The sequence below is a fragment of the Microbispora sp. NPDC004025 genome (assembly GCF_053604425.1).
On sequence record NZ_JBSGHN010000001.1, the window covers coordinates 497,971 to 609,777 of the forward strand.

General features: G+C 71.9%; 104 protein-coding genes, 2 tRNA genes, 2 pseudogenes and 1 riboswitch (2 of these 109 cut by a window edge). Of the genes and pseudogenes, 53 read left to right on the forward strand and 55 right to left on the reverse strand.

The genetic code is table 11. The annotated features are described in order from the left end of the window. Together ppdK and ACWEQG_RS02500 are read left to right on the forward strand one after the other, a co-directional pair. On the forward strand, positions 1-2,303 hold the 3' portion of the coding sequence (gene ppdK, locus ACWEQG_RS02495) for a pyruvate, phosphate dikinase (protein ID WP_452281059.1). It extends 346 nt beyond the left edge of the window; the window shows 2,303 of its 2,649 coding nt (coding positions 347-2,649); the start codon falls outside the window, past its left edge; it ends in the stop codon at positions 2,301-2,303. Positions 2,304-2,453: 150 nt separating this feature from the next. After that, positions 2,454-4,355 (forward strand): M14 family zinc carboxypeptidase, encoded by a 1,902-nt coding sequence (locus ACWEQG_RS02500; RefSeq protein ID WP_452281061.1) that lies wholly within the window; start codon positions 2,454-2,456, stop codon positions 4,353-4,355. Between the two features lie 27 nt (positions 4,356-4,382). Here the strand turns inward: ACWEQG_RS02500 and ACWEQG_RS02505 are convergent, their stop codons facing one another. Then, positions 4,383-5,174, reverse strand: a complete 792-nt coding sequence (locus ACWEQG_RS02505; protein ID WP_452281063.1) for a hypothetical protein — start codon at positions 5,172-5,174, stop codon at positions 4,383-4,385. Positions 5,175-5,347: 173 nt separating this feature from the next. Here ACWEQG_RS02505 and ACWEQG_RS02510 point away from each other — a divergent pair, with 173 nt between their 5' ends. Further along, positions 5,348-6,655: a deoxyguanosinetriphosphate triphosphohydrolase gene (locus ACWEQG_RS02510; RefSeq protein WP_452281065.1), complete on the forward strand. Its 1,308-nt coding sequence runs from the start codon at positions 5,348-5,350 to the stop codon at positions 6,653-6,655. A 16-nt stretch (positions 6,656-6,671) separates the two neighbouring features. Here the strand turns inward: ACWEQG_RS02510 and ACWEQG_RS02515 are convergent, their stop codons facing one another. Beyond that, on the reverse strand, positions 6,672-7,526 hold the full coding sequence (locus ACWEQG_RS02515; protein WP_452281067.1) for a M23 family metallopeptidase: 855 nt from the start codon (positions 7,524-7,526) through the stop codon (positions 6,672-6,674). A gap of 146 nt (positions 7,527-7,672) precedes the next feature. Between ACWEQG_RS02515 and dnaG the strand changes: the two genes are divergently transcribed. The 4 genes from dnaG to ACWEQG_RS02535 all read left to right on the forward strand — a co-directional run bounded on the left by dnaG (position 7,673) and on the right by ACWEQG_RS02535 (position 12,384). Beyond that, complete coding sequence (gene dnaG, locus ACWEQG_RS02520) at positions 7,673-9,592, forward strand: DNA primase (RefSeq protein WP_452281069.1); 1,920 nt, start codon at positions 7,673-7,675, stop codon at positions 9,590-9,592. A gap of 179 nt (positions 9,593-9,771) precedes the next feature. Then, complete coding sequence (gene rpoD / locus ACWEQG_RS02525) at positions 9,772-10,878, forward strand: RNA polymerase sigma factor RpoD (protein ID WP_452281071.1); 1,107 nt, start codon at positions 9,772-9,774, stop codon at positions 10,876-10,878. Between the two features lie 152 nt (positions 10,879-11,030). After that, positions 11,031-11,759: a glyoxalase gene (locus tag ACWEQG_RS02530; RefSeq protein WP_452281073.1), complete on the forward strand. Its 729-nt coding sequence runs from the start codon at positions 11,031-11,033 to the stop codon at positions 11,757-11,759. A gap of 121 nt (positions 11,760-11,880) precedes the next feature. Beyond that, complete coding sequence (locus ACWEQG_RS02535) at positions 11,881-12,384, forward strand: hypothetical protein (RefSeq protein ID WP_452281075.1); 504 nt, start codon at positions 11,881-11,883, stop codon at positions 12,382-12,384. Positions 12,385-12,734: 350 nt separating this feature from the next. Here ACWEQG_RS02535 and ACWEQG_RS02540 read toward each other — a convergent pair. The 5 genes and pseudogenes from ACWEQG_RS02540 to ACWEQG_RS02560 all read right to left on the reverse strand — a co-directional run. After that, positions 12,735-13,106: pseudogene (locus tag ACWEQG_RS02540) on the reverse strand (TSUP family transporter); the annotation flags it as partial. Positions 13,107-13,123: 17 nt separating this feature from the next. Then, complete coding sequence (locus tag ACWEQG_RS02545; RefSeq protein ID WP_452281077.1) at positions 13,124-13,711, reverse strand: rhodanese-like domain-containing protein; 588 nt, start codon at positions 13,709-13,711, stop codon at positions 13,124-13,126. Positions 13,712-13,746: 35 nt separating this feature from the next. Further along, positions 13,747-15,087: an MBL fold metallo-hydrolase gene (locus ACWEQG_RS02550; protein ID WP_452281079.1), complete on the reverse strand. Its 1,341-nt coding sequence runs from the start codon at positions 15,085-15,087 to the stop codon at positions 13,747-13,749. Between the two features lie 232 nt (positions 15,088-15,319). Continuing rightward, a complete protein-coding gene (locus ACWEQG_RS02555) occupies positions 15,320-15,589 on the reverse strand; it encodes a metal-sensitive transcriptional regulator (RefSeq protein ID WP_452281081.1) in 270 nt (89 codons plus the stop codon). Between the two features lie 143 nt (positions 15,590-15,732). Beyond that, the gene (locus tag ACWEQG_RS02560) at positions 15,733-16,032 is read right to left on the reverse strand and encodes a YtxH domain-containing protein (RefSeq protein ID WP_452281083.1); all 300 of its coding nucleotides are present in this window, start codon (positions 16,030-16,032) and stop codon (positions 15,733-15,735) included. A 259-nt stretch (positions 16,033-16,291) separates the two neighbouring features. Between ACWEQG_RS02560 and ACWEQG_RS02565 the strand changes: the two genes are divergently transcribed. Further along, a tRNA-Asn gene (locus tag ACWEQG_RS02565) sits at positions 16,292-16,364 on the forward strand. A gap of 226 nt (positions 16,365-16,590) precedes the next feature. Here the strand turns inward: ACWEQG_RS02565 and ACWEQG_RS02570 are convergent. Both ACWEQG_RS02570 and ACWEQG_RS02575 read right to left on the reverse strand, forming a co-directional pair. Beyond that, positions 16,591-16,941: an MmcQ/YjbR family DNA-binding protein gene (locus ACWEQG_RS02570; protein WP_452281085.1), complete on the reverse strand. Its 351-nt coding sequence runs from the start codon at positions 16,939-16,941 to the stop codon at positions 16,591-16,593. 518 nt (positions 16,942-17,459) lie between these two features. Beyond that, on the reverse strand, positions 17,460-17,780 hold the full coding sequence (locus tag ACWEQG_RS02575) for a hypothetical protein (protein WP_452281087.1): 321 nt from the start codon (positions 17,778-17,780) through the stop codon (positions 17,460-17,462). Positions 17,781-17,989: 209 nt separating this feature from the next. Here ACWEQG_RS02575 and ACWEQG_RS02580 point away from each other — a divergent pair, with 209 nt between their 5' ends. The 4 genes from ACWEQG_RS02580 (at position 17,990) to ACWEQG_RS02595 (ending at position 21,285) form a co-directional block, all read left to right on the forward strand. Continuing rightward, positions 17,990-18,175, forward strand: coding sequence for a hypothetical protein (locus tag ACWEQG_RS02580; RefSeq protein ID WP_452281089.1), 186 nt, complete (start codon positions 17,990-17,992; stop codon positions 18,173-18,175). Positions 18,176-18,469: 294 nt separating this feature from the next. Beyond that, positions 18,470-19,009, forward strand: a complete 540-nt coding sequence (locus ACWEQG_RS02585) for a DUF1062 domain-containing protein (RefSeq protein ID WP_452281091.1) — start codon at positions 18,470-18,472, stop codon at positions 19,007-19,009. A 297-nt stretch (positions 19,010-19,306) separates the two neighbouring features. Continuing rightward, positions 19,307-20,473 (forward strand): nitric oxide synthase oxygenase, encoded by a 1,167-nt coding sequence (locus tag ACWEQG_RS02590; RefSeq protein ID WP_452281093.1) that lies wholly within the window; start codon positions 19,307-19,309, stop codon positions 20,471-20,473. Between the two features lie 41 nt (positions 20,474-20,514). After that, positions 20,515-21,285 (forward strand): enoyl-CoA hydratase-related protein, encoded by a 771-nt coding sequence (locus ACWEQG_RS02595; protein ID WP_452281095.1) that lies wholly within the window; start codon positions 20,515-20,517, stop codon positions 21,283-21,285. A gap of 15 nt (positions 21,286-21,300) precedes the next feature. Here the strand turns inward: ACWEQG_RS02595 and galK are convergent, their stop codons facing one another. The 14 genes from galK to ACWEQG_RS02665 form a co-directional block, all read right to left on the reverse strand. After that, entirely contained in the window at positions 21,301-22,422 is a 1,122-nt protein-coding gene (gene galK, locus ACWEQG_RS02600) for a galactokinase (protein ID WP_452281097.1), read from the reverse strand. Positions 22,423-22,537: 115 nt separating this feature from the next. Beyond that, entirely contained in the window at positions 22,538-24,199 is a 1,662-nt protein-coding gene (locus ACWEQG_RS02605) for a catalase (protein WP_452281099.1), read from the reverse strand. Positions 24,200-24,295: 96 nt separating this feature from the next. Beyond that, positions 24,296-24,448, reverse strand: a complete 153-nt coding sequence (locus tag ACWEQG_RS02610) for a hypothetical protein (protein WP_452281101.1) — start codon at positions 24,446-24,448, stop codon at positions 24,296-24,298. Positions 24,449-24,837: 389 nt separating this feature from the next. Next, entirely contained in the window at positions 24,838-25,260 is a 423-nt protein-coding gene (locus tag ACWEQG_RS02615) for a VOC family protein (protein ID WP_452281103.1), read from the reverse strand. Further along, positions 25,257-26,174, reverse strand: coding sequence for a helix-turn-helix domain-containing protein (locus ACWEQG_RS02620; RefSeq protein WP_452281105.1), 918 nt, complete (start codon positions 26,172-26,174; stop codon positions 25,257-25,259). The genes ACWEQG_RS02615 and ACWEQG_RS02620 overlap by 4 nt, the downstream gene beginning before the upstream one ends. A 63-nt stretch (positions 26,175-26,237) precedes the next feature. Next, entirely contained in the window at positions 26,238-26,546 is a 309-nt protein-coding gene (locus tag ACWEQG_RS02625; protein WP_452281107.1) for an HPr family phosphocarrier protein, read from the reverse strand. A 17-nt stretch (positions 26,547-26,563) separates the two neighbouring features. Beyond that, on the reverse strand, positions 26,564-27,604 hold the full coding sequence (locus ACWEQG_RS02630) for a zinc-dependent dehydrogenase (RefSeq protein ID WP_452281109.1): 1,041 nt from the start codon (positions 27,602-27,604) through the stop codon (positions 26,564-26,566). Then, a complete protein-coding gene (locus ACWEQG_RS02635; protein ID WP_452281111.1) occupies positions 27,601-28,068 on the reverse strand; it encodes a PTS sugar transporter subunit IIA in 468 nt (155 codons plus the stop codon). Before ACWEQG_RS02635 ends, ACWEQG_RS02630 begins: the two co-directional genes overlap by 4 nt. After that, complete coding sequence (locus tag ACWEQG_RS02640; RefSeq protein WP_346226476.1) at positions 28,061-28,369, reverse strand: PTS lactose transporter subunit IIB; 309 nt, start codon at positions 28,367-28,369, stop codon at positions 28,061-28,063. The genes ACWEQG_RS02635 and ACWEQG_RS02640 overlap by 8 nt, the downstream gene beginning before the upstream one ends. 4 nt (positions 28,370-28,373) lie before the next feature. Beyond that, positions 28,374-29,555 (reverse strand): mannitol-specific PTS transporter subunit IIC, encoded by a 1,182-nt coding sequence (gene mtlA, locus ACWEQG_RS02645; RefSeq protein ID WP_452281113.1) that lies wholly within the window; start codon positions 29,553-29,555, stop codon positions 28,374-28,376. A 302-nt stretch (positions 29,556-29,857) separates the two neighbouring features. Further along, positions 29,858-30,823 carry a 1-phosphofructokinase family hexose kinase gene (locus ACWEQG_RS02650; protein ID WP_452281115.1) on the reverse strand — a complete coding sequence of 322 codons (966 nt, stop codon included), beginning with the start codon at positions 30,821-30,823 and terminating at the stop codon, positions 29,858-29,860. Next, on the reverse strand, positions 30,820-31,581 hold the full coding sequence (locus ACWEQG_RS02655) for a DeoR/GlpR family DNA-binding transcription regulator (protein WP_452281117.1): 762 nt from the start codon (positions 31,579-31,581) through the stop codon (positions 30,820-30,822). The genes ACWEQG_RS02650 and ACWEQG_RS02655 overlap by 4 nt, the downstream gene beginning before the upstream one ends. A gap of 121 nt (positions 31,582-31,702) precedes the next feature. After that, positions 31,703-32,650 carry a sigma-70 family RNA polymerase sigma factor gene (locus ACWEQG_RS02660; protein ID WP_452281119.1) on the reverse strand — a complete coding sequence of 316 codons (948 nt, stop codon included), beginning with the start codon at positions 32,648-32,650 and terminating at the stop codon, positions 31,703-31,705. A gap of 104 nt (positions 32,651-32,754) precedes the next feature. Beyond that, entirely contained in the window at positions 32,755-33,489 is a 735-nt protein-coding gene (locus ACWEQG_RS02665) for an FMN-dependent NADH-azoreductase (RefSeq protein WP_452281121.1), read from the reverse strand. A gap of 175 nt (positions 33,490-33,664) precedes the next feature. On the opposite strand from ACWEQG_RS02665, the gene ACWEQG_RS02670 reads away from it, so the two are divergent. Next, positions 33,665-34,711 carry a hypothetical protein gene (locus ACWEQG_RS02670; protein WP_452281123.1) on the forward strand — a complete coding sequence of 349 codons (1,047 nt, stop codon included), beginning with the start codon at positions 33,665-33,667 and terminating at the stop codon, positions 34,709-34,711. 214 nt (positions 34,712-34,925) lie between these two features. Here ACWEQG_RS02670 and ACWEQG_RS02675 read toward each other — a convergent pair whose 3' ends face one another. Then, positions 34,926-36,881, reverse strand: coding sequence for a Xaa-Pro dipeptidyl-peptidase (locus ACWEQG_RS02675; RefSeq protein ID WP_452281124.1), 1,956 nt, complete (start codon positions 36,879-36,881; stop codon positions 34,926-34,928). Positions 36,882-37,043: 162 nt separating this feature from the next. Beyond that, a complete protein-coding gene (locus tag ACWEQG_RS02680; protein WP_452281126.1) occupies positions 37,044-38,288 on the reverse strand; it encodes a hypothetical protein in 1,245 nt (414 codons plus the stop codon). Between the two features lie 201 nt (positions 38,289-38,489). Between ACWEQG_RS02680 and ACWEQG_RS02685 the strand changes: the two genes are divergently transcribed. After that, a complete protein-coding gene (locus tag ACWEQG_RS02685; RefSeq protein WP_452281128.1) occupies positions 38,490-39,779 on the forward strand; it encodes a CynX/NimT family MFS transporter in 1,290 nt (429 codons plus the stop codon). A 119-nt stretch (positions 39,780-39,898) separates the two neighbouring features. Here the strand turns inward: ACWEQG_RS02685 and ACWEQG_RS02690 are convergent, their stop codons facing one another. Further along, positions 39,899-40,495, reverse strand: a complete 597-nt coding sequence (locus ACWEQG_RS02690; RefSeq protein ID WP_452281130.1) for a TIGR03086 family metal-binding protein — start codon at positions 40,493-40,495, stop codon at positions 39,899-39,901. A gap of 566 nt (positions 40,496-41,061) precedes the next feature. Here ACWEQG_RS02690 and ACWEQG_RS02695 point away from each other — a divergent pair. The 4 genes from ACWEQG_RS02695 to ACWEQG_RS02710 all read left to right on the forward strand — a co-directional run bounded on the left by ACWEQG_RS02695 (position 41,062) and on the right by ACWEQG_RS02710 (position 44,841). Continuing rightward, on the forward strand, positions 41,062-41,811 hold the full coding sequence (locus ACWEQG_RS02695; RefSeq protein ID WP_452281132.1) for a class I SAM-dependent DNA methyltransferase: 750 nt from the start codon (positions 41,062-41,064) through the stop codon (positions 41,809-41,811). 170 nt (positions 41,812-41,981) lie between these two features. After that, the gene (locus tag ACWEQG_RS02700; RefSeq protein WP_452281134.1) at positions 41,982-42,638 is read left to right on the forward strand and encodes a hypothetical protein; all 657 of its coding nucleotides are present in this window, start codon (positions 41,982-41,984) and stop codon (positions 42,636-42,638) included. 478 nt (positions 42,639-43,116) lie between these two features. After that, positions 43,117-43,890 (forward strand): alpha/beta hydrolase, encoded by a 774-nt coding sequence (locus ACWEQG_RS02705; protein WP_452281136.1) that lies wholly within the window; start codon positions 43,117-43,119, stop codon positions 43,888-43,890. 93 nt (positions 43,891-43,983) lie between these two features. Further along, positions 43,984-44,841 (forward strand): hypothetical protein, encoded by an 858-nt coding sequence (locus ACWEQG_RS02710; RefSeq protein WP_452281138.1) that lies wholly within the window; start codon positions 43,984-43,986, stop codon positions 44,839-44,841. Between the two features lie 146 nt (positions 44,842-44,987). On the opposite strand, the gene ACWEQG_RS02715 is transcribed toward ACWEQG_RS02710, so the two are convergent. Then, positions 44,988-45,932: an acyltransferase domain-containing protein gene (locus ACWEQG_RS02715; protein ID WP_452281140.1), complete on the reverse strand. Its 945-nt coding sequence runs from the start codon at positions 45,930-45,932 to the stop codon at positions 44,988-44,990. A 179-nt stretch (positions 45,933-46,111) separates the two neighbouring features. Then, entirely contained in the window at positions 46,112-46,576 is a 465-nt protein-coding gene (locus ACWEQG_RS02720) for a MarR family winged helix-turn-helix transcriptional regulator (protein WP_452281142.1), read from the reverse strand. A gap of 30 nt (positions 46,577-46,606) precedes the next feature. On the opposite strand from ACWEQG_RS02720, the gene ACWEQG_RS02725 reads away from it, so the two are divergent. Further along, entirely contained in the window at positions 46,607-47,689 is a 1,083-nt protein-coding gene (locus ACWEQG_RS02725) for a GNAT family N-acetyltransferase (RefSeq protein ID WP_452281144.1), read from the forward strand. 118 nt (positions 47,690-47,807) lie between these two features. On the opposite strand, the gene ACWEQG_RS02730 is transcribed toward ACWEQG_RS02725, so the two are convergent. Next, on the reverse strand, positions 47,808-48,383 hold the full coding sequence (locus tag ACWEQG_RS02730; protein WP_452281146.1) for a TetR/AcrR family transcriptional regulator: 576 nt from the start codon (positions 48,381-48,383) through the stop codon (positions 47,808-47,810). A 154-nt stretch (positions 48,384-48,537) separates the two neighbouring features. Between ACWEQG_RS02730 and ACWEQG_RS02735 the strand changes: the two genes are divergently transcribed. Together ACWEQG_RS02735 and ACWEQG_RS02740 are read left to right on the forward strand one after the other, a co-directional pair. Beyond that, positions 48,538-49,359, forward strand: a complete 822-nt coding sequence (locus ACWEQG_RS02735; protein WP_452281148.1) for an SDR family NAD(P)-dependent oxidoreductase — start codon at positions 48,538-48,540, stop codon at positions 49,357-49,359. After that, positions 49,356-50,261 (forward strand): DMT family transporter, encoded by a 906-nt coding sequence (locus ACWEQG_RS02740; RefSeq protein WP_452281150.1) that lies wholly within the window; start codon positions 49,356-49,358, stop codon positions 50,259-50,261. Before ACWEQG_RS02735 ends, ACWEQG_RS02740 begins: the two co-directional genes overlap by 4 nt. 15 nt (positions 50,262-50,276) lie before the next feature. Here ACWEQG_RS02740 and ACWEQG_RS02745 read toward each other — a convergent pair whose 3' ends face one another. Continuing rightward, positions 50,277-50,852, reverse strand: coding sequence for a TetR/AcrR family transcriptional regulator (locus tag ACWEQG_RS02745; protein ID WP_452281152.1), 576 nt, complete (start codon positions 50,850-50,852; stop codon positions 50,277-50,279). A 105-nt stretch (positions 50,853-50,957) separates the two neighbouring features. On the opposite strand from ACWEQG_RS02745, the gene ACWEQG_RS02750 reads away from it, so the two are divergent. Further along, the gene (locus ACWEQG_RS02750; RefSeq protein WP_452281153.1) at positions 50,958-51,725 is read left to right on the forward strand and encodes an ABC transporter ATP-binding protein; all 768 of its coding nucleotides are present in this window, start codon (positions 50,958-50,960) and stop codon (positions 51,723-51,725) included. Beyond that, positions 51,710-53,584, forward strand: a complete 1,875-nt coding sequence (locus ACWEQG_RS02755) for a hypothetical protein (RefSeq protein WP_452281155.1) — start codon at positions 51,710-51,712, stop codon at positions 53,582-53,584. The genes ACWEQG_RS02750 and ACWEQG_RS02755 overlap by 16 nt, the downstream gene beginning before the upstream one ends. An 87-nt stretch (positions 53,585-53,671) precedes the next feature. On the opposite strand, the gene ACWEQG_RS02760 is transcribed toward ACWEQG_RS02755, so the two are convergent. Continuing rightward, a complete protein-coding gene (locus ACWEQG_RS02760; RefSeq protein ID WP_452281157.1) occupies positions 53,672-54,409 on the reverse strand; it encodes a formylglycine-generating enzyme family protein in 738 nt (245 codons plus the stop codon). A 198-nt stretch (positions 54,410-54,607) separates the two neighbouring features. Between ACWEQG_RS02760 and ACWEQG_RS02765 the strand changes: the two genes are divergently transcribed. Beyond that, complete coding sequence (locus ACWEQG_RS02765) at positions 54,608-54,769, forward strand: hypothetical protein (protein ID WP_452281159.1); 162 nt, start codon at positions 54,608-54,610, stop codon at positions 54,767-54,769. A gap of 5 nt (positions 54,770-54,774) precedes the next feature. Here ACWEQG_RS02765 and ACWEQG_RS02770 read toward each other — a convergent pair whose 3' ends face one another. Continuing rightward, complete coding sequence (locus ACWEQG_RS02770; RefSeq protein WP_452281161.1) at positions 54,775-55,110, reverse strand: hypothetical protein; 336 nt, start codon at positions 55,108-55,110, stop codon at positions 54,775-54,777. A gap of 238 nt (positions 55,111-55,348) precedes the next feature. Beyond that, positions 55,349-55,425, reverse strand: a tRNA-Ile gene (locus ACWEQG_RS02775). Positions 55,426-55,656: 231 nt separating this feature from the next. Between ACWEQG_RS02775 and ACWEQG_RS02780 the strand changes: the two genes are divergently transcribed. Beyond that, positions 55,657-56,655, forward strand: a complete 999-nt coding sequence (locus ACWEQG_RS02780; protein ID WP_452281163.1) for a substrate-binding domain-containing protein — start codon at positions 55,657-55,659, stop codon at positions 56,653-56,655. Between the two features lie 109 nt (positions 56,656-56,764). Here the strand turns inward: ACWEQG_RS02780 and ACWEQG_RS02785 are convergent, their stop codons facing one another. The 4 genes from ACWEQG_RS02785 to ACWEQG_RS02800 all read right to left on the reverse strand — a co-directional run bounded on the left by ACWEQG_RS02785 (position 56,765) and on the right by ACWEQG_RS02800 (position 60,453). Continuing rightward, positions 56,765-57,340, reverse strand: coding sequence for a TetR/AcrR family transcriptional regulator (locus ACWEQG_RS02785; RefSeq protein WP_452281165.1), 576 nt, complete (start codon positions 57,338-57,340; stop codon positions 56,765-56,767). Between the two features lie 169 nt (positions 57,341-57,509). After that, positions 57,510-58,403 carry an SDR family NAD(P)-dependent oxidoreductase gene (locus tag ACWEQG_RS02790; protein ID WP_452281167.1) on the reverse strand — a complete coding sequence of 298 codons (894 nt, stop codon included), beginning with the start codon at positions 58,401-58,403 and terminating at the stop codon, positions 57,510-57,512. Between the two features lie 127 nt (positions 58,404-58,530). After that, the gene (locus ACWEQG_RS02795) at positions 58,531-58,770 is read right to left on the reverse strand and encodes a hypothetical protein (RefSeq protein ID WP_346225861.1); all 240 of its coding nucleotides are present in this window, start codon (positions 58,768-58,770) and stop codon (positions 58,531-58,533) included. A 9-nt stretch (positions 58,771-58,779) separates the two neighbouring features. Next, positions 58,780-60,453, reverse strand: coding sequence for a sodium:solute symporter family protein (locus ACWEQG_RS02800; protein WP_452281169.1), 1,674 nt, complete (start codon positions 60,451-60,453; stop codon positions 58,780-58,782). 185 nt (positions 60,454-60,638) lie between these two features. Between ACWEQG_RS02800 and ACWEQG_RS02805 the strand changes: the two genes are divergently transcribed. Further along, positions 60,639-60,836, forward strand: a complete 198-nt coding sequence (locus tag ACWEQG_RS02805; protein WP_363474231.1) for a DUF2795 domain-containing protein — start codon at positions 60,639-60,641, stop codon at positions 60,834-60,836. A gap of 147 nt (positions 60,837-60,983) precedes the next feature. Here the strand turns inward: ACWEQG_RS02805 and ACWEQG_RS02810 are convergent, their stop codons facing one another. Continuing rightward, positions 60,984-61,808, reverse strand: a complete 825-nt coding sequence (locus ACWEQG_RS02810) for a patatin-like phospholipase family protein (protein WP_452281171.1) — start codon at positions 61,806-61,808, stop codon at positions 60,984-60,986. Positions 61,809-62,009: 201 nt separating this feature from the next. On the opposite strand from ACWEQG_RS02810, the gene ACWEQG_RS02815 reads away from it, so the two are divergent. The 5 genes from ACWEQG_RS02815 to ACWEQG_RS02835 all read left to right on the forward strand — a co-directional run bounded on the left by ACWEQG_RS02815 (position 62,010) and on the right by ACWEQG_RS02835 (position 69,514). After that, positions 62,010-64,772, forward strand: a complete 2,763-nt coding sequence (locus ACWEQG_RS02815; RefSeq protein WP_452281173.1) for a cellulose binding domain-containing protein — start codon at positions 62,010-62,012, stop codon at positions 64,770-64,772. 111 nt (positions 64,773-64,883) lie between these two features. Continuing rightward, positions 64,884-65,504: a hypothetical protein gene (locus ACWEQG_RS02820; RefSeq protein WP_452281175.1), complete on the forward strand. Its 621-nt coding sequence runs from the start codon at positions 64,884-64,886 to the stop codon at positions 65,502-65,504. Positions 65,505-65,672: 168 nt separating this feature from the next. Next, positions 65,673-67,733: a phosphate acetyltransferase gene (gene pta, locus ACWEQG_RS02825; RefSeq protein ID WP_452281177.1), complete on the forward strand. Its 2,061-nt coding sequence runs from the start codon at positions 65,673-65,675 to the stop codon at positions 67,731-67,733. A gap of 116 nt (positions 67,734-67,849) precedes the next feature. Further along, positions 67,850-69,028 (forward strand): acetate/propionate family kinase, encoded by a 1,179-nt coding sequence (locus ACWEQG_RS02830; protein ID WP_452281179.1) that lies wholly within the window; start codon positions 67,850-67,852, stop codon positions 69,026-69,028. 87 nt (positions 69,029-69,115) lie between these two features. Next, positions 69,116-69,514 carry a TIGR02611 family protein gene (locus tag ACWEQG_RS02835; RefSeq protein WP_452281181.1) on the forward strand — a complete coding sequence of 133 codons (399 nt, stop codon included), beginning with the start codon at positions 69,116-69,118 and terminating at the stop codon, positions 69,512-69,514. 3 nt (positions 69,515-69,517) lie between these two features. Here ACWEQG_RS02835 and ACWEQG_RS02840 read toward each other — a convergent pair whose 3' ends face one another. The 3 genes from ACWEQG_RS02840 to ACWEQG_RS02850 form a co-directional block, all read right to left on the reverse strand. Next, positions 69,518-70,690: a M20 metallopeptidase family protein gene (locus ACWEQG_RS02840; RefSeq protein WP_452281183.1), complete on the reverse strand. Its 1,173-nt coding sequence runs from the start codon at positions 70,688-70,690 to the stop codon at positions 69,518-69,520. Between the two features lie 46 nt (positions 70,691-70,736). Next, positions 70,737-71,057 carry a GroES family chaperonin gene (locus ACWEQG_RS02845; protein ID WP_142556424.1) on the reverse strand — a complete coding sequence of 107 codons (321 nt, stop codon included), beginning with the start codon at positions 71,055-71,057 and terminating at the stop codon, positions 70,737-70,739. A 62-nt stretch (positions 71,058-71,119) separates the two neighbouring features. Further along, positions 71,120-71,716: a hypothetical protein gene (locus ACWEQG_RS02850; RefSeq protein ID WP_452281185.1), complete on the reverse strand. Its 597-nt coding sequence runs from the start codon at positions 71,714-71,716 to the stop codon at positions 71,120-71,122. Positions 71,717-72,069: 353 nt separating this feature from the next. Here ACWEQG_RS02850 and ACWEQG_RS02855 point away from each other — a divergent pair, with 353 nt between their 5' ends. Further along, positions 72,070-72,618, forward strand: a complete 549-nt coding sequence (locus ACWEQG_RS02855) for a DUF1349 domain-containing protein (RefSeq protein WP_452281187.1) — start codon at positions 72,070-72,072, stop codon at positions 72,616-72,618. On the opposite strand, the gene ACWEQG_RS02860 is transcribed toward ACWEQG_RS02855, so the two are convergent. After that, positions 72,596-73,006, reverse strand: a complete 411-nt coding sequence (locus tag ACWEQG_RS02860; RefSeq protein WP_452281189.1) for a winged helix-turn-helix transcriptional regulator — start codon at positions 73,004-73,006, stop codon at positions 72,596-72,598. The genes ACWEQG_RS02855 and ACWEQG_RS02860 overlap by 23 nt on opposite strands. Positions 73,007-73,103: 97 nt before the next feature. Here ACWEQG_RS02860 and ACWEQG_RS02865 point away from each other — a divergent pair. Further along, positions 73,104-73,754 (forward strand): annotated as a pseudogene (locus ACWEQG_RS02865) (NADPH-dependent F420 reductase); the annotation flags it as partial. On the opposite strand, the gene ACWEQG_RS02870 reads toward ACWEQG_RS02865, so the two are convergent. Beyond that, a complete protein-coding gene (locus ACWEQG_RS02870) occupies positions 73,755-74,786 on the reverse strand; it encodes an endonuclease/exonuclease/phosphatase family protein (RefSeq protein WP_452281191.1) in 1,032 nt (343 codons plus the stop codon). 96 nt (positions 74,787-74,882) lie between these two features. On the opposite strand from ACWEQG_RS02870, the gene ACWEQG_RS02875 reads away from it, so the two are divergent. Further along, positions 74,883-76,133 (forward strand): ArgE/DapE family deacylase, encoded by a 1,251-nt coding sequence (locus ACWEQG_RS02875; protein ID WP_452281193.1) that lies wholly within the window; start codon positions 74,883-74,885, stop codon positions 76,131-76,133. 6 nt (positions 76,134-76,139) lie between these two features. On the opposite strand, the gene ACWEQG_RS02880 is transcribed toward ACWEQG_RS02875, so the two are convergent. Next, the gene (locus ACWEQG_RS02880; RefSeq protein WP_452281194.1) at positions 76,140-78,527 is read right to left on the reverse strand and encodes a helicase-associated domain-containing protein; all 2,388 of its coding nucleotides are present in this window, start codon (positions 78,525-78,527) and stop codon (positions 76,140-76,142) included. 421 nt (positions 78,528-78,948) lie between these two features. After that, positions 78,949-79,458 (reverse strand): ATP-binding protein, encoded by a 510-nt coding sequence (locus ACWEQG_RS02885; protein WP_363469800.1) that lies wholly within the window; start codon positions 79,456-79,458, stop codon positions 78,949-78,951. Between the two features lie 200 nt (positions 79,459-79,658). On the opposite strand from ACWEQG_RS02885, the gene ACWEQG_RS02890 reads away from it, so the two are divergent. The 3 genes from ACWEQG_RS02890 (at position 79,659) to ACWEQG_RS02900 (ending at position 81,158) form a co-directional block, all read left to right on the forward strand. Further along, positions 79,659-80,480, forward strand: a complete 822-nt coding sequence (locus ACWEQG_RS02890; RefSeq protein WP_346225833.1) for a helix-turn-helix domain-containing protein — start codon at positions 79,659-79,661, stop codon at positions 80,478-80,480. Continuing rightward, entirely contained in the window at positions 80,481-80,714 is a 234-nt protein-coding gene (locus ACWEQG_RS02895) for a DUF397 domain-containing protein (RefSeq protein ID WP_346225832.1), read from the forward strand. A gap of 168 nt (positions 80,715-80,882) precedes the next feature. Beyond that, the gene (locus ACWEQG_RS02900) at positions 80,883-81,158 is read left to right on the forward strand and encodes a hypothetical protein (RefSeq protein ID WP_363469803.1); all 276 of its coding nucleotides are present in this window, start codon (positions 80,883-80,885) and stop codon (positions 81,156-81,158) included. 31 nt (positions 81,159-81,189) lie between these two features. Here the strand turns inward: ACWEQG_RS02900 and ACWEQG_RS02905 are convergent, their stop codons facing one another. Beyond that, on the reverse strand, positions 81,190-81,771 hold the full coding sequence (locus tag ACWEQG_RS02905; RefSeq protein WP_452281196.1) for a histidine phosphatase family protein: 582 nt from the start codon (positions 81,769-81,771) through the stop codon (positions 81,190-81,192). Positions 81,772-81,868: 97 nt separating this feature from the next. On the opposite strand from ACWEQG_RS02905, the gene ACWEQG_RS02910 reads away from it, so the two are divergent. Next, the gene (locus ACWEQG_RS02910) at positions 81,869-82,741 is read left to right on the forward strand and encodes a Gfo/Idh/MocA family protein (RefSeq protein ID WP_452281198.1); all 873 of its coding nucleotides are present in this window, start codon (positions 81,869-81,871) and stop codon (positions 82,739-82,741) included. Here ACWEQG_RS02910 and ACWEQG_RS02915 read toward each other — a convergent pair. After that, complete coding sequence (locus ACWEQG_RS02915; protein WP_452281200.1) at positions 82,704-83,978, reverse strand: acyltransferase family protein; 1,275 nt, start codon at positions 83,976-83,978, stop codon at positions 82,704-82,706. The genes ACWEQG_RS02910 and ACWEQG_RS02915 overlap by 38 nt on opposite strands. Before the next feature lie 322 nt (positions 83,979-84,300). Beyond that, positions 84,301-84,362, forward strand: a riboswitch (cobalamin riboswitch). A gap of 106 nt (positions 84,363-84,468) precedes the next feature. Between ACWEQG_RS02915 and ACWEQG_RS02920 the strand changes: the two genes are divergently transcribed. From ACWEQG_RS02920 to ACWEQG_RS02935, 4 genes are read left to right on the forward strand one after another with little or no spacing between them, the layout of a single operon-like run. Then, positions 84,469-85,434 (forward strand): ABC transporter substrate-binding protein, encoded by a 966-nt coding sequence (locus ACWEQG_RS02920; RefSeq protein ID WP_452281202.1) that lies wholly within the window; start codon positions 84,469-84,471, stop codon positions 85,432-85,434. A 31-nt stretch (positions 85,435-85,465) separates the two neighbouring features. Then, positions 85,466-86,506 (forward strand): FecCD family ABC transporter permease, encoded by a 1,041-nt coding sequence (locus ACWEQG_RS02925; RefSeq protein WP_452281204.1) that lies wholly within the window; start codon positions 85,466-85,468, stop codon positions 86,504-86,506. After that, the gene (locus tag ACWEQG_RS02930; RefSeq protein WP_452281206.1) at positions 86,503-87,324 is read left to right on the forward strand and encodes an ABC transporter ATP-binding protein; all 822 of its coding nucleotides are present in this window, start codon (positions 86,503-86,505) and stop codon (positions 87,322-87,324) included. The genes ACWEQG_RS02925 and ACWEQG_RS02930 overlap by 4 nt, the downstream gene beginning before the upstream one ends. Beyond that, on the forward strand, positions 87,321-88,067 hold the full coding sequence (locus ACWEQG_RS02935; protein ID WP_452281208.1) for an adenosylcobinamide amidohydrolase: 747 nt from the start codon (positions 87,321-87,323) through the stop codon (positions 88,065-88,067). The genes ACWEQG_RS02930 and ACWEQG_RS02935 overlap by 4 nt, the downstream gene beginning before the upstream one ends. Positions 88,068-88,114: 47 nt before the next feature. Here the strand turns inward: ACWEQG_RS02935 and ACWEQG_RS02940 are convergent, their stop codons facing one another. Then, entirely contained in the window at positions 88,115-89,059 is a 945-nt protein-coding gene (locus ACWEQG_RS02940) for an SDR family oxidoreductase (protein WP_452281210.1), read from the reverse strand. Between the two features lie 183 nt (positions 89,060-89,242). Between ACWEQG_RS02940 and ACWEQG_RS02945 the strand changes: the two genes are divergently transcribed. Next, positions 89,243-90,082 (forward strand): helix-turn-helix transcriptional regulator, encoded by an 840-nt coding sequence (locus tag ACWEQG_RS02945; RefSeq protein WP_452281212.1) that lies wholly within the window; start codon positions 89,243-89,245, stop codon positions 90,080-90,082. Between the two features lie 42 nt (positions 90,083-90,124). On the opposite strand, the gene ACWEQG_RS02950 is transcribed toward ACWEQG_RS02945, so the two are convergent. Together ACWEQG_RS02950 and ACWEQG_RS02955 are read right to left on the reverse strand one after the other, a co-directional pair. Further along, entirely contained in the window at positions 90,125-91,933 is a 1,809-nt protein-coding gene (locus tag ACWEQG_RS02950; RefSeq protein WP_452281214.1) for a protein kinase domain-containing protein, read from the reverse strand. A gap of 43 nt (positions 91,934-91,976) precedes the next feature. Beyond that, entirely contained in the window at positions 91,977-93,611 is a 1,635-nt protein-coding gene (locus ACWEQG_RS02955; RefSeq protein ID WP_452281216.1) for a zinc ribbon domain-containing protein, read from the reverse strand. 195 nt (positions 93,612-93,806) lie between these two features. On the opposite strand from ACWEQG_RS02955, the gene ACWEQG_RS02960 reads away from it, so the two are divergent. Next, a complete protein-coding gene (locus ACWEQG_RS02960) occupies positions 93,807-94,991 on the forward strand; it encodes a sensor histidine kinase (RefSeq protein ID WP_452281218.1) in 1,185 nt (394 codons plus the stop codon). Then, positions 94,988-95,650 (forward strand): response regulator, encoded by a 663-nt coding sequence (locus ACWEQG_RS02965; RefSeq protein ID WP_169978923.1) that lies wholly within the window; start codon positions 94,988-94,990, stop codon positions 95,648-95,650. The genes ACWEQG_RS02960 and ACWEQG_RS02965 overlap by 4 nt, the downstream gene beginning before the upstream one ends. Here ACWEQG_RS02965 and ACWEQG_RS02970 read toward each other — a convergent pair. Further along, positions 95,590-96,300 (reverse strand): hypothetical protein, encoded by a 711-nt coding sequence (locus ACWEQG_RS02970; RefSeq protein ID WP_452281220.1) that lies wholly within the window; start codon positions 96,298-96,300, stop codon positions 95,590-95,592. The genes ACWEQG_RS02965 and ACWEQG_RS02970 overlap by 61 nt on opposite strands. Before the next feature lie 177 nt (positions 96,301-96,477). On the opposite strand from ACWEQG_RS02970, the gene ACWEQG_RS02975 reads away from it, so the two are divergent. From ACWEQG_RS02975 to ACWEQG_RS02990, 4 genes are all read left to right on the forward strand, one after another. Beyond that, positions 96,478-98,568 carry a DUF6421 family protein gene (locus ACWEQG_RS02975; RefSeq protein ID WP_452281222.1) on the forward strand — a complete coding sequence of 697 codons (2,091 nt, stop codon included), beginning with the start codon at positions 96,478-96,480 and terminating at the stop codon, positions 98,566-98,568. 37 nt (positions 98,569-98,605) lie between these two features. Beyond that, positions 98,606-99,259 carry an SDR family NAD(P)-dependent oxidoreductase gene (locus ACWEQG_RS02980; protein WP_363470249.1) on the forward strand — a complete coding sequence of 218 codons (654 nt, stop codon included), beginning with the start codon at positions 98,606-98,608 and terminating at the stop codon, positions 99,257-99,259. Positions 99,260-99,337: 78 nt separating this feature from the next. Beyond that, on the forward strand, positions 99,338-100,411 hold the full coding sequence (locus tag ACWEQG_RS02985; protein ID WP_363470246.1) for a threonine aldolase family protein: 1,074 nt from the start codon (positions 99,338-99,340) through the stop codon (positions 100,409-100,411). A gap of 235 nt (positions 100,412-100,646) precedes the next feature. Further along, positions 100,647-101,978: an ammonium transporter gene (locus tag ACWEQG_RS02990; protein ID WP_452281224.1), complete on the forward strand. Its 1,332-nt coding sequence runs from the start codon at positions 100,647-100,649 to the stop codon at positions 101,976-101,978. Between the two features lie 85 nt (positions 101,979-102,063). On the opposite strand, the gene ACWEQG_RS02995 is transcribed toward ACWEQG_RS02990, so the two are convergent. After that, a complete protein-coding gene (locus tag ACWEQG_RS02995; RefSeq protein ID WP_363470240.1) occupies positions 102,064-102,729 on the reverse strand; it encodes a DUF305 domain-containing protein in 666 nt (221 codons plus the stop codon). Positions 102,730-102,835: 106 nt separating this feature from the next. Between ACWEQG_RS02995 and ACWEQG_RS03000 the strand changes: the two genes are divergently transcribed. Next, entirely contained in the window at positions 102,836-103,519 is a 684-nt protein-coding gene (locus ACWEQG_RS03000; RefSeq protein WP_452281226.1) for a DUF3105 domain-containing protein, read from the forward strand. 15 nt (positions 103,520-103,534) lie between these two features. Here ACWEQG_RS03000 and ald read toward each other — a convergent pair whose 3' ends face one another. Further along, entirely contained in the window at positions 103,535-104,653 is a 1,119-nt protein-coding gene (ald, locus tag ACWEQG_RS03005) for an alanine dehydrogenase (protein WP_452281228.1), read from the reverse strand. A 258-nt stretch (positions 104,654-104,911) separates the two neighbouring features. Here ald and ACWEQG_RS03010 point away from each other — a divergent pair, with 258 nt between their 5' ends. Then, positions 104,912-106,294, forward strand: coding sequence for a SecDF P1 head subdomain-containing protein (locus tag ACWEQG_RS03010; protein WP_452281230.1), 1,383 nt, complete (start codon positions 104,912-104,914; stop codon positions 106,292-106,294). 98 nt (positions 106,295-106,392) lie between these two features. On the opposite strand, the gene ACWEQG_RS03015 is transcribed toward ACWEQG_RS03010, so the two are convergent. Next, the gene (locus tag ACWEQG_RS03015; RefSeq protein WP_452281232.1) at positions 106,393-107,136 is read right to left on the reverse strand and encodes an N-acetyltransferase; all 744 of its coding nucleotides are present in this window, start codon (positions 107,134-107,136) and stop codon (positions 106,393-106,395) included. A 132-nt stretch (positions 107,137-107,268) separates the two neighbouring features. Here ACWEQG_RS03015 and ACWEQG_RS03020 point away from each other — a divergent pair, with 132 nt between their 5' ends. After that, positions 107,269-107,943: a hypothetical protein gene (locus ACWEQG_RS03020; protein ID WP_452281234.1), complete on the forward strand. Its 675-nt coding sequence runs from the start codon at positions 107,269-107,271 to the stop codon at positions 107,941-107,943. Here ACWEQG_RS03020 and ACWEQG_RS03025 read toward each other — a convergent pair. Further along, positions 107,928-110,201 carry a molybdopterin cofactor-binding domain-containing protein gene (locus ACWEQG_RS03025; protein ID WP_452281236.1) on the reverse strand — a complete coding sequence of 758 codons (2,274 nt, stop codon included), beginning with the start codon at positions 110,199-110,201 and terminating at the stop codon, positions 107,928-107,930. The genes ACWEQG_RS03020 and ACWEQG_RS03025 overlap by 16 nt on opposite strands. Positions 110,202-110,307: 106 nt before the next feature. Between ACWEQG_RS03025 and ACWEQG_RS03030 the strand changes: the two genes are divergently transcribed. After that, positions 110,308-111,807, forward strand: partial view of a PucR family transcriptional regulator gene (locus ACWEQG_RS03030; protein WP_452281238.1) — the 5' portion only. Its footprint extends 24 nt past the window's final position; the window shows 1,500 of its 1,524 coding nt (coding positions 1-1,500); the start codon lies at positions 110,308-110,310; its stop codon lies beyond the right edge, outside the window.

Here is a 111,807-nt window from a genome sequence, read left to right on the forward strand (position 1 = left end):
TCGGGCTGGCCAAGCAGTCGGGCAACGACCGCTTCGCGTGGGACTCCTACCGCCGGCTCATCCAGATGTTCGGCAAGACCGTCCTGGGCATCGACGACGAGCTGTTCGAGGACGCGATGGACGACCTCAAGGGCGAGCGGGAGGACACCGACCTCGACACCGCCGACCTCCAGCGGCTGGTCGAGACCTTCAAGGGCATCGTCCGCGAGCGGACGGGCCGCGACTTCCCCGCCGACCCCCGTACGCAGATGGACCTCGCCGTCAGGGCGGTCTTCGACTCCTGGAACGCCCCGCGCGCGATCCTCTACCGTCGCCAGGAGCGCATCCCCGCCGACCTCGGCACGGCCGTCAACGTCGTCGCCATGGTGTTCGGCAACATGGGCCCGGACTCCGGCACCGGGGTCGCCTTCACCCGGGACCCCGGCTCGGGACGCCAGGGCGTCTACGGCGACTACCTGCGCAACGCCCAGGGCGAGGACGTCGTCGCCGGCATCCGCAACACCGTCCCTCTGCAGGAGCTGGAGACCATCAACCCCCCGGCCTACCGCGAGCTTCTCGACATCATGGCGACGCTGGAGCGGCACTACCGCGACCTGTGCGACATCGAGTTCACGATCGAGCGCGGCAAGCTGTGGATGCTGCAGACCCGCGTCGGCAAGCGCACTGCCGAGGCCGCCTTCTGCATCGCCACCCAGCTCGTGGACGAGGGCCTCATCGACATGGACGAGGCGGTCATCCGGGTCACGGGCGATCAGCTCGCCCAGCTCATGTTCCCCCGCTTCGCCGCGACGGCGGGCAACCGCAGGCTGACCACCGGAATGAACGCCTCGCCCGGTGCCGCCGCCGGCAAGGCCGTCTTCAGCTCCGAGCGGGCCGTCGAGCTGGCCGGGCGGGGCGAGGCGGTCATCCTCGTGCGGCGGGAGACCAACCCCGACGACCTCGCCGGGATGATCGCGGCCCAGGGCGTGCTCACCTCCAGGGGCGGCAAGACCTCCCACGCCGCCGTGGTGGCCCGCGGCATGGGCAAGACCTGCGTGTGCGGGGCCGAGGAGCTGGACGTCGACACGCATGCCCGCCGCTTCACCGCGCCCGGCGGGATCGTCGTGAACGAGGGCGAGGTGATCTCCATCGACGGCGGCACCGGCGCCGTCTACCTCGGCGAGGTCCCCGTCACCGCCTCACCGGTCGCCGAGTACTTCGAGGGCGAGCCGGCCGGGGACGAGCTGGTCCGGGCCGTCGACCGCATCATGACGCACGCCGACTCCGTCCGCCGGCTCGCCGTACGGGCCAACGCCGACACCGCCGAGGACGCCGCCCGTGCCCGCCGCTACGGCGCCCAGGGCATCGGGCTGTGCCGTACGGAGCACATGTTCCTGGGGGAGCGGCGGCGGCTCGTGGAGGACCTGATCCTGGCCGCGACGCCCAAGGAGCGGCAGGTCGCTCTGGACGCGCTGGAACCGCTGCAGACCGGCGACTTCACCGGCATCTTCACGGCCATGCGCGGGCTGCCGGTGACGATCCGGCTGATCGACCCGCCGCTGCACGAGTTCCTGCCCGACCTCACCGACCTGGCCGTGAAGGTGGCCGTCGCCGAAGAACGGGCGGGGGAGGGGGCGGACGACCGGGACCGCAGGCTCCTGGCGGCGGTCAAGCGGCTGCACGAGCAGAACCCGATGCTGGGCCTGCGCGGCGTACGGCTCGGCCTGACGATCCCCGGCCTGTTCGCGATGCAGGTGCGGGCCATCGCCGCGGCGGCCCGGCGGGTCGAGGGCGCCCGGGCGGAGATCATGATCCCGCTGGTCGGCGCGGTGCAGGAGCTGGAGATCGTGCGGGAGGAGGCGGAGCGCATCCTCGCCGAGGCGGGCGTGGAGGCGGCGATCGGCACGATGATCGAGGTGCCGAGGGCGGCGCTGACGGCCGGGCAGATCGCCGAGTCCGCCGAGTTCTTCTCGTTCGGCACCAACGACCTCACTCAGATGACCTGGGGATTCTCCCGCGACGACGTGGAGAGCGGCTTCTTCGGCAGGTACCTCGACCTGGGCGTCTTCGGGGTCTCGCCGTTCGAGTCGATCGACCGTGAGGGCGTCGGCCGCCTGATGCGGATCGCGGCCGAGGAGGGCAGACGGACCCGGCCGGGCCTCAAGATCGGCATCTGCGGCGAGCACGGCGGCGACCCCGACTCGGTCCACTTCTGCCACGGGATCGGCCTCGACTACGTCTCCTGCTCGCCGTTCCGCATCCCGGTGGCGCGGCTCGAAGCGGGCCGGGCCGCGCTGACCTGCGCGGAATCCGACACAAGATGAGTTGAAATTCCACAGAACATCCGGACTCGTTGTGGAATGACCAGGTCGGAGTGGGGGTGGTTCACCGGGTCGCGCGACACGGCCCGGTGACCGTTGAAGCGGCCCGTCTGAGTGATCACTCTACGTACCTACCGCAAGGAAGGACGTGGAGTGAGAAGACGTCGCCGCCCGCCGGCGCTCGCGATCGCCGCGGCGCTGCTGTGCACCCTCCCCACGCTGCTCGGAGCCGCCCCCGTGTCGTCGGCCGTCCCGCCGGCGGCACCGCTGGCGGCCGCCGGGGACGCCCCGGCGGGGCGGGCGGACCAGGAGCCGTCGCCGTCCAGGCAGTACCAGGTGGACGGTCCGGCCACTGTCGCGCAGCGCAGCGCGGTGGCCCGCACGGGGGCGGCGATCGACGAGGTGCACGGCCGGAGCATGGTCGTCACCGCGACGCTCCAGGAGGCCGACGCCATCCGACGGCTCGGGTTCAGGGTCACCGACCTGACGCCCCCGGCCGAGGCCGCCGGCCCGCAGACCTTCGACTTCCCCGCGGGCGACTCCGGCTACCACAACTACGCCGAGCTCAGCGCGCTGGTGGACCAGGTCGTCGCCGCCCATCCCACGATCGCCCGCCGGTTCAGCTACGGCCGCTCCTACGAGGGCCGCGACCTCATGGGCGTCAAGATCAGCGACAACGTGGCCGCCGACGAGAACGAGCCGGAGGTGCTGTTCACCGCCCACCAGCACGCGCGCGAGCACCTGACCGTCGAGATGGCGATCTACCTGCTGCGCCTGTTCACCGACGGCTACGGCGGCGACGCCCAGATCACCGACCTGGTGAACACGCGGGAGATCTGGATCCTGCCCGACCTCAACCCCGACGGCGGCGAGTACGACGTCGCCACCGGCGCCTACCGGTCCTGGCGCAAGAACCGTCAGCCCAACTCCGGCACCTCCAGCGTCGGCACCGACCTCAACCGCAACTGGGGCTACAGGTGGGGCTGCTGCGGCGGCTCCTCGGGCACCCCGTCGAGCGAGACCTACCGCGGAGCGGCCGCCGAGTCGGCCCCGGAGGTGAGGGCGGCGGCCGACTTCGTCCGCGGCCGGGTGGTCGGCGGCGTCCAGCAGATCAAGGCCGCCATCGACTGGCACACCTACAGCGAACTCGTCCTGTGGCCGTACGGGTACACGACGGCCGACACCGGCCCGGGGATGACGCAGGACGACCGGGACGCGCACGCCGCCCTCGGCCGCAGCATGGCGGCCACCAACGGGTACACGGCCGAGCAGGCGAGCGACCTCTACATCACCGACGGCTCGATCGACGACTGGATGTGGGGCACCTACAAGATCTTCACGTACACGTTCGAGATGTATCCCAGGGGGAGCAACCCCGGCTTCTACCCGCCGGACGAGACGATCGACCGGGAGACCTCCCGCAACCGGGCGGCCGCGCTCCTGCTCGTGCAGAACGCCGACTGCGTCTACCGGGTCATCGGCAAGGAGTCCGCTTACTGCGGCACGGGCACGCCGCCCGCCGTCGTCTACTCCGACACCTTCGAGACCGCGACCGGCTGGACGGCGAACACGGCGGGCACCGACACGGCCACCTCGGGCGGGTGGGAGCGCGCCGACCCCGCCGCGACGTCCTCCAGCGGGGCCAAGCAGCTCGGCACCACGGTCAGCGGGAGCTACGACCTGGTGACCGGCGCCGCCGCCGGGACGAGCGCGGGAGACGGCGACGTCGACGGGGGAGTGACCACGATCACGTCGCCGCCGATCACGCTGCCGGCCTCGGGGACGCTCACGCTGTCGCTGTCCTGGTACCTCGCCCACGGGTCGAACTCGTCCGCGGCCGACTACTTCCGGGTGAAGGTGATCGGCGGCACGACGAGCACGGTCTTCGAGCAGCTCGGCGCGGCCACCGACAGGGACGGCGCGTGGAGCGTCGCCACCGCGTCGCTGACCGGGTTCGCCGGCCAGACCGTGCGCATCCAGTTCGAGGCGGCCGACCTGGCGACCGCCAGCCTCGTGGAGGCCGGCGTCGACGACGTCCGGATCACCAGGAGCTAGACCCACTCCCGCCCGCCGGTCACGGCGTCAGACCCATTCCCAGCGGATGCCGCGTACGCCGGGCCGGGCGCCGGTGTCCACCAGGTGGGCGGTGCCGAACGCGTCGACGCGCAGCTCGCCGGCGTCGCGGGGCGGCGCCGACGCGTCCGGCGACCATGTGTGGAAACACCGCACCGGCAGCCGCCCGCCCGTGAACCGCACCTGCACCAGATGCTGCTCGACCGGGTCCCGCAGGCGCCGGTCGTACCGGTCGGCAGGGGCGACGGCGGTGACGTACTCCACGACGTGGGTCTCGCCGGAGGCGAGCGGGTGCGGGAAGATCAGCTCGGTCAGGAGTCCCGTGCCGTCGTCGCCGCCGCGGCCGGGCCGGCACCACTCGGTGCGCAGCAGCCGGGTGCCCGGCGGATGGGCGACCACGTACCGGTCCACGCCCGGCGTGGCCGCCCGCAGCACGACGCGGGCGCTCACCCGGTGCCGCCGGCCGGTGCTCACCACCACCTGCTCGTGATGGCTGAGCACGGTGAGCGTCTCCGGCCGCCGCCCCCGCGGGCGGGGCGGCCCGAGCAGGCCGATCAGGGCGTATTCGGGCAGGGACAAGATGACCTCGAGCTCCCGGACCGCCGCCAGGGAGGCGGCGCGCTCGGGCCGGGACCGGCCGCGCTGCCAGTAGCTGAGGCTGGACAGACTGACCTCGAAGCCCCGCTCCCGCAGCCGCGAGTGCAGGCGGTCGAGGCTCAGGCCCCGTGTGCGGATGGCGGCCCGCAGGGCACGCTCGAAGGGCCCGGACCGGAGGACCTCCGCGAGCTCGTCGTCCACCACCAGGGCTCCTCCCCGGAAGCGCCAGGGCGGGAAAAGCCGAGTATCACTCCCGACGGCTTACCGGGCAAGAGGGCAATCTCCCATCGGACTACCGGATCTGTCGTGAAACCCGACCTTCGCGGGTACGCTCCATTCCCCGCCGCCACGGGGCTTGCCACAAGGAAGGAGGACGCATGGCCCGCTATGACGAGCACGACCAGGCGCGGTGGGTGCCGGAGCCGCCGGGCAATCCTGAGCGGAGCGCGTTCGAGCGGGACCGGGCACGTGTGCTCCACAGCGCCTCGCTGCGCAGGCTCGCCGCCAAGACGCAGGTGGTGGCCCCCGCCGACTGCACCGGCCTGCACAGCCCCCGTACGCGGCTGACCCACTCGCTGGAGTGCGCGCAGATCGGCCGGGAGATGGGCAAGGTCCTCGGCTGTGACCCCGACCTGGTGGAGACCGCCTGTCTCGCCCACGACCTGGGCCACCCCCCGTTCGGCCACAACGGGGAGGCCGCCCTCGACGAGCTGGCGGCGCCGTGCGGCGGGTTCCAGGGCAACGCGCAGAACCTGCGCCTGCTGACCCGGCTGGAGGCCAAGGTCATCACCGAGGACGGCCGCAGCGCCGGCCTCAACCTCACCCGGGCGGCGCTCGACTCGGTGTGCAAGTATCCCTGGGCCGGGTCCTCCTGCCGGATCCCCGGCGTCCCGCTCGCGGGGGAGGGCCAGCCGTACTGCGTCTACCCCGACGACCTGGCGGTCTTCCGGTGGGTGCGGGAGGGCGCGCCCGACTACGCGGTCGGTTTCGAGGCGCAGGTCATGGACTGGGCCGACGACGTGGCGTACTCGGTGCACGACCTGGAAGACGGGCTGACGTGCGGCCACGTCACGATGGCGGCGCTACGCGACCCGGAGGAGCGGCTGGAGGTGTGCCGCCTGACGAGGGAGTGGTACGCGCCCGACGCCGGCCTGGAGGAGCTGTCGGAGACCTTCGCGCGGCTGATCACCGAGCCGCTGTGGCCCGCCGCCTTCGACGCCGGGCTCGCCGACCTCGCCGCGCTCAAACGGCTCACCAGCGCGCTCATCGGCCGGTTGTGCCGCTCCGCGCAGGACGCCACGCGCGAGGCGTACGGCCGCCGACCGGCGCCCGCCGGCCGCAGCGCCCCGGGACGGTACGACGCGGACCTGGTGGTGCCGAGGACCACGCGGCTGGAGTGCTCGCTGCTCAAGGGCGTGACGGCGCACTACGTGATGTCGCGGGAGGACCACCACGCCGTCCAGGCCCGGCAGCGGGAGATCATCGCCGAGCTGGGCGACCTCATCCTCCGGGGCGCCCCGGCGACCCTGGAGCCCGCCCTGCGGCCGCAGTTCGAGCAGGCCGCCGACGACGCGGGACGGCTGCGCGCGGTGGTCGACCAGATCGCCTCGCTCACCGACGCCTCCGCCATGGGCTGGCACCGGCGACTGTCCGCGGCCACGCACCGCCGCCTCAGGGCCGGCTGACCGCGCCCGCGCCGTCTCAGAGCGGGATGACCACCGTGTCGTTGTCGTTGTCGTTCTTCTTCTTGGGCGGCTTGGTCTCGTCCGGGGTGGGCGTCGTGGGCTGCGGCTTGGAGGAGTTGGACGAGCTGGACGAGCACAGCTGCGTACAGGGCGGGGTGGCGCCCAGCCGCTTGCGCAGCGTCAGCATCGCCTTGCGCGGGGAGACGGTGCGGTTGCCGTCGTCCCAGGCGTCCAGGTACGGCCAGGGCGGCACGACGCCGCGGCGGACCCACCAGTACTGCGACTCGACCGGCCAGGAGATGGCGAAGTAGAGGTTGCTCGCGGTGTCCCGGGCGTTGCCCGTGTTGCCCACCCGGCCGAGCAGCTGCCCCGCCTTGACCTTGGTGCCCGGTGTGACGCCCTCCTCGACGGAGTCGAGGTGGCCGCCGAGGTACAGCACGCCGTCCTCGCCCTTGACCGTGACGAACCGGCCCTCCCGGTCGGGTCCGCGGTCGGTGGAGGGCGCCCAGGCGTTGTTGACGTTGACCTCCTGCACGACGCCGTCCACCGGCGACACGAACGCGCAGCCCTTCTTCGCCCAGATCGTGGTCTTGGGGAGCACGAGCAGCTTGCGGGAGTACGACACCTTGCAGCCCTTGATGGGGAAGGCGTACGTGTAGGGGGACATCTTCGGCGGCGGGACCCGCACCGGCTCGTCCCCGGCCGGGGGCACGACGTGGCCGGGCTGGGAGTCGTCGGTGGCGGCCGTGATGCCGTTTCCGGGCGGCGGCGTGGGCGGCAGCGTGCTCACTCCCGCGACCCCGGCGGGCGCGCCGCAGGACGCCGCGACGAACGCGGCGCCGGCGAGGGCGGCCAGTCTCCCCGATCGCATGATCTCCACCTGGTCGACGTTATCGAACCTTTCCTTTGTAACGGACCAAGCGGAACATCACGACCTGTTCCGGAAAGTCGTGACATGTCCTCGACGTCGGCGGCGAGGCGTCCGGGCTGTCGGGGGCAGGCTCTAGACTCGCCAGCGTGGCAGGGCGAAGCGGTCGGATCAGTGACGAGGACATCGCGCTCGTGCGGGAGCGCTCGCCGATCGCCGACGTCGTCGGCGAGCACATCCAGCTCCGCAACGCGGGCGGGGGCAACCTGAAGGGGCTGTGCCCCTTCCACGACGAGAAGTCGCCCTCCTTCAACGTCACCCCGGCCCGGGGCTACTACTACTGCTTCGGCTGCGCCGAGGGCGGCGACGTCATCACGTTCGTCCGCAAGATCGAGAACCTGACGTTCACCGAGGCGGTCGAGCGGCTCGCCCAGCGCGCCGGCATCCAGCTCCGCTACGAGCAGGGCGGCTACGTGCCGGGGCGCGAGCAGGGCGAGCGGCTGCGGCTGATCGAGGCGCACCGCGCCGCCGCCGAGTTCTACGCCGAGCGGCTGTCGGGACCCGAGGCGGCGCCCGGGCGGCGCTTCCTGTCGGAGCGCGGCTTCGAGCGGGCCGACGCCGAGCACTTCGGGGTCGGCTACGCGCCCAACGAGTGGGAGGCGCTGTCGCGGCACCTGATGGCCCGCGGGTTCACCTCGCAGGAGCTGATCAAGGGCGGTCTGGCCCGCGAGGGCAGGCGCGGCCCCGTCGACCGGTTCCGCGGGCGGCTCGTCTGGCCGATCCGCGACATCACCGGAGACGTCATCGGGTTCGGCGCGCGCAAGCTGCTCGACTCCGACGACGGCCCCAAATACCTGAACACCCCCGAGAGCCCGATCTACCACAAGAGCTCGGTGCTGTACGGCGTGGACCTCGCCAAGCGGGAGATCGCCAAGCGGTCCCAGGCCGTGATCGTGGAGGGCTACACCGACGTCATGGCCTGCCATCTGGCCGGCGTGCCGACCGCGGTGGCCACCTGCGGCACCTCCTTCGGCGAGGACCACATCAAGGTGCTGCGCCGGCTGCTGCTCGACCAGGCCGAGTTCCGGGGTGAGGTGATCTTCACCTTCGACGGCGACTCGGCGGGGCAGAAGGCCGCCCTGCGCGCGTTCGCCGACGAGCAGAAGTTCGTCACGCAGACCTTCGTCGCCGTGCAGCCCGACGGCCTCGACCCCTGCGACCTGCGGGTCAAGCAGGGCGACGCCGCCGTGCGCGACCTGATCGCCGGCCGTGAGCCGCTGTTCGCCTTCGCGATCCGCAGCACCCTGTCCCGCTACGACCTCAACACCAACGAGGGCCGCCTGGCCGCGCTCGACGCGGCCGCGCCCGTCGTGGCCTCGATCAAGGACCCGGGGCTGCGCAAGACCTACGTGGTGGACCTCGACCGCTGGCTCGGCTTCATGGACGAGGGCTTCGTCATCCAGCGCGTCCAGCAGGTCGTGGGGCGGACGCAGGACGGCGCGCACGCTCCCGGGCGCAGGCAGGCGGGCCGTACGGCGGCGCAGGCACCGTCCGCGCCCGCGCGGCAGGAGCCCCTGGACCCCGCCGTCCGCCTGGAGGCGGAGGCGCTCAAGCTCGCCGTGCAGCGGCCCGCGCTGCTCGGGCCGGAGTTCGACGCGCTCGGCGCCGAGACCTTCACTCTGCCCGAGCACGTGGCCCTGTACGAGCTGGTCATGGCGGCGGGGGGGACCGTCGCCGGAGGACCGGGCGGGCGCGAGTGGGTCGACCGGCTGCTGGAGCAGGCCGACGCCGGGGCGCCGGACGCCGCCGGCCTCGACCTGAGGTCGCTCGTCACCCGGTTCGCGGTCGAGGCCGTGCGCGCCGACGTCACCGTCGAGGATCGGTACGGCGCGGCCGTCCTGGCGAAGATCCAGGAGGTCGCGGTGGGCCGGGCCGTCGCCCAGGTGAAGTCGCGGCTGCAGCGGCTCAACCCGGTCGAGGAGCAGCAGGAGTACAACCGCCTGTTCGGCGAACTCGTCGCGCTGGAACAGCAGCGACGGGTGTTGCGAGAACGCGCGAGTGGGGCCTGAATAAACGTCCCTTTCCAGTTCTCACAGCCGTCAAACATATATTTTGATCTCGATTCGGTATTGACTTCCGCCTTACCTTGGGTGACAAAAATAGGCCTGCCATTTAGTGGTGCCTTTCCTGCACACTGTGTTGCGTGGGTGCATCGGTGCTGCCAAGCAGGCCGCCATCGGTAGACCAGGTGGCGGACCTCGTCGCGAAGGGAAGGGAACGCGGGAGCGTCACGGTTGACGACGTGGCCGCCGCGCTCGACCGATCCGAGTTGCCCGCCGACGCGCTGGAACGCGTCGTGCGGATGCTCGCCGAGAACGGAGTTGAGGTCCTCGAGCCGCAGAGCGACGAGGAACCCGGCAAGCCGGACGAGGAGGATATCGGCAAACGCGCTCCGACCAGCGACCTGGTCAGGATCTACCTCCGGGAGATCGGCAGGGTTCCGCTGCTCACCGCCGAGGAGGAGGTGGAGCTGGCCAAGGCCATCGAAGCGGGCCTGTTCGCGGAGGACAAGCTCTGCGAGAGTCACGCCGCCAGGTTCGCCCAGCCGGAGCTGGAGGACCTGGTCTGGGAGGGCGTCCGCGCCAAGCAGCGGCTCATCGAGGCCAACCTCAGGCTCGTGGTCTCCATCGCCAAGCGCTATGTGGGCCGCGGAATGCTGTTCCTGGATCTCATTCAGGAGGGCAATCTCGGTCTCATCCGCGCGGTCGAGAAATTCGACTACACCAAGGGATACAAGTTCTCGACCTACGCCACGTGGTGGATTCGCCAGGCGATCACCCGGGCGATCGCCGACCAGGCGAGAACGATCCGGATTCCCGTGCACATGGTCGAGACGATCAATAAGTTGGTCCGGGTGCAGCGGCAGCTCCACCAGGATCTCGGCCGGGAGCCGGCGCCCGAGGAGATCGCCGCCGAGATGGACCTGCCCATCGACCGTGTGGTGGAGATCCAGCGCATCGCGCAGGAGCCGGTCTCGCTCCAGGCGCCGATCGGCGAGGAGGACTCCGACCTCGGCGACTTCATCGAGGACGCCGACGCGGTGGTGCCGATGGAGGCCGCGGCCTTCATCATGCTGCAGGATCAACTCGACGACATCCTGGCCACGCTGTCGGAGCGCGAGCAGCGGATCATCCAGCTCCGGTTCGGCCTCTCCGACGGCCACCCCCGCACGCTGGAGGAGGTCGGCCGGGAGTTCGGCGTGACGCGTGAGCGCATCCGCCAGATCGAGTCCAAGACGCTGGCCAAGCTGCGCCACCCCACCCGGGCCCAGATGCTCCGGGACTACCTGGACTGACGCTTCTCGGACGCGGACGAGCGCCTCCCGGCTCACGGGAGGCGCTCGTCGCGTTCCGGGCCGCCGGCGTGAAGCGAGGACGTTGGAGCGATCCATGTGCGAGCCCTGCCGAGGGCTGCGACCATCGCCGGGCGATCGGAAAGGTGGATGACATGAGCGAGCCCGCGGTCCGGCCGAACGAGACGACGGTGCCGTTGCTGCCGTGCGCGTCGCCGGAGGAGACCCTGGCGTTCTACGAGGCGCTGGGATTCGAGGCGACCTACAAACAGACCAAGCCCTATGTCTATCTGGCGCTGCGATGGAGCGGATTCCAGCTGCACTTCGGCCCGGCGCCCAAGGACCTGGATCCGGCCCGGGAGCATTCCGGAGTCTGCCTGGTCATGGTCGACGCCGTGGCGCCGTACCACGCGGAGTTCGTCGCGGCGATGCGCCGCGTCTACGGGAAGGTGCTGAGCTCCGGCCTGCCGCGGATCACCCGCTACCGGCCCGGCGCGTCCCGGTTCACCCTGATGGATCCGTCCGGGAACTCGATCATCTTCATCCAGCGCGACGAGCCGGCCGAGCTGGAGTACGGCGGTTCGAAGAAGCTGACGGGCCTGGCCAAGGCGCTCGACAACGCCCGGATACTGCGCGAGTTCAAGAACGACGACCTGCAGGCCTTCCGCGCGCTCAAGTCCGCGGTGCGCAGGCACGGCGCGGACGCCTCGCCGGTCGAGCGGGCCATCGCCCTGTGCCACCTCGTCGACCTGGCCACGGTCCTCGGTGAGCCCGCCGATCCCTGGCTCGCCGATCTGCGTGGCCAGGAGCTCACCGCCGGCGACAGGCGGCGTGTCGAGTCGGAACTCGGGCATCTCGCCGGAGTTCGGGAGTGGCTCCCCTGAGCGCGGAGCGGCTCCTCGCCCGGGTCCCACGGCTCCCGGGCGCGGAGCCGCACGGCAGGAGGGACGGGACCGCCGGATAGCCTCGGGGGTGTTAACGGTCGTCGTACGCTGGCGGTGCCTCTTGACTCCTCCCAAGCCCTCGCTGTCCCGCCTGTTCGGCTCCCGGCTTCCCCGTGAGGTCCGTACGGCTCTCGCGCTGGAGAGCGGCGAGCACCCGATCAGCCACGCGCGTACGCCGGAGGGCGGCCACGTCGTCGCCACCACGCGGGCGCTGCACCTGCCGGAGGGGCCGCGCCTGCCGTGGCACCTCATGGACAAGGCCGTGTGGGACGAGGAGGGCGTGACGGTCACGATGACGGACGGAACCGACCACCGGACCCTGCTGCCCGAACCGGGCAGGCTGCCGGAGACGATCCGCGAGCGGGTGACCTCGACGATCGTCGCGAGCCGTCATGTGACCATCGACGGCCGCGGGGGAGTGCGCCTCGTCGCCCGCCGGATCCCGGGCTACGACACCCCGCGCTGGGAGTTCATCTTCGACCCCGGCCTCGACGCGAAGGACCCGGGCCTGCGCGCGCACGCCGAGCAGGCGCTCGAAGAGGTACGGCGCAGCCTCGGCGTGTGAAGCCGGCGAGCCCGGGCAGGGGACTCGGCGGGGACGTCCGGCTCTGCTCCGGTGGCCTGACAGGACACCGGAGCAGAGCGGAGCCGGCGGCGACCGGAAGAGGACCTCCACGCCGCGCTGTCCTCGATCGCCCCCGTCCGGGCCGGACGGCCGCGCGCGGAACCTGCCGCGTCGCCGAGCAGAGGGTGCGTCACGTGCGATTGAGTTCCCCGACGCGCAAGGCGCCGTGGCCCAGCCGGCGTCCCTGGCACAGGAACAGATAGACGATCCCCGCCGCGCCGGCCAGCAGCGCGGTGACGCCCCATACGGTGTGGAACAGCGCGGGCCGAGGATCGGCAGATCCTTGTGGGCCCCGCGGGCCGGGGCGTCCCGCGGCGGCAGATCATGGCGAAGGCGGTGGCCGCCATCATCAGCGCGAACCCCGCCAGCAGCGCCGCCGTGGGCAGGCGCGGCCCGACAAGGCCGCCGCCGTACGCTCCGGCCATCCCGGCCAGGCCGAAGACCAGCCCGGTCCGCCACCGGATGCGGCCGGCGCGGGCGTGGCCGACGGCGCTGACCACGCTGGTCACGCCGACGACGAACAGGGACATGGCGATCGCGGACTTGGCCGGGACGCCCGCGACGTAGACGAGCAGAGGGACGGTCAGGATCGATCCGCCGCCGCCGAACAGGCCCAGGGTCGGGCCGACGACGACGGCGCCGGCCAGAGTGAGAGCGGTCATGTCGTCGTCTCGATCCGTCAGGCCGCGCTGCGACCAGGGCGGCGGATACAGGCGAGAGCGGCGTCCACGTCGGCGCCCGCGCCGCGGTTGTACGGCAGGCGGGACAGCAGCATGCCCATGGCGCAGGTGTCGGTCAGCCCGGCGAAGACCAGGCCCGCGCCGGCGAAGGCGCCGGCGAAGCGCGCCCCCGGCAGCCACAGGTCGGCCACGATCGAGGCGAGCACGATGCCGCCCGCGACCATGCGGACCTGACGTTCCAGGCTCCACCGCTGTCTGCCGCGCACCACGGGGGCGCCGGAGGCGATCCAGGCGTTCATCCCGCCGGTGAGCACGACCGTGTCGGACAGTCCCGCCTCGCAGAGCTTCTTGTGCGCCTGGGTGGCCCGGCCGCCGGACTGGCAGATGAGCAGCATCCGCCCGCCGGCGTCGGCGACGATCCGCCGCAGGTGGGCGTCGACCTGGTCGAGCGGCAGGTTGATCGCGCCGCCGATGTGCGCGGTCTCGAACTCGGCGGGGGTCCGCACGTCCACGACCAGCACGTCGGGGTTTGCGGCGATCAGCGCACGGGCGGTCGCGGTGTCGATGTTCGGGGAATCGGTGGTCACGGCTTCCTTCTCGTTCTCGAACGTGGGGTCTGGGGTCAGGCCGCGCGGCGGGTCCGCAGCGTGGCGACCACGTCGGGCACGCCGGCGCCGTCGAGCGCGACCGGCGTGTATCCCGCGGCGGTGAGCAGCGTGGCGGCGATGGCCGCGCGCCGGCCCGATCCGCAGGCCACGAGCACCGGGCGCTCGCGATCCAGCTCGGCGGGGACGCCCTCGGTCACCAGGTCGGGGAGGAAGCGCTCGACGGCTCCCTCCAGGCGCACGGCCTGGCGTTCGTTCGGCATGCGCACGTCCAGCACCTGGGCGCCGGGCTGGGCCGTCCGTGCCGTGAAGGCCGCCAGGTCCAGCCGTTCGAACGTCGCGGTCGCGGCCGGGCCGAGGTCGCGTACTACGCCGCGCACGGTGTCGATGCCGATCCGCGCCAGCTGGGTCACCGCCTCGCCCGCGTCCTGGCCGGGCTCGGCCACGAGCACGATCGGCGACCGGTACGGCAGCAGCCACCCCGCCCAGCTGCCGAAGTCCGCGCCCAGCTCGATGCCGACGGAGCCGGGCAGGAAGCCGTCCGCCTGCCTCTCACGGGGTCGGATGTCGACCACGCGCGCGTCCTGGGGCAGGTCGGCGACGGCCAGTTCGGGCACGTCGACGGAGGGCATCGGCGGCACGCCGAGCGTGTTGGCGGGGCCCATGTACCGGTAGAAGGCCGGGATCGGCATGGGTGCGGTGAGCAGTTCGTCGGCCAGATGTTCGGCGTCCTCGATGGCCAGCAGCGGGTTGGACCTCATCTCCTCGCCGATCGTCGAGGTGTAGCGGCCGGCCCCGCTCGCGCTGCAGAACGACCCCTCGCCGTGCGTCGGGAACAGCCCGACCTCGGGCGGCAGCGCCGCCAGCCGGCGCAGCGAGCCGTGCTGCAGCCGGGCCAGGGTCCGGGCCCGGGCCATGCCGAGCAGGTCGGGCCGGCCCGCCGAGGCCACCAGGAGGCTGCCGCCGGAGAACACCGCGACCGGCTCACCCTCGATGAGCACCAGGTAGCTGGTGTGCTCGGGGGTGTGCCCCGGCGTGTGGACCGGTCGTAGGGACAGGCCGTCCCCTCCCTCGATGTCCTCCAGGTGGAACGCCGGGGTGTGAGGGTAGGCGGGCGCGGCTGCGGCGGGCAGGACCAGCTCGGCTCCGGTGCGCAGAGCCGCCTGCTCGCCGCCCGACACGTAGTCGTTGTGCAGATGGGTCTCCAGCACGAAGCGCAGCTCCACGTCGCGCTCGGCCGCCGCCCGCAGGAACCTGTCGATGTCGCGCTGCGGGTCGACGAGCACTCCCTTGCCTTCGTGGGTCAGCAGGTAGGTCTGATCACCGAGACCCGGAGTGCGGAAGGACACGATCTCCATAGGGGGACACCTCATTTCTTATACCCCCGGGGGTATACGACGAGCCTGAAAAACCGTCGACCGCGCCGGCCGTCGAGTACGCCTCGGCGCGTACGCCGGCGCGGGATCGCCACCCGGAACATACCCCCGGGGGTATCCCTCGAATATGCGAAGGCCGGCCTTCCTCTGGGGGAGTCCACGGCGAAGGCCTACCTGCGCGTGTGACGGGGCTTTGTCGGTTGGGGCAGAGGACCTAGGCGAGGGCCAAGAACAGCTTCTCCAGCTCGGCCACGCTCATCGGAGCCTCCTCGCCCCGCTCCTGTGCGGCGTGACAGTGCCGCAGGCCGCTGGCGACGAGCTTGAATCCGGCCCGGTCGATCGCCTTGGAGACCGCGGCCAGCTGGGTCAGCACCTTGGTGCAGTCCTCGCCCGCCTCGATCATCGCGATCACTCCGGCGAGCTGGCCGTGCGCCCGGCGCAAACGTGTCACCGCGTCGCCGGCCATCGCCTCGTTCATCTGCATGCCCCATTTATACCCCCGGGGGTACCTGGGGCCAAATGGGCTTCACCCGTGGCCCCCGGCATCGTGCCGGGGGCCCGCCGCCTGCCCTCCGGGTCGTGGGCTGCTCCGGCGGCGGTCGAGGGTGTAAATCGGCCGGGGGCGGCTCAGGGGATCTGGTCGGCGCCGGCCGGCCAGCCGGTGGCCGTGCCGACCCGGTCGGTCCTGTCGGACTCCCAGGACTCCGTCTTCCTGAGGAACGGCACCTTGTCGCCCGCGAGGTCCTTGGCCTTGCCCGCCACCTTCGAGGCCTGGGCGCCGACCAGCCCCGCCGCCTCCTGCACCGTGGGGCTGTCCGCGAACCGCTGTGCGAAGCGCTTGATCTGCTCGTAGCGCTCGCGCCCGGCCCGCGTGCCGAGGACGTAGCCGACGGCCAGCCCGGTGGCGAACATCGCCTTGTATCGCATCTTCCACCTCCGCGCTCGTGTTCCCCGCCCCCCTACCCCGAGGGCCTGTCTCTATCCAACAGCAGCCGCTCCGGCCCCGCCCGGAGGGCTCCCGGGGCCGTCCGGGCGCTCTTTGCCGTAGGCCGATCAAGACCCGGCGACTCGCGGACGGAATCGATGTGACAGACACCCCCCGGAGTGCGCTAATCTAGTTCCGCGCCGCAAGGAAAGCCGAAAGGCCGGAACGAGCGGAGCAGGAAGTAACAGCAGTACAGCACGATCCCGTGTAGCTCAATCGGCAGAGCAGCCGGCTGTTAACCGGCAGGTTATAGGTTCGAGTCCTATCGCGGGAGCTCATCACTCCGGAGGCCGGTGATCCCAGATCACCGGCCTCGGTCGTTTTCGGGTCCGCACGCTGCGGCCACGGCATGACCACAGCGGCCGGTGCCCCCGGAACGCCGGGGGCAGGACTCATCGGAACGTCACCCGCTCGCTCGGAGATCTCGCGGCGGCGTTCCCCGGGCTCGCCCGGGGTCCGCGCCCGCCGTACGCGCCGGCGGAGACCTCGCGGGTAGGCGGTTACGGCAGGAGCTCGGGCTCGTGCGCCTCGACCAGGTCCTTCGGCGCGGTCAGCAGCCACGCCTCGGTGACGAGTTCGAAGAGCTCGTCTGCTTCGATCTTGTCGAGCTGCACCACGACCCAGCCGAAGCGTCCCGCGGTGAACTGCACCTCGAAGACCTCGGGACGCTCGGACACCAGCGCGATCTGCTCCTCGATCGGCTGTTTGAGCCCGACGGTCCGGGTCTTCTCCCACAGATATCCGAAGCCCTTGCCGTCCACCTTCAGCGAGACCCACTCGCCGCCGTAGCCCTGCTCGACTTCGGGCAGCCTGGCCAGCAAGGCCAGGAACTCATCCACGCTCACGCCCATGGCTCACCTTCTACCAGTCGCCTCCGACATTCGCGCCAGCAGTCCTCCTGAAAGCCCGCGGGGAGTCGTGGCCGGCTCGGCTCACCGGCCGCCTCACGCGGCCGCGGTTGTGGGCCGGTCGGGAGCGGCCGTTCCCGTCGCCGCCGGGGAGGCGGGCACGTGCCGTGGGTCGATGTCCATCCGTCGGACTGACCGTAGGGAGAAGGTGCCGGAGGTCTCATGAGGGCGAGCGGTGGACCGCGCGCTGTGCGATCGCGCTCCGGGCGATGAGTGGCCGTATCTGGTCGAACCGCTGGTGCCGGCCGCGAGCACCGGTGGCCGGCACCATGCTGCTCCTCGCGGCAGCTGCCGCCCTGCTCGACGCTGGGCAGGAGTGTCATCACCCGTGCGTGATGAAATGGTCCGCCGCATCATGGACGGGTGATGACGAAGAGCTTTGGGCCTTGCCTAATTCAGTCGCCTGGTGGTTCTTAGTCTTCCCGTATGCTCTGCCGCGACCGGATTGGCTTGTGGTCGGCTCAGATTCTTTGATGCCCGACCGATATCGGCCATGAGCTGCTGCTGCATTGGGCATTTGATTTGATGGAATTGGCGACCCAAGGACCGTAAACCGTGGTGTAGCTACCGCTACTATTCTGGCAGAAGAGGACGACCCGCGTCTGCGTCACTCCTGTACCGCTGCACAGCGCCCAGCCGGTGCCGCCGACAGTGCCGATCTGCGCGCTAGTGCTGCAGGTCGGTGCCGCCTGGGCGGGAGCGGCCGGTGACATCAGAGTCGTCGCGGCCGCGATCGCGGCCACCCCGGCCGCCGAAACGCCGAACTTCTTGATACGGCCCATTAGTCATCCCCTTCGGTGCCGATGTTTGCTTCTCGATGGTAGACACAGCTTTGGTCGATATCCATAGGGGATGTTATGCGATTTGAGTGAGCGGTTTACGGGCTGGCCGCAGGGCCCGGATCGAAAGTCCGGAACACGGAAACAGCCGGTCGGTGAGCGTTTGAAAAGATGAATTGGAAGGCGGGGCGAGGGCTGTCGCCTGCCGGCGGGTGGCGGCGTGGGAGGGCGGCAAGGGCCGCCGGGTGCACCTCATCGGCTGGGAGCACCCCGAGAACAACGACCGCACGGTCGTCGACCAGTTCCGGGTGCCGCCCGGCTACGGGGACTGCCGGGAGCGCCCGCACCGTCTCGGCCCCGGCCTGTGGCTGCCCGATGAAGGGCGTCGACGACGCTGAGCACGGCCGAAGGGTGGACCCAAGCGACAGGGACCATCGCTGCCGAAAACCGCTTGAGCCCTTCTTCCGCGTGCCCGTAGGGTGCCTGCGATCCCGACGCAGTGAGGACAGAGGACAAAACCGCGTGACCCCGCCTGCTCTTTGACCTGACACCTTCTTCCGCTCATCTTCAAGCCGGCCCTGTCGTCGGCTCTGCCGGGCTGCCCGTAGGCGCCCGGTCATGCGGCGTCTGAGGCCGCGCGCAATCGGCCTCGTGTCAGGTCTAGAGAGATCATGTCTTCACAACCTCATACCGTGCTGCCCTGGGTCGTCCGCCGGACCAGGCTGCCTCTGCTGTCGTCGCGGTGCCCGGACTGCCGGTCGGAGTCGGCCACCACGGGCGAGGGCAGGTTCCGGGTCAACGCCAACGGCAAGCTGCTGGACGTGTGGCTGCTGGTCTGCTGCGTGTCCTGCGGCCGGACGAGCAAGCTCAGCGTGTACGAGCGGGCGCCGGTCAGGTCCTTCGATCCGGCCGAGCTCGACGGCTACCACGCCAACGATCCGGAACTGGTGGCGTCCACGCTGCTGGATCCGCTGTTCGCCCGGCGCAACCGCTTCGGTCTGGACTGGACGGGGGCCTGGCGACTGGACACTTCGCCGGCATGGCTCGACGAGCCGTGGCCGGTCCGGGTGGAGGTCGTCTTCGACGATCCCGTGCCGGTGCGCCCGGAGCGGCTCATCGCGCAAGGGCTCGGTTTCAGCAGGAACGAGGTGCTGCGGCGAGTCAAGTGCGACATTCCGCTGCGCCGTACGACAAGGGCCGGGTTCACCTTCACCGTCATGGCCGGGGACTGACGGGGAGATAGCGGCAGTGCGATCCCCGCAGGCATCCGTGTGAGACACGCCTCGCCCCAGGGGTGGCTCCAGATCTCCGGCGCCCCGAGCGGGCCCCTCAACGGAGGGGCCGTCGGGGCGCCGGAGATCTGAAGCTGTCGGTGTATGGATTTGGCGGACAAATCCGGGGACTTCGCGGAAAATGTGGAGCGCTGCGGCCGTACCGGTCGCGGCTGCCGCGGACCACGGACGGCGCAGTGGGGTGAGGGCCACTGCGGGAGGGTGTCGCCGCCGGCCCGGAACCGGCGCGGGGCGCCCGTGAGCGCGAAGTGTGTGGCGGTCGTGCTGACTTGGCGTAAATCGAGGAAGACCCCCGCGCCCGTACGGGAACGCGGGGAGGAGGTCGACAGACGGGAGGCGGAGGACTTCATCCGGCTCCACCACGCGGAGAACCCGGTGGCGGGCACTGTGGCGGGCACGGTGGAGCAGCGGCTCCGGGAGGTCTTCGCGGAGATCGAGCAGACGGGGACCTACACGCACACCACGGGCGAGCTGACCTTCGGCGCGCGGGTGGCGTGGCGCAACAGCAACAGATGCATCGGGCGCCTCTACTGGCGGTCGCTGCAGGTCCGTGACCGGCGGCACGTGGACACGGCGGACGGCGTGGCCGAGGAGTGCGTCGAGCACCTCAGGGCGGCCACGGGGAAGGGCAGGATCCGTCCCACCATCACGGTGTGCGCCCCCGACCGGCCGGGGGAACGGGCGCCGCGGATCCTCAACGACCAGCTCATCCGCTACGCCGGATACGTCCGCGAGGACGGCTCGGTCCTCGGCGATCCGGCCAACGCGGGGATCACCATGCGGGCCCTGCGCATGGGCTGGCGCGGGGACGGCACGAGGTTCGACGTCCTGCCGCTGGTCGTGGAGGCCAAGGGCGCCCTGGTCCTGCGGGAGGTGCCGCGCGACGCGGTCCTGGAGGTGCCGCTCCGGCATCCCGCCTTCCCGTGGTTCGCCGATCTGGGACTCAGGTGGCACGCCGTGCCGGCGATCGCGAACATGTCGCTGGAGATCGGCGGCGTCTCCTACCCGTGCGCGCCGTTCAACGGCTGGTACATGGGCACCGAGATCGGCGCGCGCAACCTGGCCGACCGGGACCGCTACGACCAGCTCCCGGTGGTCGCCGAGCAGCTGGGCCTCGACACCTCCCACGACCGGACGCTCTGGCGCGACCAGGCCCTGGTGGAGCTCAACGTCGCCGTGCTGCACTCCTTCACGGAGGACGGTGTCACTATCACCGACCACCACACCGAGGCGCGGCGGTTCATGACCCATCTGGAGCGGGAGGAGCGCAGCGGGCGCGTCTGCCCCGCCGACTGGTCCTGGATCGTGCCGCCCCTGTCCGGCGCCGCGACGCCGGTCTTCCACCGCTACTACGACGACGTACGGCTCACGCCGGCCTACGTCCACCGCCCTCCGCTGGTGTAGAACCGTGTAGAACTATGTTCGGGCGAAGGAGGGGTGTGGCGATGGCGGTGCTGTCCGAGGACGACGGCGGTGTGCGGATCCTGACGTTCAACCGGCCCGAACGGCTGAACGCGTGGACCGCCGAGATGGGACGGCGCTACTTCGATCTGCTGGAGGAGGCCGACCGCGACCCGTCCGTACGGGCGGTCGTGGTGACCGGCGCGGGGAAGGGCTTCTGCGCCGGGGCCGACTTCGCCGACCTGACGGCCCTGCAGGCGGGGACCTACGCCGACGAGCAGGACCCCCGGCCCAACACGTTTCCCACCACCCTGCGGACGCCGGTCGTCGCCGCGGTCAACGGCGCGTGCGCCGGTCTGGGGATGGTTCACGCGCTCGTATGCGACGTGGTCGTCACCGCCGAGGACGCCAAGTGGACGACCGCGTTCTCCCGGCGCGGGCTCGTCGCCGAGTACGGCCTGGGCTGGATCCTGCCCCGGCTGGCCGGCCAGGCGCGGGCGATGGACCTGCTGCTGTCCGGCCGGGTCTTCACCGGCGCCGAGGCGTGCGCCATGGGCCTGGCCGTGCGGGCGGTGCCGGGGGAGCGGCTGCTCGCCGAGGCCGTCGCGTACGCCAAGGAGCTGGCCACCCAATGCTCGCCCGCGTCGATGGCCGTGATCAAGCGGCAGATCTGGGGCGGCTGGCAGTCGGGGCTCGACGAGGCCAGGGACGAGGCCGTACGGCTGATGACGGAGTCGTTCCGGCGGCCGGACTTCGCCGAGGGAGTGGCGAGCTTCCTCGAACGCCGGCCGCCGGACTTCCCGCCTCTTGGGTGATACCTCAGCGGACTTCTAGTGGACGCGGTGCGCGCCCGCGGCGGGGGTGGCCGGCAGGAATGTGGGCGCGGCCCAGCCGCGCTCGGCGTAGGACTGCTCCACGGTGGTGCGGACCCGGTCCACCCGGTCGTCGGCGACGAGCGCGATGGCCGAGCCGCCGAAGCCGCCGCCGGTCATCCGCGCCCCCCGCGCGCCGCCCTTGACCGCGGCCTCGACGGCCACGTCCAGTTCCGGGCAGGAGACCTGGTACTGGTCCCGCAGAGACAGGTGCGAGGCGTTCAGCAGGGCGCCGATCTCCGGTACGGCTTTCGCCCGCAGCAGCCCGATGACGGCCTCGACCCGGTGGTTCTCGGTGACGACGTGCTGGGTGCGCGCCCGCTCGTCGCCGCTGAGCCTCGACAGGGCCGCGGCGAGGTCGGTGACGTCCCGCAGCGAAGGGACGCCGAGGCGCTTGGCCGCGTTCTCGCAGTCCTGGCGCCGCCTGGCGTACTGCCCGTCGGCCAGCTCGTGGTGGACGCCGGTGTTGATGATGAGGATCTGCAACCCGTACGCCGACAGGTCGAACGGCACGGCGCGACCGGCCAGCGAGCGGCAGTCGAGGAACAGCGCGTGCCCCTCCTCGCTCAGCGCCGAGGCCGCCTGGTCCATGATCCCGCAGGGCATGCCGACGAACTCGTTCTCGGCCTTCTGGCACAGCCTGGCCAGCTCCATCGGCTCCAGGCCCAGGCCGTACAGGTCGTTCAGGGCGAGCCCGACCGAGACCTCCAGCGCGGCGCTGGAGGACAGCCCGGCCCCCTTGGGCACGTCGCCGTCGACCACGATGTCGGCGCCGCGCACCGGGAGCCCGGCGCCGCGCATCACCGCGACGACGCCGGTGGGGTAGCGGGCCCAGCCCTCGGCCCGGTCGAGGTCCTCCAGCACCTGCTCCTCGCCGGGCGCCTGGAGGGAGGCGATCCGCACCGTGAGGTCGTCGCGGGGGCTGACGGCGGCCGTCACGCCCCACGGCACCGCGAACGGCAGGACGAAGCCGTCGTTGTAGTCGGTGTGCTCGCCGATCAGGTTGACCCTGCCGGGCGCGTGCCAGACTCCGGCGGGTTCGCCGCCGTACGCCTGCCGGAAAGCATCAACAACGCGCATAGTCGCACACTCCTCAACATCGCAGCCTCCCCGTAGGGTAGCGGCCCCGCGACGCGGACGTGCCGGGGCCCGGCCCGGGTAGCCCGGGCCGGGCCCTGGTCCGACCGCGCCGATCTCACATGGCGGGTACGGTGGCGCGCTCGTCAGGGACGCAGTGCGTCATCTTCAGGCCCGAGACGTCGCGCGGGCCGTTCTTGCCGAGGTTGGCCAGGCGCTCCTTGTCCTCCTCCGTCAGATCCTGGCTCGCCAGCGGCTCCAGGTGCTTGACGTCGTCGGGCGTGATGCCGAGCCCCTCGCCGACGCGCAGCCCGAGGTCGTCCTCGACCAGCAGCAGGTGCCAGACCATGCGCTCCTGGATGGGCCGGTCGCACCCCGACAGCATGGTGGTCATGTTCTCCACCAGGTCGTCGCGCTCCCACTGCTCCATGAGCAGGTAGCGCTGGCCGGCCTGCTTGTAGTCGTTGGTCCGCGGAATCCGCTTGCGGGTGAGCCTGCCGACGATCTCCGGGCCCTGCTCGTCGTGCGTCGGGAACTGCCCCTCCCGCAGCCCGCCGTTGATCGACGGCTCGTAGTTGACGTGCGGGTTCTCGCCTCCCTGGTCCTGGTGGTAGGTCATGAGGCCGTCGCGCTGGTTGGTGCGCACGTCGGCGTTCTTGGCCTGGTTGACCGGCAGCTGCAGGTAGTTCGGCCCGACGCGGTAGCGCTGGGTGTCGCTGTAGGAGAACGTCCTGCCCACCAGCATCTTGTCGTCGGAGAAGTCCAGCCCGTCGACGAGGACGCCGGTGCCGAAGGAGATCTGCTCGTTCTCCGCGAAGTTGTTGCGTACGGTCCGGTCGAGGACCATCCGCCCGACCGGCTTGGCCGGGAAGAGCTCCTCGGGCCAGACCTTCGTGTCGTCCAGCGGGTCGAAGTCCAGCTCGGGGTGGTCGTCGTCGCTCATCATCTGGACGAGCAGCTCCCACTCCGGGTAGTCGCCGCGCTGGATGGCCTCGTACAGGTCCTTGGTCGCGTGCCCGAGCTCGTGGGCCTGGATGCGGGCGGCGTCCTCGGCCGTCATGCTCCTGACTCCCTGCTTCGGCATCCAGTGGTACTTCACCAGCACGGTGTCGCCCTGCGCGTTCACCCACTTGTAGGTGTTGACCCCGAAGCCCTGCATGTGCCGGTAGTCCGCCGGGATGCCGCGCGGGCTGAACAGGTTGACGAGCATGTGCATGCTCTCGGGCGACTGCGACATGAAGTCGAAGATCCGGTTCGGCTCCTGCCGGAACGTCACCGGGTCCGGCTTGAGCGCGTGGATCACGTCCGGGAACTTGATGGCGTCGCGGATGAAGAACACCGCGAGGTTGTTGCCGACGAGGTCCCAGTTGCCGTCCTCGGTGTAGAACTTCACGGCGAAGCCGCGCGGGTCGCGGGCGCACTCGGACGAGTCGCGCCCCCCGATCACGGTCGAGAACCGGATGGCCAGATCGGTGCGCTTGCCGGCCTCCTGGAAGAGCTTCGCCCTGGTGAACCGGGCGATCGGCTCGTCCCCCCATTTGCCGTACGCCTCGAAGAAGCCGTAGGCGGTCGTGCCGCGAGCGTGGACCACCCGCTCGGGAATGCGCTCCCGGTCGAAGTGACTGATCTTCTCCAGGAACTGGTAGTTCTCGAGAGTGGCCGGGCCGCGCGCGCCGACCGTTCGCTGGTTCTGGTTGTCGTAGACCGGGTGCCCTTGACGGTTGGTCAGCACCGGACGCTCGTCTCCGGGCTCCGGTCCCCTGCTCGACACGTCCGTCATGGGACGGCTCCTCTCGTTATTTGATCGCGTTTGAACTGTTAGTCCACTTCAAGACCCCCCTATCCGGTTTCTGTCGGGGTATGCGTCCCGGCGCCCTCAGCTGAGGAGATCCTGGAACGTCCGGAGCACGCGGGGGAGGGACCGCAGGGCGCCGTGCACGTGGTCGACGGCCCCGGCGTCCACCAGGCGCACCTTCGCGCCGCTCGCCGCCAGCTCGTCGCGGCGCACCTTGGCGTTGGCGATCGGCACGTCGCGGTCGCCCCGGGCCGCGTACAGCGTGACCGGGACCTGGGGCCGCCAGCCGGTGCAGGTGGTGTCGGAAGCCGGTGACCATCACCCGGCCGTCGAGGCCGCGGCCGTGCTGGACGGAGGGCGCGTAGCGCCTGGTGGGGAGCGTCCCGTGCTCGTAGACCGCCAGCGACAGCCACCCGTCCCCGGAGCGGGGCAGGGTCACGACGCCGTCGGCGGGGTGATCGCGGCGAAGGTGGTCGCGGGAACGGAGAGCACCAGCGCGGCGCAGGCCGCGGCGGCCGGCAGACGCTTGGGGAGGGAGTTCGTCATGGCCGTGAACGGAGGTTCCGGCGGTGGTCGCGGCCCATTCCGCGCACCGCCGGAACCGTGGTGGGGAGTCCCCTACCTCACCCTGTGCGGGCCGCCTTCCGCGGTTCGCCGCGGTAGGTGCCGAACGACCAGAGGTTGCCCTCCGGATCGCGGACGACGAAGTCGCGGGAGCCGTAGTCGGTGTCGTACGGCTCCTGGACGACGCGCGCCCCCGCGGCGGTCGCCCGGGCGAACAGCGCGTCCGGGTCGTCGGTCACGGCATAGGCGCCGAAGGAGCCGGGGGTGAGGGTCCACTTGTCGTCCGGGGTGTCGCGGACGCTGCCCAGCATGATCCCGCCGCCTGCCGGCCAGGAGAGCTGGGCGTGGTCGACGCGGTCGCCCTCGCCGTACACGGCGGTCTCCTCGAAGCCGAACGCCTCGACGAGGAAGGCGATCAGGGCGCGTGCGTCCCCGGCCCGCAGCGTGGGCCATACCTGAGGTGCTGGTGTGGTGTCGTTCATGCCACCGAGTCTGGCGAGCCGTCCTCGGTCCCGGCTTGGACGTTTCGGAACAGCTCGCCTCCGTGGCCGCCCTCCTCGGCCAGCCACCGGCTGGGTGGGCACCCGGCGAAGGCGCCGAACTCGCGGGCGAGATGCGCCTGGTCGTAGAACCCGCACTCCGCCGCCGCGTCGGCCAGCGTGAGCCGCCGCCCGGACACCGCCGCGTGCTGCAGCAGGCGGCGGGCCCGGTCGAACCGCACGACCCGCGCCGCCTCCTTGGGGGACAGGCCGATCTCCTCCCGGAACCGGCCGTTGAGATGCCTGGTGCTCCAGCCCACCTCGCGGGCGAGGCCGGACACGGTGACCTGCCCGCCGGCGGCCAGCGTCCGCCGCCACGCCCGCGCCACCTCCGCCGGCTGCGCCCGCGTGGGGCGAGCGCGCCGGGACAGGACCGCGTCGAGGACCGCGAAGCGCTCGTCCCAGCCGGGCGCCTCCAGCAGGCGCTCGCGGAGCTCGGCCGCCAGCCGGCCGAGGACCTCGGCGCCGTCCAGGTCGAGCCCGGACAGCTCCCCGGCGGGCAGCCCGAGCAGGGCCCGCGCGCCGAGCGGCGTCAGCGCGAGCTGCACGCCCGACTGCCGGCCGTCGTGCGTGATCAGCGCGGGGGCGGTGTGCAGCCCGCCGACCAGCGTGTCGTACGACCCGGGCGGGGTGCGCGGGTCGGGGTGCGCCGCGACGACGAGGGGATCGTCGAGTGTGACGATCATCGTCAGGTACGGCGAGGGCAGGCCGCGATGCGTGGCCGGCGGGACTCCGGCCTCCCGGTAGGCGCTGTACCACGCGACCAGCGGACGCAGCGCCGGAGCGGGCGGCCGATGGAAGAACGTGTTCTCTTCGTGCTCACCGGCTTCCGCCGTCCGCCGATCCCGAGCCGCCATCACCTGCTCCTCCTTCCCGCGTTCCAGTCTCCATCACGGAGAGCCGCCGCGGTCCGGATGCCCTCAGCCGTCGGCCATGCGGCTCCCCTCGGCTCCCTCGGCGCCTTCGGCGTCGAGGTCGCGGGACAGCAGGTCCGCGAGGGTGGTCAGGGCCTCCTCCGCCCCCGGCCCGTCGGCCTCCAGGGTGACCTCGGCGCCGTGCCCGGCCCCGAGGGTCAGCACGCCCAGCATGCTGTTGGCGGGGACGGCCTTGCCGTCGCCCACGCGGATGCGGACGGGCACGGCCTGCCGCGCCGCCGCCTCGACGAAGATCTTGGCGGGGCGGGCGTGCAGGCCGGAGCGCGAGGCGACCGGCACTGTCCTTTCCGGCATCGCTTACCTCTCAGACGTCAGGGCTCGATGGTGACCTTGATGGCGGCGCCGCGGGCGACGACGTCGATGGCGTCCATGACCTCGTCCAGGCCGAGGCGGTGGGTGATCAGGTCGGCGACCGGCACCGCCCCCTCGGCGATGAGCCGCAGGGCGCGGGCGTTGTGGGCCGGGCTCGACCCGTTGGCGCCGACGATGGTCAGCTCCCGGTAGTGCACGAGGTTGGAGTCGCAGGCGATGATGGGGTCGTCCTTCGGCAGCCCGCCGAAGAAGCTGATCCGGCCCTGCCGCGCGGCCATCTGCAGCGCCTGCTGCTGGGCCGCACCGGAGGCCGCCGCCGTGATCACCACGTCGGCGCCCCGGCCTCCGGTCAGCTTGAGCACCTCGTCCACGAGGTCGGTCTCGCCCGAGCAGATCGCCGCGTCCGGCCGTACGAGGTCGGCGGCCATGGTGAGGCGCTCGGCGTTCAGGTCGGCGAGGAACACCCGGGCCGCGCCGCGCGAACGGGCCAGCCGCACGTGCAGGCAGCCGATCGGGCCCGAGCCGACGACGACCACGTCGTCGCCCGCGCCGACGCGGGCCAGCTCCTGTCCGTTGAGCACGCAGGCGAGCGGCTCGGCGAGGGACGCCTCGGCGAACCCGACCCCGTCGGGGATCCGGTTGAGGCCGTCCACGGCGAGCACCTTGGCGGGCACGACCATGTACTGCGCGAAGCCGCCGTCGTAGTGGTAGCCCATCGACTCCTGGTTGGGGCAGACCGTGAGGTGGCCCCGCCGGCACTCCTCGCACTCGCCGCAGGGGATCGCGGCGATCACCTGCACCCGGTCGCCCGGGCTCCAGCCGGTGACGCCCTCGCCGACCTCCACGATCTCCCCGGCGATCTCGTGGCCCATCACCCGGGGCGGCCTGATGTGGTGGTGCCCGAACCGGTAGATCTTCACGTCCGTGCCGCACGTCGAGCAGTTGCGTACGCGGATCTTGACCTCGCCGGGGCGGGCGACGGGCTCGGGCACCTCCTCCAGGCGGATGTCCCCGGGAGCGTGGAAACGGGCGACTTTCACTCGGAGTCTTCCTCTCCGTCCGGTTGCAGCAGGTGGATGACCTCGTCGACCTCGGTGGCCGCACGCAGGGCCGCGGCGCGGTCCGGGTCGAGCAGGATCTGGGCGAGCCGCGACAGCAACCGCATGTGGCCGTCGCCGCGCGCCGCGATGCCGACGCACACCGTCACCCGGTCACCGTGCCAGTCGACGCCCTCGGGGAAGCGCAGCACGCAGATGGCGTCGTGACGGACCGCCTCCTTCGAGGTCAGCGTGCCGTGAGGGATGGCGACGCCCTCTCCGACGTACGTGGAGATCGACCGTTCGCGTTCGAGCATGGCCTCGGCGTAGGTGCCGTCCACCGCGCCGACCTCCTGGAGAACCGCGCCGCACTGCCGGATGGCGTCCTCGATGTCCGAGGCGGTCGCGGCCGTCCGTACGGCGCGGGGGTCGAGGGGAAGCGGGGCCGTGCCGGCCCGGTCAGCCATCGATCGTGCCCCCGTTCTTGATGGCGGCGACGACCCGGGTCACGGCCGGGTCGCCGATGAAGACCTGGAACGGCACGAGCACGACGCCGGGGGCGCTGGCCCTGGCGCGGTCGGCCAGCCCGGTGTGGCAGACGATCACGTCGGCGTCGGCGGGGATCGAGTTGACCGGGGTGTGCTCCACGCTGACCGCGGTGCCCTTGAGCTGCTTGCGCAGCGTGCTCGCCAGCATGACGCTGCTGCCCATGCCCGCGTCGCAGGCCACGATGAGCTTGCGGACGTCCTTGCCCTCGATGGTGGACACGGTTCTACGCCTCCTTGGTGGCGGGCACGCTCTCGGCCGCCGTCTCGCCGGTTGTGTCGCGCTTCTCGTCATCGGTGTCGTTCGTGCCTGTGGTGTCGTTCGTGCCGGTGTCCTGCGCCGGTTCGTCCGGCTGGTCGCCGTTGGCGCGGCCGAAGCCCAGCAGCGCCGCGGCCACGGCGAAGGACACGGCCGTGGCGATCACGATCCCGGCGATCACCCCGAACCAGCCGCCCTTCGGGGTCACCGCCATGTAGGCGAAGATGCTGCCCGGCGACGGCGTCGCGACCAGGCCCGCCCCGGTGACCAGGAAGGTGAGCACGCCGGAGGCGCCGCCGGCGATGACCGCGAGGATCAGGCGCGGCTTCATCAGCACGTACGGGAAGTAGATCTCGTGGATGCCGCCGAAGAAGTGGATGATCATGGCGGCGGGGGTGCTGGGGCGCAGGGATCTCGGGCCGAACAGCAGGTAGGCGATCAGCAGGCCGAGGCCCGGGCCGGGGTTGGACTCCAGCATGAACAGGATCGACTTGCCGTGCTTGACCGACTCGGCGACGCCCAGCGGCCCGAGCACCCCGTGGTTGATCGCGTTGTTGAGGAACAGCACCTTGGCGGGCTCGATGATGACCGACGCGATCGGCAGGAGCGAGTGGGAGACGAGCCAGGCGACGCCGTCGCCCGCGACCTCGGTGACCTTCTCCACGACCGGGCCGATGGCGAGGACACCGGCGATCGCCGTCGCGGCGCCGACGATGCCGGCGGTGAAGTTGTCGACCAGCATCTCGAAGCCGGCCCTGGTCCGCTCGGCGGTGAACCGGTCGACGTACTTGAGGATCAGCGCGGCCAGCGGGCCGATGATCATCGCGCCGAGGAACATCGGGACGTCGGCCCCGACGACCACGCCCATCGTGGCGACGGCGCCGACCACCGCGCCGCGCTGGGCGTGGACCATCCGGCCGCCGGTGTAGCCGATGAGCACCGGGAGCAGGACATTGATGATCGGGCCGACCAGTTCGGCGAGCGTCTTGTTCGGCACCCACCCGGTCGGGATGAACAGGGCCGTGATGAGGCCCCAGGCGATGAAGGCGCCGATGTTGGGCATGATCATCCCGGCGAGATGGCCGCCGAAGCGCTGGATCGTGGCCCGCACACCGGTGCCGTGCACGGTGGGGGTGTAGGGCGTGGCCATTGACGTGCTCCTTCCGGGGCGACCGGCCTGGCTGGCCGGCTGGGGGGTTCTCGGGTCGCTGCCATCCCCCGGGCATGAGCGAGCGAAGCGAGTGAATCAAGGGTGCGAAGCGGGCGAAGCGAGTGAATCAGGGGTGCGAAGCGGGCGAAGCGAGGTGGATCGGGGGGTGCGAAGCGGGCGAAGCGAGGTGGATCGGGGGGTGTGAAGCGGGTGGAGCGAGGTGGAGTGGATCAGGGGGTGTGGAGCGGGTGGGGCGGCTGAGCCGGCGGGGGCGGGAGTTCGACGAGGGTGTGGGGTCGTGCTCACGCTTCCCCGGTCGCGGGGCGAGGGGGCGGCGTGAGCGGCCGGGCCGGGTCGGGGGGACCGATCCGGACGTGTGTGCGGTCGATGTCGGCGGGGCAGGGCATCCGGCTGCCGGGCAGCCGCACGGCCGCGCCGGCCCAGGCCAGGCCCTCGGCGAGGGCGGTCCCGCCGCGGGCTCCGGCGGCGAGGAAGCCCGCCAGCAGGGCGTCGCCCGCGCCCACGCTGCTGCGCGGCTCCTCGACCGCGCATTCGCCGTACCAGACCTGCCCGTCGTCCTCGGCCAGCAGCGCGCCGTCGGCGCCGAGGCTGGTCAGGACCGACCGCGCGCCCATGGCGCGCAGCTTGCCGACCGCGTCGAGCGCGTCGCCGACGCAGGCGATCGACGTGCCGGTGGCCTCGGCGAGCTCGTCGCGGTTGGGCTTGATCAGGGCGGGGCCGGCGTTCACGGCGGACACGAGGGCGGGGCCGCTCGTGTCGACGGCGAGGTTGATGCCGGCGTCGGCGAAGCGGCGGCACAGGCCGGCGTAGACGTCCACCGGGACGCCGGGCGGAAGGCTGCCCGAGGCGACCACCCAGTCGGCCGACCGGGCGGCGTCGAGCACGGCGCCCGCCAGTGTGTCCAGCTCGGCGGGGGTCAGCGCGGTGCCCGGCTCGTTCACCTTGGTGACCGTGCCGTCCGGCTCGGCGATCGCGACGTTCGACCTGGTCGGACCCGCGACCGGCACGGGGATCATGTCGATGCCCTCCACCGAGAGCAGGTCGAGGAGCCGGCGCCCCTCGCTGCCGCCGTACGGGATGACGGCGCACGACCTGACGTCGTTGGCCAGCAGGGCACGTGAGACGTTGACGCCCTTGCCGCCGGGGTCGAGGTGAGTGGCGGCCGCGCGGATGACGGCGCCGCGGGTGAGCGCGCCGACCTCGATGGTGCGGTCGAGGCTGGGGTTGAGGGTCAGCGTGAGGATCATGCGCGGACCACCTCCGGTCCCGCGGCGGCCAGCGCGGCCGCCTGGTCGGCGTCGAGCCCGGTGTCGGTGATCACGACGTCGATCTCGCCGAGCGTCGCGAAGCGCGCCAGATAGGTGCCGGAGAACTTCGTGTGGTCGGCCAGCAGGACGGCGCGATCGGCGCAGGCGATCATCGCCCGCTTGATCGCCGCCTCGGCCGGGTCGGGGGTCGTCAGGCCCTTGGCGACCGAGCAGCCGTTGGTGGCCATGAAGGCCACGTCCACGTTGAGCTGCGACAGCTGCTGGATGGCCCAGTCCTCCACGGTCGCCAGCGTCCGGCCGCGCACCCGGCCGCCCAGCATGAGCACGGTCAGGTTGGGGCGGGTCGCCAGCGTCGTGGCCAGCGGAGGTGAGTTCACGACGACGGTGAGCTCGCGGTCCGGCGGCAGCGCCTGCACGAGCCGGCTGGTCGTGGAGCCCGCGTCGATGACCACGGCGCCGTCCTGCGGGAGCTCGGCCAGGGCGGCCTTGGCGATGCGCTCCTTCTCGGCCGTCATCACCTCGTCCCTGGCGGCCAGGGCGGGTTCGAATCCCAGGCGCTCGACCGGGATGGCACCGCCGTGAACGCGCCGCAGGACGCCCGCGCGCTCCAGGGCGGTGAGGTCGCGGCGGATGGTCTCCGTGGTGACTTCGAACCGCTCGGCGAGCCGCACCACGTCGACCCGTCCGGCGTCACGGGCCGTCCGCAGGATCTCCTGCTGCCGCTCCTCGGCGTACATCGTGTTGGTTCACCGCCGTTTCAATGTTGTTTCGTATGTGTTTATACCCGTCTCTGTTGCAGGGTCAAGGGCGGCGGACATCACGAAACGAAAGCCGGGGAGTTCTTCTGCTTCTCCCGCATCACGCCCGAGGGAAAAGAGGGCATGGCGGTCCGGACGTCGTGCTCGGCCTCGCCGACGTCCCGTCGGCTAGGCCGAGCCGCACCCCTGCCAGGCGGGCGGGATCGCCGATGACGTCGATGGACGTGACGCGGTCGTCGGTGACGGCGAGTTCGAGGACGAACAGCAGACGTCCGCGCGGGGCGACCACCGCCCCCACGGCGCCGTTGACGAGAGCGAGCCGGGCGAAGCGGGCCCTGCGGACGTTGGCGCGCGTCTCCTCCGCGACGGCCCGCGCGCCCCGCACCTGCGCCGGAGCCATGGCCTGCCCGCGCAGCGCGAAGGGATCGGCCCGGCGTACGACGTCGGGGGCGAGCACCGCCAGCAGGCCGTCCAGGTCGCCGGCCCGAGAGGCGGCCAGGAAGGCGGCCACCACCGCACGCTGCCTGGCCAGGTCGGGGGAGGGAACGCCGGCCGCGCCGTGTACCCGGCGACGGGCACGGCTCGCCAGCTTCTTGGCGGCCGCGGGCGAACGTTCCACGATCACGGCGATCTCGTCGAACGGCACGGCGAACAGGTCGTGCAGCACGAAGGCGGCGCGCTCGGCGGGACCGAGCGTGTCGAGGAGCACGAGCAGGGCGAGACCGACGGAGTCGGCGAGCACCGCCTCGTCCGCCGGGTCGGAGGTCTCCTCGTGCTGAGCCAGCATGTCGAGTTCGGTCAGGTCCGCGAAGTCCTCACGCCGCCGGCTGCGCGAGCGCAGCATGTCGAGACAGACCCGGCCGGTGATCGTCGTCAGCCAGGCGGTCAGGTTCTGGACGGAGCCGGAGTCGGCGCGGCAGGCGCGCAGCCATGTCTCCTGCACCGCGTCGTCCGCCTCGTCCGCGCTGCCCAGCATGCGGAACGCGACCCCTCGCAGATGCCCGCGGGATCGGGCGAACTGCTCGGCCAATCGAGCCTGGTCGTTCATCGGTCACCTTTCACCGTCGCGGTTCGTTCTTGAGACGTATCGCGCTGTGCGAAGGTGACGTGCCGCGGCGGCGAGCGGTGCCCGGACACCGCCTCGGGGCCCGCTCATCGCGTACGGGGTGCCGTTTCGCCGCGCGCCGCCGGTAGGCGGGCCAGCTCGGACACGGCGGTCCGGGCCGCGGCCAGGGAGTCCGCCGCCAAGGGCGTGAAGTGGGCCAGGGCCGGCACGTCCGCGGCCCGGGTCATCTCGGCGTGGACGAAGTGCAGGTTCTCCGGGGCCACGCCGAGATCGGTGAAGTACGCCCGCAGGTAGGGCGTCTGGAAGTCGAAGTCCTCGCGGGGCGTGCCCGGCGCGTAGCAGCCGCCGCGCGCGGTGACCACCACCACCGTCGTCCGCCGGAGCAGGCGGTCTCCGGTGCCGTCGTCGAGGAACGCCCCGGGGAAGGTCACCCGGTCGATCCACGCCTTGAGGGACGCGGGCACGGAGAAGTTGTACATCGGGACGCCGATCAGCACCGTCCCCGCGGCGCGCACCTCCGTGATCAATGGCAGGGTCAGTGCCCACTCGCGCTCCTCGGCGGGCCCCTCGGCCAACTCCGCCACCTTCGGCAGCGGCACCGAGCCGCGCCTCTCCACCCGTACGCCGAGGGAGACGAAGGCCGGGGACACCAGCGGGACCGGTTCGGCGGCGAGGTCGCGGTACCGGTATCCGGCGGGCCCGTGGAGACCCCGCCAGATGTCCGCGTAGCGCGCCGTCAGCCGCCTGGTGACCGAGTCGCCGTGGTCACCGGCGCTTGAGTCCAGGTGCAGCAGTGACGTCCCCTGTCGATGCGAGTGCATCGTGAGCTCCTCTCCGGATGCTTCCGTCACCGGATATGACGTCGCGCGGGCGCCGGAGGTGACCGAGCGGCGCTCCGCGCGGGGCCGTCGTGCCGGTGCCCGGGAGTAGGGTGCTGAGCCCGTGACATCGCATTCGAAGGCGCGCGGGCGTCCGACGGCACCCGAATGGACCGAGGTGCGCGATCGCCTGAACGTGGCTCGGCACGAGCTGGCGCGCGTCGCCGACGAGCTCTATCCCGGGGTGGCGAGGGCCGGATCGACCCGCCTGCTCGTCCGGGACGACTGGATCCCGGTCACGCCCCTCGACCTGCGCGAGGTGCGGCTCGGCTGGGTGGAGGACGCTCCCGCCCCTGCCGTCACGGGCCGCGAGCCGGAGGCGGCGGCTCTGCTGCCGGAAGGCGCCGGCGCCTACCCCGACGCGCTGGGGAGCCTGGCCCGCCCCCGGCTCTTCGAGGACCGCACCTGCTACCGGCTGCTGGAGGTCGCCTGGCCGGAGCTCGCCTTCACCCGGGCGCGCTACTTCGACGGCGTGAGCGTGGGCGAGGCGGTCGCGCACGAGCTCGCCGCGCGTGAGTTCGCCGGGGACGGCGGCGAGCGGCCGCTGCCGTTCCGCACGCTCGTGGGCGACCCCACCGACCTGCGCCGAAGGCCCGCGCTCTGCGCGGTCTCGACGCTGACGCTGCGTCACGACCGCCGTACGGGGGAGACGTCGTTCGTCCTGCACTGGCGCGATCCGGCCCGGGTGGCGCACGGCGGCGGGCTCTTCCAGGTCATGCCGGTCGGCGTGTTCCAGCCCGCGCACGAGTCCGCGGGCGCGGAGAGGTCCGACCTCGACCTGTGGAAGTGCGTGGTCCGCGAGTACGCCGAGGAGTTCCTCGGGCGGGGGGAGGAGTACGGCGACGGCTTCGACTACGAGAGCTGGCCGCTCTACCGGTCGCTGACCGACGCCCGCGAGGACGGGCGGGTGCGCTCCCTCGTGCTGGGTGTGGGGGTCGACCCGCTGACCTTCGCGACCGACTTCCTCACGGTGACCGTGCTGGAGGCGGAGACGTTCGACGCCGTTTTCGGCGAGGTCGCCGCCGCCAACAGCGAGGGCAGGGTCGTCGGTCGCGTGCCGTTCGAGGCGGAGACCGTGCGACGCCATGTCCGCGACGAGCCGATGCAGGCGGCGGGCGCGGCGGTGCTGGAGTTGGCCTGGCGGCACCGCGCGGCTCTGCTGTAGCCGTTCCGCACGTCGCCTCGGCCGCCCCCGGCCCGGCCGTCCTCGCCGTCCCCGCCGCCCGGGCCGTCCCCGCCGTCCGAGCCGTTCCCACCGTCCGAGCCGTTCCCACCGTCCGAGCCGTTCCCACCGTCCGAGCCGTTCCCACCGTCCGGGCCGTCCCCGCCGGTCGAGGCGGCCGGCGGGGACGGGTCCGGGTGTATCGCGAGGAGAGCGGTCAGCTCGCGGGGGCGAGCGCGCCGGCGCCGCCCACGATCGGCAGCGTCACCGTGCTCTTCGTCGTGTCGAGGTGCAGCCGCCCGCCGGGGGTGGGCCGGATGGTGTACTCGTAGTCGCTAGACAGCAGCACGATCCCGATCCGGTGCCCGGCGGGGAAGACGTAGTCGTGCGGCTGCAGGTCGAAGTCGAGCCGATAGGGCGTGCCCGGCTTGACCGGCTCGGTCCGCGAGAGCGACTTGCGGTTCTGCGGGTCCGTCCAGCCCCGGGTGATGATCTTGGCCTTGCCGTTCTGGTCGTAGTCGACGAGCAGCGCCGTGACGTTCGCGGCCGGCTGGCCGAAGGACATCCGCAGCGACACCCGGGGGGTGCCGCTGAGCCTGGCCGGCGCGGTCAGCGACTCCGACATGTACGCCAGGCGGTTGGGCGAGGTGGCGGCGTCGGCGAGGGTCTGCGCCCGCTTGGTGGCGTCGTCCACGATCGTCTCGGTCACCGGCTTGCCCACCCGGGTCCTGTCGAGGGTGAGCGCTCCGGCCGCGCCGCCGGCGCCGGGGGCCAAGTTGAGCTCGGTGTCCGCGGCGGCCGGGTCGGGCCACTCGGCGTACTGCGCCAGGGTCCGGTCCTCGCGCTGCACCAGGGCGCGGGGGTCGCTCTCCACGCCGTTCTGGTAGTCCCACAGATAGCGGGTGAACCAGCGGTTGAGCACGTCGACGCTGGGGGAGCCGCCGTGCCCGCCCTGGTGCAGATAGATCTTGTGCGGCACCCCGCGCGTCCTGAGCGCCTCATACCACTGCGCCGCGTGCTTGGTCTTGACGTTCCAGTCGTTGAGGCCGTGCGCGACCAGCACCGCCGCGTGGACCTTCCCGACGTCGTTCATGTAGTTGCGCTCGTCCCAAAAGGCGTTGTAGTCGCCGGTGACGCGGTCCTGCGCCTTCGCGAGCTCCTCGATGACGCTCCGGCAGACCTCCTTGTCCGCGCGCGTGTAGACGTACTCCGCGAGCACGTCGGTGTCCTCGCCCTGGTAGCCGCCGGGGGCCACGACGGCGCCGTTCGCGCGGTAGTAGTCGTACCAGCTGGAGATCGCCGAGATCGGCACGATGGCCTCCAGGCCCTCGACGCCGGTGCTCGCGACCGCGTTGGGCAGGGTGCCGTTGTACGAGGTGCCGATCATGCCGACCTTGCCGGTCGTCCACGTCGCCCTGACCTCCCGGCCGGAGGCGTCGTACGCCTTCGCGCGGCCGTTCAGCCAGTCGACGACCGACCTGGCGCCGATGGTCTCGTTGCGCCCGCCGGTGGTCGGGCAGCCGTCGGACTTGCCGCTGCCCAGCGACTCGGCGTGGACGACCGCGAAGCCGCGGGGCAGCCAGTTGGACTCGTGGCTGGTGCTGATGACCGGCCGCGGGCCGCTCTGCGCGCTCGCGGCGGACGCGTCCGCGCCGCCGGCATCGTCCGCGGCCGCCGCGGCCCGGCGTTCGTCGGCCGCCGGGTCGAGCAGCCTGCCGCCGCGGTTCTGCCAGCCCTTGCCCGGGCGCAGCGCCTCGTGGAGCTCGTGGTCCACGTTGTGGTTGGTGATGGGATTGCCGCCGGCGTAGTAGGGGCTGACCTCGTAGACCACGGGTGACTTGAGGCCGGCCGTCTCGGTCTCCCGCAGGCGGGTGACTTCGGCGTGCACCCGGTCGCGCCGTCCGTCGCCGTCGCTGTCGACCGGGGTCTCGACCCACACCTCCTCGCGGATCCAGTCGTTGCGGTTCGCCGAGAACACCGGCTGGGCCATGCCGTCCTGGAACACCGGTCCGGCGGGGACGGCCGCGCCCGCGGAGGCCGTGTTCACGGCGACCCCCGTGACGGTCGTGGCGACGGCGAGAGCCAGCGCCGCCGCGCCCCGGCGGGCGGCCTGCGTACGGCGTGACGTGGCCGGCGGGACGAGAGCAGGCGTCACCCGGCGCGATGAGGACATCAGCGGATACTCCAAACGATCGGGGGGAACTCGGGCCGGGGGAATCGGCCCGCAGGCGGCGATGCTAGGGGCAGGTCGTGTGGAATGTCTTCGGACGTCCGTTCTGTCTTGATCGCGGCTGTTTTCGACAGATGTCGAAGTCCGGCGGGCCGGGTGCGCGCGTCAGTAGCCGTAACGGCTCTTCAGATGCCGCCAGACGTCGCGCAGCATCCACGCGTCGAATTCGGTGATCGAGGTGGCCGAGCCCGCCTTCATGAGGAAGCAGCACTGGCCGGACGGGGTCCAGTCGTAGAAGTCGTTCAGGCCGAAACTGTGTCCGATTTCGTGCAGAAGGATGTGGATGTCGTCGCTGTCGAGGTTGCCGACCAGGTATTCGCTGCCGACGCGCTGCCCCCAGTCGCCTCCCATGCCGCCCTGCATGCCCTCGGTGAGCCACAGCGACATGTCGTAGTGGTGGGAGGCGCCGCCGGGGCAGTCGGGGTAGGCGCCCGACTGGTTGAACAGGCGCGCGCACGGCTCGGCGCACTGCGGCGCGTCCTCGCGCATGTCGCCGACGTACACGTCCACCGAGTCGTCGCTCCACTGCAGCAGGGCGCGGTCGCGTACGGCCCAGCCGACCACCTTCACGGGCACCTCGGCGTACGGCCAGCCGTTGTGCCCGGCCATGACGTCCATCCACTTCTTGAACGAGCGGGCCAGCGCGGCGTGGATCCGGTCGCGCAGCTCCGCCGACACCGGGGCGGTGGAGTCCCAGCGGACGCAGTAGTTGACGCTGCCCCCGTTGGCGATGATCTGGTCCCAGCCGTAGTTGCGGAAGCCGTACGGGTCGCCCGTGGACTCGACGTGCCGCCAGACCTCGTCGAGCGGCGCGGCCAGGGCCGCGGGCGGGCTCCAGCCACTCTGCCGGCCGGCGATGTCGGCGAGGGCCCTGATCTCCAGCAGGCCGACCGAGGCCTCACCGCTGCGCAGGACGACGCGCAGGCGGGTGGTGGTGACGGCGGGGAACGTGACGGTGTTGTAGGTGTCGGCCGCGATGGCATAGGTGCCGGGGATGTCCACGTAGGCGTCGCCGTCCCAGCGCTGGAGCCGCCACGAGGCCGGCAGCCGTACGCCGCCCCCGTCGTCGAAGAAGTAGACCTGCACCGAGGAGATCGTCTGGGCGGACGGCCAGGTCAGCAGGGCCCATTGCTCCCCGGCGTGGGGCCAGGTGCCCCAGCGGCGGTTCCGCGTGTCGCCGGACCGATCCGGGGCGATGCCGTCGTTGATCGCGGCCACGCTCTCCCAGGGAGAGGTGTAGGAGGCGGAGGCGGTGGCCGAGGGGGCCACGTTCGCGACGGTGGCGTCGGCACTCACGGGCACCAGCAGGAAGCCCGCGACCAGCGCGAAAACGGCGAACAGTCGCCTCATTCTGTCTCCTTCGCGGCGCGGTGAGAGCGCTCACGGGCCGCAGTCCGGGGGGTGTGGTGCTGTGAAGCGAGTTTTTTCGGTCACAAAAGGGGTGTCAAGCCCCCATTTAGGACGATGTGCCGGATGAGACGCCAGTGTGGGACGAGCTGCGGCTTCTGGGGCGATACAGGTGGAATGACCGGATCATCCTAGGATGACCCGGTGGTTGTGAGGATGAAGTCGCAGGGCCGCACCCGGTCCACCTCGTGGACGCACCGTCTGGCGGTCGCCGCCCTGGTGCTGGCCGCGCTCAACCTCCGGCCCGCGGTCACGAGTCTCGGGCCCGTGCTCGAAGAGGCCCGCGCCGCCCTCCGGATGAGCCCCACCCTCGCCGGACTGCTCACGTCCGTGCCGGCCGTGTGCTTCGCGCTGGTCGGCTCGGCCGCCCCCCGCCTGGCGCGCCGGCACGGACCGGACGGCGTCGTCCTCGCCGGGATGGCGGCGGTCACGGCCGGGCTCGCGCTGCGCCCGTTCGTCGCGAACACGCCTGCCTTCCTCACGCTGAGCGGTCTCGCGCTGGCCGGGATCGCGGTCGCCAACGTGCTGCTGCCGGTCGTGGTGAAACAGCGCTTCCCGGACAGGGTCGGCATGATGACCGGCCTGTATTCCATGGCTCTCAACCTCGGCGCTTCGACCGCCGCGGCCGTCACCGTCCCGCTCGCCGGAGCGTTCGGCGGTGACTGGCGTGCCGGTCTCGGCGCCTGGGCCGTCCTCGCCGCCGTCGCCGTCCCGCCGTGGCTCGCCCTCGCCCGTGACAGCCGGAGGCCGGCCGCGCGGGAGCCCGCGCAGCAGGTCGAGCAGCCCGGGCAGCAGCCCGGGCAGCAGTACGGGCAGCGGGTCGAGCGGCCGGCGGGCGGGGAGGCCGCCGCGGAGGGCGGGGCGCACGTACGGGTCGCCCGCAATCCGACGGCCTGGGCGCTCGCCCTGTATTTCGGTCTGCAGGCGACCTCCGCCTACGTCATCATGGGCTGGCTGCCCCAGATCTTCCGCGACTCCGGGCTGTCCGCGGAGACCGCCGGCCTGCTGTTCGCCCTCACCTCGGTGCTCGGCGTGCCGCTGTCCTTCGTGCTGGCCGCCGTCGCCGGACGGCTGCGGGACCAGCGGGGCGTCGCCGTCCTGCTCGGCGCGTTCGGCCTGGCCGGGTACGCCGGGCTGTGGGCCGCCCCCGCCGCCGCGCCCTGGCTGTGGGCGGTGCTGCTCGGCGTCGCCAACTGCTCCTTCCCGCTGGCTCTCACGATGATCGCGATGCGCGGCCGGGACGGCGCGACGGTGATCCGGCTGTCCGCCTTCGCGCAGAGCGTCGGCTACCTGCTGTCGATTCCCGGTCCCATCCTGGTCGGGGCGCTCTACCAGCACACCGGCGGCTGGCGGGCGCCGCTGGCCTTCGTGGTGTGTCTCATGCTGCCGCAGATCGTCGCCGGGTTCTTCGCCGGCCGCGACCGGCAGATCTGATCTCCTCACGCTCGGGTCGCCGGCCCCGCCGGGGGTGCTCCTCCCGACCCGGGGCCCGTCGGCCGCCCGCCGCGTGTCCCGCGCGGCGGGCGGCCGGAACCGGATTCAGCGGACGTGTCTCACCGAGGCTTCCAGGCGGGGTCGCGGCCGGTGAGCCCGAGCAGCCGGTCCAGCGGCGAAGCGTCGTCGGGCACCGGCACCGGCGGTCCGAACAGGCCGGGGCTCCCCTGCGGCTGCTCGGCGACGACGGCGCCGACCCACTGGTGCACCCGGTGCACGGCCTCGGCGAGGGCCGGGTCGTCGGCGGGGTAGGCGGCGCCGGTGGCGACGGCGAGGTCCCAGCCGTGCACGACGATCTCGTCGAGTGCGGCCGTCCCGGCGGCCTCGGCCGGCAGTACGCCGCCGCCTATCTCGGCCGTGCCGGTCCACGCGGCCGGATCCCGCCACGCCTCGACCAGCTCCGCGAGGCGGGCCGGGATGCGCTCGCGCCAGTCCTCGCCCAGCCTGGACGCGTCCGGCACCGGAGGGAGGCCGCCTCTTTGCGGCGGGATCTTCCGCGCGGCCGCGGCGAAGGCGACGGAGAGGCCGTCGATGTGATCGAGCAGTTCGCCGACCGTGATGCCCTCGCACGGTGTCGGCCCGGTGAGCTGGTCGTCGGTCACGTCGCGAATGATCGCCGCGAGCCGGTCGGCCGCGGGCTTCAGGTCGGCCGTCACCGCGTCACCACCACGGTGAGCCGGTCGATCCGATCACGGTGGACGGTTTGCGGGGGTGCGGCCGACGTCCGCTCACGCCGTACGGCGGGGCAGGTCGCGGACTCAGCGGTCATGACGCCTCCTCGATTGTGTGGGGGGTGGACGGTCGAGGGCCTGTCGCAGCACGTGCACGCGGTCACCTCGGAACCGCTCGCGCAAGCGCAGTCATTCGACGGCATTCGCGAGCGGGCCCGGCCGCGGCCGGCTACATGCCCGTGTCCTACGACCGCGCGTTGCACCGGTCCGGCGTTCTCGAGCACCCTCACGTCCCTGGTGGACGCCGACGGCGACATCCGCAGCGGTTCGGCGGGCTCCCCGGCGGCCGGTTCGCCGGTGGGCGGCCGGCGCGGCATGACGCGCCGCGCGTCGTGAGTGAGGGCGTGGAACATCTCGTCCTACGCCGGACGATCTTCGACCACATGGCCGACGTTAGTGGCCGCCATCGCGGACGCACAACCAGAAGGTCGAACTTCGTGTGCCGGAAAACCCTTGGACACGCCCGTACGTGGAGGGTGATCGTTGAGGGCATGCGACAGGAGGAAATCTGGGACGCCGAAACCGCTCGGCGCTATGACACGCCGGGTACCGGGATGTTCGCGCCCGAGGTCCTCGGACCGGCAGTCGATCGCCTTGCCGAACTCGCGGGCGACGGGCGGGTGCTGGAGTTCGCCATCGGAACCGGTCGCGTGGCCGTACCGCTCGCCGAGCGTGGAGTGCCCGTCACCGGTATCGAGCTGTCACGTCCGATGATCGAGCAGTTGCGTACGAAGGTGGACGAGGCGACGATCCCGGTCGTCGTCGGGGACATGGCGACAGCCGTCGCCCCGGGGGAGTACGCGCTCGTCTACCTCGTCTACAACACGATCTCCAATCTGCTCACCCAGGCCGAGCAGGTGGCGTGCTTCCGCAACGCCGCCCGGCATCTGACGCCCGGGGGGCGTTTCGTGATCGAGCTCTGGGTGCCAGAGCTGCGCAAGCTCCCGCCGGGACAGCAGGCCGTGGTGTGGCAGAGCGAACCCGGCTATATCGGCCTCGACACGTACGACGTGCTGCGGCAACACGTCGTGTCGCACCACTTTCACTTCGACGAGAGCGAGCAGGCCAAGCTGTTCCGCAGCCCGCACCGTTACATCTGGCCGGCCGAACTCGACCTCATGGGCCGACTGGCCGGGTTCGAGCTGGAGTCCAGGCATGCGGACTGGACGGGAACCCAATTCACCGCCGAGTCGCGTTCGCATGTGTCCGTCTACCGCAGGACGTCATCGCCGGTGATTTGAAACGCGGCCGTGAAAGCGACCGCGGAATCGCGGACGAGCGGGCCGTGCCGGCTTCGGCGGAAAGGGAGAGCCCCGCGAGGCTACTTACTACCTCGTGGGGCAGGCGGGTCCAGCAGGTTCGATGTACGGTTATCCGGTCCTTGCTGCTCTTGCTGCCTCACTCTCCCCGCTTGCTGATGCCGCTACCACGGTCAGCGTTCGCGTTCCTCGAATCGCCCGCGTTCACGTCCACGCTCCTCGAAGCGTCCGCGCTCTTCGAATCCACGGCCGCGTTCCTCGAAGCGTCCGCGTTCACGTCCGCGCTCTTCGAAGCGTCCGCGTTCACGGCCGCGTTCCTCGATCCGTCCGCGCTCGCGTCCGCGCTCTTCGAAGCGTCCGCGTTCACGGCCGCGTTCCTCGATCCGTCCGCGCTCGCGTCCGCGCTCTTCGAAGCGTCCGCGTTCACGGCCGCGTTCCTCGAAGCGCCCGCGCTCGCGTCCGCGCTCTTCGAAGCGTCCGCGCTCGCGTCCGCGCTCTTCCATGCGCCCGCGTTCACGTCCGCGTTCCTCGATCCGTCCGCGCTCGCGTCCGCGCTCTTCCATGCGCCCGCGTTCACGTCCGCGCTCTTCCATGCGCCCGCGCTCACGACCGCGCTGAGGGCCATACTGGCCGTACTGCCGGTGGCGCTCTCGGCCCCGGCACCTACCACCAGGGCAGGGCTGCGTCGGACTCTGCGTGATTTGCGTGGTGTTGCCGGCGGCATTGACCGGCTGCGTCTGCATCGTCGCCGGGACGATGAGGGCCGACGCTGTGATTACGCCAGCAGCCAGTGCTTCCTTGAGCATTAGTATCACTCCGTCGACTCCGTGACTGTCACCGGGAAACCCGATACACGGAGCGCGAATCGATCCATCGAACCTTGGATCCAGACCCTGATTCTCACGCTAGAGGTAACAAAAGGCACAGTCACCCAGCAATGCGCAAACAACCGCTTTCTGCACCAGAAAACACACCTAACCCAAGGGTCTTGTCGGGCCATTTCCCTGCGGCGACCCTCCCTTGACACTGATCGACGAATTCCTTCCACATCATTGAGGCGCATTGGTTGCGATCGCACACGCTCGGCCGGAGCGGGTCCCCGACCCCATCCGGGGGATTACGATGAACTTCCCACGGAAACCGCGCGGGTTCTCGAGGTTGCCGTGACCGCAGTCGGGCACCAGGGCCGCCACGCGTCCCTCTCCGGGCCGCGCCACGCACGCGTGGGCCCCACCCACCCCTGGTCGCGGGACGTGAATTCGCGGGACAGGGCCTGTGAGGGTGACGGTGGCAGGTGTGCGGGTGGAACGCGGCGTCGTCTACGGACCGAGCGGCAAGGGCCTCGACGTCCACCGGTGCGACGGTTCCACCCTGCGGCCGGTCGTGTTGCTCTGGCATGGCAGAGGACCCGACGAGCGGGACGTGCTCGAACCGCTGGCACGCGCGGTCGCGGAGCGGGGCGTCGTGGTCTTCGTGCCCGACTGGCGATCCGACGCGCCGGACGGCGGGCGAGCCCACCTGTGGGAGTCGATCGTCTTCGTCAGGGACAACGCCGGCGATTTCGGCGGTGATGCCGCACGAATCGTCCTGGCCGGGTGGTCCCTCGGAGGGAAGGCCGCCGCGGGCGTCGGCGTCGACGGTGCCGGTGCCGGGCGCTGGAGGCCTTCCGGAGTTGTGGCGATCGCCTCCGGGTTCGATGCTCCCGCGCCTTCGACGGGCCGCGTCCCCCTCGACGACGTAGCGGCGACGCGGATCGATCCCGTTCCGTTCTGGCTGGTCCACGGGACCCGGGACGCCATCGTGCATGTGGAGAAGTCCCGCCGGTTCGCGGACGCGCTGCGAGAGCGCGGCTGGCGGGTCACTCTGATCGAAACGGAGACGGATCACGCCGGCATCGTGATGACCGAGTACGACCCCGAGCGGGGGCGCTGCACGCCTGCTCGCGTACGGCACGCGATCGAAGCCGGCCGCCGCACCGCTGAAGTCCTCGCCGACGCCGCCTTCTACTCGTCCGGCCCGTGCTCACCCGAAGGAACGGAGCGCGCTCCTGGCGATCGGTGAGACGGGGCCGCCCGCGTGACCGGAGTTCTGTCGGTGCCGTAGGGCATGCTGCCTCCGGTTATCGCGACGATCCGAAGGACACCAGTGGCCCGCATGATCCGGCATCTCGACGAGGAGCTCTACGTACAGTACGGCGGGCTCTGCGTCTACGGCGGCACCGACTGCCCCGTGTTTCGCGACGACGAGTCGGAGGCCCTTCACTACACCGCCACTCTCCGCCTGGAGGCGTGGGACACCGAACCGCCTGCCCCGGGGCCCTCGTGGAGGCCGATCGAGCAGCTCACCTTCACCGCGGACACCGGAGTGATCCAGATGGGCGTGATGGACGACAGCGGTCGTGACTTCCTGATCGGCCCTCCTTTTTTCGAGTACGGCCTGACCGTGCACGTGAACGAGCCGGACATCACCCGCTGGTTGTTCCGGTTCTGGCCGACCCGCGATGTCTTCGACCCACTCGTCCACATGAAACCGAGGGCACCGATCGGATCCGCGCCACCGCAGGAGCCATGCCGGGTGCCCGTCCCCGTGACGACGGCCGGGCAGTGGGCGGCCATGCGGCCGGAGAAGCCTCGAATCGCGACAAACAGTGCGCAGTTGATGGCCATGCTGCTGCCGGGACTGGTCAGCGCGACTCCGATCTCCTACGCGTTGAACCCCGATGACGCGCCCACCTTCCGGATTCCCCACGAGGAGCATGACCTCTCGGACAAGGGGGCGGGCGGCACCTACCGGATGTGGCGCTGGGAGAGGGAGACCTCCGACGGCAATCCCGAGGACGGCAACCTTCTGACCGGCAGGATCGTGCACCTCCGTGACCCCCGGGGCCGCCGTGTCTTCGCCTCGGGCATCGTGACCCTGCTCGACAGGGATGACAGGCACTACCTCGTCCGCGACGCCGAACCTCACGAGGCCGCCCGGGTTCTCTGCTCGGAGGCGACCTGGCCGGACTGACCCCATCGCTCCGCCGAGGCTTTCGCGTCATTGTGAACGGACAGGCCTGACTACGTGGACGCCCTGTGCGAGGCCTGGCGATCGGCCCGGCCGGTACGCCCGGCAGGATGCGGAGGGAGACCCGCGAGGCACATCTGACAGTGCGGCTAGATGGGGAAGTGGCCGCGGCGCCAGCGCCAGTGGCGGCCGGCCTTCAGGTGGTCGACGACCGCGCGCTGCAGCACGGTGCGCCGCGGCAGCTGGTCGAGCGGCGTGGTCAGGGTGCGGAACACGAACCGCAGCACCTCGACGTCGGCGTCGATTCCCTCCGGCTCCTCGTAGGGCTCCAGCTCGAACCTCCGCTGGAAGCGGGCGATGTTGGAGTCCTCGGGCAGGTACTCCAGCAGCTGCGGGTCGAGCAGCCACGAGCCGCAGGAGAACGACGTGTAGCGCTCGTCGGGGAAGTGGCGTGGGAAGAACGCTCGGGCCTCGTCGAGCGACGCCTCGATCGCCTCCGGGGTCAGCGGTCCCGTCTCGGGGATGTGCAGGCCGATGGCGCCGTCGCCGCGCTGGTGCTGCAGCCGGCCCAGCTCGTAGACGCCGCCGCGAGCGTGCAGCGTCAGCCAGGCCTGCATGACCGGCCAGCCCTCGCCGCGCATCCGCCGGTCGATCGCGAGATTACGGCCCAGGTCCGCGAGGGTCACCCACGAGACGGCATCGGCGATGCCGTGGGCGCGGTGGTACCCCCTCACCACGTCGATCAGGGCCAGGTACGCGTACACGTAGAGGTGCCGCCAGGCGGGTCCCCGCTCGCGCGGCAGCTCCGGACCGGGCGGCAGCCAGTCATGGCCCCCGAGATCGGCACGGACCAGGGCGATCGAGCGGTCGAGCAGCCAGCGCAACTCCGGGGTCCACAGCGGAGAGCCGGGGTCGGGCCAGCCCGCCATGATCTCGGCGGTGTCGTCCGGCCGCACCGCGAGCCGGGCGAGGATCGCGGGCGCGTCGGCCTTCGCGGGGAGCGGAGCCGACGGCAGGTCGCCGGCGAGCCGGTGCACGCGGTCGACGTCCTCGACGGGTATCCCGAGCCGGGCGGCGATATCGTCAAGATCCACGCGGACGACCCTACCGGCCGGTGGGCGCCTTCCATAGCCCTACCGCTCGGGCAAATCCCCCCATGGCGACCCGTCCGCCGGACCCGGCAAGTCGCATCGATCACCTGCTGCGTCACGCGGCCGTGTCCCTATGCCGCAACGCCGGAGTCCACTGATCGGCTCGGTTTCCCCGGCGATGCTCATGCGGGTTCCTCCAGTTTGCGGGCGATGCTTTCCAGGGCGGACAGGTCTGCGGGCGAGAGCCGGTCGATGACGTGGCGGCGGACCGATTCCAGGTGGGCCGGGGCGGCGTCCTCGAGCGTCTCCAGGCCGTGCTCGGTGAGGACGAGATAACAGCCCCGGCCGTCGTCCGGGTCGGGCTCGCGTCGCACGAGACCGCGGGCCTCCATCCGGGTGGCGTGCCGCGACAGGCGACTGCGCGACCAGCCCATCTTGGCGGCCTGCTCGCGCAGCGTGCTGGCGTGGCCCGGACGCTCGGAGAGCGTGCTGAGCACCTCGTAGTCAGGGTCGGACAGGCCGATCGCGGCCAGGTCGTGCGCGGTGCGCGACTGGATGGTGATCATCATGCGGCGCAGGGCGCGCCAGGCGCGTTCCTCGTCCGCGTCGAGCCAGCGCACCGTCTCACGGGACCATGTCTTTGACATGTAAACAAGTTACCAGCTACGTTTGTTTCCATGTCAACGATACCTGTGCGGGTCCTCGTCCTCGTGTGCAGCACTCGTCCCGGCGCTCTCGGCCCGGTGGTGGGCCGGTGGCTGATCGACGCGATCGCGCCGCGGGCCGCGGAACTGGGTGTGGAACTGCTGCCGGTGGCCCTCGGCGACCTCGCGCTGCCGTTCCTCGACGAGGAGGACGAGCCGGCGTCCGGCGTCTACCGGCATGAGCACACCAAGCGGTGGAGCGCGATGGTGGACGCGGCGGACGGCTTCATCGCGGTCACTCCCGAGTACAACTACGGCATGCCGGCGGCGTTCAAGAACGCCCTCGACTACTTGGGCCGGGAATGGGCGTGGAAGCCGATGGGGTTCGTCAGCTATGGCAACACCTCGGCGGGCACCCGGTCGGTCCAGCACGCCAAGCAGGTGGTGAGCACGCTGCGGCTGGTGCCGCTGGGTGCCACGGTCGCCCTGCGCATCGCCGACGCGGTGGACTGCGGGCGCGTCCGTCCGGACGCCGGCCGTGTGCAGGCCGCCATTGGGGTGCTGGACGAGCTCGTCCGCCTCGCCCACGCTCTGCGGCCGATGCGCGAGCGGGCCCGCTCAGGTTCGGGGGAGGTGCCGGTGCCGGGGTCGTACGTGAGAGCGCTGACCCCGGACGACGCTCCGGAGGTTCTGGTGCTCCAGCGTTGCTGCTGGGTGGAGGAGGCGCAGGCCAACGACACCCTGGACATCTCCGCCTTGGAGGAGTCGCTGGAGCAGGTACGCGCATGGCTGGCCACATGGCAGGCCACTGGTCTGTGGCGGGACGGCCGGCTCCTGGGCATGGTGCGCGCACGCCGCGTGGACGACGACTGGCATGTGGGCCGCCTCGGCGTCGTCCCCGATCTGCGCGGTCAGGGTGTGGGGCGCTGGCTACTGCGCGAGGCCGAAGCCGCAGCCGACGCGGAATGCCGCCGCATCGCGCTGTCCACCGGTGCCCGGAGCCGGCACAACATCCGCCTCTACCACGCCCAGGGTTACCGCACGGAGTCGTCCGACGGCGCGACGGCCTTCCTCACCAAGCCTGTGCCCGCGGATGGCGCCGTAGGGGTTTCCTGAGAAAGAGCGGGCAGGGGTGGGACGACGAGACCGCCGCCCCAAGCGAACCCTGCTGGAGCCGCTTTCGGCCACGTCGTCGCTGAGCCGGCGTGAACGTCTGGTGCTGCGGCTCTCCGGCTCAGGCGCGTGGGCCGGCGCCGTGCAGCAGGGTGTCGATGATACGGGCGGCGAGGGCGTCGGGGTCGGCGCCGTCCGCGTCGCCGTGCAGGGATTCCCCGATGAGCGCGTAGTAGACCCGGCGCACCCAGTCGAGGTCGGCGGCTTCGTCGATGAGCCTGTCGGCTTGGGCCCGCCTCAGCACGGCGGTGCAACTGCGGGCGATGTCCTCGTGGAGGACGGCGGCCTCGCTGCCGGGGTCTGCCGGCAGCCCCAACGCGAACGCCCAGGCGCTCTTCACCTCGAGCACGTTGGCGGTGATCCGGTGCATCGCCACCAGCGGCGGCGCGGTGTCCGGCCGGCCGTCGTCGATCGCCTGGGCGAGCTGGCGGGCCGCGGACGAGGCCAGCGCCTCGATCAGCGCCTGTCGACTGGCGAACCGCCGGTGAATGGTCGTGCGGGCCACTCCCGCGGCTGCGGCGATCTGCTCCATGGACGCGCCCGGCTCTTCGGCGAGCACCCGCTCCGCCGCCTCCAGGATCACGCGCACGCTCCGTTCCGCGTCCGCCCGCAACGGTCGTGCTGCCGTCTCACCCATCACGCCTCCTGTCCGACCGCTTATCCAGCGACACACTACATCGATGATGCTTTCACGCTCTTATCTGCGTCATATATGTTGCAGTTAAGGGAACTACTGGTACATACTCCTTCCAGTTGTCATCGGCTCGGATCCCACGTCCAAGGAGAACCACGTGCACAACACCGCCCTCATCACCGGAGCGTCGTCCGGCCTCGGCGCGGAATTCGCCGCCCAGCTCGCCGCCCAGGGGCACGACGTGATCTTGGTGGCGCGATCCGGCGACCGGCTCACCGCCCTCGCCCAGCGCCTGACCGCCGAACACGGCGTCCGCGCCCACGTGCTGGTCCAGGACCTCGCCGAGCCGGACGCCGCCCGCCGCATCGCCGACCAGCTGACCACCCGCGGCCTGAACGTCGACCTCCTGGTCAACAACGCCGGATTCGGCACCTGCGGCCGCTTCGAGGAGATCCCCGGACCCCGCGACCACGACCAGCTGATGGTCAACGTCGTCGCACTCGTCGACCTCACTCACGAGGTGCTGCCCGGCATGCTGGAGCGCGGCCGTGGCGCGATCGTCAACGTCGCCTCCAACGCCGCCTTCCAGCCCTCCCCGTACTTCGCCGTCTACGGCGCGGCCAAGACCTTCGTGCTGAACTTCGGCCTCGCCCTGCGACAGGAGTACCGCCGGCGCGGCATCCGCGTGCTCACCCTGTGCCCCGGCCCGGTCGAGACCGCCTTCTTCGACACCATCGGCACCCGCAACGCGGCCGTCACCGGCTCCATGACCACCCCCGAACCCGTCGTCCGCGCCGCCCTGCGCGCGCTGGAGCGAGACCGCGGCTATGTCGCCCCCGGATTCGGCAACGCCCTCACCGCGCATCTGACCCCCCGCCGCCCCCGGACCCTGGTCGCCGCCATCGCCGAACGCATCACCCGCAAGGTCCTCGCCCCCTCGGACGCGGCCCCATCGCCCGTGGCGGAGCGCACCGCATGAGACCCTCCGCCGCCCCCGTCGGCGCGGCCTCGGCGATGCTGCTCGTCGGCACCTCCACCGCGGTCTCCGCCACCGTCGCCGACTACCCGGTCTTCACGGGACAGGCGCTGCGCTATGGCATCGCCGCGGCCATCCTGCTCGCCGTCGTCGGCCGCCGGCGCCTGCCCCGCGTCCGCCTGACCTCACATGACGTCCTGCTCCTGATCGCACTGGCCGCCACCGGCCTGGCCGGTTTCAACCTCTTCCTCGTCCAAGCCACCCGGCACGCCGGCCCCGCCATGATCGGCACCGTGGTCGGAGCCGTCCCCCTCGTGCTCGCCCTCGCCGGGCCCCTGATGGAACGCCGGCGCCCGGCCCCCCGCACCGTCGGCGCCGCGCTCGTGGTGGCACTCGGCGCAGCCGTCGCCGCCGGCCTCGGCTCGGGCAGCCCGACGGGCCTCCTGCTGTCCCTCGGCGCGCTGGCCGGCGAGGTGGCCTTCTCCCTGCTCGCCGTCCCCCTGCTGCCCAAACTCGGCCCCCTGAGGGTCGCCGCCTATCCCGCCGCTCTGTCCGTCCCCATGCTGCTGGCCGCAGGCCTCGCCCTGGACGGCACGGCCGCCCTGCGGCTGCCCACACCCAGCCAAGCAGCCGCCTTCGGCTACCTCGGCGCGATCGTCACCGCGGCCGCCTTCTTCCTCTGGTACGACGCACTGCGCCGCCTCGGCGCCGACCGCGCGGGCCTGTTCGCCGGCCTCGTGCCGGTAGGCGCACTGCTCACCACCCTCGCACTCGGCCTCGGCCAGGCAGGCCCCGCCGACGTCACCGGCGCCCTGCTCGTCGCGGCAGGCGTCGTCCTCGGCCTGCGGCAACCCAGTCGCGAGAGCCCAGTCGGCAGGCCATCGTCGACACCACGACATGCCTGACGTCCCTCACGGACGTCAACTCGCGTGACGCCCTCTCAGCCCGGCGAAGAGGGCGTCGAGAACGCGGTCCACGTAGGCATGTGTCAGCTGTTCGCCGGTGATCAGGTATCTGAAGTACAGAGGTCCGGACAGGATCGACATCGCCAGGTCCAAGTCGAAGTCGGGCGAGATCTGCCCCAGCTCGCGCGCCTTCTCCAGCCGGGCGACGGTCTTGGCCTCCTGCGGGGCGATGAAGCGCTCGTTGAGCGCGGCGGCGACCTGGGGATCGTATTGGGCTTCGCCCACGAGTGCCCGGACCAGGGGGCCGAACGGCGGCCGGCCCAGCAGGTCGACGGCCGCGTAGATCTGTGTGCGCAGGTCGGCGATGATGTCGCCGGTGTCGGGGTAGTCCAGTCCAGGTTCGTTCAACGACAAGAGGGAGTCGAGGAACAGGGCTCCTTTGGACGGCCAGCGGCGGTAGATCGTGTGCTTGCCGACGCCGGCGCGACTCGCGACCGCTTCGATGCTGAGTCTGGCGTAGCCGATCTCCTGTCCCAGTTCCAGCGTGGTCCGCATGATGGCTACGGTCCGGTCGGCGCTCTTCTCCCTCATTTCCGCCACCATAACAGCACGGCACGTGCCGTATTGACAGTACTGGCCTAATTCCCCCATCCTCCATCCTGTACGGCACGTGCCGTGCTGGATTGAGGATGGGGGATGGGCGTTGTGGAATCATCGGCGCTGAGCCTGATCGGCCTGACCAAGACGTTCGGCCGCAGACGCGCCGTGGACCATGTCGAGCTGCAGGTGCCGAGCGGCTCGTTCTTCGGCCTGGTCGGCCCCAACGGCGCCGGCAAGACCACCTCCTTGTCGATGGCGGTGGGTCTGCTCCGGCCGGATGCGGGCCGTGCCGAGATCTTCGGTGTCGACGTGTGGGCGGACGCCGTACGGGCCAAGAAACTGATCGGCGTGCTGCCCGACGGGCTGGCGATGCCGGAACGGCTGACCGGCCGGGAACTGCTGTGCTTCACAGGTCTGCTGCGCGGCCTGAGGCGCTCCGAGGTCGATCGCCGGGCTGAGGAGCTGCTGCACACCCTCGGGCTGGAGACGGCCGGCCGGACCCTGGTGATGGAGTACTCCACCGGCATGCGCAAGAAGATCGGCCTTGCCTCCGCCCTGCTGCACGCGCCGAAGCTGCTGGTGCTCGACGAGCCGCTGGAAGCGGTCGATCCGGTGAGCGCGGCGACGATCAAGGTGATCCTGCGGCGGTTCGTGCGCGGCGGCGGGACGGTGGTGCTGTCCAGCCATGTGATGGCCCTCGTGGAGCAGTTGTGCGACCACGTCGCGGTGATCGACGCGGGCCGGGTCGTCGCCTCGGGTCCGTTGGAGCGGGTGCGGGGCGGGCTGAGCCTGGAGGAGCGTTTCGTGAGCCTGGTCGGTGGTCGGCTGCCCGAGATGGAGGAGCTGGCGTGGTTGGCGTCCTGATCCGGATGAAGCTGGCCGTCCAGCGCAATTCGATGAGCGGGCAGCGTGCCGCTCAGATGACCTTCGGTGGTGCGGTGGGCCTGGTGCTCGCGGGCGCGGTCGTGCTGCTCGCCGGTCGGGACTATCCGGTGGCGTCGCTGCGGCTCGACCTGCTCGGTGCCGCGCTGGCGCTCTGGACGGCCGGCTGGCTCGTGGGGCCCGCTCTGTTCGGTGGCGGGGATGAGACCCTGCGCCCCGAGCACTTCTCCCTGCAGGCGATGTCCCCGCGCGCGTTGACCGTCGGCCTGGCCGCCGCCTCCTTCATCGGTGTCGCACCGGCGGTGACCGTGGTGGCGCTGGCCGCACTGGTGGTCGTGGCGACCGGGTCCGGGGCGACGGTGGTCGCCGTGGTGGCGGTCATCCTCCAGCTCGCCCTCACCGTGATCGCCTCCCGGCTGGTCACCGCCGTCCTCGGCCAGGTCATGCGATCACGCACAGGCGCCGCGCTGGCGGCGCTGCTCAGCGCGACGGTGCTGGCCGCCCTCCACTCCGGCTGGGTGCTGTCACCCCTGGCCGGTGCGGCGCTGGACACCGGATTTCCCAGCGTGGTCGCCACGTGGGTGCGCGCCCTTCCCTCCGGCTGGGGTCTGGCCGCCGTCGAAGCCGCCGGACACGGTGACTGGCCGCTCGTGGCGGCCGCCCTGGCGGGCCTGGCTGCGCTGGGCGCGGGATGTCTGTACGGCTGGGCCGTACTGATCCAGCGCCGGCTGACCACCCGCCGCGCCGGTGGACGACCCGCCGGGGCCACCGCCGACCGGTGGGTGCGCGGCCCGGTCACCGCGGTCGCCGCCCGCGAGCTGCGCACCTACACCCGTGACCTGCAGCGCTTCCACTTCGTCTGTTTCGCCCTGGCGTACGCGCTGGTGTTCTGCCTGCTGCCGCTGGTCGCCGGCGCCACGGTGTTCCTGCCGTGGACCGGGCTGCTGTTCGCCGTCTGGACGGCGGCGATCTCCGCCAACCTCTACGGTGACGACGGCACCGAACTGTGGGGGAAGATGATGATCCCCGGCGCGATCCGGCGCGACGTGCGCGGCCGGCAGCTCGGCTGGTTCCTTGTCGCCGCTCCGCCCACCGTGGTGCTGACCGTCGGCCTGGTCGTCGTCTCCGGCCACCACGAAGCCTGGCCATGGCTGGCCGCTCTGATTCCCGCGGTGCTGGGCGGCGGTGCCGGAATCACGGTGCTGGTCTCGGTCCTGCGCCCGGTCCCCCTGGGCGACCCGCACCGCCGCGGCGGCAACCTGCTGGACAACGGCACCGATTTCGCCCAGGTCCTGCTGATGCTGATCCTGACCGCGGCCGGCGCCGCGCCGGCCTTCCTCGCTGCGTGGCAGGGCCCGATCTGGGCCGGACCGGTGGTCGGGGTGGCCGGCGGGGCGGCCATGGCATGGCTGCTGGGCCGGATCGCGGCAGCCCGGCTGCGGAGCACCGCACCCGACCTTCTCCTGCGCTTTCGTTCCGGTACGCAACCCGCACGCAGGCGCCCGACGATCGCCCTCACCAGGCCCCCCGGCCTGCCGTACCGCCCCCAGCCCGATCTGGGCCTGCGGCGCCTCGGCCTCGACCTCGCCCCCGCCGGGCGACGGGCCTACGTCATCGCCAGCCTGACGCTGTGCTGGGTGCCCCTGGTGGCGCAGGGTGTGGTCCCCGCGATCATGCTCTCCACCGGGGAGATCAACCGCTCGTGGTTCGTGGCGCTACACCTGCCGGGCAGCTTCCAATGGCCGACGGTCATCATGATGATCATCATTGGACTTGTCCTGCTCACCACGGGGCTGGGGATCGGGCTCCACTACTTGGCCGGATCGCGCCGATCCGGCTGATGGAGCAGGTCGTCGGTGGCGTAGACGCCGCGGCACCTTGATGGAAGGACCCGGGTAAGGGCGTAGAAGGCGGTCCTGAGCTGTCCTTCACTTGGCCGGTGCCGCTGGACGAAAGCCCACGCCGATCGCCGCCAGGTCCTGCTCGTACGCGCCGTGTCGGCGGGCGCACCGGGCCAGGTCCCGGTCGTGGCGGAATGCGCCGCCCCGGGTGACATGCGGGTCGAAGGCCCAGTCCTCCGTGCTCGGCACCTCGATGGGAGCGCCCGGGTAAGGGGCATAGAGGGTGGAAGTCCACTCATCGGCGTTGCCCGCCATGTCCAGCACACCGAAGGGGCTGGCACCCTCGGGGAACGAACCGACCGGCGTGGTGGTGCCGATGCCCAAGTCCACCAGATTGGCCAGGCCCGTGCGGTACTCGTCGCCCCATGGGAACTCCCGGCCGTCGTCACCGCGGGCGGCACGCTCCCACTCGTCCTCGGTGGGCAGGCGCACGCCAAGGCCGCCGAGCTGTTCCCCCAGCCACCGGCAATAGTCCATCGCCTCCTTCCAGGTGACGCCGATGACCGGATGGTCCACCGGTGCCTGCGGCGCCGGCCTGCCGGTGGCCTGCGCGAAGAGCGTCCACTGGCCGACAGTGACCTGGGTGCGGGCGATCCGGAACGCCGGAAGGTGGATCTCCGTGCGCGGGGCTTCCTTCCGGTACCACTCCACCGGCACTCCAGTGTCGGAGTAGCGGTGTGCCACCTCCTCCACCTCTTCGGCGGGTGTACCCCGACGCAGCATCCCGGCCGGGATCTCGACCCAGTCCACCAGTTCCACCAGCATGACCCCTCCACCGCTGATCAGGCAGATTCCATGATCGCCCCGATGTCCCAGATGCTCATCGGTCGATGGACCCATGCCGACAGCGACCTTCAACCTAGGACCTCGGGCCGCACATGAGCCGGGACGAGGACCTACGGCCGAGAAGGGGGGGAGTCCTTCGACCTGAAGAGCGACCTCCCGGACTCGATGATGAAGGAGGTGCGCACCTGGTACGCCTTCGCGGTCGACCACGTCCACGCACCGGAAGCCGCGGAGCGGGCCGGGCACGGCGTCGACGTGATGCTCAGGGTCTACGTCAAAGGCATCGAGGGGCAACGCGAGATGGCCAACCGCCGCATCCCGGAGGCCCTCGCGGGATGAGGGCCTCAGTCGCCGTCGAGGTGCAGTTCTGCCGCCGGGTCGGCGGCGCACTGGCGGGCGAGATCTCCGAGTTTCCGGATCGCCTCCACGTCCTGAGTGGTCGATGTGGGGAGGAGGGCAAGTTCGGAGAGGAACTGCGGCATCTCGGCCGGCGAAAGGATCAGGCTGCCGTACGGGTCGAGGCGTTCCAGCATCGGATGCGTGCCGCGCCCGCGCACCCGGCCGACGAGACGCACGAAGACCTCCTTGGCGTCCGGTGCGACGGCGACGGGAGCGAGCGTCCTGCGCTTCGGGCTGCTTCCACGTTGCTCCACCCTCATCAGCACCGCGTCAACGCCCATGATCACACCTTAGTCAGGACCCCGGGAGACCTCTCGGGGTCCTTCGGCGTACGGGAGCGGTATCGTTCCGCGAGGCGCCGGAGTCGCCGGGCTCACCTCGGGAAACGGGGCCGCGAGCATTCCGCGTATGTTCCGTGATCAGTGGCACACGGCTGCTTCCGGCGGCTGTCGACTACGTGTCAGGCAGACACGATCCATGGAGGAGCCGCAGCTCAGGCAGGGTTTCCCTGATCAAGCGTGGTAGGGCGGGTGGGACTTGAACCCACGACCCACGGATTATGAGTCCGATGCTCTGACCGGCTGAGCTACCGCCCCGCAATGGTGGAGTCTCTCACAACTTAGCGGCTGAGGGGATCGGGGATCGGCGGCCTTCGGCCCTGGGCGTAATCCCCGCCGATCATCCGTGCCGGTGATCGTCCGCCCTGAGCCGGGGACTCACCTCCTGGGAGTTATGCGGCATATGTCGGGGTATGTGACTGCTGAGGCGACACCGCTCCACAAGACGGCTCTGCGAAACGTGGCTCCGCAACGAATCGGGGGTGCCCCGTGGGGAGACGACTGGCGGGCGTCTGCGTGCTGCTCCTGATGTCCCTCCCCGCCTGTGGGCAGGGCGGGCGGCAGCCGGGAGCGGAGCTCGGAGCGGTCGGCGACGTGCGGGAGGGCTTCGCCGTCGGCCTGCTGCTCCCGAACGAAGGGCCGGACCGGCCTCTGTTCACCCGGGCCCTGGCATCGCTCTGCCCACGCTGCCACGTCCGGTACGCGAATGCGTCGGGTGACCGGGCCAGACAGGCGCGGCAGGTCGGCCGGATGCTGGCCGACGGTGTGCGGGTGCTGGTCCTCGGCGCGGTGGACCCCGAAGCCGCCGCTCCCTGGGTGGCCAGGGCCAAGTTGTCCGGGGCGAAGGTGATCGCCTACGACCGGCTGGCCAACGGGCCGGTGGACGCCTACGTCGCGACGGATCCGGCACGCGTCGGCCGGGAGCAGGCGCTGGCCCTGCTCCGCGCCATGAAGGTGGCAGGACCGGTGCTGCTGGTCAACGGACCCGCCGCGGACCCCTACGCCTCTTTGGTGAAGCGGGGCCTGCACGCCGTGCTCGACGGCCGGGTGACGGTCGGCTGGGAGCGGGACCTGACTCGGCCCGGCGACGCAGGGCGCGAGGTCGTCGCGGCCGTCGCCGCGCTCGGCGGGGCGGCGAAGGTGGGGGGCGTGTGCTGCGCGAGCGGAGCGGCGGCGCAGGCCGTCGCGGCGGAACTGGCGAAGGCGGGAATGGCCGGGGTGCCGCTGATCGGATATGACGGCCGGCCGGGCGTGGGCGCGCGGACGGCCGCTGTACGCACCGACGTCGCGGCTCAGGCGGCGGCCGCCGCCAGGCTGGTGGTCGAGGTCGCGGGCGGCAGGACCGTGTACGGCACGGCCGTGGTGGCCAATGGGACGACGGTCTCGATCCCGGCGGTGCTGGTTCCGCCCGCCGTGGTCACGAAGGCCGGGGCTCCCACAGCTTCCGATCGCGGGACCGCCCGCAAACAGGGCGCGCCGCCGCACTGACACGTCCGCGCTCAGCGGGCATGTACAGCACGGGTCCCCACGGTATCCCGCTCGATAGGCCCTGCCCGTCTGCAGTGAATCCGGCCCCTGCGCCTGCCGGCGGGGACGCTCAGGTCGGTGTGGGGCGCATGCCTTCGAGCAGGGTGGCGAGGTAACGGCGGGCGATCTCGACCCGGTCGGCGGGGGTGCCGCCGTGGACGGCCACGGCGTGGGCGATGCCGCACATGAGCGGGACGAGGTCGGTGGCGGCGAGGTCGGTGCGGATGGCTCCGGCATGGCGGGCCCGTTCGAGCAGTGTGGTGCCGGCGGAGGCCAGTGACTTCTTGAGTTCCGTGGTGCGGGGCAGGGTGTCCGTGGCCGCCGCGGCGACCGGGGGCAGGGCGGCGTCGGTGACCTGTGCTTCGACGACGCGATGCAGGAAGCCCTCCAGCGCACGCCGGGGATCGGTGTCGGCCAGAGCCTGCTCGCCATGCGCGACCAGGGCTTCCAGGCAGGGAGCGGCGACGGTCTCCAGCAGTGCCTCGGGGGTGGCGAAGTGCCGGTAGACCGTGGCGACACCGAGGCCCGCCCGGCGTGCGATGTCGTTGAGCTGCAATGCCGTGCCCTGGTCGACCAGGTCTCGGGCGATGGCGATGATCCGCTCCCAGTTGCGGGCGGCGTCTTTGCGCAGCTGCGTGCTCGTCATGGGGGAGGATCCGGGTTGCTCGTCGTGGTTCACAGCTCGTCGTCCGAATCATATGCGGGCGTTCCCGGGGACCCTGGCGGTGGGCGGGCCGTGCGAACGGAGAGCGGTGGGAGTCGATGCGAGTCCCGAAAGAGCGCTGCCCGTGTGACCGGCGGGCGCCTGCGGATGTTCATGCTCCGGACGTCACAGGTGCGTGGGCCTCGCTGAGCAGGCGTACGGCCTCGGCGACGCGGCGGTCGGCCGCCGCACGGAACGGGGCGACGGGGTGCGCCCGGGGCCCGATGACGAGACCGGTCCGGCCGGTCAGCGCGTGGTCGGTGGCGGCGGTGATCGAGGGCCTGGCCGCCACGGACGCCGGGCCGGAGGTGGATCGTTCGAACTTGCGGCGTACCAGCGGCCACAGCAGCCGCAGGACGGGAGAGACGATCTTCGGGTCGGTCAGGGTGCCGTCGGTCATGTCGGTCGCGGCGCCTCCGGGATCGGCGGCGAAGACCGACACGCCCGTGCCGTCCAGCCGCCTCGCCAGGTCGAGCGTGTACGCGAGGTTGGCGAGCTTGGCGCGGCCGTACCAGTGGAAGCCGTAGTAGCCGCCCGGCGGCTCGACGGCGTCGAACACCCGCTTGGCGGCGCCGACCGCGCCCGAGGTCACGTTCACGATCCTGCTCGGCGCCCCGGCGGTGAGCGTGGGCAGCAGCAGTTCGGTCAGCAGGTACGGCGAGAGGTGGTTGACGACGAACGACGCCTCGACGCCGCCCAGGTCCGCGCGCTCGGCGAACATCGCCCCGACGTTGTTGACCAGCACCGTCAAGGGTTCCCCCGACGCGGCGTGCTCCGCGGCGATGCGGGCGGCCAGCGCGCGGACCTGGTCGAGCGAGGCGAGGTCGGCGGACAGGAACCGGCCGGGGTGCGCAGGTCGCGTCGCGTCGATCCGCTCGACCGCCCTGGCTCCCCGGTCGGCGTCGCGCCCGACCACGGTCACCGCGAACCCGGCGGCGGCCAGGCCCAGTGCGGTCTCCAGGCCGATGCCCCCCGTGCCTGCCGTGACCACGGCTGTCTTCATCATGTGCCCCTTCGTCCGAATAAACGGATAATCCATCCGTTAGGTCGGACGGTAGCACAATCGGATGAACTATCCGTTCCATGAGAGAGCCGCGGTCACATCGGCGATGGGACCGCGGCCGGGAAAGGGGTCACTCCTCCTCGTCGGAGGGGGCGGGGGCGTCGGACGGGCGCAGGCGCTCCCAGAGCAGGAACGCGGCGCCGACGACGAGCATCGCGATGCCCGTCCACAGGTTGATGCGAATGCCCTCCGCCTTCTGCACCTCCTGGGCGCTGTCGAACAGCCCGGTGACGGTGAGGATCAGTCCGTACACCAGGAACAGACCACCGATCACGCGGCGGATGTCGAAGAGCCGTTGCGGGGCGGCCATGGAAACCTCCTACAGGAAGGGCACGTAGAACGCCGCGGCGAGGACGACCGCCCCGGCGCCGAGGATCACGGGGGAGCGGTACCAGGCGTGGTCTCCCGACAGCGCGTCGTCTGAGACGGACGCGTCGCTCAGGCCGTAGACGAGCCCGCGCAGCTCGCTTTCCGGCTTGGGGGTGGTGACGAGCGTGACCACGACGGAGACGATCGCGTCGACCACGAAGGCGATGCCCGCGCCCCAGAAGCTCGCGTTCAGCTCGGTGCCGAAGTCGAGCACGCCCGCCTTGTAGAGCATGTACGAGCCGAAGGCGGACACCGTGCCGCTCAGCAGGCCCCAGAAGCCCGCCCACGCGGTCATCCGCTTCCAGAACAGGCCGATGATGAACGTCGCGAACAGCGGGGCGTTGAAGAACGAGAACAGCGACTGCAGGTAGTTCATGATGTTGCTGAACCCGGCCGCGATGAACGCCGCGCCGATGCCCCCGATGACGCCGCCGATGGTGGCGATGCGGCCGAGCCGCACGTACCACTCGTCCGGGTGGTCGCCGTTGATGTGCGACTTCCAGATGTCGTAGGTGAAGACCGTGTTGAAGCCGCTGATGTTGGCGGCCATGCCGGCCATGAACGAGGCGAGCAGGCCGGTCACCGCGATGCCGAGCACGCCGTTCGGCAGGAACTCGTCCATCAGCAGCGGGATCGCCTCGTTGTACGTCGGCCCGCCGTCCTTGCCGAGGTCGCCGAACAGCACGAGCGCGACGAGGCCGGGGATCACGGTGACGATCGGGATCACAAGCTTCGGGTAGGCCGCGACGATGGGGGTCAGCCGGGCGGCGTTGGTGTTGCGGGCCGACAACGCGCGCTGGACCTCGGCGAAGTTCGTGGTCCAGTAGCTGAAGGACAGCACGAAGCCGAGCCCGAGGACCAGACCGATCCAGCTGGCCTGGAGCGGGTTGTCGGTGCCGGCGGTGTGCGCCCAGGTGTGCAGGCCTCCCTCGCCGAGCACGCTCTGCTTGACCTTCTCCCCGAGGCCGGAGAAGCCGCCGACGCGGGTCAGGCCGATGATCACGATCGGCACGAGCCCGGCGACGATCACGAAGAACTGCATGACCTCGTTGTAGATCGCCGAGGACAGGCCGCCGAGCGTGATGTACCCGAGCACGATCGCGGCCGACACGATGATGGACAGCCACAGCGGCCAGCCGAGCAGCGCGTCCATGACGAGCGCCAGCGCGTACAGGTTGATCCCGGAGATGAGGATCTGCGCGAGGGCGAACGTCGAGGCGTTGAGCAGCTGGGTCGCGCCGTTGAACCGGCGGCGCATGAACTCCGGGACGCTGTGCACCTTCGACCGGTAGTAGAAGGGCATCATCACTATGCCGAGGAACACCATGGCGGGGACCGCGCCGAGCCAGTAGTAGTGCACGGTCATCACGCCGTACTGCGCGCCGTTGGCGGCCATGCCGAGGATCTCGGTGGCGCCGAGGTTGGCGGACATGAAGGCGAGGCCGGTGATCCACGCGGGGAGGGCGCGGCCCGAGAGGAAGAAGTCCAGACTCGTCCGTACGGCCCGTTTGGCGGCGAAGCCGATTCCCAGCACCACGAGGAAGTACAGGGCGAGGATCACGTAGTCCAGGACGTTGACGTCGAGCCGCAGATCCTGTGCGGCCAGCAATTGGGCATCAGGCACGCCACGCCAGCTACCCCCGGGTCACCCCGTTTCACCACGGCCGTTCCCATATACCCAATCGTGACAAACCGCTGGTAAGGGCCTCGTCAAGCCTGGCCGGGGGCGCGGAGCGGAGCCCCGAGTGGCGCGGGAGGAACCGGGTAGGCGAGGGGGAGCAGGAGGACATCGACGGAGGGAGGCACGTCATGGCCGACGCACCGAACCCGATCCAGCTGCAGAAGCACCTGAAGGGCGTCGACTACCCGGCCGGCAAGTCGGACCTGATCCGCACGGCTCGCGACCACGGCGCGGACGACAACGTCATCGACGCGCTGGAACGCATCCCGGACCGGCAGTACGACGGACCCAACGCGGTCAGCAAGGCGGTTTCCGACGTCGGGTAGATCGGACGGCCCGACCTGAGGAGTGCTCCCGGAGCACATGATCCTGACCCGTGACGCCGGAGTCGGGCGGCCGGCGCGAGGAGTTTCCGCGCCGGCCGCCCGCTGACGTCCGCGTGCTCGGGATCCGCGTGCTCGGGATCCGCGTGCTCAGGACCAGACGGCGGCGATCGGGTCGGCGAGGGTGGCGGCCTGGTCGAGCCCCGCCGTGAAAGCCGGTCCCCACAGACCGGGGTCGAGGACGTTCTCGCCGAACACCGCGACCGAGGCGGCGTCGGGGTGGACGACGTACGAGGCGGTCGCGCCGGCCTTCGCCATCTCGGCGTCGAGGACGGCCCGAGGGGTCAGGTTGCCGAGCGGTTCGAGCACCACGAGGGCGCGGGCGCCCGTCGCGAGGTCGGCGTTGGTCGCCGAGCGGACCCCGCCGTCCACGTACCTGCGGCCGTTGATCTCCACGGGCGGGAAGACCATCGGCACGGCGCAGCTCGACGCGACGGCGAGCACCAGCGGCGCGCCCGAGGCCCGGTCCCACACGACGAACTCGCCGGTGGCCGCGTCGACGCTGGTGATGAGCAGGTCGCGCTCGGGCCACTCCTTCACGGGCAGCCGCTCGCCGACCGCGGCGAGCCGCTCCGCCGCGTGGTCCACCTTCGCCGCCAGGGCCATCTGGCCGACCCTGCGCCGGGCCTCCCTGCGGTCGAGGCTGGGGTCGAACATGACGGCGAACGCCTGCATGACCTCGTTCATGTCGACGGCCGGGGGCGGGCCGGTGTCCACCTTCGCCTGGTGGGCGACGGCCTCCTCCAGGTCGGCGCCCGTGGCCACGAGCGTGCCGACGACCGAGCCGGCCGAGGTGCCGATGATCCGGTCCGCCGTCCCCAGGTCGACGCCGAGGCGGCGCAGGCCGGTGACGATCCCCGCCTCCCAGGCGATGCCGGCGACTCCTCCGCCGCCGAGCACGAGAGCTGTAGTCATGTCCAGAATTATGTTCCACGAGGCGGGATGCTCCGGCCCGGATGAAACCGGTTGAGATTTGTCTGGACGCCAAACTATTGACGGCACTTCCGCCGGTGTGTGAATCTTCCTTCCAGATTTCCATGCACGTGCGAGAAGGACGGTCAGGGTCCCCACCTGGTCGTGCATGGCCGGTTGTCCGTGCTCGGAGGGAAACCGTCCATGCGAAGATTCGCATCCATGCTCGTGGTCGCCGCCGTGGCCCTGGTCACGGCCGTGATCAGAATGTCCCCGGTGTCGGCGGTCGCAGCCGACCCGTACACGTTCAAGAACGTGCAGATCGCCGGGGGCGGCTTCGTCCCCGGCATCGTGTTCAGCCAGGTCCAGAAAGACCTGATCTACGCCCGTACCGACATCGGCGGCGCGTACCGCTGGAACCAGTCCTCCCAGACCTGGACGCCGCTGCTCGACTGGGCCGGCTGGTCCAACTGGGGCTACAACGGCGTCGCCAGCATCGCCGCCGACCCGGTGGACGCCAACAAGGTGTACGCCGCGGTCGGCATGTACACCAACAGCTGGGACCCCAACAATGGCGCGATCCTGCGCTCGTCGAACAAGGGCGACACCTGGCAGGTGACCCCGCTGCCGTTCAAGCTGGGCGGCAACATGCCGGGCCGCGGCATGGGCGAGCGCCTCGCCGTGGACCCGAACAAGAACAGCGTCCTGTACTTCGGCGCGCCCAGCGGCAACGGCCTGTGGCGGAGCACCGACTCCGGCGCCACCTGGTCGAAGGTGACCAACTTCCCGAACGTCGGCAACTACGTCGCCAGCCCCGGGGACGCCTACAACGGTGACAACCAGGGCGTCGTCTGGGTGACCTTCGACAAGCGGACCGGCACGTCGGGCAACGCCACCCAGACCATCTACGTGGGCGTGGCCGACAAGAGCAACACCGTCTACCGCACCACCAACGGCGGCACCTCGTGGGAGCGGGTCGCCGGGCAGCCCACCGGCTACATCGCCCACAAGGGCGTGCTCGACACGGCCAACGGCTACCTCTACATCGCCACCAGCGACACCGGCGGCCCGTACGACGGCGGCAAGGGCGACGTGTGGCGCTACGCCACCGCCACCGGCACCTGGACCCAGATCAGCCCGATCCCGTCCAGCAGCGGCGACGACTACTTCGGCTACAGCGGCCTGACGATCGACCGGCAGAACCCGAAGACCATCATGGTCGCCACCCAGGTCTCCTGGTGGCCCGACGCGATCTTCTTCAGGAGCACCGACAGCGGCGCGACCTGGACCCGCATCTGGGACTGGACGTCCTACCCGAACCGTAGCTTCCGCTACAAGATGGACATCTCCGCCGCGCCGTGGCTGACCTTCGGGACCAACCCCCAGCCGCCGGAGGTCACGCCCAAGCTGGGCTGGATGAACGAGTCGGTGGAGATCGACCCGTTCAACTCCGACCGGATGATGTACGGCACCGGCGCGACGATCTACGGCACCACCGACCTCACCAAGTGGGACTCGGGCGGCCAGTTCACGATCAAGCCGATGGTGAAGGGCCTGGAGGAGACCGCCGTCCTCGACCTGATCAGCCCGCCGAGCGGCGCCCCGCTGGTCAGCGCGCTCGGTGACATCGGCGGCTTCCGGCACACCAACCTCGACGCCGTGCCGTCCATGATGTTCACCCAGCCCGTCTTCACCTCCACGACCTCGCTCGACTACGCCGAGGCCAACCCGAGCGTGATGGTGCGGGCCGGCAACTTCACCGACGCCGACCGGCCGAACGACAGCCACGTCGCGTTCTCGACCGACGGCGGGGCCAACTGGTTCCAGGGCACCGAGCCGGGCGGGATCAACAGCGGCGGCACGGTCGCCGCGGCGGCCGACGGCAGCCGCTTCGTGTGGGCGCCGGGCGACCCCGGCATTCAGGTCGTCTACTCGGTCGGCTACGGCAACAGCTGGACCGCCTCCAGCGGCGTTCCGGCCGGCGCGATCGTCGAGTCCGACCGCGTGAACGCGCAGAAGTTCTACGCCTTCTCCGGCGGCAAGTTCTACGTGAGCACCAACGGCGGCGCGAGCTTCAGCGCCACCGCCGCGACCGGGCTGCCGACGACCGGTGTGCACTTCAAGGCGCTGCCCGGCAAGGAGGGCGACGTCTGGCTCGCAGGTGAGGGCGGCCTGTGGCACTCCACCAACTCGGGCGCCTCGTTCACCAAGCTGTCGAACGTCAGCACCTCGGTGAACATCGGATTCGGCAAGGCGGCCCCCGGCAAGACGTACCAGGCCCTCTACCTCATGGGCACGGTGGACGACGTGCAGGGCCTGTTCCGGTCCGACGACACCGGCGCGAGCTGGGTGCGCATCAACGACGACCAGCACCAGTACGGCAACGCGGGCGAGGCCCTGACCGGCGACCCGCGGATCTACGGCCGGGTCTACCTCGGCACCAACGGCCGGGGCATCATCTACGGCGACCGCAACGGCGGGACCTCGCCGTCCCCCTCGCCGTCGGCGTCCCCGTCGGCGTCCCCGTCGGCGTCGCCTTCGGCGTCCCCGTCCGCCTCCCCGTCCGCGTCCCCCTCGGCTTCTCCGTCGGCGTCGCCGTCCGCCTCGCCCTCGGCCAGCCCGTCCGCCTCGCCGTCGGCCAGCCCGTCGGGTGGCGCCGGCAAGGCGTGCTCGGCGACCTACAAGGTGGCCAACCAGTGGCCGGGCGGCTTCCAGGGCGAGGTCACGGTGAAGAACACCGGCAGCGCCTCGATCAGCGGCTGGAGCGTCAAGTGGGCCTTCGCCAACGGGCAGACGATCAGCCAGCTCTGGAACGGCACGGTCAGCCAGTCCGGGGCGAACGTCACGGTCACGAACGTGAGCTACAACGGCTCGGTCGGGGCCGGGGCGTCCACCACGTTCGGGTTCCAGGCGAGCTGGAACGGGACCAACGCCGTCCCGTCGGCGGTGACCTGCACCGCCTCCTGATGTAGCACGGCGACGGCCGTACGGATGAGCCGCCCGGGCGGCTCATCCGTACGCCCGTCCGACAGGAAAATCGCGTGCGCCCCGAGCGCGACCCGGTGTTGCATGAACCGGATGACCGACGAACCGCTGGAACGACTGCGCGCCGCCGCCCGGCGCACGCGTGAACTCGCCGCGAACCGGGCGGGCACCGGCCTGGGCCACGAGGACGCCGACGACGACGTCGGCACGATCGGCACGGACGGCGCCCTCGGGTTCGATCCGTTTCCTCTGCTCGAAGCCCTTCACCGCAACGGCGTCCGAGCCGTGGTGATCGGGCAGGTCGCCGGCATCATGCACGGGTCCACCGAACTGACCGGCGATCTGGATCTGCTCTGGGACGGCGCGCCTGCCCACGCCCCGGCCCTGGCGGCCGCCTTCGTCTCCGTCGGCGCCAGGCTCGCCGACGAGAAGGGCACTCCCATGGCGACTCGTCCGGATGCCCTGCTCCGCCCCAGAGTGCGGTTCACCTCACCCGGAGCCGGCGGCGACTGCTGCACCCCGGCGCTCCCCTGGGGCGACCTCCGCGTCCGGGAGATCCTCGACCGGGCGATCACCGCGGCCGGCCCGGGCGGCCTGGAGGTTCACTACGTCACCCGGGACGACCTCATCCGGATGCGTCGCGCCCTGGGCCGTCCGAAGGACCTCCGGCGTGCGGACGAACTCGACTCGCCGGACTCGGACCGCCGAGGTTGACTTCTCGCCGCCGGAGCGCGGCGGACCTCCCGCCGGTCCTGTGAGAGCACAGGCCTGGTGGGACGGGGTCATACGGATGTGACGGTCGACTGGTATGCCCGTGGGGCCCTTCGCGTAGCCTTTCTGGGGCGGGCCGTCGGGCCGCGCCTGGACAGGGGTGACTGCGCGATGGCGATCGGAGTTTACGTCGCGGCCGGCGACGCGAGGAGCAACAAGGGCACGATCGCCCTGGGCATGATCGAGCTGCTGACCCGCCAGGTGGGCACGGTGGGCGTGTTCCGCCCGGTCGTCCGGGCCGGCCGTGAGGACAGCCTCGTCAACACCGCGCGCGACCGTTTCGGCATCGGCCTGCCCTACGCGATGTGCACGGGCGTCACCTACGAGGAGGTGCACGCCGACGAGGAGCGTGCGGCCGGGGAGATCCTGGCCCGCTACCGGGCGCTGGCCGGGCGGTGCGACGCGGTCGTGGTGATCGGCACCGACTACACCGACGTGGGCGCGCCCACCGAGTTCGTGTTCAACGCCGAGCTCGCCGCCAACCTCGGCACGCCGGTGATGAACGTGGTGACCGGGCTCGACCGCACCCCCGACGAGATCGCCGCGGCGGTCGAGATGTCGCGCAAGGAGCTGGCCGAGCGGCACGCCACCGAGCTGGCCACGGTCGTGACCCGGGTCGCCCCCGACCTGGTGGACGAGGTCGCCGCCCGCGTCCCGGCGTACGTCCTGCCGGAGGTGCGGCGGCTGTCCGCGCCGACGGTCAGCGACCTTATGGCCGCCTGCGACGGCGAGCTGTTCATGGGCGACGCCGACCAGCTCGGCCGGGAGACGGGCGGGCTGATGATCGGCGCGATGTCGCTGCCGAACATCCTGGAGCGCCTCACCGAGGGCCTGGCGGTCGTCGTCCCCGCCGACCGGGCCGCCGCGCTGGTGCCGGGGCTGCTGGCCGCGCACAAGGCCCCCACGTTCCCGGCCCTGTCGGCGATCATCCTCAACGGCGGGCTGGAGCTGCCCGACGCGGTCGTCCGCCTGCTCACGGGCATGGACATCCGGCTGCCGATCGTCACGACCGGCGGCGGCACCTTCGAGACCGCGACCAAGCTGTCGAGGGCCGAGGGCCGGTTCAGCCCGGACGCCAAGGGAAAGATCGACACCGCGCTCGGGGTCTTCGCCGAGCACGTCGACGCCGGGGCGCTGCTGCGCAGCCTGCGGGTCACCAAGGCCGCCGCGATCACGCCGCTCATGTTCGAGTACGACCTGCTGGACCGCGCCCGCGCCGACCGCAGGCACATCGTGCTGCCGGAGGGCGCCGAGCCGCGCATCCTGCGCGCGGCCGACAGCCTGCTGCGCCGGGGCGTCGCCGAGCTGACCCTGCTGGGCGACGAGCGGGAGATCCGGCTGGCGGCGGCCACGATGGGCCTGGCCGTCGACGACGCCCGCGTGGTCAGCCCGTTCGACCCGGAGCTGCGCGAGCTGTTCGCCGAGGAGTACGCCCGGTTGCGCGCGCACAAGGGCGTGACCGCCGGGCAGGCCCGCGACATCGTCACCGACGTCTCCTACTTCGGCACGATGATGGTCCATCTCGGGCTGGCGGACGGCATGGTCTCCGGCGCGGCCCACACCACCGCCCACACGATCAGGCCGTCGTTCGAGGTAATCAAGACCTCGCCGGGGGTCGGCGTCGTGTCCAGCGTCTTCTTCATGTGCCTGGCCGACCGCGTCCTCGTCTACGGCGACTGCGCCGTCGTGCCCGACCCGACGGCCGCCCAGCTCGCCGACATCGCGATCTCGTCGGCCGCCACGGCCGCCAGGTTCGGGGTGGAGCCGCGCGTGGCCATGCTGTCGTACTCGACCGGCGAGTCCGGCGCGGGGCCGGAGGTGGACAAGGTGCGCGAGGCCACGGCGCGGGTCCGCGAGCTGCGGCCGGACCTGCCGGTCGAGGGCCCCATCCAGTACGACGCGGCGGCCGAGCCGAGCGTGGCGCGGACCAAGATGCCCGGCAGTCCGGTGGCCGGGCGGGCGACGGTGTTCGTGGTGCCCGACCTCAACACGGGCAACAACCTCTACAAGGCCGTACAGCGCAGCGCGGGTGCGGTCGCGATCGGGCCGGTCCTGCAGGGCCTGCGCAAGCCGGTCAACGACCTGTCCCGGGGCGCGACCGTGGGCGACATCGTCAACACCGTCGCGATCACGGCCATCCAGGCGCAGGCGCACGGGGAGACGACACAGTGAGCGCGCGGGCGCGGCAAGGGGACACAGTGAGCGCGCGGGCGCGGCAAGGGGACACAGTGAGCGCGCGGGCGCGGCAAGGGGACACAGCGAGCGCGCGGGCGCGGCAGGGGGACACAGTGAGCGGCCAGGTCCTCGTCCTGAACACGGGGTCGTCGTCCATCAAGTACCGCCTCATCGACATGGGGACGCGCCGGGCGGTGGCCGGCGGGCTGATCGAGCGCATCGGCGAGGACGAGAGCGTGCTCACCCACGACGGCGTACGCAGTGAGCGCCGGGTGGCCGACCACGAGGAGGGGCTGAAGGCGGTGCTGGCGGCCTTCGCCGAGCACGGGCCGCCGCTCGACGCCGTGACCGCCGTGGGTCACCGGGTCGTCCACGGCGGCAGCCGCTTCGTCACGCCCGTGCTGATCGACGACGCGGTCGAGCGGGCCATCGAGGAGATGGCGCCCCTGGCGCCGCTGCACAACCCGGCCAACCTGGAGGGCATCCGGGTGGCCCGGCGGGCCTTCCCCGCCCTGCCGCACGTCGCCGTCTTCGACACCGCCTTCCACGGCACGATCCCGCCGCACGCGCACACCTACGCCGTCCCCCGCGAGTGGACCCGCATGCTCGGTGTGCGCCGCTACGGCTTCCACGGCACCTCCACGGCGTACGTCTCGCGCCGGGCGGCGGCTCTGCTGGGCCGGCCGTACGACGAGGTGAACTCGATCGTGCTGCACCTCGGCAACGGCGCGAGCGCGACGGCGGTGCGGGCCGGGCGCAGCGTGGACACCTCGATGGGCATCACACCGCTCGCCGGGCTGGTGATGGGCACCCGTTCCGGGGACGTCGACCCGGCTCTGGGCGCCTACCTCGGCCGGGTCGCGGGCATGGACCTCGCCGGTGTCGACGCGGCGCTGAACAAGGAGAGCGGCCTGCTCGGCATGTGCGGGGCCAACGACATGCGCGAGGTCTGGCGGCTTGCCGACGCGGGGGACGAGGACGCCCGGCTCGCCCTCGACGTGTACGGCTACCGCGTGCGCACCTACATCGGCGCCTACTACGCGGCGCTCGGCCACGTGGACGCCCTCGTCTTCACCGGCGGCGTGGGGCAGAACAGTTCCCGTGTCCGCGCGCTGGCGGCGAGCGGGCTCACCCGGCTCGGCATCGAAATCGACCCGGGGCGCAACGACGCCGAGTCGGCGCAGGCCCGGGTGATCTCCCCGGAGGGCGCCGAGGTGACGGTGCTGGTGGTGCCCACCGACGAGGAGCTGGAGATCGCCGAGCAGACCGCCGCCTGCCTCGGTGACGCGTGAACGCTCCGATCGTCGCCGCGGTCGTCGGCTGGCTATTGTGGGCAGCGAATGGGGGTGAGCCGTGTGGCGACGGCTGAGGACAGTCGTATGGGCGATGAACGGGGGGCCTCCGATCCGCCGGGCCCGCTCGACCGGATCCGCGCGACTCCGGCGGGCCGGCTGACGCTGCGGATCGTCATCGGGGTGATCGGCGCCGCTCTCGTCGTCACCGGCCTGATCATGGTGCCCTTCCCGGGGCCGGGCTGGCTGGTGGTCTTCGCCGGGCTCGCCGTGCTGGCCACCGAGTTCGCCTGGGCGTCGCGGCTCCTGGAGTTCGCCAAGGAGAGGGTCAGGGGGGCGACGGACTGGCTCAAGCGGCAGAACTGGTTCGTCCGCATCGTCGCGAGCGCGCTGACCCTGCTCTGCGCCGCGGCCATCGTCTGGGTGTCGGTCCGGCTGACCCTCGGCGTCGACCTGATCCAGGAGGCTCGCGACCTGCTGGGCTGACCGTCAGACGCCGGCCAGCCTGCGGACGGCCAGTTCGCTCAGCAGCGCCGCGCCGTCGGACAGGATGGCGTCGTCGAACTCCGCCTCGGCCGAGTGGTTGGCCGGGGCCGTGGCGAGATCCCGGCCGGGCGGGCAGGCGCCGACCACGAGGAACGCCCCCGGCACCTGCTCCAGCACGTACGAGAAGTCCTCCGAGCCGGTCGCCGGGGTGGGCAGCGGGAAGTAGCGGTCCTCGCCGAGGGCCTCGCGCACGGTCCGGGCGGCGAACTCCGCCTCGGCGTCGTCGTTGACGGTCACCGGATAGCCGATGCCGAAGGAGCAGTCGACGGACAGGCCGTGCGCCTCGCCGATGCCCCGGGCGAGCCGGACCAGGCCCTCCCTGACACGGTCGCGCGAGCCGGCCGAGAACGTGCGGACGGTGGCCTCGAACGTGGCCTCGTCCGGGATCACGTTGTCGGTGGTGCCGGCGTGGAAGCTGCCCACGGTCACCACGACCGGGTCGAACACGTCGTATCCGCGGGTGACGTGGGTCTGCAGGGCCGTCACGATCTCGCAGGCCGCGGGGATCGGGTCGAGGGCGCGGTGCGGGGAGGACCCGTGACCGCCCCTGCCGCGCACGGTCACGATCAGCGTGTCGGCCGCGGCCAGCACGGGCCCGCCCTTGGTCAGGAACAGCCCGCGCGGGATCGTCGTGGAGAAGACGTGCATTCCGTATGCGGCGATCGGCCTGGCCCCCGCCGCGTCGAGCACGCCTTCCTCGATCATCAGGCGGGCGCCCTCCTGGCCCTCCTCGCCGGGCTGGAACATCAGCACCACGTCGCCGGCGAGGTCGGCGCGCCGCTCGCTGAGCAGCCGGGCGGCTCCCACCAGCATCGCCGTGTGCAGGTCGTGGCCGCAGGCGTGCATGCGGCCGTCGAAGCGCGACCGGTAGGGCAGGCCGGTCTTCTCCTGCACCGGCAGCGCGTCCATGTCGGCGCGCAGCAGCACGGCGGGACCGGGCCGCCCGCCGCGCAGAACGGCCGTCACGGACGACAGGCGCTCGCCGGTGGCGATCTCCAGGGGCAGGCCGTCAAGAGCCGCGAGCACCTTCTCCTGCGTGCGGGGCAGGTCGAGGCCGATCTCGGGCTCCCGGTGCAGCGCGCGGCGCAGCTCGACGAGGTCGTCCTGGAGGGTCATGGTCCACCTTCGCCGCGAGGTCGGATGGTCAGGGGCAGAGGCGAGATCAGAGGTAGAGGCCGGTGCCGTGGTCGGTCTGCTGCGTCGCCACCGCGTGGAGGTCGCGCTCGCGCAGCACCAGGTAGAGCTGGCCCTGGACCTCCACCTCGTACTGGTCCTCGGGGTTGAACAGGACCTTGTCGCCGGTCTTCACCGACCTGACGTTGGCGCCGGCGCCGGACACCTCGCCCCAGACGAGCCGGTTGGCCATCTTGACCGTGGCCGGGATGACGATGCCCGCGCTGCTGCGCCGTTCCTCGAGCTCCCGCTCGACCTTGACCATCACGCGGTCGTGAAGCATCTGGATCTCGAACTTCGGGTCAGCCACGCTCGCAGTGTACGCGGAGCGGCACCGGGCACCGTCATCGGAGGTTCACCGGCGGCGGGGGCTCACCGGCGGCCCATGGCCAGGTCGTAGCCGGTTCCGGAGCGGCGGTAGACGCCGCCCTTGCCCCACTCCAGCACCTGGAACCGTACGTGGACGGTGTTGGAGGCGACGCCCGTCAGGTCGGCCATCATCTTCTCGGACAGGTCGACGATCGCGGGGATGTCGTGCTGGGCCACGGCCCATTCGGCCGGGCCGAAGTCCTCGACGACGCCGATCGCGCTCTTCCCCTTGTAGGTGATCCGCACCTTGGTGCCCAGGGGCCAGTAGGGGCTGGCGACCGTCCTGTACCGCATCGGCTTGCCGGACGCGGTCTGGGCGTCCCAGAAGGATGTGGCGGTGGAGACGCCGGAGGGCAGGGAGGCGGCCTTCTTCATGTCCTTGTACGCCGTGCGGAGGGTCGCGTTGAACGCCTCGACCAGGGAGGGCAGGTCCAGGGAGGCGGCCTCGGTCGGGGCCGGGCGGTCGGCGGCCACCGGGGAGAGCGGCGCGGAGGAGGGAGCCTGCGGGATCACCGAGGCCTGCGCGGCGGTCGCCGCGCCTGCGACGAGCGTGGTCGCGGTCATCGCGATGGTGATCGCCTGACGGGCTCGCTTCTGCATGGGCTTCCTTTCGTTCCGCTCGCGAGGGGGGCGGCCCCCGGGGGAAGAGGGCCTGGCGTCGCCCGAGGAGTCCCGGCTCGGCGGGCTCCGACGCGCCCGGGCACGGCGGAGCGGCCCTCGAAAAGGGGTGGGGAAGCTCCGGAGGCGGGACACGCGTCCCCTGGGGAAGGGGAGGCGACGCTTGTGCGAGGTATGGGATTTATGGGGGCAAAAGGTGATGCGATGCACGAGTATAGGGAAAGAGGGAGTAAAGCGGACAATTCGATCTAAATTCAAGGTAGATCGTCCTTGACGAAGGGCTTCGCAAACCGCTCTCATGGCAAGATCGGTCAAAGCGACGGCAAGGGGGCGGCATGGCGTTCGAGGGCTTCTCGTGGATCAACGAGCCCGCAGAGTGGTCCCGGATCGGAGAGGGACTGCGGGCCGTCGCCGGCGCCCAGACCGACCTGTGGCAGACGACGCACTACGGCTACTCGTACGACACCGCGCACATGTTCGGCCGCCAGGTCGCCGGGGACGCCCGGCTGACCGTGACGTTCGAGGCGGGCTACGCCGAGCAGTACGACCAGGCCGGGGCCGTGCTCCGGATCGACGAGGAGAACTGGATCAAGGCGGGGGTCGAGTTCGTCGACGGCGGCCACCAGCTCAGCGTCGTCGTCACCCGCGGCTTCTCCGACTGGTCCGTCACCCCCGCGCCCCCGGGCCTCGTCTCCGCGACGTTCGACTTCCAACGGGCCGGCGACGCCGTGACCGTCCGGTACGGCGTGAACGGCGCGGAGCCGGAGCACATGCTGCGCCTGGCCTACTTCCCGCCCGGAACGCCGGCCCTCGCGGGGGTCATGTGCGCCGCACCTGTGGGCAAGGGCTTCGAGACGCGCTTCACCCGCGTCTCGCTGGCGTAGCGCCGCTCCGCCGCCCGCGTTCCCGCGCCGCGAACCGGTCCTGGGCGTCGAGCACGGCGTCCCCGTAGGACGCGGCCCACATGCCCATCGCACGCATGGGGGCGAGCAGCGCGGTGCCCGCCTCCGTCAGCGCGTAGTCGACGCGCGGCGGCGCCTCGGCGTAGGCGCGGCGTTCGACCAGGCCGTTGTACTCCAGGCGCCGCAGCGCCTCGTTGAGGACCTTGGGTCCGATACCGCCGATCCTGGCCAGCAGATGCCGGGGCCGTAGCGGACCGGCCTCGCCGAGCGTGTAGACCACGACGCTGTCCCAGCGGTTCGCGAGCACCTCGAACGCCAGACGCGCCCGGCAGTCGGAGGTGTACGCCATCTCGTCGGGGAGCGTGTCCATGGCCTCATCCTGCCGCTTCCGAAGGACACCGTGTGGTGTGTATCGATTCGCCTAGCGTCGCGGACCGGCACCTGGTTCACCTCGGAAACGGAGACCTGTCATGCGTATCGGCATCCTCGGCACCGGCGCGATGGCCACGGCGCTGGGCGGCGCGTGGGCACGCGCGGGGCACGACGTCCTCGTCGGCGGACGCGACCGGACCGCGGCCGCCGCAGCGGCGGGCCGCGCCGGCGCCGCCAAGGACGGAACGCTCGCGGACGCGGCCGCGCACGGCGACCTCGTCCTCGCGGCGGTTCCCGCCGGTGTTGCGCCGCAGCTGGTGGACGGGCTCGCGGCCGTACTCGCCGGACGGACCGTCGTCGACTGCACCAACCCCCTCGCGCCCGGCCCCGGCGGGCCGGAGCTGACGACGGGCGGCACCACCTCGGTCGCCCGGCTGATGGCGGACGCCGCGCCCGGCGCCCATGTGATCAAGGCCTTCAACCTGTGCCACGAGAGCATCTGGACACTGCCGCGGCCGGTCTTCGGCGGAGCTCCGCTGGCCGTGCCGTTCTGCGGCGACGACCGGGAAAGCCTCGACCGGACCGCCGCGCTGATCGCGTCGATGGGGTGCGCGCCGATGCCCTGCGGGGGGCTGTCCCGCGCGGTCCACCTCGAGGCGACCGCGGCGTTCGCGATCGGCGTGTGGTGGTCCGGAGCGGAGCCCCGGTTCGCCTTCCCCGCGCAGGAACGGGCGCCGCGATCCTGATCAGGTGCCCGTCGCGGGCAGGACCAGCTCGGCGAAGATCGCCCGGTGGTCGGTCACCGGCAGCCGGTGGACGCCGAACGTCCGCACGGCGACGCGCGGGTCCACCAGGACGTGGTCGATCGTGACGGGCGGCACCGGCAGGCCCCCGAAATCCGACGACCTCCGGTACGGCCAGGTGCCGGCCAGGCCGTTGCCGGTCGCGTCGGCCGCGTCCCGGTAGCCCGCGTCGAGCAGGCGCCGGACCCTGGCGTGGTCGAGCGTCGCGTTGAAGTCCCCGGACAGGATCCGTACGGGCCCGCCGGGGTCGGGCAGCGCGGCGAGCGACCTCGACCAGCACCTGAACCGGAACGCGTAGCGCGGCGCGCACGGGTGCACGGACACGACGGCGACGGGTCCGGCGCCGGGCACCTCGACGATGCCCGCCGCCTGCCGGCGGCCGTCGAAGGCCGACAGGTCCTCCGGCCGGAGGGGAAACCGCGTGAAGAGCCCGGAGCCGCCCGAACCCTCCTGAGCCCGGTCGTCCGCGTACGGCAGGAGCGTGGTCAGGCCCGCCGCGCGCAGTCCCGCCGAGGCCTGCGGGGTCAGCTCCTGCAGCGTCAGGACGTCGGGGCGCACCCGCCGCACCAGATCCACCAGCGCGGGGGGCGGGACGGAGCCGTAGAGCAGGTTGGCCGACAGGACCCGCAGGACGGGGCCGGTGGCGCCGGCCGCACGCACGCCCGCGGCGGCCGGGTCGTGCGCGAACGGGTCGGACAGCGCGCGGGGCAGCACGCAGGCCGCCAGCGTCGCGGTGACCGCCAAGCCCGCGACCAGCGCCGCCCGGCGCCGCACGAGCAGCGCGACCAGCGGTGCGGCGATCGAGACGAGGGCGACGTACGGCGTGAAGGCGACCAGTTGCACCCACCGGAAGTGGACGTCGCCGGGCATCAGCCGCAGCAGGGCCCACAGCGCGAAGGGCGCGACCGCGAGCCACGCGAGCAGACCGCGCCAGATTCCCGGGCGACCCACCCAGCCGGCTGCCAGTCTCGCCATCCTCGGACTCCTTCGTGAAAGATCCACTGTACGACGCTTCTGCACGTGCATCCGGGGCTCCACGCCGGTCCGGGGAACTGTCGTACAGTCTGCGGCATGGATGCCGAAGCGAGAGTCCTTGACGCCATCGACGAGGCGGACACCGTGAACCTGCTGGCCGACCTGGTCCGGGTGCCGAGCGTCACCGGCACCGACGCCGAGTCGGACCTGCAGGACCGGTGCGCCCGCATGCTCGCCGAATGGGACCTCGACGTCGACATGTGGAAGCTCGACCTCGACGACCTGCGCTCCCGCGAGGGGTTTCCCGGCATGGAGGCGGAGCGCGCCGAGGGATACGGCGTCGTCGGCGTCACCGAGGGCGAGGGCGCGCCCGCGCTGATCCTGCAGGGGCACGCCGACGTCGTGCCGATCGGCGACCCGGGCAAGTGGGAGGGGCAGGACCCCTTCGGCGCCCGCCTCACCGCGACCACCCTGCACGGCCGGGGCGCCTGCGACATGAAGGCCGGTCTCGCCGCCAACCTCGCCGTCGCGCGGGCGCTGCGCGCGGCCGGCGTACGGCTGGCGCGTCCCCTGGCCGTCCACTGCGTGGTCAGCGAGGAGGACGGCGGGCTCGGCGCGTTCGCCACCCTGGCCAGGGGCCACACGGGGGAGGCGGCCGTGATCACCGAGCCGACGAGCGGGAAGCTGATCATCGCCAACGCCGGCGCGCTGACCTTCCGCCTGGAGGTCGCCGGCCGCGCCGCGCACGGCGCCACCCGCTACGAGGGGGTCAACGCCGTCGAGGCGTTCGTGCCCGTGCTTCAGGCCGTCCGGCGGCTCGAACGCGAGCGCAACGCCGCCCCCGGCCCTCTCTTCGAGGACAACCCGCTGCCGTACCCGATCGAGATCGGCACCGTGCGCGCGGGCGACTGGGCGAGCACGGTGCCCGACCTGCTCGTGGCCGAGGGACGGCTCGGCGTCCGGCTCGACGAGGACCCGGCCGACGCCCGCGCCGCGCTGGAAAACGCGCTCGCCGAACTGGACGACCCCTGGCTGCGGGACAACCCCGTACGCGTCACCTGGCCCGGCGGGCAGTTCGCCAGCGGCCGCCTGCCCGAGGGGCATCCGCTGGCGGAGGAGGCGGCGCGGGCGGCGGCCGACGTGACCGGGACGCCGCCGGGCCGCACCGCGGCGCCGTACGGGAGCGACCTGCGCCTGTACGCGGCGGCGGGCGTGCCGACCCTGCACTACGGGCCGGGCGACGTCCGCTTCGCGCACGCCCCGCGGGAGCAGGTCGACCTGCGGGAGGTCCGCGACGTCACCCGCGCCCTGGCCCTGCTCGTCCTGCGTCGTTGCGGCGTCCGTTAGAGGTGGTCAGCAGTCGGCGGTGACCGAGGCGATCTCGTTGAGCGGGAACTCCAGGTAGTCGCCGGCCTCCTCGCACCACGCGTCGAGCACGCCGCTGCGCAGCTCGCCGTGGCTCACCGTGGCGGTGACCCCGTCGGCCAGCGTGATCATCGCGCGGACGTCGCGGTCCACGACGAAGCCCAGCAGCGACTGCTGCGCCGCGGGAAGCCTGGTCGCCATGCGCCCGATGACGGCCCACGTCTGGCGGGGCTGCGCCGCGGCGGCCACCGGCCCGCCGCTGACCAGCAGCCGCCGGGCGTGCTCGTGCGGGTCCGGCGGGGGCTCCAGCAGGGGGCCGGGGGGTTCGAGCTCGGCGACCCGCCCGCCGGGCAGGAGGATCAGCCGCCCGCCCTGCGGCTCGCGCCGGATGGTTATCTCTCCGGTGTCGTCCACCGGCACCGGGGCGTAGCCCGCCTCCCTGAGGGCGGCCAGCGTCGTCTCGGCGGGCGCCGCGCCGGCGAGCACGGTCGGCGCCAGCAGCCGCAGGCCCAGCTTGGCCAGTTTCCGGTGCGCGGCGATCTCGGCGAGCAGCGCGGGGTCCGAGCCCTGCACGATGCAGCCCACCGACGACACGGTGACCTCGCCGTGCCGCCGGGCCACGTCTCTGATCAGGTAGGTCAGCGGCTGGGGGAGCGTGCCGGTCTCCGACAGGTCGGCGATGAGCGTGTCGGCCGTGTCCCCGCCGTCCAGGGCCCGCCGTACGCTCGCGGGGCTGAACCGCCACACCGAGGCCGCGCCCTGCGACTCGCGGTCGGCGGCGCGGTCGAGCAGCGCGGCGAGCTCGACCGACGGCGGGCCGGTCACCACGGCGGTGAGGTCGGCGCCGAACAGGGCCGTGCGCCGCGCGCTCGCCATGGCGTGCGTGGCGGCCTTCGCCAGCGCGGGGTCGTGCTCGACCTCGGGCACGCACTCGCGGCTCTCGTCCCCGGCCACGCCGGCCAGCGGCGCGAGCGCCCGGCCGAGGCCGGTGAGCGCGTCGCAGGCCACGAGCCCGAGCAGGCGCGCCTCCTCCAGCACGGCCGCCGCGCAGCCGTCCAGCAGCTCCCGGTCGAGCAGTGGGGCGAGCCAGTGCACCCGCTGCAGCAGCTCGCGCAGCGTCGCGAAGCCTCTGTCCTCCGGGATCTCGGCGAGCGCCGCGAACAGCGCCCACCGGATCCTGGCGATCGTCTCGCCGGCCGGGTCGTCGCCGAGCGCGGCGGGGTGGCGGCCATCCACCCGGCGCAGCGACGAGCGCTCCATGCGCCACCAGGCGGCCAGCAGGACGCGCAGCCGCATGGGCGCCTCCTCCAGCCGCCAGGCGTCGTACCGGCGGGCGGGGGTCAGCCCGCCCGCCTCCTCGTCGATCGCGATCAGCCGGGCCACCGCGCAGATCTCCAGCAGCAGCCGGGTCTCGTCCTCTGTGCAGCCGGTCTCCCTGGCCAGCCGCTTGATCTCCCGCACCCCGACCCCGCCGTTCTTGAGCAGCGGCAGCGGCGTCTTGTCGACGTTCTCCAGCAGCGCCGTGGCGCGGTCGAGCACGTGCGGCGCGGCCAGGCACATCGCGTGCTCGGCGGCGCCGGGGTCGCCCGCCGTCGTGGCCAGGTCCGGCGGGTGGGGCGTGAACGGCCCGCGGTAGTCGGGGCCGCGCAGCGCCAGCGCGACCTCACGGGGCATCTCGGCCAGGTCCCACTGGGTGCGGAAGAGCAGGCCGCGGTCGAGAGCCCACTTCTCCGGCGTCCCCGGCGTGATGAACCGGTTGCCGTTCACGCTGCGGACCGGGCCGTCCCACGCGAAGTCGTCGAGCATGCCGAGCGTGCCGTCCGGGGCGTCGTCGAGAAGCGTTCCCAGGCGCTCGCAGTCGCTGAGCAGCGCGGTGATCCGGGCGATCACCTGCCGCCTGCCGCCTTGGGAGGGCAGGTCGAGCACGTGGCACATCCGGCGCAGCGCGTCGGTGCTGAGCTTCCAGGAGTCGAGGTACGCGCCGAGCGGCTCGCCCAGGCCGCAGGGCGCCGTCCACCAGCGGGCGACGGCCTCGGCCACCGTGATCCTGCCGTCGCGGCCGGGCCAGGCGACGGCGTGCTCGTAGAGGTGGTCGAGCCAGGGGATCACCGCGGAGGTGCTCACTCCGAGGAAGCGGGCCAGTTCGTCCTCCGACGGACGGCCGCCGATGACCAGGCACGCCTGAAGGAGCTCGAGCGGGGGGAGGGGGAGGCCGCGCATGACCTCCATGACGGCGAAGGTGTCGGTCAGCCGCTGCGCGAGGGCGTCCAGGCGCCGGGGCCACGGCGCGGCGATCGCGTCCGGCCGGTTGGCCAGCACGCGGGCCAGCCTGTCTTCGTCAAGACCGGTGAGCCAGCCGATTAGGTGATCGTCCATCGTAGGTCTCTCGGGAGTCCAAGGAAGCCACCGTAGTGCAGATCGGGGTCTCGGCGGGGTCCGTGGGCGGCCGGAGAGTGCAAGGTCACGAATCCCGAGATCACGATATTTCTCCGCCATCTGATGGGGAACGAGCGCGCCGCCGGGCCGTCACGGCCCGATCTGAGCACATCATCGCCTGTCCCGCCCGGATTCGGGGTGTGTTCCGGGGAATCCGGGCCGCCGGCCGGAGGGCGCTCCCATGCATTCCGGGCTGCACGGGAGCGCTCTTCGGCCGACGGACCGCGATCGGGGACAGGCAGATCTGGCGGTCGGGTTAGGTTTTCCGGCACCCCTGACGGGAGAGCGGTCATCCCCTTACTTGGGCGGCGGAGGGCCCCGGCGAAGCGCGTGGCCCCGCCGTCCGGCCGCCGGCCGGTGGTCAGGCCGCCAGTACGGCCCACACCGCCTTGCCCTGCGGCACGAGCGGGCACCATCCCCAGCGCACGCTCAGCGACTCCACGATGTGCAGCCCGAGGCCGCCCGGCTCGAAAGGGCTGGGGTCCCGCAGCACCGGCGCCGCCGATCCGGGATCGGTGATCGCACAGGTCACGTGGCCGCCCCGCCGGATCAGCGACAACCGCATGGCCTCCCGCACGCGGCTGTCGGCGAGCATCATGCCGTGCCGCAGAGCGTTGGTGACCAGTTCGGATACGACCAGTTCCATCCCGTCGAGCAGGTCCGCCAACTGCCAGCCCGCGAGCGTCCCGGCGGCGAAACTGCGCGCCGAGTGGACCGACTCCGGGCGGGGCGGCAGGACGAAGGTGGCGCTGGCGGTGGCCGACCCGGGGTCGAGGAGATCGCGTGCGGGCTCCGGCCACCAGCCGATAGGCGGCCACCAGTCGAGCGCCGACCACTGGTTCTGGCCACGAGTCAGGTTCGTGGACTGCACGGGATCATGATGAGGGACACTCCTGTGCATGTGCAAGAGCGAATGCACGTGCAAGCGCGTTGTGCAAGCGCTACGGTTACCCCCGAACACCACTGGGACGAAGGGGGCGATCTTTGACAGACTGTGAACCAGTCCACAAAGCGGAGGAATAGCACGTGTCCATAGATCCGCCCGGATCCGGTTCCACCGTTCGACGCATCATGCTCGGTGCGAGCCTTCGCCGGCTGCGCGAGCAGCGGGGGCTGACCCGTGAGGTCGCCGGATTCCACATCCGTGCCTCGGAGTCGAAGATCAGCCGGATGGAGCTCGGCCGGGTCGGGTTCAAGACACGTGACGTCGAAGACCTCCTCACGCTGTACGGCGTCCACGACGACGACGAGCGGCGTGGCCTGCTGGAGATGGTCCGCGAGGCGAACACGCCCGGGTGGTGGCACAAGTTCGGCGAGGTGCTGCCGAACTGGTTCGTCACCTACATCGGCCTGGAGGAGGCCGCCAGCGTGATCCGCACCTACGAGGTGCAGTTCGTGCCCGGCCTGCTGCAGACGGCGGAGTACGCCCGGTCGGTGATCCGGCTCGGTCATCCGGACGCTCCGGAGGACGAGCTCGAACAGCGCGTCCATCTGCGGATGCAGCGGCAGGAACGGCTCACGCGCAAGGACGGTCCCCGGTTGTGGGCCGTCATCGACGAGGCCGCGCTCAAGCGGCCCATCGGAGGGAGTGCGACGATGCGCGAACAGCTCCAGCATCTGCTGGAGGTGTCCACGCTGCCCAACATCACCCTTCAGGTGATGCCCCTTCGCTACGGGATGCACGCGGCCGAGGGAGGCGCGTTCACCATCCTCCGCTTCCCGGAGTCCGACCTTTCGGACGTGGTCTACGTCGAGCAGCTCTGGGGTGCGCTCTACCTGGACAAACGTGAGGACATCGATCCCTACCTCACGGCCATGGAGCAGCTGTGCGTGGAGAGCACCACGCCCGGCGGCACTGCCGAGATCCTCGGCGAACTTCTCAGAGAGACATGAATGCAGACATATAACGGGATGCCCGCAACCGACATCGCCGGGGTGACCTGGCGGAAGAGTGCCCACAGCAACTCGACCGGCAACTGCGTGGAGCTGGCCGAGCTTCCCGACGGCAGCGTGGCCGTCCGGAACTCCCGCTATCCCGATGGGCCGGCGCTCATCTACACCCGTGACGAGATACGGGCCCTGGTGCTCGGGGTCAAGGACGGCGAGTTCGACGGCCTCCTCGTGTGACCGGAGAGCGTGACCGGACAGCGTGACTGGACAGCGTGAGCCGACGGTCTGACCGGCCTTCCGGTGCAACCGTGTTCATCCGCTTCTCACGGGCGTAACAACGCGACGCGGGGGGCGTAACACGGATGCGGCACAGTGAGTCCCAGGAAAGCTCACAAGGGGGACCCCGTGCTGGACCAGATGACTCTTTACCCGGTGGCCGACGACGTGCTGTTCGCACCCGGAGGCCGTGTGGTGATCCGCACCTACGGCGTCGCCTCGCCGGTGGACCCGGCGGACGGGCGGCCCAGGCCGGTGGCGTACCGGACGTGGGTCACCGGAGTGCGGGAGCAGCCCAGGTACTGGCGGTGGGGGCATTTCGAGGACGCCCGGCGCGGCCACCGCAAGGTCCTGGAGTGGCTGACCGGCCGAGGCCCGCAACCCCAGCCGGTCGCCCAGGTGTGACGTCAGAGCGTGATCGCCAGAGCCTGACCGTTCAGGCGGGCGCGTTCCAGCGCAACAGGACGGGCTCGTCGCCGTGCTCGTGCCCGAGGACCGAATACGTCCCTGTGTCGAGGCGGAAGTACCTGCCGTGGTCGGCGGGCAGCCCGAGCCAGCGGGCCGCCAGCACGCGCAGCATGTGCGCGTGCGCCACCACCAGCACGTCGCCGTCCGCCGAGCGGATCCGGGCGAGGACCTTGTCCGCCCGCTGTCCCACGTGCTCGACGGTCTCACCCGGATGCGCCTCGTCTCCGGGGACGACCCCGTCCCGCCAGACGTACCAGCCGGGACGCGACCCGCGGATGTCGGCGGTGGAGACGCCCTCGTAGCCGCCGTAGTCCCACTCCCACAGGTCCGGGTCCACCTCGTACGGCCCGGCGCCGGCCAGTTCGGCCGTACGACGGGCCCGCTGTGCGGGGCTGACGAGGACCAGCGCGAAGGTCCGGTCGGTCACCAGACGGGACAGGGCGCGCGCCTCCTCCTCACCGTGCGGGGTCAGCGGCAGGTCGGTGCGGCCCGTGTGCCGCCCGGCCCTGCTCCATTCGGTCTCGCCGTGCCTCAGCAGGATGACGTTCATAGACGGTCCATCTTGCCCGTACGGGCGGTTTCACGCGCACGGCCCCTTGACCGTCCGCCCGCGGCCTGAAGTAGGGTCCCCGCGGAGAGGGGGCCCTATGGAGCCGGTGCGGGTGGGACTCGTCGGTGCGGGACCGTGGGCGGAGATGGTCCACGCGCCCGCCCTCGCGGCCGGGCCGCACACGATGCTGTCCGGGGTCTGGGCGCGCAGGCCCGAGGCGGCGCGCGCGCTCGCGGACGCCCACGGCGCGCCCTCCTTCGAGCGGCTGGAGGACCTGTTCGCCGCGTCCGAGGCGGTCGCCTTCTGCGTGCCGCCCGCCGTGCAGGCCGAGCTGGGCGTGCTCGCGGCCCGGGCGGGCAGGGCGCTGCTGCTGGAGAAGCCGCTCGCGGCCGACCTCGACGGCGCCCGGCGCCTGGCCGGGGCGATCGAGGAGGCGGGAGTGGCCTCCCAGATGCTCTTCACGTTCCGCTACTCGGCGGCGACCGCCGAGTTCCTGGACCGCGCGCGGCTCATCGAGCCCTTCGGCGGGCACGCCGCCAACATCTCCGGCAGCCTGCGCGGCGGCCCCTTCGCCACTCCCTGGCGGCTGGAGCGCGGGGCGGTGCTCGACGTGGGCCCGCACACGATCGACCTGCTCGACGCCGCGCTCGGCCGGGTGGTCGCGGTCAGGGCGCACGGCGATCCGCTCGGCTGGGTCGGCCTGCTGCTGGAGCACGAGGGCGGAGCGGTCAGCGAGGCGTCGCTGTGCATGGCCGCCGAGGGCGAGACCCCGCCCAGCCGGATCGACGTGTACGGCCGGCGCGGCAGCGCCTCGCTGCTCGGCTCCGAACTCGGCGACGTCTTCCCCGAGGTGGTCCGGCAGTTCGCGCGGACGGTGCGCGACGGTGGCGGGCATCCTCTAGACGCCCGCCACGGCCTGCGCCTGCAGGAGCTCATCGACGACGTGGAGCGGCAGCTGCGGGCCGGCTGACCAGGGCCAGCCCCGCGGCCAGGGCGGCCGACGCGATCACCGGCGCCGGGCCCGGCGCGAACCCCGTGATCGTGAGGGTGAGCAGCGCGCCGCCGACGAGCGGGACGGCCACCGGCACGTACCGGTGGGCGGCGGCCCCCGCGGGCTCCTCGAAGCGGCCGAGCAGCATGGTCAGCGCGACCAGGATCAGTGCCAGGGCGGCCAGCCACAGGGGGACGGCGCTCCACCAGGCCGCCGAGCCGGCGTGCGGGGTCGCCAGCCCGAATCCGATGGTCGCCACACCGGCGACGGTGACGAGCGCGGTCATGTGCCACAGGTAGACGGTCATCATGCGCGGCGCGAGCGCGGTGAGCACCGCCTCGGCCCTCGGCCGGGCGGCCAGCGCGTTCAGGGCGGGGCGCAGCAGCATCGCCAGGCCGAGCTGACCGGCGAACAACGCGAGCATGCAGGCGCTGGGCGGGGCCATGTTCGAGATCATCCCCGGCATCCCGATCATGCTGGCGGGGTAGGGCCCGGTCGCCACGAGGGCCGCCACCATCGCGAACCCGGCCACCGCGAGCCCGGCGGCCCGACGTCCCGTCAGCCACTCCAGGCCGCCCTCGGCGTACCGGATCCCGACCTGGTGGACCGCCAGCCAGACGAACGCCACGTTGAGGTAGCCGGCGGCCTCCAGACCGGAGAACCGGACCACGTCCATCAGCACCGCGCCGCCCGCCAGCACCGGCAGGGCCACTCCGGCCCGCACCCGCAGCAGGTGCGGCGTGGCCACCACGGCCAGCAGGTAGACCGCGAGGAACCAGAGCAGCTGGCCGACCGTCCGCGCGGCCACCTCCACCGGCTGCGCGGGCACGCCGAGGGCCTCCAGGAGGTGGGGGAGCGGCAGCCACACGACCGTGAGCGGCACCACCGGCCAGGCCAGGCGGCGCACCCGCCGCGCCGTCCACTCCCGGGCCGTCCCGCCCCGGCGGGCGGCGGACCCGAAGCTGATCGCGTTGGCCGCGCCCCCGGCGAAGAAGACCAGCGGCATGACCTGCGAGATCCAGGTGACGTACGGCACCGCCGCCAGGGCGTTGCCCGTGGTCAGCCGTCCCTGGGCGTACGACAGGACCGGCATCGTCCAGTGCTGGACGACCACGAGGACCATCCCGAAGACGCGCAGGACGTCGATGAAGCGGTCCCGTGGCGCGGGCGCGGCCGGGGCCCTTTCCGGAGCGGGGGGAAGCATGGTCAGGGACATGGGGACGCCTTCGCTGTGTCGGCCGGCGGACTGGTGCGCCTGCGGGCGGTGGGGGCTCGAAGCCTCGGTGGTCGCGGTGGTTCGGAGCTCGGGGGCCTGGGCCCCGCGAGCGGTTCAAGCGTCCCGCCGCGGCCCCGGCCGGCACAGCGACGCGGTCCCTACTTTCGATCTTGGGTGGCCCCTACCGCCATGGTGGGGCCTGCCCTACCATCCCCGCGTACGCCCAGGCAGGCGCCCCGGCCGTTCATGCGCGGACGGGCCGGGGGTGGACGCCGGACGGGGGATTGGTACCGTTGCGTCCGACGCGCGCCGCGTAGCGAAGTCCGGTGAGAATCCGGCGCTGTCCCGCAACTGTGGTTCCCCGCCCCCCGGGGACGAGCCAGGTCGCCTGCGCTGCGCGCCGACGCCATCGACCCTCGTGGAAAAGGGTGATCCGTCGCTTCCAGCGGGTCCCTCGATTCCCGGCCATTCCCCCTGATGGAGGACCCTCGTGAGGCCCGTACGCACGGCCGTCGCGGGTGTGGTGCTGGGCGTGCTCGGACTGGCCGGCTGCGGTCAGACCGACGGCGCCGCCACGTCCGCTGCTCCCACCCCCGCAGTCTCGGACACCGCCGCCTCGGGCAGCACGGGGGAGGGCGCCTTCCCCGTCACCGTGCAGGCCGGAAACGGCGCGGTGACCATCTCCAAGCGTCCCGAGCACATCGTGTCGCTCTCGCCCACGGCCACCGAGATCCTGTTCGCGATCGGCGCGGGCGCGCAGGTGTCGGCGGTGGACGACCAGTCGAACTACCCGCCGGAGGCGCCGAAGACCTCGCTGTCGGGGTTCAAGCCCAACGTCGAGGCGATCGTGGCCGCCAAGCCCGACCTCGTCGTGCTCGCCAACGACCTGGAAGGCGTCGTGGCCGGTCTGGGGAAGGTCGGCGTGCCGGTGCTGCTCGAACCCGCCGCGACCAAGCTGGACGAGACCTACGACCAGATCAGGGACCTCGGCGCGGCCACCGGCAACACGGCCAAGGCCGAGGAGGTGGCCGACGGCGTCAAGCAGAAGATCGACGCCCTCGCGGCGGCGGCGCCGAAGGGCAAGAGCCTGACCTATTACCACGAGCTGGACAGCACGCCCTACGCGGCGACGTCGAGCACCTTCATCGGGCAGGTCTACAACCTGTTCGGGCTGAAGAACATCGCCGACGAGGCGCCCGACGCGGCGGGCGGGTACCCCAAGCTGTCGGCGGAGTTCATCGCCAAGGCCGACCCCGACCTGATCTTCCTGGGCGACACCAAGTGCTGTGGCCAGAACGCCGCCACGCTGGCCAAGCGGCCCGGCTGGTCCGGCCTGTCCGCGGTGAAGAAGGGCCGCGTGGTGGAGCTGGACGACGACATCGCCTCCCGCTGGGGGCCCCGGGTCGCCGATCTCGCCCAGGCCGTCGGCGACGCCGTCCAGAAGGCGGCGAGCTGAGCCCGTGGCGGTGTGAACGCGTGGCCGGTGAATGCGTGGTGACGCCGTGACCCCGGCCCGGCGCTGGCGGGCGCTGCTCGTCGCGTCCGCCGTGCTGGCGGCCAGCCTCGCCGCCGGCCTGGCGGTGGGCGCGGCGGGCATCTCGCCGCGCGCCATCGGACTGGCGCTGCTCGACCGGCTGCCGCTGGTGTCCCTGCACTCGGGGCTCGCGCAGGTCGAAGAGAACCTGCTGTTCCAGCTCCGGGTGCCGCGGGTGCTGCTCGCCGCCGTCGTGGGCGGGCTGCTCGCCACGGCCGGGGCGGGCTACCAGGGCGTGTTCCGCAACCCGCTGGCCGACCCGTACCTGCTCGGCGCGGCGGCCGGGGCCGGTCTCACGGTCACGCTCGTCGTGGTCTTCCTGGGCGGCGACACCGGGGTGACCGCGGTGCCGGTCGCCGCCTTCGCCGGGGCCGTCGGCGGAGTGTTCCTGGCGTACGCGCTGGGCCACACGGCGGGCCGGGGCGGCGGCACCGCGACGCTCGTGCTCGCCGGGGTCGCGGTCACCTCGTTCCTCACCGCGATCCAGACCTTCGTGCAGCAGCTCAAGGTGCAGGAACTGCCGCGGATCTACGCCTGGATCCTCGGCGACGTCGGCGGCGGCTGGGACCAGGTCCGCATGATCGCGCCGTACGCCGTGGTGTCGACCGTCGTCATGCTGCTGCACGGGCGGCTGCTCGACGTGCTGTCGGTCGGCGACGAGGAGGCGGTCAGCCTCGGCCTGCACGCGGCGCGCGTGCGATTCGCCGTGGTGCTGGCCGCCTCGCTCGCCACCGCGGCGGCGGTCGCGGTCAGCGGGCTGATCGCGTTCGTCGGGATCGTCGTGCCGCACGTGGTCAGGCGGCTCGCCGGCTGGTCGTACCGGATCGTGCTGCCGCTGTCGTTCCTCGGCGGCGCGGCGTTCCTCGTGCTGGCCGACACGATCGCGCGTACGGTGCTCGCGCCGGCCGAGCTGCCGATCGGGGTGGTGACGGCGTTCGTCGGCGCGCCCTTCTTCGTCACCGTCCTGCGCGTGACCCGGCGGGTGGAGACGTGAGCGGCGACGGGCACCCGGCGATCGAGGCGCGCGGCGTGTGCGTCACCCTCGGCGGGCGGCGGGTGCTCACGGACGTCACGCTGTCGGCCGCGCGTGGCCGGTGGCTGGCGGTGATCGGGCCGAACGGCGCGGGCAAGTCCACGCTGCTGCGGGCCGTCGCCGGGCTGGTCCCGAGGGAGGGCGAGGTGCTCGTCGACGGGACGGCCGTGGACGACCTGCGCCCGCGCCGGCGGGCCCGGCTGATCGCCTACGCCCCGCAGAACCCCGCGCTGCCCCCCGACATGAAGGTGTACGACTACGCGCTGCTGGGCCGCACGCCGTACATCCCCTATCTCGGCAGCGAGAGCCCCCGGGACCGCGAGGTGACGCGGTCGGTGCTGGAACGGCTCGACCTGGACGGCTTCGCGTCCCGGCCGCTCGGGCACCTGTCCGGCGGCGAGCGGCAGCGGGTCGTGCTCGCCCGGGCGCTGGCGCAGCAGGCGCCGGTGCTCCTGCTGGACGAGCCGACGACGGCGCTCGACCTCGGCCATCAGCAGCAGGTGCTCGAACTCGTCGACCGGCTGCGCCTGGCCGACGGCCTCACCGTCGTGACGACGCTGCACGACCTCAGCCTCGCCGGGCAGTACGCCGACGCGCTCGTGCTGCTCGCCGCCGGGCGCGCGGTCGCGGCCGGGCCGCCCGAGCGGGTGCTGGCCGAGCCGCTGCTGACCGAGCACTTCGGCGCCAGCGTGCGGGTGGAGCCCGGCCCCGACGGGCGCCCGCTCGTCCACCTGGTCCGGCCGCTGACCTCCCGGATGACTCCCGCGGAGGGAGCGTGAGCGGCCTGCCGCGGCCGTCCCTGACGCACCGCGTGGAGGACGGCCTGCGGCTCGGCGCGCTGCTGTGGCGGTTCGGGCCCGGCTGGCGGATGATCTCCTCCGCCATGCTGGGCGGCGGTGTCGGCCGCCGCGAGTGGGTGCTGAACGCGCAGGTGGCGGCCGGTTACTCACGCATGGACCCGGTGGAACACATGGACGCGCTCGGCCCCGGCGGTCCCGGGGTCGGCATGATGACGGCGGCGCTGGTGGAGCGCTACGCCGCCGCGGCGGACGGGGGAGCGGAGGCCGTCGCCACGGTGGGACTCGGCGTGCCGACCTGGGCGGCCTCGCCCGAGGGCGTGCCCGACCCCGGTGTGCCGTACGTCCCCGAACCCGCGCGGGAGGCGGCCGGCGGGGGCGCCTCGGAGGTGGCGCGGGGGGCCGTCGGCGCGGGCGACGCGGGGCCGAGCGTGCCGCGCCCGGGGACGATCAACATCCTGGTGGCCGTGCCCGTCGCGTTCTCCGACCCGGCGCTGGTCAACGCCGTGATGACGGTGACCGAGGCGAAGACGCAGGCGCTGCTGGAGGCGGGTTTCCCCTGCACGGGGACCGCGTCGGACGCCGTCTGCGTCGCCGTACGGGAGGAGGGCCCGGCGGAGGCGTTCGGCGGCCCGCGCTCGGTCTGGGGTGCGCGGATCGCCCGTGCGGTCCACCGGGCCGTCCTCGACGGCGCGCGGGACTGGCGGGACTGGCGGGCCGGTTAGCCGACGGCGGGGGCGCGCCGGCGGCCGGACCCGGAGCCGCCCCCCGGTCAAGCGGCCGCAACGGTGATCTTGGTGAGCCGCTCCGAGATCAGCCAGACGCGCTCGGCGTCGTCCGCACTCCGCAGCCGGGAGTACATCCGTTGTTCGGCGGGTGGGCCGCTGAGGTTGCCGAGGCCGCTGGGTCCGTAGAGGGCGCCGGGTTCGGCGCTGGGGCTCGTCGCGGCCATGAGCGCGGGCAGTATCGCGGTCTCGACGGTGCCGACGAGAATGCCGCGGGCCGAGAGCGCGCGGATCAGGCGGACGCCGACGGTGTCCGCGGTGCGGCCGAGCTCGGGCCGGGCGGCGAGGAGGCTGGTGGGGGCTACTCCGGGGTGGGACAGGTTGCTGGTGATGCCCCACCCGTGGGCCTTGCTGCGGCGGTCCAGCTCGAGACCGAAGAGCCCCAATGCGATCTTGGACTGCTGGTAGGCGCGCGTGGCGTTGTAGCCGCGTTCCCAGTTCAGGTCGTCCCAGTTGATGGCGCCGCGGTTCGCGGCGATGCTGATCTGCGACGTGACGCGGGCGCGGCCGGCGCGCAGCAGCGGGAGGATGTGGCTCACCAGGGCGAAGTGGCCGAGGTGGTTGGTGCCGAATTGAAGTTCGAAGCCGTCCGCCGTGGTCTGCCGGCTCGGCGGGGTCATCACGCCCGCGTTGTTGATCAGGATGTGGATGGGCCGGCCCTCCTCGCGGAGAGTGTTTCCGAGGGCCTCGATCGACTCGAGTGACGACAGGTCGAGATCGCGCAGCGAGACCTTCGCGTCCGGGAGGCTCTGGCGGATCCCGGCGATCGCGTTCTCGCCCTTGCGGCGGTCGCGGACGGGCATGAGGACGTCCGCGCCGGCCGCGGCCAGTCGCGCGGCCATTCCCAGCCCCACGCCGTCGCTGGCGCCGGTGATGAGCACGCGTTTCCCGGACAGGTCCGGGATGGTGATGTCGATCGCCTGACGTGGCATTGCTGCTCCTTGTGTTCGTCGTCCCGGATCCACGGTCCCGGACGCCGCGTGGGCGTTCCAGGGACCGCCGATCCACGGATGCGGACTCATCTGCTCCCGGGGCGGAGAGGGGGATCGACGATCCGTGGTCGCCGTCCCGCGGGGGCGATAGAAAGAAGCAGCACCGCGAGTGGAGGGAATGCCGTGATCGATCGCGCTGGGCTGGCGGAGTTCCTCCGGAGCCGACGGAAGGTGCTGCAACCCGAGGACGTCGGCCTCCCGCGCGGTCCCCGTCGCAGGACGACCGGGCTACGGCGCGAGGAAGTCGCGGCGCTGTGCCACATGTCGACCGACTACTACTCCCGCCTGGAGCGAGAACGCGGACCGCGGCCGTCGAGCCAGATGCTCGCCTCGATCGCCCAGGGCCTGCACCTCTCGCTCGACGAGCGCGACCATCTGTTCCGCCTCGCGGGGCACAACCCGCCCGCCCGCGGCGGAGCCGGCGAGCACATCAGCCCCGGCCTCCTGCGCATTCTCGACCGCCTGAACGACACCCCCGCGGAGATCGTCACCGAGCTCGGGGAGACCCTGCGGCAGACCCCCATGGGCGTCGCGCTCACCGGCGACACGACCCGGTACACCGGGCCCGCCCGCAGCAGCGGGTACCGGTGGTTCACCGATCCGGCCGCCCGGCGGCTCTACGCGCCCGAAGAGCATCCGTTCCTCACCCGGATGTACGCCTCGGGGCTGCGCGAGATCGTCACCCTCCGCGGCCCCGGATCCCGAGCCGCACACCTCGCCGACCTGCTCCTCGCCCGCAGTGACGAGTTCCGGCGAGCGTGGGACGCCCACGAGATCGGGATACGCCCCCACAAGGTCAAGCACTTCGTCCATCCCGAAGTCGGAGCCCTGGAGCTGACGTGCCAGAGACTGGTCGACCCCGACCAGGCCCACTCGCTGCTCGTCTACATCGCCGTTCCCGGCAGCGAGAGCCACGACAAGCTGCACCTGCTGTCCGTCATCGGCACACAGGCCCTTCGCTGAGGCCTTCCGCGTCCCGCGCCGGGCAGCGGAAGGCCCGGCGGGCTACTTGAACGTGATCGTGTTCACCATGTGGTCGATGAGCGCGCGGTCGCACCGGCCGGCCGGGCAGAAGAACGCGATCAGGACGGTCGTGCCGGCGTCGCCCTGACGGACGACGTAGGCGGAGAAGTCCAGGCGCCCGGTCTGCTGGGGGTCGCTGAGCACGCCCTCGATCCGGAAGGCGGGCTTGGCCCCGACGGTGGTGGGAGCAGGCACGCCGTAGTAGGTGGTCACACCGGGGAGTGCGGGGCCCAGGCTCTCCTGGAGCTCCAGCGGCGAATCCGAGGTGCTCAGAGTGTTGCTGACCTGGGCGAACACCCCCGTCGCCCGGTCCGGGTGGCCCGTGATGATGGGGTTCACCTTCGACCAGTCGGTGTTGCCCGGCACCGCGAACAACGCGTCGAACTCGTCCACGGCCGGTGAGGCGATCATCCACTGGTCGGCGTTGGTCCTGGCCTCACCCCAGGTCGCGGGGTAGGCCATGGTGAACGGCGCCGCGGTGCTGCCGGGGTAGGTGTTCCACGTGGCGGCGGTGTCGCCGCCGCGGGTGAGCAGCAGCGCGGCGGCGACGGCGATGGACACCAGGACCGCCAGCCCGCCGATCAGCGGCCCGAGCGGCAGTCCCCGCCGGCGGCCCCGCGAGGCCGCCGACGCGACCGTCGGCTGCGTGCGCGGCGACTCGGGGGGGTACGAGCCCTGCCCCTGAGCTTGCCCGTGGCCGGAGGTCCCGGCGCCCGGCGGGTGGCTCACGGGCGGGCGGGACGCCGAGGGCACCGACTGCGGCGGCACCGAGCCCGGGGCATGGGAGACGGGCGGGCGCGTGCCGGGCGGGAACGAGGAGGGCACGGTCAGCGGGTACGACCCCTGCGGGTAGGACCCGGCGGACACCGGGGGCCCGGGGGGCACCGAGGGGCTGGGAGGGCCCGGGGGATAGGACGGGGAGACCGGCCCCGCCGGGTCGCCCGCGCCGCCGCTGATCGCGTCGCGCAGGGCCGACACGAACGCCTGGCCGGTCGGGAACCGGTCGTCCGGCGCCTTGGCCAGCGCCCGCAGCAGGACCGCGTTCACCGCGTGCGGCAGGTCCGGCCGGTAGGGCGTGAGCGGTGGCGGGTCGTGGGAGACGTGGGCGTAGAGCAGCGCCAGTTCGGTGTCCCGCTGGAACGGCGGCTGCCCGGCGAGCGCCTCGTACACGACGCAGGCGAAGGCGTACAGGTCGCTGCGGCCGTCGACCGGCAGGCCCCGGATCTGCTCGGGGGCGACGTAGCGCGGGGTGCCCATGAAGTGGCCGTGGCTCGTCAGCCCGGCCTCGGCCGCGGAGCTCTTGGTCAGCCCGAAGTCGGTCAGGTAGACGTGTTCGGACTGGGTGACCAGGATGTTGGCCGGCTTCACGTCGCGGTGCACCAGGCCGTGGGCGTGCGCGGAGTCCAGGGCGGAGGCGATCTGCGCGAACAGCGGGTTGGCCCGCCCGACGGGCAGCGGGCCCTCCGACTGCACGAGCTTGCGCATGTCGCTGCCCTCGACGTAGCGCATGGCGATGAACAACAGCTCGTCGCGCTCGCCGGCCTCGTACACCGGGATGATGTTGGGGTGGTCGATGCTCGCCACCATCCGCGACTCGCGTACGAACCGGTCGCGGAAGCGGTCGTCGTGCGCGAGCTGCGGCGCGAGCACCTTCAGCGCCACGGCCCGGCCGAGCCGCTGGTCGCGCGCCCGGTAGACCGTCGCCATGCCGCCCCGTCCGACGACCGCCTCGATGGTGTAGTCGCCGAGCCGCCGCCCGACGAGCGGCGGCATCACCGGCCCCTCTGTCATGCGGCCTCCCCCTTGAATGCCGTATTGGTTATGAGCACATCGCTCACGAATCGACTGGATTCCCGCAGAAGCCGCAGAAACGGTGTCCCTGGCCCAGCCGCATGCCGCACTGCGTGCAGAACTTCAGCTGTGCCTGTCCCCGCGGAGGCGACGACGGGTTCGGCGGGTACGAAGGCCCGCGCGGCGGTGCGGGATCGCCCGGATGCGCGTGCCCGTGCGGCGGAGACAGGTCCGCGGGGTACGACTGCCCGCCCGGCGGCGACGGGTCCGCCGGCCCGGGCCCCGGCGGCACCGGAGCCGGCCGCATGACCTCCGGAGACCGGGCGGCCTCCGCCCCGAAGACCCGCGTGACGGCGTACGGCGGCCAGGAGGTCTCCCCGGAGTGGGCCGCCCCGGCCTCGGCCGCGCCCGGATCCGTCTGGACGCCGCCGAGGTAGGCGTCACCGGCCGGGCCGTCGTCGTCCTGAGAGGCCGCCGCGCTCCTGCGGCGCAGCAGCACGACGCCGCCGGCCAGCAGGGCGAGGATCACGACGCCGCCGGCCACCCACACGTACGGCGGCATCGAGGACTTGGGCTGCTCCGCGCGCGCGGGGCGGGCCACCGGCCGGCTGCCGGCGTCCACGGCCGTGCCGGCCTTGGCCCGGGCGTCGCGCAGGTGGTCGGCCGCGACCGCGTGGTCGGGCCGCAGGTTGAGCACCTGCTGCAGCGCGGGTACCGCGCCGGTGTAGAGCTTGTTGTGGTAGGAGGCGAGCGCGTTCTCGTACACGACGTCGACCGGGCCGCGGCGCGGGGTGACGCCGGCGGCGACCAGCGCGCTGCGGATCTCGTCGGCGGGGGTGATGGTCATGGGCTGGTCGCCGCCGCCGGAGACGAACCCGATCACCTCGCTCTTGCCGTCGTCGATGAGGGCGGCGCCGGACGCGCCGTCGTCGAGCAGCTTGCGGACCTTGTCGCGCTCCTTGAAGGTCCGGCTGCCCGGAGGGTCGAGGTGCGCGGTGTCGAGCTTGGGCGCCAGCTTCGCCGAGGGGCTGCCGGTCATCGTCATCACGTCGAGCGACTCGACCGCTCCGCCGATCGCCGTGCCCAGCGGGACCGTGGGCAGCGTCTGCTTCTCGCCGCCCTTGGTGACCTTGAGCACCGCCGGGGCCGCCGGGGACGCGCCGGTGGTCAGGATCTGCGCGGGCAGGCCCCCGGGCGGCGGCGGGTCGAGGTAGGGGCGCACGGTCACGTTCGTCGTGACGTCCGCGAGGCAGGTCGAGTCGGTCTGCTGCGGCGGGTAGCACGCCTTGAGCCGCCGGTCGAGGTCGGGGTCGTCCAGCGAGTGCCGCTTGAAGTCGGCCGGGATCTTGACCTTGAAGTACTCGGCGAAGACCCGGTTGGCGGCGTACACCCGGGGGTCGTCGGCGGCCTGCACGACCTGGGTCGCGGTGACGACCACGCCGTCGGGCGTGACCGTGAAGCCGCTGCCCTTGGCCAGGTCGACGTCGTAGTCGCGGACCATCTGTTTGATCACACCGCGGTCGTCCAGCAGCGTGATGCGGACGTGCGAGGAGGACTCCACGCGTACGCCGCCCGGGGTGACGCGGTCGGTGGAGCCGCTGGGGTGCGGGTGGAGCATGGGGGCCGCGAACGCGGCGAACGCGCCCAGCCCCGCGATGAGGGAGTGCAGGCGGGGCATCTGCGTCTCCTAGGCGTGTTCGGATCGCTTCAAGCGTCTCAGCGCGGACAGTGCTCGACAAGATGAGTATCGTGACCGACACCCACTTGATACAGGGTGATGATCGCGCGGTCACTTGACGCTGACTTGCAGGCCAATTGCGGGACGTCTGTTCCCTGCTGCGCGCTATGCCGGATAGGGGTTACTCTGCGCGTCATGCGCTTGTCCCCCCTCCGCTCGGTTCCCCGCGTCGACCTCCTGATCGGCCTGGCCATCATGGCGCTGGGCACCCTTGAGGCGTTCACGGTCGCCACCGAGTACGGCGCGGCCCAGAACCCCCAGCTGTGGTGGGTCGGGCAGGCGCTGGCCACCGGAGTCCTGGTCTGGTACCGCCGCAAGGCGCCGGTGGCGGTGTTCATCCTGATGATCCTCGCACAGTACGCCTGGCACCGGCAGGGCCACGAGCAGTGCCCGGTCTGGCAGCTGGCCGCGCTGCTCATCGTCTTCCACACGATCGGCGCACATCTGCCCGTGAAGCACGGCGGCGCCTGGGCGCTCGCGGGCATCCTGATCTTCGACTCGGGGGCCGTCGACCACCGGTTCCTGCCGTTCGGGGAGGTCATCTACCTGACGGTGATGTTCGGCTCGGCGTACGCCACGGGCCTGGCCCTGCGCGGCTACCTGCTGCGGGCGCACCGGATGGCCGAGCGGGCGGCGCGGCTGGAGATCGAGCGGGAACGCCGGGCCGCCGAGGCCGTCGCCGCGGAGCGGAGCCGGATCGCCAGGGAACTGCACGACGTGGTGGCCCACAGCGTGAGCATGATGGTCATGCAGGCCGGCGCGCTGCGCCGCCGGATGGGCGCGTCGCAGGAGGGCGAGCACTCCTCGGAGACCGCGATCCTGTCCGGCATCGAGCAGGCGGGCCGGGAGGCGGTCGAGGAGCTGCGGATCATGCTCGGCGCGCTGCGGATGCCGCAGGACGAGGCGCTGCCCCAGCCGGGGCTCGACATGGTGCCCAACCTCATCTCCACCGTCGGGTCCTCGGGGCTCCGCGTCACGCTGGAGACGGAGGGCGAGCCCGTTCACCTCGCGCCGGGTCTCGACCTGTCGGCCTACCGGATCGTGCAGGAGGCCCTGACCAACGCGGTCAAGTACGCCGGGGACGCCGATGTGCGGATCCGGCTCGCCTACCGCCGGGACCGCCTGGAGCTGGAGGTCGCCGATAATGGCGGGGGCGCAGGACCGGCGCTGTCCACCGGCAACGGGCTCATCGGCATGCGGGAACGGGCCGAGCTGTTCGGCGGCTCCCTCGACGCGGGACCGCTGCCGGAGGGCGGCTTCCGTGTCCGCGCGACGCTGCCGATCTCCCAGGGAGTGCCGATGAGCGAGGCCACGAATTGACGATCCGCATCGTCCTCGCGGACGACCAGGCGATGATCCGGGCCGGTCTGCGCATGGTGGTCGAGAGCGAGCCCGGCATGGAGATCGTGGGCGAGGCCGCCGACGGCGTGGAGGCGGTCGCCCTGGCCCGCCGGGTCCAGCCCGACGTCGTGCTGATGGACATCTCGATGCCGCGGATGGACGGTCTCACCGCGGCCCGGCAGCTCCTCGACGCGCCGCATCCGCCCAAGGTCGTCATGCTGACGACGTTCGACACCGACGAGAACCTGTACGCCGCGCTGCGCGCGGGGACCAGCGGCTTCCTGCTGAAGGTGTCGCCGCCCGAGCAGCTCGTGGAGGCGATCAGGGTCGTCGCCGCGGGTGACGGCCTGCTCGACCCCGCCGTCACCACGCGGGTGATCGCCTCCTTCGCCGGCCGGCACGAGCCGGTGCGGCCGCCGCAGCTCGCCGAGCTCACCCCGCGCGAGCTCGAGGTGCTGCGGATGCTCGCCCGGGGCCTCACCAACGCCGAGATCGCCAAGGAGCTCTTCGTCGGCGAGGCCACGGTCAAGACCCACGTCGCCCGTGTGCTCATGAAGCTGAACCTGCGCGACCGCGCTCAGGCGGTCGTGTTCGCGTACGAGTCGGGCGTGGTGACGCCGGGGTCGGCGCTCGGGTAGTACGACGCCCACTGGGCGTTGGTCATCTTGAGCACCTTGAGGCCGAGGTAGCCCATGGCGATGACGGGGGCGCCCCAGAACGGGATCGTGGCCGGGCTGTAGGGCACGGCGACCGCGCCGAGGTAGCCGGCGGCGACGACGGCCGGAACCCACCAGTGGACGAAGCCGGTGCGGGACACGGCCAGCAGGAGCAGCGGCAGTCCGACCATGCCGAAGTAGATCCACGGCAGCGTGAAGCCGAAGATCACGCCGGGCAGTTCGAACACCTGGTTGAACATCTTCTGGCCCTGCTCCACGGGGTAGTGCTGCCCGAACCACCACTCCACGGGGTCCATCAGGAGCAGCGCCGAGACGCTGATGTAGCCGACGATCGTCATGCCGCCCGCGATGTGCCCGAGGATGACGGCCTTCTTGCGCACCAGGTGGAGCAGGCCGAAGGCCGCGATCGGGACGAGCAGCCAGCTCCAGTGGTAGAGCGCGGACTCCAGCTGGGCCAGGGCCGGGTTGTCGCCGTAGCTGACCATCTCGCGGTCGTCCCCCCACGTGCCGGGGTCGACGAGGAGCGCGACGAACTGCAGCAGCGGCGCGACGAACAGCAGGACTCCGGTGACGCTTCGCCGGAAGGCCACCGAGTCGGACAGTTTGAACATCGATCTTTCCCCTTGCTCGGGTCTGTCTCCCTACGGCCGGTGACGGTAGGTGGGCGACCCGCGGGGGCTCGTCCTCCGCTCGGGTGATGTCTCCTCATCCGCTAGGGCGACTTATCGCCACAGAGCGAGGTATGTGTATATTTTCCGGAAGATGGCTCACACTACGGGAGATTTTTCATGAAGGCGTTCCCGGCGGTCCTGTTCGACGAGGCGCACAGCGAGGCGTGGACGATCCGGCGAGAGGTCGCCGAGGCCATGAATCCCGCCCATCCCGACGACAACAGCTACGCGGAGGCCGCCGGTGCGCTGCGGCGGCTCGGTCACACGGTGCGCGCGCACACCGAGGGCCCGGTCACCCCGGACGCGCTGGCCGGGTGTGACGTCTTCGTGGTCGCGCACCCCTCCGCCGAGCGCTGGGAGCGCACCACCGGGGTCGGCAGCCCCGTCTTCACCGCCGAGGAGATCGACGCCATCGAGGCGTACGTCGCCGACGGCGGCGGGCTGATCGTGCTGGCCGAGCACGAGCAGGAGAAGTACGGCAGCAACCTGGCCGGCCTGCTCGCCCGGTTCGGGGTCACGGTGGAGCACACCACCGTGCAGGACCCCGGGCACTGCCACAACACGGTGGCCACCTGGGTCCTCGGCGTCCCCTCGGCGCAGGCCGTGCCGGGGCAGGGCGGCGTGGCCCAGGACCTGCTGGCGGAGGTGCGCCGGGCGTGCTTCTACCGCGCGGGCACGCTCGGCGTGCCGGCCGGGTCGAGCGTGCTGTTCGAGACCTCCGAGTCCGCCGACCCCGCGTCCGCCCCGCTGGTGGCCGCCGTACGGCACGGCAGGGGGCGCGTGGTCGTCCTGGCCGACTCCGATCTGTTCGGCGACGACTCGATCCACGACTACGACCACGAGAAGCTGTGGGGCAACCTGGTCACCTGGGCCGCCCGCGTGCCCGAGACGTCCGCCGCCGCCCGGGCGTCCCGCCCCGAGGTGGCGGAGGAGTTCGCCCGGCTCAAGGCCGCCGTCGAGCGGCTGCGCCCGCTCCAGGCCAAGGACGGCTCCGTCACCGGCGACCACGACGAGGCCGTCGCCTGCATCAGTGAGATCGTCGACGGCATCGCCCGGCTCGCGCCGCACTTCCCGCACGACGCCGAGTATCTCGACGCGGTCATGAAGGACTTCCGCGCGTGGGTCGCGGCCGGGCTCGGCAAGCCGGACTTCCTCGACTCGCTGAACGTCTTCCACCCCGACGCCCAGCGGGTCGACGGCCTGGAGCACCTGGTCGTCTTCCCGATGTACACGCAGAACGGGAACCCCAACCGCAACGTCGAGGCGGTCTGGATCCGGGTCGTGTGGCCCCAGTGGCTCGCCGAGCTGGAGGCGGGCGGCTACGACAACCCGATGTTCGTGCCGATCACGTTCGTCGACTTCACCTCCGGCTACGACACCAACTCGGCCGTGCTGTTCCCCGAGACCGTGGTCGTGCGCCAGGCCCCGCCGCGCTTCACCTGGGGCGGCATCTTCTGCGACCGCGAGGCGGCCCGGTTCCGCCGGGTCAGCGAGGCCGCCGCGGCCACGCTGAAGCTGGAGCTTCCGCCGGACGCCGCCCGGCTGCTGGCGTCCCAGGACCTCGCCCAGGACACGTTCGTGCTGTGGGACCTCGTCCACGACCGCACGCACAGCCACGGCGACCTGCCGTTCGACCCGTTCATGATCAAGCAGCGCATGCCGTACTGGCTCTACAGCCTGGAGGAGCTGCGCTGCGACCTCACGGCGTACGGCGAGGCCGTGAAGCTGGAGGCGGCGGGCGTGCCGCACGCGCGGTACGTGCAGTACGCCATCCTGTTCGACCGGCTGTTCCGCTTCCCGATCACCGGTGACCGGGTGCGCAACTACGACGGGCTCGGCGGCCAGCTGCTGTTCGCCTACCTGCACCGGCAGGGCATCGTGCGGTGGACCGACAACCGGCTCACGATCGACTGGTCGCGGGTCGCCGACGGCGTCGCCGACCTGCGCGGCGAGGTGGAGAAGCTCTACCGCGACGGCATCGACCGCTCCAAGCGCGCGCACTGGCTCGCCGCGCACGAGCTGGTCGCGACGTACGTCGAGCCCGACCCGGCCTCGGCCTGGAAACAGGGCGTCCAGGCGCTGCCCACCGAGCAGAAGGCCATGGTCGACGCCGTCCTGCCCGACGAGTTCCCCCTGAGCATGTTCTACGAGGCCCTGCGCCGTAAGCTCACCGACGTGGTGGAGTCGACCCGGGGCATCCGGGCGTGAGCGCGGACCGCGTGGGCGAGATCTGGAGGGGCATGCGATGAGCAGGGTGATCGTGGTCACGGGGGCGGGCGGCCCGACCGGCGGGGCCGTCGCCAGGAAGTTCGGCGAGCTCGGCGACACGGTCATCGGCGTGGACAAGTCCGGCGCCGACGGGTGTCTGGCCGTCGACCTGCTCGACCGGGACGCGGTGCGCGGCCTGGCCGAGCGGGTGCGGGCCGAGCACGGCCGGGTGGACGGCGTCGTCCATCTGGTCGGCGGCTGGCGCGGGTCGAAGACCTTCGCCGACACCTCGCTCGACGACTGGGACCTGCTGCACGACCTGCTGATCAGGACCCTGCAGAACGTGTCGCTGGAGTTCGAGCCGCTGCTGCGGGAGAGCGGGAACGGGCGCTTCGTGATCGTCTCGGCGCGGGCGGCCCAGAAGCCGACCCAGGGCGGCGCGGCGTACGCCGCCGCCAAGGCCGCCGCCGAGGCGTGGACGCTGTCGCTGGCCGACGCGCTGAAGGACACCTCCTCCGCCGCGGTGGTCCTGGTGGTCAACGCGCTGGTGCACGATGAGATGAGGGCCGCGAACCCGGACAAGCCGTACCGGACCTTCACCGACGTGAAGGACCTGGCGGCGGCGGTCGCGGGCCTGTGGGATGAGGAGCCGGCGGCGGTCAACGGCCGCAGGATCGACCTCACACCCTGATCTACGCTGCTGATCCGGACCCGCGGCCGGCTCTGGAGAGCCGGCCGCGGGTCCGAACCGCGACTGGGGAGACATCTCGTGACAACCGATGCCGTACGGCGGCATGACCCGGCGAGCCGGACGTTCGCCAGCGACAACTACGCGGGGGTGCACCCCGAGATCCTGGAGGCGATCGCCCTCGCCAACGGGGGACACCAGATCTCCTACGGCGACGACGTCTACACCGAGGCGGTCCGCGGCGTCTTCCGCGGGCACTTCGGCGAGCAGGCCGAGATCTTCCCCGTGTTCAACGGCACGGCGGCCAACGTCGTGTCGCTGCGCTCGATGTGCGCGCGCTGGGAGGCCGTGATCTGCCCCGAGACCGCGCACATCAACACCGACGAGGGCGGCGCCCCCGAGGTGACCGGCGGCCTGAAGCTGCTGCCGGTCGCCACCCCGGACGGCAAGCTCACGCCGGACCTGATCGACCGGCAGGCCTGGGGCTTCGGCGACGTGCACCGCGCGCAGCCGCGGGTGGTGTCGATCTCCAACGCGACCGAGCTCGGCACGCTGTACACGCCGGCCGAGATCAGGGCGATCTGCGACCACGCCCACGAGCTGGGGATGTTCGTCCACCTCGACGGGTCGCGGATCACCAACGCCGCAGCCGCGCTCGACGTGCCGCTGCGCGCTCTGACCACGGACGCGGGGGTCGACGTGCTGTCGTTCGGCGGCACCAAGATCGGCCTGCTGCTGGGCGAGGCCGTCGTCGTGCTGAACCCGGAGGCGTCGCGGGGCCTGCCGTACCTGCGCAAGACGAGCATGCAGCTCGCCTCGAAGATGCGTTTCGTCTCGGTGCAGTTCGAGGCGCTGCTCGGGGGCGACCTGTGGCTGCGCAACGCCCGCCAGGCCAACGCCATGGCCCGGCGGCTCGCGGACGCCGTACGGGACCTGCCCGGGGTGAGCGTGCCGCGCCCGGTCGAGGCCAACGCGGTCTTCGCGGTCCTGCCCGCGGACGTGGCCGACCGGCTGCGCAAGCGGTTCCGGTTCTACAACTGGAACGAGCAGGTCGGCGGGGGCATGGTCGAGGTGCGGTGGATGTGCGCCTTCGACACCACCGAGGCCGACGTGGACGCGTTCGCCGCGGCGCTGGCCGAGGAGCTGCGCGCCTGACCGCTCCCACACTCACGAGGGCTCTCGCCTTCACGTTCGCATCCCCGTCATGCGCCGCCGCCGGGCGCCCCTCTCGCCAGGGGCGCCGGCCAGCGGGCTGAACGGCTCGCCGAGAGGTGAGCAATACGAAACACAGTGGTAACTCGCGCGAATACGCCGCGAAACGGCCATTGGCGAGTCTCGTGATGCTCCCGGGTGCGATCACCACAGGTGTGGAGAAGTGCGAGGCGATGACATGCCGGTGAATACGGACAGCGGTGCGACCGCCTGGCTCTTGGCCTGTACCGCACTCGTCCTGCTGATGACGCCGGGCCTGGCCTTCTTCTACGGCGGCATGGTCCGGACGAAGAGCGTGCTCAACATGATCATGATGAGCTTCGTCTCGATCGCCCTGGTCACCATCGCCTGGCTCGCCGCCGGCTACAGCCTGGTGTTCGGCGACGACCTCGGCGGCCTGGGACTGATCGGCGGCCTCGACCATCTCGGGCTGCGCGGCATCACCACGCAATCGGTCACCGGGCAGGTGCCGACGCTGCTGTTCGCCACCTTCCAGCTCACCTTCGCCGTCATCACCGCCGCGCTGATCAGCGGTGCCATCGCCGACCGCGCGAACTTCTCCGCCTGGATGGTCTTTGTCCCCGTATGGGCGCTCGTGGTCTACGCCCCCATCGCGCACTGGGTGTGGGGTCCCGGAGGCTGGATCCACGGCATGGGCACCCTCGACTACGCGGGCGGCCTGGTCGTGGAGATCGCTTCGGGCGCCTCCGGGCTGGCCATGGCGCTGGTGCTCGGGCCCCGCATCGGGTTCAAGGCCGAGGCCATGCGACCGCACAACCTGCCCCTGGTGTTGCTCGGCGCGGGGCTGCTGTGGTTCGGGTGGTTCGGCTTCAACGCGGGTTCGGCGCTCGCGGCCGACGGCACCGCCGCCGCCGTCTTCCTCAACACCCTGGCCGCGGGCTGCACCGGACTGCTGGGCTGGCTGCTGGTGGAGCGGCGCCGCGACGGCCGTCCCACCACGTTCGGGGTCGCCTCGGGCATCGTGGCCGGACTGGTGGCGATCACGCCGTCGTGCGGCTCCGTCGACGTGCTGGGCGCCCTGGTGATCGGCCTGGCCGCCGGGATGATCTGTTCGCAGGCGGTCGGCTGGAAGTTCCGGCACGGCTACGACGACTCTCTGGACGTGGTCGGGGTCCATCTGGTCGGCGGCATCGTCGGCACCCTGCTGATCGGGCTGCTGGCCACCCGGTCGCTCACCGGCGCCGACGGTCCCCGGGGCCTGCTGTACGGAGGCGGGCTCGCCCAGCTGGGCAAGCAGGCCGTGGCGATCGTGGTGGTCGCGGTGTACGCCTTCGCGGTCACCTATGGGATCGGCAGGCTGATCCACCGGCTGATGGGTTTCCGGGTGAGCGAGGAGGACGAGATGTCCGGTGTCGATCTGGCACTGCACGCGGAGACCGCCTACGACCACGGCGTGCTCGACCACGCCGTCCGGACGGGCCCGGTCACGGCGCTGCGCGAGCGCACCCGCAATCAGGAGCGTACGCAGGACCGGCGACCGGCGACGTAGACACCGCGATCGCGCGGACCGTGACGCGGACGGCTCCGCCCGGACCTCCCGGCCCGTGCCCGCCCGGACGAGCGGGCGAGAGTCGCTACGGTGCGGGGAGCGGCTGGGCTCCCCGCTTGGCCAGCAGGTCCTTCATCGTGCGGATCTCGGCGTTCTGGCCGTCCACGATGTGCTGGGCGAGCGCGCGCACCTCGTCGCGGTCGGACAACTTGAGCAGGCCCTCGGCCATCTCCACGCCGCCCTGGTGGTGGCGGATCATGAGCTGGAGGAAGAGGACCTCGGCGTCCCTGCCCGTGGCCTGGCGGAGCCGGTTCATCTCCTCCTCCGTCGCCATGCCGGGCATCGTCCCGGCCGGCGTGGTGGCGGAGGACGTCCCGCCGTGCCCGTGCCCGGACATCCAGGCCATCGCGGGACGGCCGGAGCTCTGGTCCAGGCCCCACTGCTGGAGCCAGCCCATGAAAATTCCACGCTGCGTGCTCTGCGTCGTGATGATGTCGTACGCCAGGCTGCGCAGCGGCTCGTCGGAGGTCTTGTCCCTGAGGACGAAGGACATCTCCACCGCCTGGGCGTGGTGGACTCCCATGTCCCTGGCGAAACCGGCCTCAGGGGAGGCGTCGCCCGGCGTCCCGGACCTGGTGAAGAACACCACGAGCGCCGCCACCGCGAGGAGGACGGCGACCAGCCCGAGGGCGGAAAGGGAGCGCCGGGCCGGGGGAGCGGTCTCCACCGGAGCGTCGATGTCAGTGCTCATCGCTCACAGGCTACTCGCCGCCGCCCTTGCCCTGCCCGAAGCGATACGTTTAGCCACTATTCTCCATACTCAGCGGGGGTGTAAGGGATCTGCGGATGGAGGAGCGATGACCAAGGAGAAGACGCAGGCGAGGCGTGAGCACCTCGCTCGCATGCGCGCCGAGCAGAAGCGCAAGGAGCGGCGCGCCGCGTTTCTCATGTGGGGTATAGGCGGCCTCGTGATCGTCGTCCTTGTCGCCCTCGTCGCCGTGTACGTGGTCAAGGACCGCTCGGCCAAGTCGCTCGACGCGGTGAAGACCTACACGTACAAGGGTTCCGATCACTCTTGGACCAAGGTCTCCTACAAGGAGAACCCGCCCGTCGGCGGCCCGCACAACTACTACTGGCAGAACTGCGGCATCTATGACAAGCCGATCCACAACGAGCATGGTGTCCACTCCTTGGAGCACGGCGCGGTGTGGATCACCTACAGCCCCGACCTGCCCAAGGCCGAGGTGGACAAGCTGAAGAGCATCGCCTCCGCGGACTACATGCTGCTGAGCCCCTACCCGGGCCTGCCTTCCAAGATCGCGGCCAGCTCCTGGAACCACCAGGTCACGCTGGACTCCGCGGACGACCCCCGGCTGACGCAGTTCGTGAAGAAGTACAAGCAGAACCCGACCAGCACCCCCGAGTACGGCGCGTCCTGCACGGGCGGCATCGGCACCACCGCCGAGCAGCCGCTCCCGCCGGAGCCGTCGGCGTCGGGCAACCCGCAGGAGCCGATGCCGAGCACGGCGCCGTCCAACTGAGGTTCCCCGACGACGTCAGGGGACCAGCACGCGGTCCACGGGCACGGCTTCCAGCCCGTGGGCCTCGGCCACCGGGCGGCTCGTGAGGTCCCCCTGGTGGGTGCTGAGACCGAGGGCGAGCGCGGGGTCGGCGGTCAGCGCCTCGCGCCAGCCCATGTCCGCGATCGCCAGCGCGTACGGCAGGGTGACGTTGGTCAGCGCGTACGTCGAGGTGTGCGGCACCGCCCCCGGCATGTTGGCCACGCAGTAGAACACCGACCCGTGCACGCGGTAGACCGGGTCGGCGTGCGTGGTCGGGCGTGAGTCCTCGAAACAGCCGCCCTGGTCGATGGAGATGTCCACGAGCACCGATCCCGGCTTCATCCGGGAGACGAGGTCGTTGCTCACCAGGGTCGGCGCCTTGGCGCCCGGCACGAGCACCGCGCCGATCACCATGTCCGCGTCCACCACCGCCCGCTCGACCTCGTACGCGTTGGACGCCACGGTCTGGCAGCCTCCCCGGTAGACGAGGTCGGCGTGGCGCAGCCGGTCGACGTCGCGGTCCAGCAGCAGCACCTGGGCCCGCATGCCCATGGCGACCGCGGCGGCGTTCATGCCCGACACGCCCGCGCCGATCACCGCCACCTTGGCCGGGTAGGTGCCGGGGACGCCGCTCATCAGCACTCCGCGACCGCCGCCCTGGCGCATGAGATGGTAGGCGCCCACCTGCGGCGCCAGCCGTCCGGCCACCTCCGACATGGGCGCGAGCAACGGCAGCGTGCGGTCGGGTTTCTGCACGGTCTCGTACGCGATGCCGGTCACGCCCGACTCCAGCATGGCGCGGGTGCACGGCTCCGAGGCGGCCAGGTGGAGATAGGTGAACAGCACCTGGCCCTTGCGCATCCGGTGATACTCGTCCGGCACCGGTTCCTTGACCTTCAGGATCAGGTCGCCCTCGCCCCACACCTCGTCCGCCGTGCCGAGGACGACGGCCCCGGCGGCGGCGAAGTCCTCGTCGGGGATCGCCGACCCCTGGCCCGCGCCCTTCTCGACGAGGACCCGGTGACCCTTGCGGACGAACTCGTTGACCCCCGCGGGTGTGAGCGCGACCCGGTATTCGTGCGTCTTGATCTCTCGGGGAACTCCCACCTTCATGTCTTCACTGTCTGCTCTCGGCCTTCCGCATGGCATCGGGCAACGGGCAACCATTTGGCGGGTATTCATGACAAATTGTCAGCAACAGAGCGGGTTGAGCGTTCCATGGTCGGCCGGTTACCCGCGGTTGGCAGACCTCGGTAGGCTCTGCGAGCGGTGTAAGGGATCGAGGTGGGAATGCACAACGCGCCCGTGCCGGGGAACGAGGAGCCGGGCCCATGGCCCGGCGGCCTGACATCGGGAGCCGAGACGGCGCCCATGCCGAAGCCCGTCGGCCCTGAGGGCCGCGGCGGCGCGCCCGGCGAGTACGACTGGTTCGGCGGCCCCGGGGCCGAGGGAGATACGTCCGTCCTGCCCGCCGCCGGTGGTGGGGGACGGGACGACGCGCCGACCGGGCCTGTCCGTGTGGCCGGCGACCCGTTCCGTGACCCTCTCAGTGACCCGCTGCCCGGGTCCGGGGGTGTGCCGGGCGAGCCCGGTGGCGCCGGCCGGTTCGACGACCCACTGGGTGTGCCTCCGGTGTCCCGTGAGCCTGTCGATCCCTTCGGCGTGCGCGGTGTGCCCGTCGAGCCCGTCGGTGTGCCCGGTGACCCGCTTCGTGACCCCCTCAGTGACCCGCTGCCCGGGTCCGGAGGTGTGCCGGGTGAGCCGGTGGAGCCTGCCCCGCTCGACGACCCGCTGGGCGTGCCCGTACCCGGTGACCTTGCCGGCGCCCCGACCGCTCCCGCTCTGGCCGGTGAGCCGGTGGAGCCCGCCCCGCCCGACATGCCCGCAGTGCCCGGGGACCCGGCCGCAGGCGGAACGGACGGGCCGGGTGACGGGCCGCCCGCGGCCGCCGGCCCCGCGGAGCCGAGGGCGGCCAGGGGAACGACGATCGCCCTCGTCGTCGCCCTCGTGCTGGTGGTCGTCATGTCCGGCGTCCTCGGCGCCGTCGCCGTGATTATGACCCGTAACCCGGACGCCCCGCCGCTCAAGCAGGCATCCGTACGCACCCTGCTGACGCCGGTGCACTTCGCTCCGGTCACCGGGGTGGGAGCGGCGCCGTGCACCGCGACGGACGCGATCCCGGACGACAAGGGCACTTCCTGCTACCAGCTCGACCCGGGGGTCACGGTCACGACGGTGCAGAAGATCGAGGAGGTGCCGGACAACGACGGCACCTATTCGATCCGGCTCGTGCTGTCCCCCTCCAGTCAGGAGCAGATCGCCGCGCTCACCCGCGAGACGGTCAAGCAGCAACTCGCCGTCGTGGTGGGGGAGAAGGTGGTGGCCGCCCCGCGGGTCGCCCAGGAGATCACTCAGGACAGTCTCGGCATCGCGGGCTTCGACAAGGCGCAGGCGGACGCGATCATGGCGCTGCTGACCGGCTCCGCCCCCGCGGGACAGCAGCCGAACCCGGCCGCCTCGCCCTCCGCCGCCGACGCCGGGCAGCCGGGTGGCACGCAGCCGGATGGCACGCAGCAGGGCGGCACGCAGCCCGGCGGCGGAACCCAGCCGGACGGCACCCAGCAGGGCGGGACCCAGCCCGGCGGCGGAACCCAACCGGGCGGCACGCAGCAGGGCGGCACGCAGCAGGGCGGCACGCAGCAGGGCGGGACCCAGCAGGGCGGCGGTCAGCCCAGCATCGAGCAGTTCCAGTGAGTTCACTCGCAGGAGCTCGTGGCTCGAAGGCGCGCCAGGCTGGGGGCGACACCGCACGTGCTTCCCGCGGGAACCGCGAGCAACGGGTCCCGGCGGGGCTAACGGAGCGAGTGGCGCACCCAGACGTTGGGTTCGACGTACACCGCGAAGCCGTGGTCGGCGTCGCAGTGGACGGGCACCAGCGCCCCCGGAACCTCTACGTCGCCGGTCTGGCGGAACGGAAGGCCGGTCCAGCCTCGCCACTCCTCGAGGGTGCCCGCCACCACCATGGATCGCGTGGCGATCTTGTCGATGACCCCGCCGGCGCGTACGTGCACGCGCAACCAGGGGTCGATCGGCAGGCCGTCCTTGCGGCGAAGCGCGGCGTAGCCGGCCATCGGGGTGCGGGGCTGGAGGTGCTTCCCGTTGGGACGCACGGGGGCGAGTAGTTCGCTGAAGCCGAGCCGGGCGGCTTGGGCGCGCAGGGCGTCGAGCATGACGGCGGAAAGGCCCTTGCCCTGCAGGTCGGGCCTGATCGTGATCTCCAGTGCCGAGACCGCGTCGGGGGAGCTGCCGCGTCGCCGTGCCGCGGCGGCGCGCCAGAGCACGCCGTCCCAGCCGTCGTCGGGCAGCTCGTCGCTCTCGAGGACGAAGGGCGCAGAGAAGGCGCGCGCCACGACGACGCCAGGATCGGCTCGGTCCGTTGCGACCAGCGCGAACTCCGCATACCGGGCGCCTACGATCGGATAGAACAGGTCGGAGGCCGGGTCCTGCTTCATGAAGACCGGCCAGCTGTCGGGCATGCTCCACATCTGCGGCTCGAGGTCGGGACGCTCCGCCAGCGTGGTGATCTGCAGGTCCATGGCTGGATATTCGCAAACCGGACTTGCCGGCAGCAAACCCTTTGTCCCCCCGTGGGGGGATCGGCCGGAGTGAAGCCCGCGTGCAAGCAGGGGGCAATCCGGGTGCAAGGAGATTCCTCTAACGTACGGCGTGTGTCAGCACCCTGGTTGCGAGGCGCGGCCGCCACGGCCGTGACCGCCGCGTTCCTGCTCCCCGCCTCCCTGCTCGCCGCGGCCCCGGCGCTCGCGCGCGCCGCTCAGGCCCCCGCACAGGCCCCCGCGCAGGCCAAGCCCGCACCGGCGACGGTCGCCAAGACGTTGTTCCGCGCCTGGCTGCGCGGGGACCGCCACGCGGCCTCCCGGGTCGCCGCCGCGGGCGCGGTCTCGACGCTCTTCTCCTACCCCTACCGTGCCCCGGACGAGTTCGCGGGCTGCTCGGGCGACTCCTGCCGGTTCGTCCACACCAGCGTGCGCGTACCGGGCGGGCTCGACGGGCTCCTGATGGTCGTGTCCGGCGCGAAGGTCACGAAGGTGTACGCGTCGCGTCACCTCGCGAAGCCGTCCGCCGCCGCCGGGCATCTGTTCGACGCCTGGCGCAAGCACGACCGCAACCGGGGCCTGGAGATCGCCTCGACCACGGCCGTCAGGACGCTCTTCCGGACCAGGCACGACCCGAAGGGCGTCAAGTACTTCTTCCAGGGCTGCAACTCGGAGCCCAAGGGCTACAGCTGCGCCTACTCCTACGAGGGCGGCGCCATGTTCATGCACGTACGCGGCTCGAAGAGCCGCGGCTACGAGGTGACCTCCATCGGCTACGTCGCCGACTGAGCGCCGGCCGCGGCAGCGGGCGCGAGCGCGATGTCCTCGGGCCGGATCGGGACCCGGGGGAGATCCAGCCCGGTCGCGGCCCTGACCGCCGCGGCCACCGCGGGGGTCGACGAGAGCGTGGGCGGCTCGCCCGCGCCGCGCAGGCCGTACGGCGCGTGGGGGTCGGGGTTCTCCAGGACCGACAGCCGCATCGGCGGCATGTCGAGGATGGTGGGGATCAGATAGTCGGTGAACGAGGGGTTGAGCACCCGGCCGTCCCTGACCTGGACCTCCTCCATCAACGCCAGGCCCAGGCCCTGCGCGGAGCCGCCGTGGATCTGCCCCTCCAGGGCCAGGGGGTTGAGGATCTTCCCGACGTCCTGCACGGCGGCCAGCTCGACGACCTTCACCAGGCCCAAATCGGCGTCGACGTCGACCACCGCCCGGTGCACGCACAACGCGAGCTGCGTGTGGGAGTCGCCCTGGCCCGTGACGGGGTCCATCGGGAACGTGGGCCGGTGGCGGTACTCCCGTGTCTCCTCGACCGGCCCGAACCGCTCGAGCACCTCCTCCAGGGACAGGTCCGGATGGGCCGCCCGCAGCGCGTCGAGCCGCGCCCGCACCGCCTCGCACGCCGTCTTGACCGCCCCGCCGGTGACGTACGACTGGCGGGACGCCGAGGAGGACCCGGCGGAGCCGACCGCGGTGTCGGCCGGGGCGACCGTGACCCTGCCGATCCCGAGCTCCATATGCGCGATCTGGGCCTGGACGGTGACGAGCCCCTGGCCCACCTCGGCGGCGGCGGTGTGGACGAGCACGTGCGGCTCGTCCCCGGCGAGCTCGACGCGCACCCGTGCCGTCGAGTAGTCGTCGAAGCCCTCGGAGAAGCAGATGTTCTTGATGCCGACGCCGTAGCCCACGCCGCGCCGCACGCCCTCGCCGTGCGTCGTCTGCGCCACGCCGCCCGGCAGGTGGCGCAGGTCGGGCTCGCCGTGCGGGTCCGCGGGCAGCGGCATCGCCGCCAGTTTCGCGAGCATGTCCGCCAGCGGCGCGGGGGTGTCGATCACCTGCCCGGTGGCCAGGCGCGACCCCTGCGACACCGCGTTGCGGACGCGGATCTCGACCGGAGACAGCCCGCAGGCCGCGGCCAGGCGGTCCATCTGGGACTCGTAGGCGAAGCAGGCCTGGACCGCCCCGAACCCGCGCATCGCCCCGCAGGGCGGGTTGTTCGTGTAGACGCCGTAGGCGTCGATCCACACGTTGCCCACCTCGTACGGCCCGACGCCGAGCGAGGCGGCGTTGCCGACCACGGCGGGGGTGGACGAGCAGTAGGCGCCGCCGTCGAGCAGGATCTCGGCCTTCACGTAGACGAGCCGGCCGTCGGCCGTCGCGCCGTGCTCGTAGCGCATCCGGGCGGGATGCCGGTGGACGTGGCCGAAGAACGACTCCTCGCGGCCGTACACCATCTTGACCGGACGGCCCGTCCGCAGCGCCAGCATCGAGGCGTGGACCTGCATCGACAGGTCCTCCCTGGCGCCGAACGCGCCGCCGACCCCGGCGAGGGTCAGCCGCACCCTGTCCTTCGGCAGGCCCAGGCACGGCGCCACCTGGTCCTGGTCGACGTGCAGCCACTGGGTGGCGACGAACAGGTCCACTCCGCCGTCCTCGGCGGGCACGGCGAGGCCCGACTCGGGCCCGAGGAACGCCTGGTCCTGCATGCCGACCTCGTACTCGCCGGTGACGACCACCTCGGCCTCGAAGGCGCTCCCCACCCTGACCGGCTGGTGCCGTACGAGGTTTCCCCCCGGATGGACGGCGGGGCAGGAGGGGTCGAAGGCGGCCCGGCGCGGATCGGTCACCGCTTCGCGCTCCTCGTAGTCCACGACGATCGCGGCGGCGGCGCGGCGGGCGGTCTCCGGATGGTCGGCGGCCACGATCGCCACGGGCTCGCCCTGGTAGCGGACCTGGTCGACGGCGAGCACCGGCTGGTCGCGGACGTCCAGCCCGTAGAACTTCTCGCCGGGCACGTCCTCGTGGGTCAGCACGGCGAAGACGCCGGGCATCGCGAGGGCGGGGCCGGCGTCGATCGAGCGGATCCACGCGGACGGGTGCGGGCTGCGCAGCGTGGCGCCCCAGAGCATGCCCTCCAGCCACAGGTCCGAGGAGTAGGCGAACTCCCCGGTCACCTTCAGCGTCCCGTCGGGGCGCGGCACGCTCTCGCCGAGGCCCAAAAGTCGCCCGCTCCCCGCCGCCGTCTCAGTCGTCGTGCGCCGCTCCACCGTCGTAGTACAGCAACCGGGCACGGGCGTGGCCTATCGGCGCGGCCATGAAACCCGGCGACGGCCGGGGTCGATGCTTGTACATATCTCCAAATACGCTTCTGTCGTGCTCTTGCAAGATCTGCTCGCCGCCCCGGAACTGCGGCTCGTCCTGCTCACGGGCGACGAGCGGCTGGACCGCGAGATCAAGCGCGTGCTCATCACCGACCTGCCCGATCCCCGGCGGTACCTGTCGGGCGGCGAACTGGTGCTGACCGGCCTGATGTGGCGCCAGTCGCCCGCGGACTCCGCCCGGTTCGTGGCCGCCCTGGCCGAGGCCGGCGTGGCCGCGCTCGGCGCCGGTGACGCGCGGCTCGGCATGGTGCCGGACGACCTGGTGGACGCATGCCGCGCGCACGGGCTGCCGCTGTTCGAGGTGCCCGTCGAGGTGTCGTTCGGGGCGGTCACCGAGCTCGTCGGCAGGCGCGTCGCCGCCGCCCAGGCGGGCGACCTGCGGGGCGCGCTCGGGCGGCACCGCAGGATCGTCGCGGCCGTGGCCGAAGGGGCCGGGCTCGGCGAGCTGTTCGCCCTGGTCGAGGCCGAGCTCGGCGTCACGGCCGCCGTCGTCTCCGCCTGCGGCACGGTCGTCGCGGGCGCTGTGCCCGAGGAGCGGGCCGTACGGCTGGCGCGCGACTACCTCGCCGCCGTCCGCCTGCCCGTCGTCGTGGACCGCGGCGGGCCGTTCACGGTGTTCGCCGTGGGCCGCTCGCACCGGGCCGCCGGCTGGGCCCTGGTCTGCCGGGGCGAGATCGACGTGGAGATCGGCTACGAGCTGGCGGCGTGCGTCGCCATGGAGCGGACCCGGGCGGAGGAGGGCCGCCGGGTGGAGCGCCGGCTGGCCGAGCAGCTCATCGCGCTGGCCTGCGCGGGCGGCGACCTCGCCGAGCTGTCGGCCCGGCTGCGGACCTGCGGCATCGACCCGGCCGAGCCGTACGCCGTGGTGACCGTCACGGCGAGCAGGCGCGGGGCGACGGACGGACCGGACCCCGCCCTGCTGGGCGGGCAGGTGACGGAGGAGCTGCTGGACCGCCGGGTGGTGGCCGCCGCGGGCGCCGACGCGTCGGTGGCGCTGGTCCCGCTGCGCGAGGACACCCCCTGGGGCGACCGCGACGCGCTCGCGGCGCTGCTGCGCGCCCGTACGGCGGTGCTCGCCGGCGGGCTGCCGGGAATCCGGGTGGCGGCCGGGGTGAGCGGCGCGCTGACCGGGCCGCAGGCCATCCGGGGCGGGGTGGAGGAGGCGGGCCACGCCCGGCGGATGGCCGAGGCGCGCGGCGGGGGAGTGGTCACCGGCGACGAGATCTACACGCACGCGCTGCTGCTGGCGACCGTGCCGGGCGACGTGCGCTCCTCGTTCGCCCGGCGGCTGCTGGGACCGCTGTTCGACTACGACCGGCGGCACGGCGCCGAGCTGGTGCGCACGCTCGGCGCCTTCCTCGACTGCACCGGGTCGTGGAACGCCTGCGCCGAACAGCTGCACGTGCACGTCAACACGGTGCGCTACCGGATCAGGCGGGTCGAGGAGCTGACCGGCAAGGACCTGTCGTCCATGGCCGACCGCGTGGACCTG

Coding starts and splice junctions, on each gene's coding strand:
- ACWEQG_RS02665 (WP_452281121.1), bottom strand. CDS start 33,489: ATGCACTCGCATCGACAGGGGACGTCACTGCTGCACCTGGACTCAAGC.
- ACWEQG_RS02620 (WP_452281105.1), bottom strand. CDS start 26,174: ATGGCGGCTCGGGATCGGCGGACGGCGGAAGCCGGTGAGCACGAAGAG.
- ACWEQG_RS02560 (WP_452281083.1), bottom strand. CDS start 16,032: ATGCGATACAAGGCGATGTTCGCCACCGGGCTGGCCGTCGGCTACGTC.
- ACWEQG_RS02760 (WP_452281157.1), bottom strand. CDS start 54,409: ATGCTGGTGGAACTGGTGGACTGGGTCGAGATCCCGGCCGGGATGCTG.
- ACWEQG_RS02530 (WP_452281073.1), top strand. CDS start 11,031: ATGAGCGAGCCCGCGGTCCGGCCGAACGAGACGACGGTGCCGTTGCTG.
- ACWEQG_RS02720 (WP_452281142.1), bottom strand. CDS start 46,576: ATGTCAAAGACATGGTCCCGTGAGACGGTGCGCTGGCTCGACGCGGAC.
- ACWEQG_RS02975 (WP_452281222.1), top strand. CDS start 96,478: ATGAAGGCGTTCCCGGCGGTCCTGTTCGACGAGGCGCACAGCGAGGCG.
- ACWEQG_RS02615 (WP_452281103.1), bottom strand. CDS start 25,260: ATGAACGACACCACACCAGCACCTCAGGTATGGCCCACGCTGCGGGCC.
- ACWEQG_RS02970 (WP_452281220.1), bottom strand. CDS start 96,300: ATGTTCAAACTGTCCGACTCGGTGGCCTTCCGGCGAAGCGTCACCGGA.
- ACWEQG_RS02940 (WP_452281210.1), bottom strand. CDS start 89,059: ATGCCACGTCAGGCGATCGACATCACCATCCCGGACCTGTCCGGGAAA.
- ACWEQG_RS02625 (WP_452281107.1), bottom strand. CDS start 26,546: ATGCCGGAAAGGACAGTGCCGGTCGCCTCGCGCTCCGGCCTGCACGCC.
- ACWEQG_RS03010 (WP_452281230.1), top strand. CDS start 104,912: ATGCCGAAGCCCGTCGGCCCTGAGGGCCGCGGCGGCGCGCCCGGCGAG.
- ACWEQG_RS02660 (WP_452281119.1), bottom strand. CDS start 32,650: ATGAACGACCAGGCTCGATTGGCCGAGCAGTTCGCCCGATCCCGCGGG.
- ACWEQG_RS02840 (WP_452281183.1), bottom strand. CDS start 70,690: ATGACCCTCCAGGACGACCTCGTCGAGCTGCGCCGCGCGCTGCACCGG.
- ACWEQG_RS02695 (WP_452281132.1), top strand. CDS start 41,062: ATGCGACAGGAGGAAATCTGGGACGCCGAAACCGCTCGGCGCTATGAC.
- ACWEQG_RS02895 (WP_346225832.1), top strand. CDS start 80,481: ATGCAGACATATAACGGGATGCCCGCAACCGACATCGCCGGGGTGACC.
- ACWEQG_RS02680 (WP_452281126.1), bottom strand. CDS start 38,288: ATGAGGCGACTGTTCGCCGTTTTCGCGCTGGTCGCGGGCTTCCTGCTG.
- ACWEQG_RS02875 (WP_452281193.1), top strand. CDS start 74,883: ATGGATGCCGAAGCGAGAGTCCTTGACGCCATCGACGAGGCGGACACC.
- ACWEQG_RS02730 (WP_452281146.1), bottom strand. CDS start 48,383: ATGGGTGAGACGGCAGCACGACCGTTGCGGGCGGACGCGGAACGGAGC.
- ACWEQG_RS03000 (WP_452281226.1), top strand. CDS start 102,836: ATGACCAAGGAGAAGACGCAGGCGAGGCGTGAGCACCTCGCTCGCATG.
- ACWEQG_RS03015 (WP_452281232.1), bottom strand. CDS start 107,136: ATGGACCTGCAGATCACCACGCTGGCGGAGCGTCCCGACCTCGAGCCG.
- ACWEQG_RS02925 (WP_452281204.1), top strand. CDS start 85,466: ATGCGTGGTGACGCCGTGACCCCGGCCCGGCGCTGGCGGGCGCTGCTC.
- ACWEQG_RS02515 (WP_452281067.1), bottom strand. CDS start 7,526: ATGCGATCGGGGAGACTGGCCGCCCTCGCCGGCGCCGCGTTCGTCGCG.
- ACWEQG_RS02860 (WP_452281189.1), bottom strand. CDS start 73,006: ATGGACACGCTCCCCGACGAGATGGCGTACACCTCCGACTGCCGGGCG.
- ACWEQG_RS02740 (WP_452281150.1), top strand. CDS start 49,356: ATGAGACCCTCCGCCGCCCCCGTCGGCGCGGCCTCGGCGATGCTGCTC.
- ACWEQG_RS02855 (WP_452281187.1), top strand. CDS start 72,070: ATGGCGTTCGAGGGCTTCTCGTGGATCAACGAGCCCGCAGAGTGGTCC.
- ACWEQG_RS02950 (WP_452281214.1), bottom strand. CDS start 91,933: ATGACAGAGGGGCCGGTGATGCCGCCGCTCGTCGGGCGGCGGCTCGGC.
- ACWEQG_RS02510 (WP_452281065.1), top strand. CDS start 5,348: ATGGCCCGCTATGACGAGCACGACCAGGCGCGGTGGGTGCCGGAGCCG.
- ACWEQG_RS02880 (WP_452281194.1), bottom strand. CDS start 78,527: ATGGACGATCACCTAATCGGCTGGCTCACCGGTCTTGACGAAGACAGG.
- ACWEQG_RS02960 (WP_452281218.1), top strand. CDS start 93,807: ATGCGCTTGTCCCCCCTCCGCTCGGTTCCCCGCGTCGACCTCCTGATC.
- ACWEQG_RS02815 (WP_452281173.1), top strand. CDS start 62,010: ATGCGAAGATTCGCATCCATGCTCGTGGTCGCCGCCGTGGCCCTGGTC.
- ACWEQG_RS02980 (WP_363470249.1), top strand. CDS start 98,606: ATGAGCAGGGTGATCGTGGTCACGGGGGCGGGCGGCCCGACCGGCGGG.
- mtlA (WP_452281113.1), bottom strand. CDS start 29,555: ATGGCCACGCCCTACACCCCCACCGTGCACGGCACCGGTGTGCGGGCC.
- ACWEQG_RS02675 (WP_452281124.1), bottom strand. CDS start 36,881: ATGTCCTCATCGCGCCGGGTGACGCCTGCTCTCGTCCCGCCGGCCACG.
- ACWEQG_RS02995 (WP_363470240.1), bottom strand. CDS start 102,729: ATGAGCACTGACATCGACGCTCCGGTGGAGACCGCTCCCCCGGCCCGG.
- pta (WP_452281177.1), top strand. CDS start 65,673: ATGGCGATCGGAGTTTACGTCGCGGCCGGCGACGCGAGGAGCAACAAG.
- ACWEQG_RS02795 (WP_346225861.1), bottom strand. CDS start 58,770: ATGGCCGCCCCGCAACGGCTCTTCGACATCCGCCGCGTGATCGGTGGT.
- ACWEQG_RS02915 (WP_452281200.1), bottom strand. CDS start 83,978: ATGTCCCTGACCATGCTTCCCCCCGCTCCGGAAAGGGCCCCGGCCGCG.
- ACWEQG_RS02850 (WP_452281185.1), bottom strand. CDS start 71,716: ATGCAGAAGCGAGCCCGTCAGGCGATCACCATCGCGATGACCGCGACC.
- ACWEQG_RS02820 (WP_452281175.1), top strand. CDS start 64,884: ATGACCGACGAACCGCTGGAACGACTGCGCGCCGCCGCCCGGCGCACG.
- ACWEQG_RS02555 (WP_452281081.1), bottom strand. CDS start 15,589: ATGCAGATGAACGAGGCGATGGCCGGCGACGCGGTGACACGTTTGCGC.
- ACWEQG_RS02550 (WP_452281079.1), bottom strand. CDS start 15,087: ATGGAGATCGTGTCCTTCCGCACTCCGGGTCTCGGTGATCAGACCTAC.
- ACWEQG_RS02770 (WP_452281161.1), bottom strand. CDS start 55,110: ATGGGCGTTGACGCGGTGCTGATGAGGGTGGAGCAACGTGGAAGCAGC.
- ACWEQG_RS02790 (WP_452281167.1), bottom strand. CDS start 58,403: ATGATGAAGACAGCCGTGGTCACGGCAGGCACGGGGGGCATCGGCCTG.
- ACWEQG_RS02785 (WP_452281165.1), bottom strand. CDS start 57,340: ATGACGAGCACGCAGCTGCGCAAAGACGCCGCCCGCAACTGGGAGCGG.
- ACWEQG_RS02595 (WP_452281095.1), top strand. CDS start 20,515: ATGGCGGTGCTGTCCGAGGACGACGGCGGTGTGCGGATCCTGACGTTC.
- ACWEQG_RS02835 (WP_452281181.1), top strand. CDS start 69,116: ATGGGCGATGAACGGGGGGCCTCCGATCCGCCGGGCCCGCTCGACCGG.
- ACWEQG_RS02750 (WP_452281153.1), top strand. CDS start 50,958: ATGGGCGTTGTGGAATCATCGGCGCTGAGCCTGATCGGCCTGACCAAG.
- ACWEQG_RS02635 (WP_452281111.1), bottom strand. CDS start 28,068: ATGGCTGACCGGGCCGGCACGGCCCCGCTTCCCCTCGACCCCCGCGCC.
- ACWEQG_RS02990 (WP_452281224.1), top strand. CDS start 100,647: ATGCCGGTGAATACGGACAGCGGTGCGACCGCCTGGCTCTTGGCCTGT.
- ACWEQG_RS02905 (WP_452281196.1), bottom strand. CDS start 81,771: ATGAACGTCATCCTGCTGAGGCACGGCGAGACCGAATGGAGCAGGGCC.
- ACWEQG_RS02570 (WP_452281085.1), bottom strand. CDS start 16,941: ATGGGCGTGAGCGTGGATGAGTTCCTGGCCTTGCTGGCCAGGCTGCCC.
- ACWEQG_RS02870 (WP_452281191.1), bottom strand. CDS start 74,786: ATGGCGAGACTGGCAGCCGGCTGGGTGGGTCGCCCGGGAATCTGGCGC.
- ACWEQG_RS02745 (WP_452281152.1), bottom strand. CDS start 50,852: ATGAGGGAGAAGAGCGCCGACCGGACCGTAGCCATCATGCGGACCACG.
- ACWEQG_RS02575 (WP_452281087.1), bottom strand. CDS start 17,780: ATGGGCCGTATCAAGAAGTTCGGCGTTTCGGCGGCCGGGGTGGCCGCG.
- ACWEQG_RS02725 (WP_452281144.1), top strand. CDS start 46,607: ATGTCAACGATACCTGTGCGGGTCCTCGTCCTCGTGTGCAGCACTCGT.
- ACWEQG_RS02655 (WP_452281117.1), bottom strand. CDS start 31,581: ATGTACGCCGAGGAGCGGCAGCAGGAGATCCTGCGGACGGCCCGTGAC.
- ACWEQG_RS02910 (WP_452281198.1), top strand. CDS start 81,869: ATGGAGCCGGTGCGGGTGGGACTCGTCGGTGCGGGACCGTGGGCGGAG.
- ACWEQG_RS02890 (WP_346225833.1), top strand. CDS start 79,659: ATGCTCGGTGCGAGCCTTCGCCGGCTGCGCGAGCAGCGGGGGCTGACC.
- ACWEQG_RS02810 (WP_452281171.1), bottom strand. CDS start 61,808: ATGACTACAGCTCTCGTGCTCGGCGGCGGAGGAGTCGCCGGCATCGCC.
- ACWEQG_RS02805 (WP_363474231.1), top strand. CDS start 60,639: ATGGCCGACGCACCGAACCCGATCCAGCTGCAGAAGCACCTGAAGGGC.
- ACWEQG_RS02955 (WP_452281216.1), bottom strand. CDS start 93,611: ATGCCCCGCCTGCACTCCCTCATCGCGGGGCTGGGCGCGTTCGCCGCG.
- ald (WP_452281228.1), bottom strand. CDS start 104,653: ATGAAGGTGGGAGTTCCCCGAGAGATCAAGACGCACGAATACCGGGTC.
- galK (WP_452281097.1), bottom strand. CDS start 22,422: ATGCGCGTTGTTGATGCTTTCCGGCAGGCGTACGGCGGCGAACCCGCC.
- ACWEQG_RS02650 (WP_452281115.1), bottom strand. CDS start 30,823: ATGATCCTCACGCTGACCCTCAACCCCAGCCTCGACCGCACCATCGAG.
- ACWEQG_RS02710 (WP_452281138.1), top strand. CDS start 43,984: ATGATCCGGCATCTCGACGAGGAGCTCTACGTACAGTACGGCGGGCTC.
- ACWEQG_RS02605 (WP_452281099.1), bottom strand. CDS start 24,199: ATGACGGACGTGTCGAGCAGGGGACCGGAGCCCGGAGACGAGCGTCCG.